This is a genomic window from Allobosea sp. BK604, from assembly GCF_004341515.1.
GTDB lineage: Bacteria > Pseudomonadota > Alphaproteobacteria > Rhizobiales > Beijerinckiaceae > Allobosea.
Genome location: NZ_SLZF01000004.1, coordinates 287,442 through 402,784 on the forward strand (window position 1 = coordinate 287,442; position 115,343 = coordinate 402,784).

Annotated in this window: 92 protein-coding genes and 1 pseudogene (2 of these 93 cut by a window edge); 46 read left to right on the forward strand and 47 right to left on the reverse strand. The window is 66.7% G+C overall.

Going from position 1 to position 115,343, the window contains the following annotated elements; translation table 11 throughout:
- From EV560_RS14445 to EV560_RS14465, 4 genes are all read left to right on the forward strand, one after another.
- A protein-coding gene (locus tag EV560_RS14445; RefSeq protein ID WP_131856478.1) for an isochorismatase family protein crosses the window boundary here: on the forward strand, nt 1-882 show its 3' portion. The gene continues 750 nt to the left of window position 1, outside the view; the window shows 882 of its 1,632 coding nt (coding positions 751-1,632); the start codon falls outside the window, past its left edge; its stop codon occupies nt 880-882.
- 405 nt (nt 883-1,287) lie between these two features.
- Nucleotides 1,288-2,820: an amidohydrolase family protein gene (locus EV560_RS14455; RefSeq protein ID WP_165923467.1), complete on the forward strand. Its 1,533-nt coding sequence runs from the start codon at nt 1,288-1,290 to the stop codon at nt 2,818-2,820.
- Nucleotides 2,821-3,257: 437 nt separating this feature from the next.
- Complete coding sequence (locus EV560_RS36865; RefSeq protein WP_165923468.1) at nt 3,258-3,407, forward strand: DeoR family transcriptional regulator; 150 nt, start codon at nt 3,258-3,260, stop codon at nt 3,405-3,407.
- Nucleotides 3,408-3,529: 122 nt separating this feature from the next.
- On the forward strand, nt 3,530-8,398 hold the full coding sequence (locus EV560_RS14465; protein WP_131856481.1) for a cadherin-like domain-containing protein: 4,869 nt from the start codon (nt 3,530-3,532) through the stop codon (nt 8,396-8,398).
- A 148-nt stretch (nt 8,399-8,546) separates the two neighbouring features.
- On the opposite strand, the gene kdgD is transcribed toward EV560_RS14465, so the two are convergent.
- On the reverse strand, nt 8,547-9,467 hold the full coding sequence (kdgD, locus tag EV560_RS14470; RefSeq protein ID WP_131856767.1) for a 5-dehydro-4-deoxyglucarate dehydratase: 921 nt from the start codon (nt 9,465-9,467) through the stop codon (nt 8,547-8,549).
- A 505-nt stretch (nt 9,468-9,972) separates the two neighbouring features.
- Here kdgD and EV560_RS14475 point away from each other — a divergent pair.
- Complete coding sequence (locus tag EV560_RS14475) at nt 9,973-10,725, forward strand: FadR/GntR family transcriptional regulator (protein ID WP_165923469.1); 753 nt, start codon at nt 9,973-9,975, stop codon at nt 10,723-10,725.
- An 81-nt stretch (nt 10,726-10,806) separates the two neighbouring features.
- Nucleotides 10,807-11,847 (forward strand): lactonase family protein, encoded by a 1,041-nt coding sequence (locus EV560_RS14480; RefSeq protein WP_131856483.1) that lies wholly within the window; start codon nt 10,807-10,809, stop codon nt 11,845-11,847.
- A gap of 149 nt (nt 11,848-11,996) precedes the next feature.
- On the opposite strand, the gene EV560_RS14485 is transcribed toward EV560_RS14480, so the two are convergent.
- The 4 genes from EV560_RS14485 to EV560_RS14500 all read right to left on the reverse strand — a co-directional run bounded on the left by EV560_RS14485 (nt 11,997) and on the right by EV560_RS14500 (nt 17,929).
- Nucleotides 11,997-13,760, reverse strand: coding sequence for an ABC transporter ATP-binding protein (locus tag EV560_RS14485; RefSeq protein WP_465247006.1), 1,764 nt, complete (start codon nt 13,758-13,760; stop codon nt 11,997-11,999).
- A gap of 11 nt (nt 13,761-13,771) precedes the next feature.
- A complete protein-coding gene (locus tag EV560_RS14490) occupies nt 13,772-14,911 on the reverse strand; it encodes an ABC transporter permease (protein WP_131856484.1) in 1,140 nt (379 codons plus the stop codon).
- Nucleotides 14,912-14,971: 60 nt separating this feature from the next.
- Nucleotides 14,972-15,958: an ABC transporter permease gene (locus EV560_RS14495; protein ID WP_131856485.1), complete on the reverse strand. Its 987-nt coding sequence runs from the start codon at nt 15,956-15,958 to the stop codon at nt 14,972-14,974.
- An 81-nt stretch (nt 15,959-16,039) separates the two neighbouring features.
- On the reverse strand, nt 16,040-17,929 hold the full coding sequence (locus EV560_RS14500) for an ABC transporter substrate-binding protein (protein WP_131856486.1): 1,890 nt from the start codon (nt 17,927-17,929) through the stop codon (nt 16,040-16,042).
- Between the two features lie 333 nt (nt 17,930-18,262).
- Between EV560_RS14500 and EV560_RS14505 the strand changes: the two genes are divergently transcribed.
- Together EV560_RS14505 and EV560_RS14510 are read left to right on the forward strand one after the other, a co-directional pair.
- Nucleotides 18,263-19,414: an enolase C-terminal domain-like protein gene (locus EV560_RS14505; protein ID WP_131856487.1), complete on the forward strand. Its 1,152-nt coding sequence runs from the start codon at nt 18,263-18,265 to the stop codon at nt 19,412-19,414.
- A 150-nt stretch (nt 19,415-19,564) separates the two neighbouring features.
- Nucleotides 19,565-20,359 (forward strand): NAD-dependent epimerase/dehydratase family protein, encoded by a 795-nt coding sequence (locus EV560_RS14510; RefSeq protein ID WP_131856488.1) that lies wholly within the window; start codon nt 19,565-19,567, stop codon nt 20,357-20,359.
- 209 nt (nt 20,360-20,568) lie between these two features.
- On the opposite strand, the gene EV560_RS14515 is transcribed toward EV560_RS14510, so the two are convergent.
- The 6 genes from EV560_RS14515 to EV560_RS14540 all read right to left on the reverse strand — a co-directional run bounded on the left by EV560_RS14515 (nt 20,569) and on the right by EV560_RS14540 (nt 26,611).
- Nucleotides 20,569-21,540 carry an ornithine cyclodeaminase family protein gene (locus EV560_RS14515; protein WP_165923470.1) on the reverse strand — a complete coding sequence of 324 codons (972 nt, stop codon included), beginning with the start codon at nt 21,538-21,540 and terminating at the stop codon, nt 20,569-20,571.
- 11 nt (nt 21,541-21,551) lie between these two features.
- Nucleotides 21,552-22,820 carry an NAD(P)/FAD-dependent oxidoreductase gene (locus EV560_RS14520; RefSeq protein ID WP_131856490.1) on the reverse strand — a complete coding sequence of 423 codons (1,269 nt, stop codon included), beginning with the start codon at nt 22,818-22,820 and terminating at the stop codon, nt 21,552-21,554.
- A complete protein-coding gene (locus tag EV560_RS14525) occupies nt 22,817-23,998 on the reverse strand; it encodes an NAD(P)/FAD-dependent oxidoreductase (RefSeq protein ID WP_131856491.1) in 1,182 nt (393 codons plus the stop codon). The genes EV560_RS14520 and EV560_RS14525 overlap by 4 nt, the downstream gene beginning before the upstream one ends.
- The gene (locus EV560_RS14530) at nt 23,995-25,362 is read right to left on the reverse strand and encodes an FAD-dependent oxidoreductase (RefSeq protein ID WP_131856492.1); all 1,368 of its coding nucleotides are present in this window, start codon (nt 25,360-25,362) and stop codon (nt 23,995-23,997) included. Before EV560_RS14530 ends, EV560_RS14525 begins: the two co-directional genes overlap by 4 nt.
- Nucleotides 25,359-25,709, reverse strand: coding sequence for a (2Fe-2S)-binding protein (locus EV560_RS14535; RefSeq protein ID WP_131856493.1), 351 nt, complete (start codon nt 25,707-25,709; stop codon nt 25,359-25,361). The genes EV560_RS14530 and EV560_RS14535 overlap by 4 nt, the downstream gene beginning before the upstream one ends.
- Nucleotides 25,710-25,792: 83 nt before the next feature.
- Complete coding sequence (locus EV560_RS14540) at nt 25,793-26,611, reverse strand: IclR family transcriptional regulator (RefSeq protein WP_248312047.1); 819 nt, start codon at nt 26,609-26,611, stop codon at nt 25,793-25,795.
- Nucleotides 26,612-26,732: 121 nt separating this feature from the next.
- On the opposite strand from EV560_RS14540, the gene EV560_RS14545 reads away from it, so the two are divergent.
- The 7 genes from EV560_RS14545 to EV560_RS14575 all read left to right on the forward strand — a co-directional run bounded on the left by EV560_RS14545 (nt 26,733) and on the right by EV560_RS14575 (nt 35,599).
- Entirely contained in the window at nt 26,733-27,503 is a 771-nt protein-coding gene (locus EV560_RS14545) for an enoyl-CoA hydratase/isomerase family protein (protein WP_131856494.1), read from the forward strand.
- A 65-nt stretch (nt 27,504-27,568) separates the two neighbouring features.
- A complete protein-coding gene (locus tag EV560_RS14550) occupies nt 27,569-28,633 on the forward strand; it encodes an ABC transporter substrate-binding protein (RefSeq protein ID WP_248312048.1) in 1,065 nt (354 codons plus the stop codon).
- Between the two features lie 22 nt (nt 28,634-28,655).
- Entirely contained in the window at nt 28,656-29,729 is a 1,074-nt protein-coding gene (locus EV560_RS14555) for an ABC transporter ATP-binding protein (protein ID WP_248312049.1), read from the forward strand.
- Entirely contained in the window at nt 29,726-31,489 is a 1,764-nt protein-coding gene (locus EV560_RS14560) for an ABC transporter permease subunit (RefSeq protein ID WP_131856495.1), read from the forward strand. Before EV560_RS14555 ends, EV560_RS14560 begins: the two co-directional genes overlap by 4 nt.
- 21 nt (nt 31,490-31,510) lie before the next feature.
- Nucleotides 31,511-33,040 (forward strand): class I adenylate-forming enzyme family protein, encoded by a 1,530-nt coding sequence (locus tag EV560_RS14565; RefSeq protein WP_131856496.1) that lies wholly within the window; start codon nt 31,511-31,513, stop codon nt 33,038-33,040.
- Between the two features lie 4 nt (nt 33,041-33,044).
- Nucleotides 33,045-34,121, forward strand: coding sequence for a hypothetical protein (locus EV560_RS14570; protein ID WP_131856497.1), 1,077 nt, complete (start codon nt 33,045-33,047; stop codon nt 34,119-34,121).
- 41 nt (nt 34,122-34,162) lie between these two features.
- Nucleotides 34,163-35,599: an NAD(P)/FAD-dependent oxidoreductase gene (locus tag EV560_RS14575; protein WP_131856498.1), complete on the forward strand. Its 1,437-nt coding sequence runs from the start codon at nt 34,163-34,165 to the stop codon at nt 35,597-35,599.
- Between the two features lie 86 nt (nt 35,600-35,685).
- Here EV560_RS14575 and EV560_RS14580 read toward each other — a convergent pair whose 3' ends face one another.
- The 3 genes from EV560_RS14580 to EV560_RS14590 form a co-directional block, all read right to left on the reverse strand.
- Nucleotides 35,686-36,309 carry a hypothetical protein gene (locus tag EV560_RS14580; protein WP_131856499.1) on the reverse strand — a complete coding sequence of 208 codons (624 nt, stop codon included), beginning with the start codon at nt 36,307-36,309 and terminating at the stop codon, nt 35,686-35,688.
- A gap of 130 nt (nt 36,310-36,439) precedes the next feature.
- On the reverse strand, nt 36,440-37,321 hold the full coding sequence (locus tag EV560_RS14585) for an alpha/beta hydrolase (RefSeq protein ID WP_131856500.1): 882 nt from the start codon (nt 37,319-37,321) through the stop codon (nt 36,440-36,442).
- Between the two features lie 29 nt (nt 37,322-37,350).
- A complete protein-coding gene (locus tag EV560_RS14590) occupies nt 37,351-39,048 on the reverse strand; it encodes a thiamine pyrophosphate-binding protein (RefSeq protein ID WP_131856501.1) in 1,698 nt (565 codons plus the stop codon).
- Between the two features lie 172 nt (nt 39,049-39,220).
- On the opposite strand from EV560_RS14590, the gene EV560_RS14595 reads away from it, so the two are divergent.
- Nucleotides 39,221-39,940, forward strand: a complete 720-nt coding sequence (locus tag EV560_RS14595) for a FadR/GntR family transcriptional regulator (protein WP_131856502.1) — start codon at nt 39,221-39,223, stop codon at nt 39,938-39,940.
- 7 nt (nt 39,941-39,947) lie between these two features.
- On the opposite strand, the gene EV560_RS14600 is transcribed toward EV560_RS14595, so the two are convergent.
- From EV560_RS14600 to EV560_RS14625, 6 genes are all read right to left on the reverse strand, one after another.
- Nucleotides 39,948-40,787 carry an ABC transporter permease gene (locus EV560_RS14600; protein WP_131856772.1) on the reverse strand — a complete coding sequence of 280 codons (840 nt, stop codon included), beginning with the start codon at nt 40,785-40,787 and terminating at the stop codon, nt 39,948-39,950.
- Nucleotides 40,788-40,814: 27 nt separating this feature from the next.
- Nucleotides 40,815-41,759, reverse strand: a complete 945-nt coding sequence (locus EV560_RS14605; protein ID WP_131856503.1) for an ABC transporter permease — start codon at nt 41,757-41,759, stop codon at nt 40,815-40,817.
- Between the two features lie 87 nt (nt 41,760-41,846).
- Nucleotides 41,847-43,439, reverse strand: a complete 1,593-nt coding sequence (locus EV560_RS14610; RefSeq protein WP_207908029.1) for an ABC transporter substrate-binding protein — start codon at nt 43,437-43,439, stop codon at nt 41,847-41,849.
- Nucleotides 43,440-43,527: 88 nt separating this feature from the next.
- Nucleotides 43,528-43,986, reverse strand: coding sequence for a RidA family protein (locus tag EV560_RS14615; RefSeq protein ID WP_131856504.1), 459 nt, complete (start codon nt 43,984-43,986; stop codon nt 43,528-43,530).
- The gene (locus tag EV560_RS14620; protein WP_165923471.1) at nt 43,983-44,948 is read right to left on the reverse strand and encodes an NAD-dependent epimerase/dehydratase family protein; all 966 of its coding nucleotides are present in this window, start codon (nt 44,946-44,948) and stop codon (nt 43,983-43,985) included. Before EV560_RS14620 ends, EV560_RS14615 begins: the two co-directional genes overlap by 4 nt.
- Entirely contained in the window at nt 44,935-46,068 is a 1,134-nt protein-coding gene (locus EV560_RS14625; protein ID WP_131856506.1) for a mandelate racemase/muconate lactonizing enzyme family protein, read from the reverse strand. Before EV560_RS14625 ends, EV560_RS14620 begins: the two co-directional genes overlap by 14 nt.
- Before the next feature lie 324 nt (nt 46,069-46,392).
- On the opposite strand from EV560_RS14625, the gene EV560_RS14630 reads away from it, so the two are divergent.
- Nucleotides 46,393-47,733, forward strand: coding sequence for an LLM class flavin-dependent oxidoreductase (locus EV560_RS14630; protein ID WP_248312050.1), 1,341 nt, complete (start codon nt 46,393-46,395; stop codon nt 47,731-47,733).
- Between the two features lie 67 nt (nt 47,734-47,800).
- Here EV560_RS14630 and EV560_RS14635 read toward each other — a convergent pair whose 3' ends face one another.
- The 6 genes from EV560_RS14635 to EV560_RS14660 form a co-directional block, all read right to left on the reverse strand.
- Entirely contained in the window at nt 47,801-48,283 is a 483-nt protein-coding gene (locus EV560_RS14635) for a YHS domain-containing (seleno)protein (protein ID WP_131856508.1), read from the reverse strand.
- A 24-nt stretch (nt 48,284-48,307) separates the two neighbouring features.
- Nucleotides 48,308-48,793 carry a hypothetical protein gene (locus EV560_RS14640; RefSeq protein ID WP_131856509.1) on the reverse strand — a complete coding sequence of 162 codons (486 nt, stop codon included), beginning with the start codon at nt 48,791-48,793 and terminating at the stop codon, nt 48,308-48,310.
- A 21-nt stretch (nt 48,794-48,814) separates the two neighbouring features.
- Nucleotides 48,815-50,200, reverse strand: a complete 1,386-nt coding sequence (locus EV560_RS14645) for a tetratricopeptide repeat protein (protein WP_131856510.1) — start codon at nt 50,198-50,200, stop codon at nt 48,815-48,817.
- Nucleotides 50,201-50,270: 70 nt separating this feature from the next.
- Nucleotides 50,271-51,473: an OpgC family protein gene (locus tag EV560_RS14650; protein ID WP_131856511.1), complete on the reverse strand. Its 1,203-nt coding sequence runs from the start codon at nt 51,471-51,473 to the stop codon at nt 50,271-50,273.
- Nucleotides 51,473-53,122, reverse strand: a complete 1,650-nt coding sequence (locus EV560_RS14655) for a thiamine pyrophosphate-binding protein (protein ID WP_131856512.1) — start codon at nt 53,120-53,122, stop codon at nt 51,473-51,475. The genes EV560_RS14650 and EV560_RS14655 overlap by 1 nt, the downstream gene beginning before the upstream one ends.
- A gap of 72 nt (nt 53,123-53,194) precedes the next feature.
- Entirely contained in the window at nt 53,195-54,094 is a 900-nt protein-coding gene (locus tag EV560_RS14660) for a CE1 family esterase (protein WP_165923472.1), read from the reverse strand.
- A 163-nt stretch (nt 54,095-54,257) separates the two neighbouring features.
- On the opposite strand from EV560_RS14660, the gene EV560_RS14665 reads away from it, so the two are divergent.
- The 3 genes from EV560_RS14665 (at nt 54,258) to EV560_RS14675 (ending at nt 61,015) form a co-directional block, all read left to right on the forward strand.
- A complete protein-coding gene (locus EV560_RS14665) occupies nt 54,258-54,833 on the forward strand; it encodes a sigma-70 family RNA polymerase sigma factor (protein WP_131856514.1) in 576 nt (191 codons plus the stop codon).
- Nucleotides 54,834-54,918: 85 nt separating this feature from the next.
- Nucleotides 54,919-55,560 carry an NrsF family protein gene (locus tag EV560_RS14670; protein ID WP_131856515.1) on the forward strand — a complete coding sequence of 214 codons (642 nt, stop codon included), beginning with the start codon at nt 54,919-54,921 and terminating at the stop codon, nt 55,558-55,560.
- Nucleotides 55,561-55,897: 337 nt separating this feature from the next.
- On the forward strand, nt 55,898-61,015 hold the full coding sequence (locus tag EV560_RS14675; protein ID WP_131856516.1) for a cadherin-like domain-containing protein: 5,118 nt from the start codon (nt 55,898-55,900) through the stop codon (nt 61,013-61,015).
- A gap of 61 nt (nt 61,016-61,076) precedes the next feature.
- Here the strand turns inward: EV560_RS14675 and arfA are convergent, their stop codons facing one another.
- The 5 genes from arfA to EV560_RS14700 all read right to left on the reverse strand — a co-directional run bounded on the left by arfA (nt 61,077) and on the right by EV560_RS14700 (nt 67,043).
- Nucleotides 61,077-62,621: an arabinosylfuranosidase ArfA gene (gene arfA, locus EV560_RS14680; protein ID WP_465247012.1), complete on the reverse strand. Its 1,545-nt coding sequence runs from the start codon at nt 62,619-62,621 to the stop codon at nt 61,077-61,079.
- 120 nt (nt 62,622-62,741) lie between these two features.
- A complete protein-coding gene (locus tag EV560_RS14685; RefSeq protein WP_131856518.1) occupies nt 62,742-64,091 on the reverse strand; it encodes an extracellular solute-binding protein in 1,350 nt (449 codons plus the stop codon).
- An 80-nt stretch (nt 64,092-64,171) separates the two neighbouring features.
- Nucleotides 64,172-65,014 carry a carbohydrate ABC transporter permease gene (locus tag EV560_RS14690; protein WP_131856519.1) on the reverse strand — a complete coding sequence of 281 codons (843 nt, stop codon included), beginning with the start codon at nt 65,012-65,014 and terminating at the stop codon, nt 64,172-64,174.
- Entirely contained in the window at nt 65,014-65,961 is a 948-nt protein-coding gene (locus EV560_RS14695) for a carbohydrate ABC transporter permease (protein WP_248312051.1), read from the reverse strand. Before EV560_RS14695 ends, EV560_RS14690 begins: the two co-directional genes overlap by 1 nt.
- A 5-nt stretch (nt 65,962-65,966) precedes the next feature.
- Nucleotides 65,967-67,043 carry an ABC transporter ATP-binding protein gene (locus EV560_RS14700; RefSeq protein WP_131856520.1) on the reverse strand — a complete coding sequence of 359 codons (1,077 nt, stop codon included), beginning with the start codon at nt 67,041-67,043 and terminating at the stop codon, nt 65,967-65,969.
- Between the two features lie 170 nt (nt 67,044-67,213).
- On the opposite strand from EV560_RS14700, the gene EV560_RS14705 reads away from it, so the two are divergent.
- The 10 genes from EV560_RS14705 to EV560_RS14750 all read left to right on the forward strand — a co-directional run bounded on the left by EV560_RS14705 (nt 67,214) and on the right by EV560_RS14750 (nt 78,108).
- Nucleotides 67,214-67,924 (forward strand): FadR/GntR family transcriptional regulator, encoded by a 711-nt coding sequence (locus EV560_RS14705; RefSeq protein WP_207908030.1) that lies wholly within the window; start codon nt 67,214-67,216, stop codon nt 67,922-67,924.
- Between the two features lie 37 nt (nt 67,925-67,961).
- A complete protein-coding gene (locus EV560_RS14710; protein WP_131856522.1) occupies nt 67,962-69,968 on the forward strand; it encodes a glutaminase domain-containing protein in 2,007 nt (668 codons plus the stop codon).
- Between the two features lie 65 nt (nt 69,969-70,033).
- The gene (locus EV560_RS14715) at nt 70,034-70,327 is read left to right on the forward strand and encodes a hypothetical protein (protein WP_131856523.1); all 294 of its coding nucleotides are present in this window, start codon (nt 70,034-70,036) and stop codon (nt 70,325-70,327) included.
- 206 nt (nt 70,328-70,533) lie between these two features.
- Complete coding sequence (locus EV560_RS14720; protein WP_131856524.1) at nt 70,534-72,204, forward strand: acyl-CoA dehydrogenase family protein; 1,671 nt, start codon at nt 70,534-70,536, stop codon at nt 72,202-72,204.
- Between the two features lie 15 nt (nt 72,205-72,219).
- The gene (locus EV560_RS14725) at nt 72,220-73,050 is read left to right on the forward strand and encodes an AraC family transcriptional regulator (RefSeq protein WP_131856525.1); all 831 of its coding nucleotides are present in this window, start codon (nt 72,220-72,222) and stop codon (nt 73,048-73,050) included.
- Between the two features lie 175 nt (nt 73,051-73,225).
- Nucleotides 73,226-73,951, forward strand: a complete 726-nt coding sequence (locus EV560_RS14730; RefSeq protein ID WP_131856526.1) for an alanyl-tRNA editing protein — start codon at nt 73,226-73,228, stop codon at nt 73,949-73,951.
- A 9-nt stretch (nt 73,952-73,960) separates the two neighbouring features.
- On the forward strand, nt 73,961-74,896 hold the full coding sequence (locus EV560_RS14735) for a DMT family transporter (protein ID WP_131856527.1): 936 nt from the start codon (nt 73,961-73,963) through the stop codon (nt 74,894-74,896).
- On the forward strand, nt 74,893-75,960 hold the full coding sequence (locus EV560_RS14740; protein WP_131856528.1) for a Glu/Leu/Phe/Val family dehydrogenase: 1,068 nt from the start codon (nt 74,893-74,895) through the stop codon (nt 75,958-75,960). The genes EV560_RS14735 and EV560_RS14740 overlap by 4 nt, the downstream gene beginning before the upstream one ends.
- Before the next feature lie 6 nt (nt 75,961-75,966).
- Complete coding sequence (argE, locus tag EV560_RS14745) at nt 75,967-77,082, forward strand: acetylornithine deacetylase (RefSeq protein WP_131856529.1); 1,116 nt, start codon at nt 75,967-75,969, stop codon at nt 77,080-77,082.
- Nucleotides 77,083-77,307: 225 nt separating this feature from the next.
- Nucleotides 77,308-78,108 carry an endonuclease/exonuclease/phosphatase family protein gene (locus tag EV560_RS14750; RefSeq protein WP_131856530.1) on the forward strand — a complete coding sequence of 267 codons (801 nt, stop codon included), beginning with the start codon at nt 77,308-77,310 and terminating at the stop codon, nt 78,106-78,108.
- A 414-nt stretch (nt 78,109-78,522) separates the two neighbouring features.
- On the opposite strand, the gene EV560_RS14755 is transcribed toward EV560_RS14750, so the two are convergent.
- From EV560_RS14755 to EV560_RS14765, 3 genes are all read right to left on the reverse strand, one after another.
- On the reverse strand, nt 78,523-81,711 hold the full coding sequence (locus EV560_RS14755; RefSeq protein ID WP_131856531.1) for an efflux RND transporter permease subunit: 3,189 nt from the start codon (nt 81,709-81,711) through the stop codon (nt 78,523-78,525).
- Between the two features lie 93 nt (nt 81,712-81,804).
- Nucleotides 81,805-82,905 (reverse strand): efflux RND transporter periplasmic adaptor subunit, encoded by a 1,101-nt coding sequence (locus EV560_RS14760; RefSeq protein ID WP_131856532.1) that lies wholly within the window; start codon nt 82,903-82,905, stop codon nt 81,805-81,807.
- The gene (locus tag EV560_RS14765; protein ID WP_131856533.1) at nt 82,902-83,741 is read right to left on the reverse strand and encodes a TetR/AcrR family transcriptional regulator; all 840 of its coding nucleotides are present in this window, start codon (nt 83,739-83,741) and stop codon (nt 82,902-82,904) included. The genes EV560_RS14760 and EV560_RS14765 overlap by 4 nt, the downstream gene beginning before the upstream one ends.
- Before the next feature lie 230 nt (nt 83,742-83,971).
- Between EV560_RS14765 and EV560_RS14775 the strand changes: the two genes are divergently transcribed.
- Nucleotides 83,972-84,412 (forward strand): Ros/MucR family transcriptional regulator, encoded by a 441-nt coding sequence (locus tag EV560_RS14775; RefSeq protein WP_131856534.1) that lies wholly within the window; start codon nt 83,972-83,974, stop codon nt 84,410-84,412.
- A gap of 295 nt (nt 84,413-84,707) precedes the next feature.
- Here EV560_RS14775 and purU read toward each other — a convergent pair whose 3' ends face one another.
- The 5 genes from purU to EV560_RS14800 all read right to left on the reverse strand — a co-directional run bounded on the left by purU (nt 84,708) and on the right by EV560_RS14800 (nt 90,796).
- Nucleotides 84,708-85,571, reverse strand: a complete 864-nt coding sequence (gene purU, locus EV560_RS14780) for a formyltetrahydrofolate deformylase (protein WP_207908031.1) — start codon at nt 85,569-85,571, stop codon at nt 84,708-84,710.
- Nucleotides 85,572-85,657: 86 nt separating this feature from the next.
- Complete coding sequence (locus EV560_RS14785; protein WP_131856535.1) at nt 85,658-86,278, reverse strand: sarcosine oxidase subunit gamma; 621 nt, start codon at nt 86,276-86,278, stop codon at nt 85,658-85,660.
- Complete coding sequence (locus tag EV560_RS14790; protein WP_131856536.1) at nt 86,271-89,252, reverse strand: sarcosine oxidase subunit alpha family protein; 2,982 nt, start codon at nt 89,250-89,252, stop codon at nt 86,271-86,273. Before EV560_RS14790 ends, EV560_RS14785 begins: the two co-directional genes overlap by 8 nt.
- A complete protein-coding gene (locus EV560_RS14795; protein ID WP_131856537.1) occupies nt 89,249-89,524 on the reverse strand; it encodes a sarcosine oxidase subunit delta in 276 nt (91 codons plus the stop codon). The genes EV560_RS14790 and EV560_RS14795 overlap by 4 nt, the downstream gene beginning before the upstream one ends.
- A 21-nt stretch (nt 89,525-89,545) precedes the next feature.
- On the reverse strand, nt 89,546-90,796 hold the full coding sequence (locus EV560_RS14800; protein WP_131856538.1) for a sarcosine oxidase subunit beta family protein: 1,251 nt from the start codon (nt 90,794-90,796) through the stop codon (nt 89,546-89,548).
- 54 nt (nt 90,797-90,850) lie between these two features.
- Here EV560_RS14800 and EV560_RS14805 point away from each other — a divergent pair, with 54 nt between their 5' ends.
- The 7 genes from EV560_RS14805 (at nt 90,851) to EV560_RS14835 (ending at nt 98,142) form a co-directional block, all read left to right on the forward strand.
- Nucleotides 90,851-91,852: a GlxA family transcriptional regulator gene (locus EV560_RS14805; RefSeq protein WP_131856539.1), complete on the forward strand. Its 1,002-nt coding sequence runs from the start codon at nt 90,851-90,853 to the stop codon at nt 91,850-91,852.
- 89 nt (nt 91,853-91,941) lie between these two features.
- Nucleotides 91,942-92,763 carry a transporter substrate-binding domain-containing protein gene (locus EV560_RS14810; protein WP_131856540.1) on the forward strand — a complete coding sequence of 274 codons (822 nt, stop codon included), beginning with the start codon at nt 91,942-91,944 and terminating at the stop codon, nt 92,761-92,763.
- Between the two features lie 115 nt (nt 92,764-92,878).
- Complete coding sequence (locus EV560_RS14815; RefSeq protein ID WP_131856541.1) at nt 92,879-93,619, forward strand: amino acid ABC transporter permease; 741 nt, start codon at nt 92,879-92,881, stop codon at nt 93,617-93,619.
- Complete coding sequence (locus EV560_RS14820) at nt 93,616-94,467, forward strand: amino acid ABC transporter permease (RefSeq protein WP_131856542.1); 852 nt, start codon at nt 93,616-93,618, stop codon at nt 94,465-94,467. Before EV560_RS14815 ends, EV560_RS14820 begins: the two co-directional genes overlap by 4 nt.
- Nucleotides 94,464-95,222, forward strand: a complete 759-nt coding sequence (locus tag EV560_RS14825; RefSeq protein ID WP_465247007.1) for an amino acid ABC transporter ATP-binding protein — start codon at nt 94,464-94,466, stop codon at nt 95,220-95,222. The genes EV560_RS14820 and EV560_RS14825 overlap by 4 nt, the downstream gene beginning before the upstream one ends.
- Nucleotides 95,223-95,354: 132 nt before the next feature.
- A complete protein-coding gene (locus EV560_RS14830) occupies nt 95,355-96,965 on the forward strand; it encodes an FAD-dependent oxidoreductase (RefSeq protein ID WP_131856544.1) in 1,611 nt (536 codons plus the stop codon).
- Between the two features lie 10 nt (nt 96,966-96,975).
- On the forward strand, nt 96,976-98,142 hold the full coding sequence (locus EV560_RS14835) for an NAD(P)/FAD-dependent oxidoreductase (protein ID WP_131856545.1): 1,167 nt from the start codon (nt 96,976-96,978) through the stop codon (nt 98,140-98,142).
- 61 nt (nt 98,143-98,203) lie between these two features.
- Here the strand turns inward: EV560_RS14835 and EV560_RS14840 are convergent, their stop codons facing one another.
- Entirely contained in the window at nt 98,204-99,259 is a 1,056-nt protein-coding gene (locus tag EV560_RS14840; RefSeq protein ID WP_131856546.1) for an FAD-binding oxidoreductase, read from the reverse strand.
- Nucleotides 99,256-100,494 (reverse strand): aromatic ring-hydroxylating oxygenase subunit alpha, encoded by a 1,239-nt coding sequence (locus EV560_RS14845; protein ID WP_207908032.1) that lies wholly within the window; start codon nt 100,492-100,494, stop codon nt 99,256-99,258. Before EV560_RS14845 ends, EV560_RS14840 begins: the two co-directional genes overlap by 4 nt.
- Nucleotides 100,495-100,678: 184 nt before the next feature.
- Here EV560_RS14845 and EV560_RS14850 point away from each other — a divergent pair, with 184 nt between their 5' ends.
- The 8 genes and pseudogenes from EV560_RS14850 (at nt 100,679) to EV560_RS36395 (ending at nt 107,446) form a co-directional block, all read left to right on the forward strand.
- Nucleotides 100,679-101,671: a GlxA family transcriptional regulator gene (locus tag EV560_RS14850; protein ID WP_131856547.1), complete on the forward strand. Its 993-nt coding sequence runs from the start codon at nt 100,679-100,681 to the stop codon at nt 101,669-101,671.
- A 111-nt stretch (nt 101,672-101,782) separates the two neighbouring features.
- On the forward strand, nt 101,783-102,436 hold the full coding sequence (locus EV560_RS14855; RefSeq protein WP_282568856.1) for an ABC transporter permease: 654 nt from the start codon (nt 101,783-101,785) through the stop codon (nt 102,434-102,436).
- On the forward strand, nt 102,433-103,539 hold the full coding sequence (locus EV560_RS14860) for an ABC transporter ATP-binding protein (protein WP_131856548.1): 1,107 nt from the start codon (nt 102,433-102,435) through the stop codon (nt 103,537-103,539). The genes EV560_RS14855 and EV560_RS14860 overlap by 4 nt, the downstream gene beginning before the upstream one ends.
- A gap of 1 nt (nt 103,540) precedes the next feature.
- A complete protein-coding gene (locus EV560_RS14865) occupies nt 103,541-104,269 on the forward strand; it encodes an ABC transporter permease (RefSeq protein ID WP_131856549.1) in 729 nt (242 codons plus the stop codon).
- Nucleotides 104,270-104,306: 37 nt separating this feature from the next.
- Complete coding sequence (locus tag EV560_RS14870) at nt 104,307-105,197, forward strand: glycine betaine ABC transporter substrate-binding protein (protein WP_131856550.1); 891 nt, start codon at nt 104,307-104,309, stop codon at nt 105,195-105,197.
- Between the two features lie 57 nt (nt 105,198-105,254).
- Nucleotides 105,255-106,112: a nitrilase-related carbon-nitrogen hydrolase gene (locus EV560_RS14875; protein ID WP_131856551.1), complete on the forward strand. Its 858-nt coding sequence runs from the start codon at nt 105,255-105,257 to the stop codon at nt 106,110-106,112.
- Nucleotides 106,109-106,798 (forward strand): annotated as a pseudogene (locus EV560_RS36050) (MmgE/PrpD family protein); the annotation flags it as partial. The gene EV560_RS14875 and the pseudogene EV560_RS36050, both read left to right, overlap by 4 nt.
- Nucleotides 106,799-106,864: 66 nt before the next feature.
- Nucleotides 106,865-107,446: an MmgE/PrpD family protein gene (locus EV560_RS36395; protein ID WP_282568858.1), complete on the forward strand. Its 582-nt coding sequence runs from the start codon at nt 106,865-106,867 to the stop codon at nt 107,444-107,446.
- 171 nt (nt 107,447-107,617) lie between these two features.
- Here EV560_RS36395 and EV560_RS14890 read toward each other — a convergent pair whose 3' ends face one another.
- From EV560_RS14890 to EV560_RS14915, 6 genes are all read right to left on the reverse strand, one after another.
- Nucleotides 107,618-108,472, reverse strand: a complete 855-nt coding sequence (locus EV560_RS14890) for an ABC transporter permease subunit (protein ID WP_131856552.1) — start codon at nt 108,470-108,472, stop codon at nt 107,618-107,620.
- On the reverse strand, nt 108,469-109,392 hold the full coding sequence (locus EV560_RS14895; RefSeq protein WP_131856553.1) for an ABC transporter permease subunit: 924 nt from the start codon (nt 109,390-109,392) through the stop codon (nt 108,469-108,471). Before EV560_RS14895 ends, EV560_RS14890 begins: the two co-directional genes overlap by 4 nt.
- A 51-nt stretch (nt 109,393-109,443) precedes the next feature.
- Entirely contained in the window at nt 109,444-111,270 is a 1,827-nt protein-coding gene (locus EV560_RS14900; protein ID WP_131856554.1) for an ABC transporter ATP-binding protein, read from the reverse strand.
- Between the two features lie 11 nt (nt 111,271-111,281).
- Nucleotides 111,282-112,766, reverse strand: coding sequence for a glutathione ABC transporter substrate-binding protein (locus tag EV560_RS14905; protein WP_131856555.1), 1,485 nt, complete (start codon nt 112,764-112,766; stop codon nt 111,282-111,284).
- Between the two features lie 545 nt (nt 112,767-113,311).
- Nucleotides 113,312-114,115, reverse strand: a complete 804-nt coding sequence (locus EV560_RS14910; RefSeq protein WP_465247008.1) for an LssY C-terminal domain-containing protein — start codon at nt 114,113-114,115, stop codon at nt 113,312-113,314.
- Nucleotides 114,116-114,558: 443 nt separating this feature from the next.
- On the reverse strand, nt 114,559-115,343 hold the end of the coding sequence (locus tag EV560_RS14915) for a vitamin B12-dependent ribonucleotide reductase (protein WP_131856556.1). The gene runs 2,929 nt beyond the window's last position; only the last 785 of its 3,714 coding nucleotides appear in the window; its start codon lies off the right edge, out of view; it ends in the stop codon at nt 114,559-114,561.

The window sequence follows — 115,343 nt, forward strand, 5'->3', positions numbered from 1 at the left end:
ATTGGGGGCGAGCTGATCGGCAAGCTGCGCGTACCCGAGCTCGTCGGCAACCTCACCTGGGGCGGGCCGGACTGGCGCACGCTTTTCCTGACAGCGACGCATTCGCTTTACGCTGTCGATACCAAGGTCGGTCCGCGGCTTGAGCCGTACATGAAGGCCGGCAACGGCGCTGCCGCTCGCTCGGGCGACGGGGGCGGGGGCTCGGACCGGCCGGTCAGCGGCGTCACGGCCGCGGTCTCCGTGCCGGCGAATGGCGTCAAGAAGGCGGCGCCGGGCTATCGGCTCGACCCGTCACGCTGCGCGCTGATCATCCAGGACATGCAGAACGACGTGGTGATGGAGGGCGGTGCCTTCGCCTCCTCGGGCTCGCCGGCGCATTGCAGGGAGCAGAACGCCATCGCCAACGCGGCGCGGCTGGCACAAGCGGCGCGCTCACGCGGCATCCCGGTGATCCATGTCTGGTTCGTCGTCGAGCCCGGCGCGCCCGGCGTCACCATGAACGCGCCGCTCTTCGAGGGGCTGGCCGATGCCAAGGCTCTGGTGCGCGGCACCTGGGGTTCGGCCGCCGTGCCGGGGCTCGAGGCGCAGACCGGCGACCATGTCGTCGAGAAGCAGCGCATGAGCGGTTGGGAGGGCACGCGGCTGGAGACGGTGCTGAGGGCACTCGGCCGCGACGTCGTCATCGTCACTGGCGCCTGGACCAACATGTCGATCGAGCACACTGCCCGCACCGGCGCCGACAAGGGCTATTTCATGCTCGTGCCGGAGGATGCCTGCTCGACCATGAACGCCGAATGGCACACCGCCTCGGTCAATTACGCGTTGCAGAATGTCTGCGTCGTGACCGATGTCGACGCGGTGATCGCCGCCGTCGATTCATGACCATCCCGGTGGAGGATCCAGCGCTAAATCATTGATAGAGAACGCGTGATCCGATTCGATCGCCTCGCGATCAGATCGGCGCGTGCTCCAGAGACGGTTAGCCCTCTGCTTCCTGACGATGCCGTCATAGCCAGTGCAGCGGCAGAGATTGCCCTCGAACTCCTCCTGGATCGTCGCTTTGGCGCAAGCGCGCTTGCAGGCCGATCGCGGCCGCCGTGGCCGAACGCGCGCCGAAGAGTCTGAGCGCCAGCCGGTGCGCGGTCCGGGGGAAATTTTGAGACAGCCTATGGAATGGTGCGGTAATCGCTCGCAGTCTCACGCGAGCGCGGACTTGCTGGATTCGGTCGTCGATTGTCCCGGACCGAAGAACGTCGCCATGGGCCTCGGCGAGGCAAGGGGGATAGTTTGACGACGACCACGCAGCTTATCTCAGGCGGCCGGGTGCTGGATCTGGCTGGCGATGTCGACCAGCCCCCTGTCGCGGATGTCCTGATCGAGAATGGCCGGATCGCCGCTGTCGGCGCGGCCGCAGCCGAGCGGTCGGTTCGCGAGGCGGGCATCAAGCGGATCGACGCGACGGGCAAGCTTGTCATTCCCGGGCTGGTCAACGCTCACTACCACTCGCACGACGTGCTGCTGCGAGGCTGCTACGAGCAGATCCCGATGGATATCTGGGGTTTCTACAGCTTCCCGGCGAATTACAGCCGCAGGAGCAAGGAGGATATTCGCCTTCGGACCGTGCTGGGCGCGGTCGAGTGCCTGAGCAATGGCATCACGACGCTGCAGGACATGGTGACGATCGTCGGTCCGGACCGCGAGCATGTTGACGCGGTCCGAGAGGCCTACGAGGCTTGCGGCGCGCGCGTGGTGCTCGGGCTGCAGATCTCGGATCGCGCCGCCGTCGATGCCGTTCCGTTCTGGCGCGACATGCCCGACGACGTCGTCAGCCAGCTGCCTGGCGCTGCCGACCCCTCGAAGCTGCAGGCCCTGATCGAAGACCTCGTCGAGGAAGGCGGCACGGAACGCCTGAACTGGGCGCTCGCGCCCTCAGCGCCGCAGCGCTGCTCGGACGAGTTGCTGGCCTGGGTCGCCGGCCTTTCGGAGCGGCGGCAGCTTCAGGTCTTCACCCATCTCTACGAGGCGCGCTCGCAGGCGGTACTGGCGCGTCTCGCCTATCCGGAGGGCTCGCTGCTCGCCCATCTCGACCGGTTCGACCTGATTGGCCCGCGCCTGACGATCGCGCATGGTGTCTGGATCGCGCCGGACGAGATCGATCGCTTCGGGGCCGCCGGGGCGAGTCTCGTCTGCAATCCGATGAGCAATATGAAGCTGCTCAATGGCTTCGCGCCGGTTGTTCACTATGGCCGGGCAGGCGCGACCATGGGGCTGGGCTGCGATAATTGCAGCTGCAGCGACGCCCAGAACCTGTTCCAGTCGATGAAGATGTTCGCGTTGATGTGGGGCTTCCAGACCGCGGCGGGCGAGGGGGATGCCGCTCGCGAAGCCTTCCGGGCGGCAACCCTTGGCGGCGCCAAGGCGATCGGCCTCGAAGGCGAAGTTGGAGCGATCCGGCCAGGCTATCGCGCCGATATCGTGCTGCTCGATTTGGATATGCCGAGCTACCGGCCGTTGAACAGCGCCATCCGCCAGATCGTCTATGGCGAGACCGGCACAGGCGTCCATACCGTGATTGTCGGCGGGGACATCGTCGTCGAGGACCGCCGCCATGTTGCCTTTGCGAATGAGCAGCTCAAGGCCGAGGCAGAGGCGGCTCTCGGCCGGCTCAAGGACGAGATCGCTGGGGTGAACGAACGCAACGAGCGCATGCTGCCGCAGCTCCTCGACGCCTATGAGAAGGCCAATCGATACCCGCTGCCGCTCGACCGATTCTCGGTTCGCGGTGGTGAGCCTTCTTCGGGGAAAGGCAGCCGGTCCTAGATGGCTGGTCGGGCTGGCCATCTGCCAGCGCGCAGGAGGACGCGGGCGGCCTCCGGATGTCTGGCGTGCACGCGATGAGCCCGCCGGCAACTGTCCGCCAGTGCCGCGACATTCATATGAAGGTCAAATGAATATTTTCGGCGGTTTTAAAGCTCAATCGCTCATGGTCTGACGAGTCGCTGAGCCTTGCCGTAACCGGGCGATTTCCCGCGGAGCCATTCCCGGCCGCCGAAGCATCAATAGATTTGAACCGGCTCAGTATTATACTGGTTTAGAGAATATTTTTGCCGGCATCACAATGCATTCAGCACGGCGACCTCGCTTGTCTGCACCGTATCCCGGGACGTTTGCGCTAAAAATTCTTGCACACCGTTAACTGTCGCACGGACGTCATGCGTCAACGGTATTAAGTTCATATGAACTACTGTATCGCTCATATGAACATCGCTGTCGAGTTTGACCCGCGGCAGGCGACCCTGGCCAGGATGGTGCGCGGTCGTGGCTTCATCAGCGCGAGGGAGCCGGCCGCGCCTTTCGACTTCGCTACTCGGACGGTCCGCCGCGACCTCCGCGTGCTCAGGTCGTAGCCCAACGAGAAGGGCTGCGCCCTCTCGGGCACGGCTCACAGTCAAGACCCTGTCCTTCACACATGCCCGCGGCACACCCGCCGCCGGGAACGATCGACTATTGCCAGTTTCGGAGATGAGCCATGGCTGACACGCCCGTTCTTTATGCCCATCGCGGCACCAATCCCTATACCGACAACGAGATGGACTCCTACAAGTGGGCGTTCAAATACGGGGCGGACTTCGTCGAGACCGACTTCCGCCTGACCAAGGACGGTGCGCTGGTCAGCTACCACGACGACCTGCCCGGCGGCATCGCGAACATGACCCTGGCGGAAGTGCGCGCGGCGGTGCCGGGCATCGTCACCCTCGAAGAGCTGATCGAGGTGACGAAGGACATGGAGATCGAGACCGGCCGCAAGCTCGGCATCCTGATCGAGACCAAGAGCTCCGGCCGCGCGACCTATGAGGCGATGCTCTCGCAACTCGTCGCGCACGACTTCGCCGATCCGGAGCGGATCGTCTTCCAGACCTTCGCCACGGACCATGAGGTTCTCCGCGACCTGATGGATAACAAGTACCATGTCGATTTCCCGCTGGTCTGGCTGACCGACGGGCTCTCTCCCGAAAGCATCGCCAACGCGACGAACCCGAACGGCTCGATGGGCGAGCTGGATGCGCTCGCGCCGCAAATGGGCCTGATCACCAAGGAGCAGGTCGCGGCGGCGCATGCTGCCGGCCTCGAGGTCAACGGCTGGACCGTCGCCGGAACGCTTGCCGATGTGCAGAACGCGCTCAACCTCGGCGTCGACGGCATCATCAACGACAATACCCAGCTCTCCCGCCCGGCTCTCGAGAAGCTCCTAAACAATGCCGATGTCGCCTATGGCAGCGACCAATGGGACGTGATGGATGGCGGCACCGGCAACGACGTCGTCTATGCCATGTCGGGCGACGACATCGTCCGCGCCGGCGCCGGCAACGACGTGCTCTATGGTGACGGCGGCAACGACCTGCTCTTCGGGGCGGTCGGCAACGACGAACTCATCGGCGGCGGCGGCAACGACTTCCTCTCCGGCGGTCAGGGCAGCGACGTGCTCCGGGGCGGTGCCGGCAACGACGTCATCGTCGCGACCAGCGACGAGGTGGTCTTCCGCGCCGGCGACGGCATCGATCTGGTCTCGCTCGACGCCACCAGCAAGATCCGCTTCGAAGGCATCGCGTCGACCGGCATCTCCGTCATCCGTGACGGCAACAACCTGATCATCCGCTCAGGCAGCGACGCGCTCGTCCTGTTCGGTGGCGCCGATGCGGCTCATCTGCCTGCCTCGATCACGACTGCGGACGGGATGACGATCACCGGCGCCGGGCTCGCGGCGCTTGCCGTGGACGGACACGATGCCGAGGTCGCGGCCGTGCTGCCGGGCCTCGAGGACGTGCTCGATACCGCGCCGACCTTCGACTCCCCCTCGACGATTCCGGTCGGCACCGATCTCGTCACCGAGGGCGATTTCGGCAATGGCGCCCTCGCGCACCAGATCTCCGACACCGAGACCGGCGCGATCTATCGCCTCAGCTTCTCGCTGGCCGACCTGCCGACCGGCGATGACGGCGTGCGCGTGCTCTGGAATGGCCAGGTGGTCTATGAGGGCATCCCCTCAAGCGCCGGCAGCAACCTGCATGTCATCGTCACCGGCGGTACCGGCGACGGCTCGAACATGCTCAAGTTCGAGAGCGCCGGTTCGACTTTCGGTGCCACGCTCGACGACGTGCATTTCGTGAAGGTTGCCGACCAGGCGCTGCCGGTACCGGACAACGAGGCGCCGACGGCCACGGCCAGCGAGCACCTCATCAGCCAGGACATCCCCTATTTCGGCAAGGTCGAGGCCAGCGACGTCAATGGCGACGTGCTGAGCTATATCCTCGGCGACGGCCCGGCCCATGGCACGCTCGTCTTCAATGCTGATGGCACCTACAAGTACACGCCGGCTGCAGGCTTCCTCGGCGCCGATGGCTTCACCTTCCTGGTGAATGACGGGCATGGCGGCATCGTCGAGTCCACCGTCAGCCTCACCGTCGGCGAAGGCATCGTTCTCGGCACCGACCTCATCATCAATGGCAGCTTCGAGGACATCAGCGAATCCTCCGGCAACAATGGTCCGAGCGACTGGGGCTACCGGAACCAGGACGGCCAGATCCTCGGCTGGACCAACACGGCCAACAAGCGCATCGAGCAGCATTGGGACCATTACGGCGGCGTCAACGCCAAGGATGGCCGGATGTGGATCGACATGGACCATTCGCAGACGGGAACCAAGCCCGACCTGATTGGCCAGTCGATCGCCCATGTCGAAGCCGGCGCGACCTATCGGATCTCGTTCTCGCTGTCGGACTCGGACAATATCAGGACCGATGACGGCGTGCGTGTGTTCTGGAATGGCGAGGTCATCTTCGACGGTATCCCGCCGCAGACCAGCGCGAGCTGGACGACCTACACCTTCGACGTGGTCGGCGGTTCCGGCGACGGCTCGAACCGGCTGGCCTTCATGGATACCGGCGTCTCGGATTCCTGGGGTGCCGGCGCGGCGCTCGACGACGTGCATTTCGTCAAGATCGCCAACCCGGTAACCAACACAGCACCTGTCGCTGCCGACGATCATGGCTTCATCACGGATGCCGGCGCCGTCCTGACCCTCACTGCGGCCGATCTTCTCGCCAACGACAGCGATGCGGATGGCGACACGCTCTTCGTCCAGTCGGTCGCGGCGGGTGTCGGCGGCTCGGTGACCCTGGACGGTCAAGGCAATGTGGTCTTCACGCCGGCCGCGGGCTTCTCGGGTAACGCGTCCTTCAGCTACACCGTGTCCGACGGCAAGGGTGGCACGGATACGGCGACGCTGAGCCTGACCGTCAAGGCGCCGCCGGTGGTGGACGTGCCTGTCGGCACCGACCTGATCGTCAACGGCAGCTTCGAGGATATCAGCCAATCCGCCGATTATAACGGCGGCAGCGACTGGGGTTACCGCAACAACGACAAGGCCATTGTCGGCTGGACGAACGTCAACCGCATCGAGCAGCACCTGGACCATTACGGCGGCGTCACCGCCAAGGACGGTACCTTCTGGATCGACCTGGACAGCTCCGGCCAGAAGGGCAGGAACCAGCTCGGGCAGAACATCGAGCATGTCGAAACCGGCGCGACCTACAAGGTGAGCTTCTCGCTCTCCGACTCCGACAACGTCCGGAACGATGACGGCGTGAAGGTGCTCTGGAACGGCGAGGTGATCTTCGAGGGCATGCCGCCGCAGACCAGCGCCAGCTGGACGACCTACAGCTTCGACGTGGTCGGTGGGTCCGGCAACGGCTCGAACCGGCTCGAGTTCGTCGATACCGGCGTCTCGGACTCCTGGGGAGCGGGCGTGGCGCTGGACGATGTCCATTTCGTCAAGACGGCCGATGCCGCGCCGGCCAACACCGCTCCGGTCGCCGCCGACGATACCGGCCTCGGCACGGACTATGGCACGGCGCTGACCATCACCGCGGCGGCGTTGCTGGCCAATGACAGCGATGCCGATGCGGATACGCTGACCATCCAGTCCGTCACGGCCGGCATCGGCGGTACGGTGGCGCTGGACGATGACGGCAACGTCGTCTTCACCCCGGCCGCGGGTTTCTCGGGCGATGCGTCGTTCAGCTACACCGTCACCGACGGCAAGGGCGGCACGGCGACGGCGCACGTCGCGCTGACGGTCGCCGAGCAGACCGGTATCGGCACGCCCGGCGATGACGTCCTGACTGGCACGGCCGGAAACGACACCATCCTCGCGGGTCTGGGCGATGACGAGGTCTCGGCAGGCGCCGGCAACGACACGATCGATGGCGGCGAGGGCGACGACACGCTCTCCGGCGATGACGGCAACGATGTGCTGAAGGGCGGCATCGGCGACGACGCGCTTATCGGTGGCGCCGGCAGCGACACCCTCTTCGGCGGCGAAGGCGACGATGCTCTCGACGGTGGTGACGGAATCGACACGGCCAATTACGCCGATGACAGTGCCGGCATCGTTGTCGACCTTTCGGCCGGTACGGCCGAGGGCGACGGCATCGGCTATGACGAACTCGCCGGCATCGAGGCCGTCATCGGCGGCGCCGGCAACGACCAGATCACCGGCGACGACCTCGCCAACACGCTCGATGGCGCGGCCGGTAACGACACGCTGAACGGCGGCGCGGGTGACGACCTCATCCTCGCCGGCGCCGGCAACGACACGATCGATGGTGGCGCCGGCTTCGACACGCTCGACCTCTCCGGTGCGACGGGGCCGATCTCGGTCGACTTCATCCGCGGCATGGTCTCGGGTGAGGGCATCGGCACCGACAGCTTCAGCAATATCGAGAAGCTGCTCTTCGGTGCAGGTGACGACGTCGTCAATGGCGGCAACGGCAACGAGACCTTCGATGGCGGCGCCGGCAACGACACGCTGAAGGGCGGCGCCGGCGACGACGCTCTCTCGGGCGGCGATGGCGACGACCTGCTCGATGGCGGCTCGGGCAACGACCATGTCGATGGCGGCGCCGGCATCGACACGATCAAGGCCGGTTCTGGCGACGATACGATCGAGGCAGGTGCGGGCGACGACAATGTCGACGCGGGCTCCGGCAACGACATCGTGTCAGCCGGCGCGGGCAACGATGTGGTCGATGCCGGTTCGGGCGACGACCGGATCGCGGGCGGCGCGGGTGACGACGCCCTGACCGGCGGCTCGGGCCATGACGTCTTCGTCTTCGCCTCGGGCTTCGGCAAGGACATGATCGCCGACTTCAAGACGACGGGCTCGAGCGCGGACGTGCTGGAATTCGCAAGCGATGTCTTCGCCGATTTCGACGCGGCGATCGCGACAGCCCATCAGCAGGACGCGGACACCGTCTTCACGATTGATGCCGACACCTCGCTGACGCTGAAGAACGTCCAGCTCGCAGCCCTCCACGCCGACGATTTCCACTTCGTCTGAGCGTCACGGCCACGACCAAGCGAAAGGGCGCCCGCGAGGGCGCTCTTTCCGATTCTGCTTGTGCCTGCTGACGCCGCCTCTTTGGCCGATCAGGCGCACAATGCCCCAGATCGTGAAATCTGTTGTAGCTGGCTAATTACCGGCTGGATCAGGCCGGCTTGCCGTCGAAGGCCTGATTGAGCAGGCGCTCGAGATCGTCATGCTCGGCCGGGGTCAGGTCGGTCAGCGGCGAGCGGACAGGGCCGGGGTCCTGGCCCATGATGCGCATGCCGGCCTTGACGATCGAGACGGCATAACCGCGGCCGCGATTGCGGATCTGAAGGTAGGGATAGAAGAAGCGGGTGAGCATGTCGTCGATGACGGGTTTGTCGCCCGCCGTGATCGCCTTGTAGAAGCGCAGGGCCGCCTGCGGGATGAAATTGTAGACCGCGGAGGAATAGGTCGTGACGCCCGCAGCGTAATAGGGCGCGGCATAGACTTCGGCCGTCGGCATGCCGCCGACATAGGTCAGCCGGTCGCCGACCAGCGTGGTGATCTTCTGCACCAGCTCGATATCGCCATGGCCATCCTTGAACCCGATCAGGTTGGGGCAGGCCTTGGTCAGCGCGATCAGCGTCTCCGGGCTGATGATGGCATTGTCGCGGTTGTAGACGATGACGCCGATGGCCACGGCATCGCAGACCGCCTTCACATGGGCGAAAAGCCCGGTTTGCTCGGCATAGATGAGATAATGCGGCAGCAGCAGGATGCCGTCCGCGCCGGCGGCCTCGGCGGCCTTGGCGAGTTGTACCGCCATGCGCGTGCCATAACCGCAGCCGGCTATGATCGGCACCTTGCGGTCAGCCGCCTCGACCGCAGCGCGGACGATCGACGGGTACTCGTCGAGGCCGAGCGAGAAGAACTCGCCGGTGCCGCCGGCGGCGAAAAGCGCGGCCGGGCCATGGCTCGCAGCGCGCTCTATCGAGGCACGGTAGGGCGCGGCGTCGAATTCGCCATGCTTGTCGAAATAGGTGACGGGGAAGGAGAGCAGGCCCTGGCCGACGCGCGCCTTGAGCGCTTCGCGATCCATCGCGGCCGGCGGGCGCGCGGCGGCCCGGACCGGGGCGGAGATCGTGTTGGTTTCGGACAATGGAGCCTCCGTCATCGCTGCGCCGGCCGACGCCTTATCCATGCGCAGCGACTGCCTGTTCGGGACAGGCCGGTCTTTGCGCAGGTCAACCGGGCGGCCAGATTTGTATGACAACTTATGCATGGGGCCGCTCATGCGTCAAGCAGGAGAGCTTGGGCATGTCCGCGTTTGGCGCCTCGCGCGGAGCAGTCAGGCCGGATATCCAGGATGTCAGACCAATTCGGGCCATTGCCGGGGCCGATCCGATGCCATGGCTGATATGGTTGCGATTTCAGCAGATAGCGCGTCCTGCCGCGCGGTTGCCATGCCGAAACGGCCGAATGGGCGCCTGCGCATTTCCGCCGATCGCGCCATTGAACCTTGCGGCATAGACGGGCGCGGCATGTCATCATACAAGAAGGCGTCAAAGCCGCGAGCGCGATTCAACCAAGGGCAGCGCGATCAGATGTCATCCACCACGCAGCCGGCTTCCGTGACCATCTCGCCGTCCAGCCGCAAGAGCCTGGTGACGACCATGGCCCAGGAACTCGAGAGCCAGATCGAGGATGGCCGGCTGAAGCCCGGCGACCGCTTGCCATCAGAGGCGGTACTGGCTGTTTCGGCTGGGGTGAGCCGCACCGTGGTGCGCGAAGCCGTCGCCTCGCTCAAGGCCGCCGGGCTGATCGAGACGCGGCAGGGCTCCGGCGCCTTCGTGCTGGAGGCGCCGAAGAAGCAGGTTTTCCTCGGAGGAATCGAGCGCGCCACCGTCGAGGACATCCTCTCGGTGCTCGAGCTGCGTCTCGCGGTCGAGGTCGAATGCGCCGCGCTCGCTGCTGCCAGGCGCACCGACGACGACATTGCCGCGCTCGACAGGGCGATCGCCGCGATGTCTGCGGCCGACAGCTTCAGCGATAGCGGCGTCAGCGCCGATCTCTCCTTCCACCACGCGCTGGCGCGCGCCACCGGAAATCCCTATTTCGTCGAGTTTCTCAAGTATCTCGGCGAATTTGCGGTGCCGCGCCGGCACATGGTCGGGCGGACCAGGAATCTTGGCGATGTCCAGGCCTATATGACGATGGTCGATGCCGAGCACCGCGCCATTCGCAATGCGGTCGCGGCGCAGGATTCCGCGCTGGCGGCGGCGGCGATGCGCGGCCATCTCGCCGGCAGCCGCGCGCGCTACTCCACGCTGATCAAGGCCGATGCGGCCGAGACCTGAGGCGCCGCGGGGACAATCTCACACGCAGCATGATCGGGCTGCCTGACAGGCTCGGGCACCGACACTATCAGGGAGTCCTGCATGTCGCCCCATCTCTCGAGCGGCCGGGCCGATTTCGCCGTCTATATCGGCAATGGTCGGGGCGGCGACATCAGCGTGCTCAGGCTCTCGGCCGGCAGCGGCAAGCTGGAGCCGGTTCAGCGCATGCCGTTTCCCGGCTTGAGCGAGCCGGGCCGCTCTCTGCCTCTCGCCTTGTCGCCGGATCGGGAGGTCCTCTACGTCGCCATGCGCGGGGCGCCGCGCGGGATCGCGAGCTTCGGCATCGACCGGGAGACCGGTGCGCTCTCCCTGCTCGGCTTTGCGGCGATCGGGGAGAGCCTCGCCTATATCCGGAGCGACCGCAGCGGGCGCTTCCTCTTCGGCGCCTCCTACGACGGGGACCTCGTGACGGTGAATCCGATCGGGGCAGATGGCGTCGCCGGCGAGGTCGCGCAGCGGTTGCCGACCGCGCCGCATGCGCATGGCATCATGAGCGATCCGGCCAACCGGCATGTGCTCGCGACCAGCCTCGGCGGTGACCTGCTCTACACGTTCGACTTTGCCGGGGGCGCGCTGGCAAGGCCGCGCAGCATCTCGCTGCCGCAAGGAAGTGGTCCGCGCCATTTCGTCTTCGCGCCGGATGGCAGGCAAGTTTATCTGCTCGGCGAACTCGATGCGTCGATCACCGTGCTCGACTATGAGCCGGCGCAAGGAGCACTCGCTCAGCGACAGAGGGTCAGCCTCCTGCCGGACGGTTTCGCCGGCACGCCCTGGGGCTCCGACCTGCACATCACCCCGGACGGGCGCTTCCTCTACGCCTCCGAGCGCGGCAGCTCGACCCTGGCAAGCTTTGCCATTGAAGCCGACGGACAATTGCGGCCGCTCGGTCATATTGCAACGGAGACGCAGCCGCGCGGCTTCGGCATCGATCCGACCGGGCGCCATCTGCTGGCGCTCGGGCAGCTCACCGATCACGTCACCTCTTATATGATCGATGCCGGGACGGGCGGCCTCACGGTGGTGGACCGGGTTCAGGCCGGATCAAGCCCGGATTGGGTCGAGATCATCGCGCTGGAGGGGTGATCTTCGCGGGGCGCCGTCCACCGTCGTCATTGCGAGGAGCGTAGCGACGAAGCAATCGACCCGCTCGCTCTACGTTTCCTGGATTGCTTCGCTGCGCTCGCAAGGACGGGGAGGGCGGCTAGCCCCTCCATAGCCAGGCTGCCCCTCCATCAGCCAGGCTGCGCCTCCTCCGCCACATAGCGGTGCCGCCGCATGATCCTGCGGTCGCCCGGATGCGAGCCCGGTGCGGCCGAGAGCAGTGCCTTCGTATAGGGGTGCTCCGGCTCCGAGCAGACCTTGATCGCCTCGCCGGTCTCGACGATCTTGCCGCGATACATCACGGCGACTCGATCGCAGAAATAGCGGATCACGCCGAGATCGTGGCTGATCATGATGTAGCTCAGCTTCAGCTTCTCCTGCAGGCCGAGCAGCAGGTCGAGGATTTGCGAGCGCACGGTGACGTCGAGCGCCGAGGTCGCCTCGTCGGCGATGACGAGACGCGGGTCGGGCGCGAGCGCGCGGGCGACGCAGATGCGCTGGCGCTGGCCGCCGGAGAAGGCGTGCGGATAGCGGTCGATCACGCCCGCCGGCAGATCGACCATCTCCAGCAGTTCGGCGACGCGCCGACGCAAGGGCTCGCCCTTCATCATGCCCTGGACCAGCAGCGGCTCGCCGATGAGCTGGCCGACGGTCATGCGCGGGTTGAGCGAGGCGAAGGGATCCTGGAAGATCATGCGCATCTCGCGGTGGATGCGGCGCATCTCCTGCGCCGGCACCTTCGTGAGATCGATCATCGCGCCATCGGATTGTCGGTAATTGACCTCACCGATCGTCGGCTCATGGACGCGGATCAGGCAATTGCCGAGCGTCGACTTGCCGGAGCCGCTTTCGCCGACGATGCCGAGATTCTCGCCTTCGTCGAGATGGAGCGAGACGTCCGAGACGGCGGTGAGTGCGGCGCTCACCTTGAGCAGGCTCGCCCGCGAAGGATAGGTCTTGGTCAGGTTGCGCACATCGAGCAGGCGTGGGCGCACGGTGGCTTCGGGGACCGGCTTGCGGGCGGAGCGCTCGAGCCGCCGCACGGAATCGATCAGGTCGGCCGTATAGCCGCTTTGCGGGCGGTAGAAGATCTGTTCGGCCGGGCCGAGCTCGAGCAGCTTGCCGCGCCGCATCACCGCCACCTCGTCGGCGATCTCGGCGACGACGCCCATATCATGGGTGATGAACAGCACCGACATGTCACGCGCCACCTGCATCTGCCTGATCAAGGCGATGATCTCGGCCTGGGTGGTGACGTCGAGCGCGGTGGTCGGCTCGTCGGCGATCAGGATCTCCGGGTTGCAGGCGAGCGCCATGGCGATCATGGCGCGCTGGCGCATGCCGCCGGAGAACTCGAAGGCATAGCGGTCGAAGGCCCGCTCGGGATCGCGGATCTCGACCTGGCGCAGCAGCTCGATCGTGCGGGCGCGGGCTTCGTCCATGTCGATCGGCTGGTGGATCAGCATCGCCTCGGCGATCTGCCAGCCGATCGTGTGGACCGGCGAGAGCGAGGTCATCGGCTCCTGGAAGATCATCGCGATGTCGCGGCCGCGGATCGCCCGCATCGCCCGCCCACGCGGGCCGAGCTTGACGAGATCGACCGGCCGGCCGTTCTCGCGCCGGCTCGAAAACAGGATCTCGCCGGAGGTGACCCGGCCGGGCGGATCGATGATCTGCAGGATCGAACGGGCGGTGACGCTCTTGCCGCTGCCACTCTCGCCGACGATGCAGAGCGTCTTGCCGCGTTTCATCGTCAGGCTGACATCGTCGACAGCCGGCGCATCGCCTTTCGAGCGGCCGAAGGTCGTGGTTAGCCGGCGGATGTCGAGGATGATCTCCGGCAGGGGCGGCTTGTCGGCGGGCTGGTTCGGGGCGGTCGGGGTCATGGCGTTCATCGTCCCGCTCCTCACTGGCTGTAGGGATCGGCCGCGTCGCGCAGGCCGTCGCCGACGAAGTTGAGCGAGAGCACCATCAGGATCACCGCGATGCCGGGGATGAAGACCCAGGGCGCGGCGGCGATGGAGCGGATGTTCTGGGCCTCCTTGAGCAACACGCCCCAGCTGATCGCCGGTGGCTGGAGACCCAGCCCCAGGAAGCTCAGCGCCGTCTCGGCCAGGATCATCGTCGGCACCGCCAGCGAGACGGCGGCGATGATGTGGCTCGCCAGCGAGGGCAGCATGTGGCGAAAGATGATGCGGCCTTCACGGCAGCCGTCGAGCCTGGCGGCGGTGACGAAGGGCTCGGCGCGCATCGCCAGGAAACGGCCGCGCACGACGCGGGCGAGCTCGGTCCAGCCGACCAGCGAGATGATCGCGGTGATGGTGAAATATTGGAGGATCGGCGACCAGCCCTTGGGCAGGGCGGCGGCGAGCGCGAGCCAGATCGGGATCGTCGGCAGCGACAGGATGTACTCGACCAGCCGCTGGATCACCCAGTCGATCTTGCCGCCATAATAGCCGGAGATGCCCCCGAGGAAGATGCCGAGCACGACGCTGATGACGACGCCGACGAGACCGATCGACATGGTCGTGCGCGCGCCATAGACGACGCGGCTCAGCATGTCCCGGCCGAGCCGGTCGGAGCCGAAGAGATAGAAGGGCTCGCCCGGTTTCTCCGCGGCCAGCAGATGGATGTTCATGGGGAAGAGGCCCCAGAGCTGGTAGCCGTCGCCCGGGCCGAAGAAGCGCAAATAGGTCTTGCGGCCATTGGCATCGGGCACGAAGACCTGCTTCAGCGTCGCCGGGTCGCGTTTCATGCTGTAGGCATAGACGAAGGGACGGAAGCTCCAGCCGCCGTCGGCGCTCGTGTCGATGAAATGCAGCGCCTGCGGCGGGTGATAGACGAAGCGTGCATTGGCCCGCTCCGGATCGGCCGGTGCGATGATCTCGGCGAAGAGCGCGATGAAATAGACCAGGAAGGTGAGGGCGAGGCCGATCACCGCCAGACGGTGGCGCTTGAAGCGCAGCCAGAGCAGACGCCACTGCGAGGCGTAGGCGAGGCGTGCAGTGCCGGCGCCCGGCGCGATGGCTTCGACGGCTAAGGTCATGGCGTATCCCCAGGTTCGCTGCGCCGCCCGAGGGCGGGCGCGCCTGTTGTCGTTGTCGCGTCAGTCGAAGCGGATGCGCGGATCGACCAGCACGAGGAGGATGTCGGAAAGCAGCGTGCCGATGACGGTCATCAGGCAGAGCAGCAGAAGGAAGGCGCCGGAAAGGTAGATGTCCTGCGAAAGCAGCGACTGGTAGAGCAGCGGCCCGGCCGTCGGCAGGTTGAGGATGATCGAGGTGATCACCGCGCCCGAGACGAGATGCGGCAGGATCCAGCCGAGCGTGCTGATGAACGGGTTGAGCGCGAGCCGGATCGGGTAGCGCAGCAGCAGCGTCGTCTCCCTCAGCCCCTTGGCGCGGGCGGTCACGACATAGGGCTGGTAGAGCTGGTCGATCAGGTTGGCGCGCATGATGCGGATCAGGCTTGCCGCGCTGCTGGTGCCGAGGATGATGATCGGGATCCAGAGGTGCTGCAGCAGGTCGAGCACGCGGTCCCAGGACCAGGGCGCGTTGGCAAATTCGGGCGAGAACAGTCCGGTGACGTCCTGGCCGAAATAGACCACGGCAAAATACATCAGGATCAGGCCGAACAGGAAGTTCGGCACGGCGAGCCCGATGAAGCCGATCAGGGTGAAGACGTAGTCGCCGAGCGAGTACTTCTTCACCGCCGAATAGATGCCGATCGGCAGGGCGATGCACCAGGTGAAGGCGAGCGTCAGCAGCGAGAGCACCAGCGTCAGCAGCATGCGCTCGCCGATCAGGCTGGAGACCGGCGCCTGCCATTCGAAGGAATAGCCGAAATCGCCGTGGAAGATGATGTTGCCGATCCAGGTGAAATACTGGCTCAGCAGCGGCTGATCGAGTCCGTAGCGGGCGCGCATGCTCTCGAGGGTCGCTGCGTCGATCGTCTCGCCATTGGCCGAGGCCTTGGCGGCGTAGCTGGTGACGAAGTCGCCCGGCGGCAGCTGGATCAGGATGAAGACGGTCAGCGAGACCAGGAACACGAAGGGGATCGTGGCCAGCAGGCGTTTCAGGATGTAACGCGCCATGACGGGACTCCGAACCTGCGCAGCGTTATCGAGCGAAATGCGGGCGCGGCAGCCTGAGCGCCGCGCCGGCAGGGCCGGCTGTCAACGGGCGTAGAAATACTGCTGCGGCAGCGAGCCACCGGGCGTCGCGTAGGTCCAGCTCGACGGCATGCTGTCGAAGACGTTGCGCAGGTTGGTCTTGCGGATGCCGAGCTGGGCCGGCGGCTCGACCGTGCCGATGACGTCGAAGGCCTCGGCGGCGAGCTGCAGGATCTGGCGGAAGATCTCGTCCGCCTTGGCTTCGTCCGGCTCGACCTTCCACTTGTCGAAGAGCGCATAGCGCTGCTTCATGTTCTCGCTCGGCTCCTCGCCGACCTTGCCGCCGCTCATGTACCACTTCACCCAGGGGATGCTCTGGCGCGAGTCGAGCGGGTGGATGGCCAGGATGGCGCGCATCTCCTGCGTCGGGTCGAGGCCGCCGGAGAGGGCGTCGACGCTGATGTCGTAGTCGTTATTCTGGGCGCGGTCGTAGAAGAGCGAGCGCTCGGAGGAGCGGATCAGCAGATCGATGCCGATTTCGGCCCATTGCTTGCGGATCAGCTCCAGCACCTCGATATAGGCCGGCGAGCCGATGCTGACGATCGCCGCGATGCTGATGCGCCCGCCCTCAGGGTAGAGGCGAAAGCCCTGGCTGTCCTTCTTGGTCAGGCCGAGCCCGTCGAGGATGGCGTTGGCCTGCTTCACGTCATGCGCGGTGAACTGGGTCGCGAGCTGCTCGTTATAGAGCCGGTGCGATGCCAGCGGGCCGATCTGGCGCGGCTTGCCGCCGCCGAGGAAGACGATCTCGTTGATCTCCTCGCGGTCCATGCCGAGCGAGAGCGCCTTGGTGAAGCCCGGCGTCCGGATCAGCTTGCGCAGCGGTGCGTTCTGCGTGGTCTGGTTGACCATCAGCCCGGCGGCGTTGGCGTTGAGGTCCTTCATCTCCAGGATCGAATAGCCGCCCTTGGCCATGTTCTCGGAGAGGACGGGCTTGTTCGCGATCGCGTTGATATAGCGGATCTGCAGGTCGAGCTGCCCGTTGATCGCCGCGAGCAGGATCGTCTCGACATCGCCGAAGACGGTGAATTGCAGCGAGTCGACATAAGGGAGCTGGTTGCCGGCCGTGTCGACCTGCGGGAAGTAAGGGTTGCGCTCCAGCACGATGCGGGTGGCGCCGCCGCGATAAGGCTCCTTCACCACCCAGGGATCGAGCGTCGGGCGCTCTAGATTGGCCCAGCGCGAGGGCACTTCGATATCGCCGCATTTCAGGCGCATCAGCGCTGCCCAGTCCTTGACGTTGTTCTGCTTCATCAGCTCGTCGAGGTTGGTCGCGTGTTTCGGGTGGAACTGCTTGCAGTAGTGCTTGGCATAGAGCACCGGGTGCTGGCCGACCGGGGTCGCCATCTCCTCCGGGAAGGTGCGATAGGGGCCGCCGAAGATCAGCTTGACCGTGTAGTCGTCGATCTTCTCGGCCGTCATCAGCTTGCCGTTGACGACATAGCGCGGCGGCGGCGACTGGAAGAAAGCCTTGTCGGGCAGCAGGTCCTGCACGAAGAACAGGATGTCGTCGGCGGTGAAGGGCTGGCCGTCCGACCATTTCATGCCCTGCCGGAGCTTGAAGGTGTATTCCGACTTGTCGGCATTGGTCGTCCAGCCCTCGGCGACGTTGGGCTCGACGCCGGTGAACTTGATGTCCCAGCGCGTCAGGCCCTGCGGGCCGACCGAGCGCAGGATGGCGTTGTAGTCACCGTCGCCGCGCATCGCCTGGCGGATCGTGCCGCCATACTGGCCGACGCGCTCGAAGGGCGTGATGACCTGCGGGTTCTTCGGCAGGCGCTGGTCGACCGGCGGCAGCTTGCCCGCGTCGACGAGCTGCTTGAGCTGCGGCGATTCACTGTAGGCTTGCGCGAGCCCAGGCAGCAGCAGCCCGGCTTGCAGGGCGAGCGCTGCCATGAGCGTGCGCCCGTGGCGAGCCGGTATCGATCCGAGCTTGGCGAACAACACCACCGCATCCTCCCAAATGAATCTGTTCTGATGACAGATTTGTCATACAGGTTGCCCGAAGCGCTCCAACTCTGTCAAGCGCACGAATCGCGCGGTCCCTCGGGACTTCTCGCGGGAGAGTGGCTGCTATCGGCAAGTGGATTGACAGGTTCGGAATCCTCGCGATACGAACCTGTCTGACAACATAAGTCGGTTCAAGACAGGTGCGGAGGCTGGGTTGTCCGGCGCGAACCGCCCGTTCTTCCGGCGACGCTTCGCCGGGCGATAGCGAGGAAACGAGCCATGAAGATCGTCGACGTGAAGGCCAGGGTCTTCACCTACAAGACCGATACGAGCCGGGATTCAGAGGGCCATGGCCATCCCGGCCCGACGCGCGACGCCAGGCAGGCCCTGCTGACGATCACTGCCGATGACGGCACGCAAGGCCACACCACCTGCCTGCCGGCCTATGTCACCGAAGACCTGTTGCAGAGCTATATCCGGCCGATCCTGATCGGCCGCGATCCGTTGATGCGCGAGCAGATCTGGCATGCGCTGTACAAGCGCCAGCGCGGCAGCAGCGGCCAGATGAGCGACCGCGTCGTCTGCGCCGTCGAACTCGCGCTCTGGGACCTCTATGGCAAGATCCTGAAGCAGCCGGTCTGGCGGCTCGCCGGCGGCTATCGCGACAAGATCCTGGCCTATGGCAGCACGATGTGCGGCGATGAACTCGAAGGCGGTCTCGCGACGCCCGAGGATTATGGCCGCTTCGCCGAGTGGATGGTGAAGGAGCGCGGCTACAAGGCGATCAAGCTCCACACCTGGATGCCGCCGATCAAGGGCGCGCCCGATGTGAAACTGGACATCGCTGCCTGCGCGGCGGTTCGCGAGGCGGTCGGACCCGAGATCCCGCTGATGGTCGACCCCAACCACTGGTACTCGCGCCAGGATTCGCTCTGGCTATGCCAGCAGCTCGAGGAGCTGAACTATCTCTGGATCGAGGAGATGATGGAGGAGGCCTCGCTCAGCGCCTATCAGTGGCTGAACAGCAAGTTGACGCGGCTCAACATCCTCGGCCCGGAGAACATGCAGGGCAAGTACTGGACCCGCGCGGAATGGGCCGCGAAGGGCGCCTGCGACATGATCCGCACCGGCGTCTACGATGTCGGCGGCATCAGCCCATCCCTGAAATGCGCCCATATCGCCGAGGGCTTCCACATGCTCTGCGAGGTGCATGGCGGCGGCGCCGGCAACATGGCGGTCTGCGCCTCGATCCAGAACACGACCTATTACGAGCGCGGGCTGCTGCACCCGTTCATCGACCATGACAAGCCGCCGGCCTATCTCAACCGCATCGACGACGAGATGGACCGTGACGGCTATGTCCATATGCGCGACGAGCCCGGCCTCGGCCAGGATATCAACCACGACTATATCGAGGCGCATCTCGTCTGAGGCTTCGCCTGCCTTGGGCCGGCCGAGCCTGGAGCATGTCCGCGTTTCCTAGAATCGCAGAAATGCTCTAGGCCTCTGTTTTATCGCATTTTCTTCACGCGAACCGGTGCCCACTTCGCTCGAAAATGCTCTGGCGGGACTTCTGCTGCGATGACCCTGAAACGCATCCTGATCACCGGCGCAGCCGGCGGGCTCGGCCAGATGCTGCGGCCGGAGCTCAAGGACATGGCGGAGATCATCCGGCTGTCGAGCCGGCGGCGGCTGGAGCCGACGGGCCCGCATGAGGAGTTCATGCCTTGCGACCTTGCCGACGCGCCGGCGGTGGACAGGCTGCTCGAAGGTGTCGATGCCGTTGTCCATATGGGCGGGCAGGCGAGCGAGGCGCCCTGGGACGTCATCCTCTCCGCTAATATCATCGGCGCGATCAATCTCTGGGAAGCAGCGCGCAAGGCCGGCACGCAGCGCATCATCTTCGCCAGCTCGAACCACGCGATCGGGCTCTACACGCGCGATGACAGGCTCGACCACAATTCGCCGGCCAAGCCCGACGGGCGCTACGGGCTGAGCAAGGCTTTCGGCGAGGATCTCGCCAGCCTCTACGCCCACAAACACGGCATCCGCGCCATGTGCATGCGCATCGGCTCGACCTTTCCGAAGCCGAAATCGCGGCGGATGCTGAGCACTTGGATGAGCTATCCGGACATGGTGCAGATGACGAAGATCGGCCTCACCGCCGATTATCTCTATGAGATCGTCTACGGCGTCTCCGACAATGACCGGAACTGGTGGGACAACAGCAACGCCTACCGGCTCGGCTTCCGCCCGCAGGACAATGCCGAGACCTTCGTTGGGGACGTCGAGGGAATCGGCGAGGCGACCGAGCTCGCCGAGCTGTTCCAGGGCGGGCGTCTTGCGGCCACGGAATACGAGGGCGGGGCACGCTAGAGCATTTTCGAGCGAAGTGGATACCGGTTCGCGTGAAGAAAATGCGTCAAAACAAAGGGATAGAGAATTTTCGCGATTCGGAGAAGCGCGGAAATGCTCTAGTCGCAGTCGACCAGAGTTGCGTTTCCCTTAAGTCCGTGCGGCCCGACGGGTGGGCCCTTGCGCGCTCGACAAGTCCGGTGTGCCCGCCTGCCTAAGCCCGCGCCTGATTACCGCGGCAGAGTATTTCCCGCTCGCGCTCCAAGAGCGGCATTGTAGACGCAGGCGGCGAGCGCAAGGTCCGCCAGCGCAAAGCCGCGGAAGACGAACATGGTCCGCTGTGCCGGCTCGGTGCGCCCGGGCCGGGCTCCGGCGCAGAGTTCGGAGAGATCGGCATCGAAGCTGCCCATCGGGCCGAAGTCCGGCCAGATCGGCAGGTTTTCCGATTGCTGCAGGTTGTCGTCGATCGCAACGATATCGAGCGCCCGCATCCCCTCCGAGTACCAGCTGCGCCCGACATCGACAGAGGTCACGAAGGCGCCGGGGCGGATCCAGGCCGGATCGAGGAAGGGCCTGAAGCCTGGCCGCGTCGGCACGCTGGTCACGACGATGTCGCTTCCCCTCACCAGCGCCTCGGCATCATCGCTGATCGCAACGTCGAAACCGCGCTCTGCCGCGTGGCCGGCAAAGCGGCGGGTGCTGTCGCGACCGGAATCGAAGGCGATGACCCTCTTGAGGCTTGGCAGCAGCGACGACATCGCCGCCAGATGAGCACGAGCCTGCACGCCGCTGCCGATGAAGCCTATCGTGGCGCTGTCGGGTCGTGCGAGTGCTGCCGCGGCGGCGGCCGACATTGCGGCGGTGCGGATGCCGGTGATGATATTGCCGTCGAGGATCGCGAGCAGGCGACCGCTGGCGAGATCGTTCAGCGCGATCAGCGCGTCGATATTGGCGCCGCCAGAGCCCTGGACGGGCGCCATGCCGAGCCATTTCACGGCGGCCATGCCGAGATCCGGCGAGGCTGCGATCATCGCCTGGAACAGATGGCCGGGCCCGAGATCGAGCGCAAGTTTTGGCTTGCTCAGCGTCCGGCCGGCGTGATGGGCGGCGAAGGCGCGCTGGATCGCGTCGCGCGCCAGCGCGGGATCGAGCGCCAGCGACGCGATCTCGGCCGTGCCGAGGTAGAGAACAGTGTTGGACATCGCTGCTTTCGTCACCATTGCCGGAAGCGCTGCGGTGCATAGGGAGCCGCAGCCAGCGCAGGCTGCTTGCCACCGATCAGATCGGCAAGGAAGCGGGCCGAGATCGGCGCCATCGCCATGCCGGCATGGCCGTGACCGAAACCGTGCAATATGTCGGGGCAGCCCGAGGCGGGCCCAAGGCTCGGCAGGCTGTCCGGCGTGGACGGACGATGGCCCATCCAGCGCCTGATCCGGGTCGCATCCGGCCGGGTCGCGATGGCCGGGAAGGCCATGTGCAGGAAGCTGACCAGGATCTCGGCGCGGCGCCAGTCGGGCTCGGCATCGAGGCTGGCAAGCTCGACCTGCCCGGCGACGCGCAGGCCGGCCCGGGTCGTGGTCAGCGCCATCTTGCCGTCGCTCGGCATGATCGGATGGAGCGGCGCATATTCGGGATCGCTCAGCACGATATGGTAGCCGCGCTCGCTTTCGAGCGGGATCGCATCGCCGGCAGCGCGGGCGAGCGGGCCGGACCAGGCGCCGGCACAGATCACCGCCTTGTCGCAGGCGATGGCGCCGGCATCGGTCGAGACGGAGCGCAGCCTGCCCTCGGCCATGTCGAAGCCGGTGGCTCTGGCCTTGACGAGCGTCGCGCCGCGCTGGGTCATGTAGCCTGCGAGCCCGGCGATGAAGGCGCCGGGATCGGTGAGGTTGCAACCCTCCCTGACATAGGCGCCGAAGCGATAGCTCGGGCCGAGACCCGGTTCGAAGGCGCGCAGTTCCTCGCCCTCGAGCTCATGCCAGCTCACGCCGTTCTCGCGGCGCAGGCGCCATTCCAGCGCGTCCTTCTCGAACTCGGCGCGCGACGGGAAGACGTAGAGCAGCCCATCATAAGCGAGATGGTCGGCGAGCCCGGCCTCGGCAGCGATGCCCCGGTAGAGCGCGACATTGTCGACGATCAGGGCGCGGCGGGCGCGCGCGGCCTGCTCGACCTTGGCGACGCTCGAGCCCGCCCTGACGAAGCGCAACAGCCAGGGCGCCAGCCGCGGCAGGTGGCGCCAGCGGATCGCGAAGGGGCCGAGCGGGTCGGCGAGGAAGCCGGGAACCTTGCGCCAGAGGCCGGGAGTCGAGACCGGCATGATCGTGCCCGAATTGATCCAGGCGCCGTTACCATAGCTTGCCGCCTGCTCGCCGCCCGGCTCGTCCGGCTCGACGATGGTGACGCGGTGGCCGTCACGCAGGCATTCGAGCGCGGTCAGCGCGCCGACGATCCCGGCACCGATGACGGCGACATGCTGGGTCATGGCTTGTTTCCAGCGGCCGGCGTCGCATCGAATTCGCGCCGGAATTTCTCGTCGGCCTCGACCGCACCGGTGAAGCGGCCGATCGAGAAGGGCGCGAGCGGCGTTTGCGTCTCACCGTCCACGATCAGCTCGCTCAGGCACAGCCCGACGCCAGGGCCGATCTGGAAGCCGTGGCCGCAGAAGCCGAAGGCGTGGAACAGACCAGGCGTCGTCAGGCTCGGGCCGATGACCGGGATCATGTCGGGCAAATAGCCCTCGATGCCGGACCAGACGCGAATCACATGGCAGCTCTCCAGGGCGGGCACTGCCGCTCCGAGATGGCGCATCGCGGCCAGCGTCTTGGCGAGCGGCACCGGGGCGCGGTTGGCGACAGGGTCGGCGGCCGTGCGCGGATAGCCGGCGAGTATGACGTTGCCGCGCGGGATCTGCCGGAAGATCACGGTGCCGTCGACGGCCTGGACGGAGGGCCTGATGAAATACGGGAAAGGTTCGGTGACGAATTGCGGCGGCCCGGCCGGAAAGAGCGGCGCCGTCTCGCTGAATTGCTCGGCAATGGCGAGCGCCCAGGCGCCGGCGCAATTGATGACCTGGCCGCAATCGATCGAAAGGCCGGTATCGGTGGCGAGGCTGAAGGCGCCGTCTCCGGTCCGCAATTCGGTGACCCGGCACGTCTCGACGATGGTGACGCCGAGCCCTTTCGCCGCCCGTGCCACGGCCGGCGTGACCAGGCGCGGATTGGCCGTGGCGTCGCGGGCCGAATAGGTCGCGGCATAGGCCTTGTCGCTGAGCCAGGGGTAGCGGCGCCGCAGATCGACGTGGTCCAGATGCTCGATCGTCAGGCCATGGGATTCGGAGACGGCGGCATAGGCCTCGACCTTCCGCCACTCGTCCTCGGAGGAGGCGAAATAGAGATGACCGGTCGCCTCGAACTCGCAGGCATCGCCGATCAAGGTCTCGATCTGCTCCCAGAGCGCCTGTGAGCGCAGCGAGAGCGGATATTGTCCGGGAAAGCGGCCCTGCAGGCGAAGGTTGCCGAAATTCGTGCCGCTTGATTGTGCGCCGACCACGTCCTTCTCGAGCAGGACGACGCGCTGGCCGCGCTTCGCCAGGAAATAGGCCGACCAGACGCCGATCAGCCCGCCGCCGATGATGGCGACATCTGCGCTCAGCCTGGTCATGACGCGCCGGCCTTGGCAGCGGCGAGCGCCACGGGCTTGATCGGCGCCTGCATGCGCAGACGTCCCGCCTCGGCGCCGGCGATATTGCCGACACCCGCGACGATTTCCTGGAGCGCCGGCCCGCAGATCCGGCCCTGGCAGCGGCCCATGCCGCAGCGGGTCATGGCCTTGACCCGGTTGACCTCGGTCGGGCCGAGTTCCTGCGCCATGGCCTGCCTGATCTCGCCGAGCGAGACCTTCTCGCAGCGGCAGAGCGTGACATCGTCGGGCAGGGCGCGGATCTGCGCGACCGGCCAGGCGAAGGCCTGCGACAGCCCGCGCTGGAAGGCGCGCAGGCGCGAGGCGCGCCGGCGCAGGGCCGCGACGGCCGCTGCGTCGGAGGGGATGCCGAGATCGGCGAGCAGGGCATGCGCCGCGAGGGCGCCGCTGGCCTCGGCGGCGTCGGCCCCGCCGATCGTCATGCCGTCGCCGGCGAGATAGAGCCCGTCGCCGGCGCGGCCATCGGCATCGGCCTGCGGCAGCCAGAGCCGGAAGGCCTCGTCATAGGCGAGCTGCGCGCCGGCCAGCTCCGCGAGCTGCGTCTCCGGCTTCAGCCCGTAGCCGAGCGCGACGGCGTCGCAGGCGAAGCGGCGTTCGCGGCCCTTCGCGTCGCGGATCAGCAGCGACTCGACATGTCCGTCGCCTGCGACGGCGAGCGGTGTGACGCCATGCAGCACCGGCACGCCGGCACGCATCGCCCCGCCGAGATAGGCGAGCCCGCGCAGCAAGGTGCGCGGCGAGTTCAGAAGGGCGGGCAGGGCGGCGAGCTTGCGGACGAAGGGGGTGGTGTCGGCGATCACGACCACCTCGGCGCCGAGTGCGCGATATTGTCGGGCGGCCAGCGCCAGCAGCGGCGAGGAGCCGAGGAAGGCGACCCGGCGACCGATGAAGCAGCCCTGGTCCTTCAGCGCGACCTGCGCTCCGCCCAGCCCGAAGACACCGGGCAGGGTCCAGCCCGGCATGGGCGCGATCCGGTCCATCGCGCCGGTTGCGATGACCAGCGCGTCGTAGTCCAGCGTCGTGGCGCGGCCATCCTGCTGGAGATGCAGCGTCTTGCCGTCGATGCCCCAGACCAGCGTGCCGGGGCGATAATCGATCTGCCCGCGCAAGCTCTCGAAGCGCTCATGCAGCGCCTGGTATTTCGATGCCTCGCTGCCCATCAGCGCGTTCATGTCGAGCCGGAGGCCGGGCGAGGGCTTGCGGTAGCCCTGGCCGCCGGCCTGGCGGCCTTCGTCAAGCAGGATCGGCTGCCGGCCATGGGCGAGCAAGGTCTCGGCCGCGTTGATGCCGGCGGGCCCGGCGCCGACGATGACGATCCGGGTCATGGTGTTGCGAAAGGTCCTGGCGCGGCGAAAGCGGGCGGCAAGGTCAGGAGCGCCATGCCGGCCCGTACCGGTGTGGTGCAGGCCCGCAGGCGTTCGCCCTGCGCGGTCCAGACCCAGCAATCCTGGCAGGCGCCCATCAGGCAGAAGCCGGCGCGCGGCTCGCCACCGAATTCGAGATGCCGCAGGCGCGGGCCATGCGTCAGGATGGTGGCTAGGACGCTGTCATCCTCGGTCGCTGCGACCTCGCGGCCGTCGATGGTGAGGGTGATGGCGCGTCCGTCGCGGGCGACGGCGCGGACCAGTTGCGCCCGATGCCTCGTCGCGTCCCTCTCAGCCAAATCCGCCATAGCGCCCGCTTATCGTTATGCGATAACTTATGTCGGATAATACTAAGGCGAGCGCAGGGCCTGTCAAGAAACCGTCGTGCTTTTCAAACCCGCGAGATTGCGTGCGCCGTGGCGACGATCAATGAGGAGAAGCGGGCGATCACCTCCTCGCGGCTGTAGCGCGAACAGGAGACCGCGATGTTGACGGCGCCCTCGGGCCGGCCGCGGTGATCGAGGATCGGCGCCGCGATCGAGGCGTCGCTCAGGTAGAATTCCTCGAAGGCGGTCGCATAGCCCTGGGCCCGCGTCTCGCGGATCTTTGCGAGGAGAGCGTCGCGCTGCCAGGTGGTCGAGGGCGTGTGCTGCTTGCGGTCGGACTTGTCGATGATCGCCATCGCCTGGTCCTCGGGCAGGCGCGACAGCATGGCGATGCCCGGTGCGGTGCAATAGGCCGGCATCCGCGTGCCGATGATGACGTCGGTATTGAGCACGTGGCGGCTCAGGAAGCGTGAGACGAAGATGATCTCGGTCTCCTCCAGCGTCGTCAGGTTGACCGTCTCCTCGGTCTCCTTGCTGAGATGCATCAGGTAGGGCATCGCCCGGTCGACCAGCCGGCTGCTGCGGAAGAAATGGTGGCCGAGATCGAGCGTCTTGGCGGTCAGCTCGAAGCGCTTGGTCTCGCTGTCCTTGTGCAGATAGCCGAGCTTGGTCAGCGTATGGGTGAAGCGCTGGGCCGAGCTGATGTCCATGCCGGTCACCGAAGCGACCTGCGACAGGTTCAGCGTCGGATGCTGCCGGCCAAAGGCCGACAGCACGCGAAACGCCTTCTCCACCGACATGACCATCAGCGGGTCGTCGGATTTCTCGCCGGCGTTGCCGCTGCGCTTGCCCTTGGGCGCCTTGCTCTCGTCGAGCGTCGTCATGCTTGGCCTCTCCTGTCCGGATCAATGGCGGCGACACTTCCGGTTGACAAGATGGCCGGCTTCGTTCGATCATTCAATATAACTTATCGTATATCGATAAAACATCATCGGGAGTCCAGGCATGAAGGAATTCGTTCTGAGCGAGGTTCGGGGGGCTGTCGGCATCCTCACCCTCAACCGTCCTCAGGTGCTCAATGCCTGGAATGCGCCGATGCGGACCCGGCTCGTCGAGGCCTTCGACGAGCTCGAGGCGAACGAGGCGGTGCGGGCGATCATCCTGACCGGCGCGGGCGAGCGTGCCTTCGGCGCCGGGCAGGATCTGAACGAGACCAAGACCTTCGATGCCGACCGCGCCGAGGAGTGGATGGGCGAATGGGAGCGCCTCTACGACCGTATCCGCTCGCTCTCGAAGCCGGTCATCGCCGCATTGAACGGCGTCGCCGCCGGCTCGGCCTTCCAGGTCGCACTGCTGTGCGACCTGCGCATCGGCCATGACGGCGTTACCATGGGCCAGCCCGAGATCAATTCCGGCATCGCCTCGGTGACCGGTCCCTGGATCATGCGCGAGATGATCGGCATCGCCCGGACCATCGACCTCACCCTGACCGGGCGGATGATGGACGCGGATGAATGCTTCCGCATCGGCCTGATGAATCGCATCGTCCCGAAGGGCCAGGTGATGGCGGCGTCGCTGGCGCTGGCGGAGGAGCTCGCGGCCAAGCCGCCCGTCGCCATGCGGCTCAACAAGGCCCGCTTCCGCGAGGTGACCGAGGAGGGCTTCCGTGAATGCCTGGTCGCCGGCATCCGCAACCAGCGCGAAGCCTATGCCACCGGCGAGCCGGCCCGGATGATGGAAGAGTTCCTGGCGAAACGGGCGGCGAGAAAGGCCTGAACGGCCGACCGCCCGGGGATTTGGACGAGGGGAATGCGGGAACAACCGCGGAACGGGAGAATGTCATGATGTTCGATTCCAAGCTGAACCGTCGCAGCCTGCTGAAGCTGACCGGCGGTGCCGCCATGACCGGCGTGTTCGCGCCGGCCATCATCGGCCGCGCCGCGGCGGCGACGCAGATCACGGTCGCCGATCCCGGCGGCCCGTTCGGCCCGGCCTGGCGCAAGGCCTTCTACGATCCGTTCGAGAAGGCGACCGGCAACAAGGTCGTCAACGTCGCCCGCGAAGCCGAGCCGACCGCGCAGTTCAAGGCGATGGTCGAGACCAAATCCTACACCTGGGATGTCTGCACGCTGACCCTCTCGGCGCGCGATATCCTGGCCGCTCAGGGCCTGCTCGACCCGATCGGCTTCACGCATGCCGACGTGCCGCAGCTCATGCCCGAGGCGGTCTCGGCGAATTACATGGGTACGGACGTCTACTCGACCGTCCTGGCCTACCGGACCGACCGCATGAAGAATGCGCCGACGAGCTGGACCGACTTCTTCAACGTCGAGAAGTTTCCCGGCCGCCGCGCCATGCGCAAGAATCCGATCGATACGATCGAACAGGCGCTGCTCGCCGACGGCGTGCCGCTCGACAAGCTCTATCCGCTTGATGTCGAGCGCGCCTTCAAGGTGCTCGACAAGATCAAGCAGCATGTCGCGGTGTGGTGGACCGGCGGCGCCCAGTCGACCCAGCTCCTGCAAAGCGGCGAGGTCGACATGATCCCGGGCTGGAATGCCCGCTTCCAGGCTGCGATCGACGGCGGCACCCCGGCCAAGATCGTCTGGAACCAGGGGCTCTACTCGATCGAAGGCTGGGGCATGCCGAAAGGCGGGCCGCGCGCCGAGGTCGCCAGGCAGTTCGTTCGCTTCTGCTCCGATCCGAAGCAGCAGGCGATCTATACCGAGATCCTCGCCTATGGCCCGACCAATCTCGACGCCTACAAGACGATCCCGACCGAGCGCGCCAGGTCGCTGCCGACCTCGCCGGAGAATCTGAAGCAGATGGCGATCGCCAACGAAGGCTGGTGGAGCGCCAATCGCTCGGCCGTGACCGAGAAGTTCAACAGCTGGCTGCTGAGCTGACGAGCGCGTTTCGGTGGCGATGATGACCGGTATGCGCGGCGAGTCGCCGCCGAAACTCGTGGTGGAAGGGCTGTGCAAGCGCTATGGCGCGACCACGGCCCTCGAGCCGACCCAGCTCTCCGTTGCGGAGGGCGAGTTCCTGACCCTGCTCGGGCCCTCGGGCTCGGGCAAGACCACCTTGCTGCAGCTGATCTGCGGTCTCGTCGAGATGAGCGAGGGCCGCGTCGTCATCGACGGGCGCGACCAGTCGGACACGCCGGTGCACCAGCGCGATATCGGGCTGGTCTTCCAGCATTATGCGCTGTTCCCGCATCTCACCGTCGAGGAGAACATCGCCTTCCCGCTGAAGATGCGCGGACGGCCGTCGGCCGAGGTCAAGCAGCGCGTCGCCGACGCGCTCGGCATGGTCCATCTCGGCCATCTCTCCGGACGCTTCCCGCGCGAGCTCTCCGGCGGGCAGCAGCAGCGTGTCGCGCTGGCCCGCTGCTTCGTCTACCAGCCCTCGGTCATACTGATGGACGAGCCTCTCGGCGCGCTCGACAAGAAGCTGCGCGAGCATATGCAGATCGAGATCAAGCGGCTGCATCGCGAGAGCGGCGCGACGATCATCTATGTCACGCATGATCAGGAAGAGGCGCTGGCGATGTCCGACCGCATCTGCCTGATGAACCATGCGCGGATCGAGCAGCTCGGCACGCCGCGCGACATCTACGAGCGGCCGCGCACCGCATTCGCGGCCGATTTCATCGGCATCTCCAACATCCTGCGCGGTGCATTCGTCGAGTCCCAGGGCCGGCGGATGCTGAAGACGGCGCATGGCGTGTTCCACCTGCCGGCGGATGCGCCCGCGCCGGGGGCGGAGGGCGCGGCGCTCGTCGTGCGCCCGGAATGCCTGCATCTCGGCAACGGCTCCGACAACAGCTTGAGCGGCCGCGTCAGCGAGGTCGTCTATGCCGGCTCGGAGACGCGCGTCATCGTCACGCTGGGCGAGGGGCAGGCGATCACGCTGCGCCTGCCGGCCGGGGTGCCGGCGCCGACGCTCGGCGAGACCGCGTCCTTCGGCTGGGACAGCGACAGGGCGGTGCTGGTGCCATGAGCGCCGTTCCCGCAGCTCCCGCGCGATCGGGCGGCATGCCGGCCTGGCTGAGGCGGCCGAACGCGCTCTGGCTCGCCGTGCCCGGCCTCATTTTCCTGGCGGTGTTCTTCGCCTATCCGGTCGGCGAGCTGCTCTCGCTCGGCCTGCGCAATCCGCAGGGCGGGGCCTTCAGCCTCGCCGCCTTCCAGCGCATCGCCAGTACGGACGTCTATCTCCGTGTGCTCGGCATCACCTTCAAGATCGCTGGCAACACGGCGCTGTGGTCGCTGCTGCTCGGCTATCCGCTGGCCTATTGGCTGGCGCGCATGCCGGACCTGTTCCGCGGCCGCATGCTGCTCTTCGTCATGGTGCCGTTCTGGACGAGCTATCTCGTCAAGACCTTTGCCTGGATGATCGTGCTCGGCCGCAGCGGCGTCATCAACAACCTGCTGATGGGCAGTGGCGTCAGCGACCAGCCGCTCGAGCTGCTGCATAACGAATTCGGCGTCATGGTCGGCATGGTCCACGCGATGGTCCCGCTGGCGGTGATGACCATGCTGCCGGTGATGATCAATATCGACGGCAGGCTGGTGCAGGCGGCGCAGACGCTGGGAGCCTCGCCCTCGCATGCGTTCTGGCTGGTCTATTTCAAGCTGTCGCTGCCGGGCGTCGCCGCGGCCGGGTTGCTCGTCTTCATCTCCTCGCTCGGATTCTTCATCGTGCCGGCCTTCCTGGGCGGGCGGCGCGAGACGATGCTCGCCCAGCTGATCATCACGCAGGTCCAGGAGCTGCTGAACTGGTCCTTCGCCGGGGCGCTCGCCGCGATGATGCTGGCGACGGCGCTGATCGCCTGCTGGATCTACGACCGGCTCTTCGGCATCTCGACCATCTCGGGCGGCGAGGCGCAGGAGGGCAAGGGCCGCATCCGCGATCTCGGGCTGGCGATCCTCGCGCTTCTCGCCAGGGCGAGCGGGCTGGTCGCCGATACCAGCCGCAAGCTGATCGGCAAGGCCGGCAACAGGGTGCTGCTGCCGGTCTTCGCCTGGCTGATGATCGCCTTCCTGGTGCTGCCGACGCTGCTTGTCATCCCGCTCGGATTCACCTCCTCGCAATTCCTCGAGTTCCCGCCGCCGGGCTACAGCCTGCAATGGTTCGAGACCTATTTCTCCTCGCCGCTCTGGATCCAGGCGACGATCCGCTCCTTCCTCGTTGCGACGGCGACGGCCTTCGCCGCGACCTGCATCGGTGGCTTCGCGGCGCTGGCGCTCGCCCATAGCCGCACGCGCTGGGGCGGGCTGATCTTTGCCTTCTTCCTGGCGCCGATGATCGTGCCGCGCATCGTCATCGCGGTCGGTCTGTTCTACCTGTTCGCGAAGCTCGGACTCGTCGCCACGGATCTCGGCCTCGTCATCGGCCATACCGTGCTCGCCATCCCCTTCGCGCTGGTCACGGTCTCGGCGATCCTGAAGACTTACGATGTCAGGCTCGACCAGGCCGCTGCGACGCTCGGCGCCAATCGAGTCAGGACCCTGACCTCGGTCACGATCCCGCTGGTCAAGGGCGGCCTGATCGCAGCCTTCCTCTTCGCCTTCATCACCTCGTTCGACGAGCTGACGATCGCGATCTTCGTCAGCGGCGGCATCAAGACGACGCTGCCCAAGCAGATGTGGGACGACATGATCCTGCAGCTCAACCCGACGCTCGCCGCCGTCTCCGTCGTCGTCTTCGTGATCGTCACGGTGCTGCTGCTGCTGGCGGAACGCTTCCGCCGCGTCTCCTGAACACCCCCTGAGAGAGTTTCAATGGCCTTCGACGATAACGGCTTTGTCGGTTTGCTCCGCGAGCGCGCGCTCAGCCATCCCGACATGGTCTATGCCCGCTTCAACGGCGTGCCGGTCAGTTATGCCGAGGTCGACGGGCAAGCCTGCGCCTTTGCCGCCCATTTGCGCAGCCTCGGCCTGGAGCCTGGCGACCGGGTCGCGGTGATGATGCGCAACAGCGTCGCGACGCTGGCTGTCGTCTTCGGCCTGGCCAAGGCGGGAGTGGCCTGGGTGCCGGTCAATGCGCAGCAGCGCGGCGAGGGCTTGCGCTACCTGCTCAGCCATCCCCGGCCGAAGCTGATCGTCGTCGATGCCGACCTCGCCGCGCTGGTCGAGGAGGCGAGGCCGGCCGAGCTCGCTCCCGCGGTGCTGGTCCATGCGGGAGGCGGCGCGCTCGATGCGATCCTGAGCTCGGGGAGCGGCTTCGACGAAGCTGCGCCCGCGGCGGATGCAGTCTTCGCCATCATGTACACCTCCGGCACGACCGGCAGGCCCAAGGGCGTCATTGTCTCGCACCGGATGCTGCGGCTGGCGGCGGAAGGCGTCGGGCGGGTCTCGGCCGCCAAGGCCGGCGAAGTGCTGTTCGTCTGGGAGCCGCTCTACCATATCGGCGGCGCCCAGCTCCTGCCGCTGCCGATGATCCGCGATGTCACGCTCGCCATGGTCGACCGCTTCAGCGCCAGCCGCTTCTGGCAGCAGGTGCGCGAGGAGGGCGCGACGCATATCCATTATCTCGGTGGCATCCTGCAGATCCTGCTCAAGCAGCCGCCGGGCGCGCTCGACCGGACGCATGGCGTGCGCATCGCCTGGGGAGGCGGCTGCCCGCCCGATATCTGGCCGCAATTCCAGAAGCGCTTCGGCGTCGAGATCCGCGAATGCTACGGCATGACCGAAGCCTCCAGCATCACGACTTGCAACGACAGCGGCACGCTCGGCGCCGTCGGCCGGGCGATGCCCTGGTTCACGGTCGAGCTGCTCGACGCCGAGGGGCGACATGTCGGGCAAGGCGAGCGCGGCGAGATCGTGGTGCGGAGCTCGAAGCCGGGCGCGATCTTCCCCGGCTATCTCGACAATCCCGAGGCGACTGCCAAGGCGCTGCGCAATGGGGCGCTCCATACCGGCGATCTCGGCTCGTTCGATCCGGAGGGCAACCTGTTCTTCCATGGCCGCATGACCGACAGCGTGCGCTGCCGCGGCGAGAACGTCTCGGCCTGGGAGGTCGAGCATGTCGCGGCCGAATACGAGGCAGTCGAGGATTGCGCCATGATCGGCGTCGCGGCCGAGATCGGCGAGCAGGAGATCAAGCTCTTCGTCAAGCCGAAGGAGGGCAGCGAGGTCGATCCGGAAGCGCTCTCGCGTTGGCTCGGCCAACGCCTCGCCCCCTATCAGAACCCGCGCTACATCGCGGTCGTCGCCGAATTCGAGCGTACCGCAAGCCAGCGCATCATGAAGCACAAGCTCTCGCCCAGCCGCGAGGACTGCTTCGACCGCATGGCCCTGCAGAAAGCCTGACGCGATGAGTTGCTGCGATATCCTGGTTTCCGGCACTGGCGGCTTCGCCGCGCGGATCCTGTTCGACATTGCCGCGACGGCGGCGAGCCCGGTCAAGGTCGTGATCGCCGGGCGCAACCGCGACCGGCTGCAATGGCTGAAGACGGCGGCCAGTGCCCGTGCCGCCATCTTCGGTCGCCCGGCCCTGTTCGAGACATACGAGATCGACCTGCTCGGCGAGGGAGCCGCGACGGCGCTGATCGAGACAACGCGACCGAAGGTGACCGTCCAGGCGGCCTCGATCCAGACCTCGCAGGTCATCGCCCATAGCGGAAATGCCTGGACGCGTCTCGTCGCCGAGGGCGGCCTGAGCGCGACGGCCGTGTTCCAGGCGCTGATCAGCAGCCGCGTGGCCGCCGCGATCACGAGCCTCGGGCACCGCACGGCCCTGATCAATTGCTGCTTCCCCGATGTCGTCAACGGCATGATCACGGCGCAGGGTCATCAGGTCGCCTGCGGCATGGGCAATGTCGCGATCCTGTCGAATGTCTTCGCCGGCTCGCGCCTGGTTCCGGGCGCGCTCAAGCTGCTCGCCCATTACCAGAACCTCTCGGCCTGGCGCCGGCCGGCGACCGAGCGGGCAGGGGCCGCTGCGCCGCGGGTCTGGGTCGACGGCAAGGAACTCGGCGACGTCTTCGCCACCTTCGCCGCGGTGAAGCTGACGCCCGAGCCCGTAATCGACATCTCCGGCGCGAGCGGCGTGCCGATGCTGCTGGCCCTGGCGGCGGGCGATACCTGGTCCGGCCATGTGCCCGGTCCGGCCGGGCTGCCCGGCGGCTACCCGGTCGAGCTGACGGCGGCCGGCCTTGAACTCGCACTTCCGGCCGGCCTGCCGCGCGAGGTGGCGATCGCGTGGAATGCCGCCTACGAGGCGCGCAGCGGCCTCGTCGTGGAGGCCGGGCGGGTGCGTTACACCGGTGTCCTGCAGCAGCGCCTCGGCGATTACGCGCCGGAACTGGCTGAAGGCTTCGCCATCTCCGACCTCGAGGCCGTCTGCAGCGAGATGCTCGAGCTGCGGACCAGGCTTTCCGGGCTGGACTAGCCTTCGACAGGAGCTCGCCGCTGCTTGCCGAGAGATTCGTGATGCCCGCATCGCCATCCGATCCGACCCTTGTCCCGGCCGAGCGCTCCTGGTGGTTCGACGACGCACTTGCGGCTGAAGGCAATCCAGCGCCGTTGCCGGCGCTGTCGGGCGGAACGCAGGTCGATGTCGCGATCGTCGGAGGCGGCTATACCGGCTTGTGGACGGCGCTCGCCCTCAAGGAGAGGGCGCCGTCGCTGACCATTGCGCTGATCGAGGCGTCGCTTTGCGGCTCCGGTGCGAGCGGCAAGAATGGCGGCAAGGTCCATGGCTACTGGGCCTCGCTCGCCGGCATGGAAGCCAATCTCGGCGCCGATGCCGCGCTCGCGGTCGCGCGTGCCGGCACGCGGGCGCAGGACGCGATCCGCCGCTTCGCGACCAGTCCCGGCCGCGATGTCTGGTGGCGCGAGGCCGGCAATCTCTGCGTCTCTGCCTCCCCGGCGCAGGATGCCAGGATCGCGACCATGGTCGCCACGGCGCGGCGACTCGGCGTTCCCGACAGCGCCCAGGCGCTCAGCGCGGACGAGGTCGCGCTGCGCTGCAAGTCGCCGGCCTTCCGCGCCGGGATCTTCCTGCCGGAAGGGGCGAACGTCCATCCCGCCCGCCTGGCGCGGGCGCTGCGCAGCGCGGCCCTGGCCGCCGGCGTCACGATCTACGAGAAGACGCCGATGCTCGGCCTCGATGCCGGCACGCCGAACCGGCTTCGCACCCCGGCTGGCCAGATCATCGCCCGCGACGTCGTTCTGGCCACGAATATCGCGCTCGCCCGGCTGCCCGAGATCCGGCCCCATGTCAGCGTCTTCTCGAGCTATGCGCTGATGACGGCTCCGGCGCCGGAGCAGGTCGCCGCCGCCTGCTGGACCGGCGACGAGGGCATCGCCGATCTCAGGATGTTCCTGCACTATTTCCGGAAGACCGTGGACGGGCGCGTCCTGATGGGCTCCGGCTCGGGCCCGATCGCCTACGGCGGCGATGCCGCGGCTGCGGCACTGATGCGGGACAACGCCTCGGCAGAGCGCGCCCTGCGCGGCCTCCGGCGCCTGCTGCCCGGCTTTGCTGATATCGGCATCACGAGAGCCTGGGGCGGCGGCATCGATGTCTCGTCCGACCGCCTGCCGTTTTTCCGCACGCTGCCGGGCCGCCGCATCCATTATGGCTGCGGCTATTCCGGCCATGGCGTCAATCCGACCTATATGGGCGGCCAGTGCCTGGCCTCGCTTGTGCTCGGGGTGAAGGATGACTGGTCGAGCCTGCCGCTCTGCACGCGCGGCTTGCCCGCGCTGCCACCGGAGCCGCTGCGAACCCTCGGCGGCCGGTTGATCCGCTGGGGCATCATCGGCTGCGAAGAAGCGGAAGAACGGGGCGAGCGCGGCAGCGCACCGATGCGCGCCGCGGCCGCGATCCCCCGGCTGTTCGGGCTGAGGATCGGAACACGATAGGATCGTCCACTGCCCGGCCGATCCTGGGCATCAGGAGCGGGCTAATTGGGTTCGCCGACGACCGGAGCAAAATGCGGTAAAGGTCCTCAAAGCGGGCGCTCCCCGAACAGCGTGAGGTTCGCTGCGCGAGGCTTCGCAGCCTCTTGGGGATTTGCGGGGATAAACGAGCTCTTCCCTCCGGCCAGTGCGACCGGCAGCAGCATCACGCGCACGAAGGCATTGGTGGCGCCGCTGATATTCGTTCCGACGACGGTCTCGTGGCCGCTCTCGAACCAGGCCTGGCCCGCTTCGATGCGGTCGAGGTGGTCGCCGACCTCGGCCAGGAGCAGGCCGCGCCGAAGCCGGCGTATGCCGGGACCCTGATGCCGATGCGCCGGGGTCTGGGCGCCGGCCGCGGACTCGACGCGATCGGCGCGCAGCAGGTGAGCGCCCTCCGGCAGCGAGACGGCGCGCGAGAGCACCGGTGAAAGTCCGTCCTGCCGCGGAGGCAAACTGGCACCCGGGACGAGCTCGTAGATCCAGGCGATGGCGGATGCCGAGACGGTATCTCCGGCAGTGGCGAAGCTCCCGGCATCCTGTGCCAGGCTCGTGCCCGTAACCGTGGTGTCACCATCCGCGGCATAGACGAAAGCGTGGCCGCCCGTCGGAACGATATAATGCCCCGTGGGGGCGAGGTCGTAGACGGTCAATCGCCATCTCTGCGCGCTCATGTCGTGCTTCCTGCTCGCCGGCTGCGGGCTCGTTCATTCTGGTGTTTTTACGAACTGCAAGAATGCTCTAGCCCGGTATTTTGATGTATTGTCTTCACGCGAACCGGCATCCGATTCGCGCGAGAATGCTCTAGGCTCGCGACGGCCGCGCCTTGCCGATGATCGCGCTCGGAAGCGGCGCGCCCGGCTCCATCAGCTCGTTCAGGATGTCGAAATGACCCCAGCGCGGGAGCGTATGGACTTCCGGCCGCATGCCGCTGCGGTGGAGGTGATGCGAATAGCGATAGGTCTGCTCGATCCAGTGCCAGGGCTCGAGACCGCCCGCGATCAAGGTCGTCGGGCATTTGACCTGGACCTGCCGGCGCTCGACGTCGCGGCGCCGCGCGATCTCCTCGGTCAGGCGCACCTCGGCATTGACGCTGGTGCCCATGACCGGGCGCGGATCGAAAATGCCGCTGATCATCACCGCGCCGCTCACGAAGGCAGGATCGATAGCTTCGCCCGCCCAGTCATGCGCCATGCATTCGGCCACCAGATGCGCCCCGGCCGAATGCCCGGACAGGCTGATACGGCCGGGATCGCCGCCGAAGCGCGCCGCCTCCTGTCTGACCCAGGCCAGCGCGGCGATCGCCGATTCCGCGACCCCGTCCAGCGTCGAGGCGGGACAGAGCTCGTAATTGGCGATGACGGTGGTGATGCCGGCGGCGACCAGCGGCGCGGCGACGAAGGCGAAATTCTGCTTGTCCTGCGCGCGCCAATAGCCGCCATGGTAGAAGATATGGACCGGCGCCGGGCCGTCGTTCCCCGCCGCGGGATAGATATCGACCTTGCGCAGCGGGTGCTCGCCATAGGAAAGGTCGGCATGGCGCACGAGTTGCTCCAGGGCCGCGGCATTGGTCGCCGCGCGGCTCGCCTGCGCGTCCTTGAAATCGGGGAAGGCGGCCTGGGGATTGTACTGGAATTCGTGCTCGGCAGCCGTAAGGGACGACCAGAAAGCCTGTTCAGAAGACATAGCGATACTCCCTATCGAATTCGTCCGCCTCAGTTCGCCGCCAGGCGCGCGAGAGCCGAGTTGCGCACGCCCGAAAGCGTGCTGCGCACCGACAATGCTTCCGGATCGGTTATCAGTTCGATCAAGGCACTGGCCGGCGCGTTGCGTGCGCGTTCGAACGCAGCCTCGAAATCGGTGGTCGCCTCGATGCGCTCGGCATGCAGGCCATAGGCCTTGGCCAGCGTCACGAAATCCGGGTTGGTCAATGCGGTACCGCTTTCCCGTGCCGGATAATGCCGCTCCTGATGCATGCGGATGGTGCCGTACATGCCATTATTGACGACGATGAACAGGATCTTCAGCCCGTATTGCGCGGCCGTCGCCAACTCCTGGCCATTCATCAGGAAGCAGCCATCGCCGGCCATGGAGACGACACCGCGCTGCGGGTAGGCCAGCTTGGCGGCGACCGCGGCCGGCACGCCATAGCCCATCGCGCCGGAGGTCGGCGCGAGCTGCGTGCGATAATCCGAGAAATGCCAGTGGCGATGCAGCCAGCCGGTATAGTTGCCGGCGCCCGAGCACATGATCGTGTCGGCGGGAAGGGCGGCGCGCAACTGGCTGACGATCTCGCCGAGATTGACGCCGCCGGGCTGCTGCGACGGGACCAGGCTCACCTCGTAGTCAGAGCGGCAGTCCCGCGCCCAGTCGCGCCATGGCTGCGCGGCGACCGGCTCACGCGCCGCGAGGGCCGCGACCACTGTCGATGCGGCGGCATTCACCGGCAGATCGGCCTGGTAGACGCGGCCAAGCTCGTTCGGATCGGGATGGACATGGACGACCGTCTTGCCGGCCGGCCGGGGCGGTGCGAGCAAGGTGTAGCCAGCGGTCGTCATCTCCCCGAGGCGCGGGCCGAGCACGAGCAGCAGATCGGCCTCGCCCAGCCGCTTGGTCAGGCTCGGCTCGGCGCCGATGCCGAAATGCCCGACGAAACAGGGCTCGCTGTTCGGCAGATAGTCCTGGCAGCGCAAGGACACCGCGACCGGCAGCGCATTTCGGCGGGCAAGGGCCACGAGGTCGCGGCCGGCCTGCTCGCTCCAGCCGCCACCGCCCGCGATGATCATGGGCCGCCGCGCCTTGCCGAGGTGCGTCATGATCTCGTCGACCTGATCGGCGCGCGGTGCGGCCGGGATCGGTTCGGCGCGGCGTCCGAGATCGATCTCGCCGGCGACGATGTCGCTCAGCATGTCCTCGGGCAAGGCCAGCACGACCGGGCCGGGCCGTCCGGCCATCGCGGTCTGGAAGGCACGATGCAGATATTCGGGGATGCGGCGCGCGTCGTCGATCTGCGCCGACCACTTCGCCAGCGGCGCGAACATGGCGCGGAAGTCGACTTCCTGAAAGCCCTCGCGATCGGCGAAGTCGCGCCCGACCTGGCCGATGAACAGGATCATCGGGGTCGAATCCTGGAAGGCAGTGTGGACGCCGATCGACGCGTTGGTCGCGCCGGGGCCGCGGGTCACGAAGCAGATACCGGGGCGCCCGGTCAGCTTGCCATGGGCCTCGGCCATGTTGGCGGCCCCGCCTTCCTGGCGGCAGACGATCAGATCGATCGCGTCGCGCCCGTCATGGAGCGCGTCGAGCACGGCGATATAGCTCTCGCCGGGGACGCAGAAGACGCGCTCGGTGCCGTGGAGTGCGAGGCAATCCACCAGAATCTGGGCGCCGGTCCGGCCCGCCTGCGTCTTCATGCGACTATCCTCGCGATTGGTCAGAGTGTCCTGCTATGACTAAACCAATATCACCCAATCTCAACCAATTTCCAACTCATTCTGACGCGCGAGAGCTTGCGTAGGGGCTTTTGAACAATTGGTACAAATGATGTATCGATAGGTGCAGCGGCAGGACCAAATCAGACCAAACATGATCGAGAATCTGGCCAGACAGACGGACGAGACCAGCGCACGGCTCAAATCCGATTCAGACAGCCAGGCGATCTACCAGAGCCTGAGAAGTTCGATCGTCGAGGGGCAGTTGCGGACCGGGACGCGGCTCCCGACCGAACGCGCGCTTGCCTCGCGGTTCGGCGCGGCTCGCAACACCGTCCGCAAGACGATGAACCAGCTCGCCGACGAGGGGCTGATCATCCGCCATGTCGGGCGCGGCACTTTCGTCGCCCGCAGCGTGTCGAAGGGCCTGCAGGAGCCGGCGGCCGAACCGAATTTCAGCCTCGGCGAGCTGCTCGAGGCGCGCCTGATGTTCGAGCCGACCCTGGCGGAGCTGGTCGCGGAGCGGGCGAGCGAGCAGGATCTCGCGGCGCTTTCGGCCTATCTCGAGGCCCTGCGCAATGCCGGCAGCTGGAGCGAGTTCAAGGAAGCGAAATACGCGCTTCATCTCGCAATCGTCCGTGCCTCCCATAACGGCTTCCTGGTCTCGGTCTTCGAGCAGATCATCGAATCGCGCCGCCGGGCGGGCTGGGGCCGGCCGGGCGGGCATCCGCTGCCGATCAGCGCGGTGCGCGAGGCCGCGGCGCGCGACAATGCCGCGATCATCGATGCCTTGAGGCAGCGCGACGCCGTCAAGGCGCGCGAGCTGATCAGCAACTACCTGCTGCGCACCTTGATGTCGGTCAGCGAGAGCTAGGTCCGCTTCAGCGTCGGTCCATTCGCCGCTGCAGTCCGCGCCCGACCAGAGTCAACGCCAGCGCCGTGATCAGGATGGCGAGGCCCGGAAAAGCCGACATCCACGGCGCCAGCAGGATGTAGTCCTTGCCCTGCTGCAGGATCGCGCCCCAGTCGGGCGTCGGCGGCTGCACGCCGAGGCCGAGAAAGCCGAGCGCTGCCTGGATCTGCAGCACGAGCGGGAAAAGCACCATGCATTGTACGAGGACGATCGGCAGGACGTTGCGGACCACGTGCCGCAGCAGGATGCGCGACTGCGACAGGCCGAGACTGCGGGCCGCCTCGACATAGGTCATCCCGGCTTCCGACATGGCGCCGGAGCGCGCGATGCGGAAGAACAGCGGCACATAGACCACGGTCAGGGCGAAGACGAGATTGAGCGTCTTCGGGCCGAGAATGCCGGTGACCATGACGCCGAAGATGATCGGCGGAAAGCTCAGGATCACGTCGACCAGCCGGCCGAGCAGCATGTCGATGCGCCCGCCGACGAAGCCCGAGAACAGGCCGAGCGCGCCGCCGATGACGGCTGCCAGGACCAGCGCCGAAGCACAGATCGAGAGCGTAATCCGGGCGCCATGGACCACCCGCGCGAGCACGTCGCGGCCGACATCGTCAGTGCCGAAAAGATGCGCGGAGGAGGGCGCTTCCAGCGCCTTGTCGACATTGACGGTGAGGGGCGAATGGCCGGTGAAGAGACCGGGGAACGCGACGACCACGAGCACGAACGCGAGCAGCACCAGGCCGAGCACAAGGTCCGGCTCCTGTCGTGCACGACGCAGGAGGCGGGCCAGGCGGTCGCTAACGGGCATGCTGTCTGAAGAGGAACTCATGGCAGCCTAGCTCAGCTGAACGCGCGGATCGATGATCCGGTAGGACAGGTCGACGACCAGGTTGACCAGCATGGCGATGACCACGACGACCAGCAGGCCGGCCTGCAGCACGGGATAGTCGCGCGTCTCGATCGAGGAGAGCAGCAGCCGGCCCAGGCCGGGCAGGGCGAAGAGGCTTTCGATGATCACGGCGCCGCCGAGGATCTGGATCAGGATCAGGCCCATGAAGGTGACGAGCGGGATGGCGATGTTGCGCAGAAGATGCGTGAAGAAGATCGAGCGCACCGGCAGGCCCTTGGCGATCGCGGTGCGCACATAGTCCTGCCCGAGCGCCGAGACGATGTTCTGCCGGACGAACTGGCTATAGGCCGCGGCCTGCAGCAGCGCGAGGCTGAGCACCGGCAGCGCCATGATCGAGAGATTCTCGCCGAGCGCCTCGCTCGGTGGCACATACATCAGCGGCGGCGACCAGTCGAAGCCGGTTGAGACGCCGAAGAGCAGCATCAGGCCGATCCAGAACACCGGCGCGGCGAGGCCGAGCAGGTTGAAGCACTGGATGAGGCGGTCGAGCATCCGGCCTTCATAGATCGCGGCGAGGATGCCGAGCGGCACGCCGATCAGCGTCGCCAGGAGGAGCGTCGCGAAGGCGAGCTGGACCGTCACCGCGAGCGCCGAGCCGACCATGCCGAGGACGGGCTGCCCGCGCGTCCAGCTCGTTCCGAAATCGCCCGTGATCACCCGGCCGAGCCAGCCGAGATATTGCTGCCAGACCGGCTGATCGAGGCCGAAGAATTCGCGCAGGGCCTTGGCGGCCACGGGGTCGCTGGTCTGGCCGAGCATCTGCCCGACGACGTCGCCCGGCACCGAGCGCACCAGCAGGAACACGACGACCGAGGTCAGCAGCGCGGTGACCACGAGCGCTGCCAGTCTTTTTACGATGTAAGCGCCCATTGACTCCGCGTCTTTCAGGCCTTGGCGACGAGAGCACCCGCGCCAGAATGGCATGCGGCGTCCCGGGACGCCGCATGCGAGCGAGCCTCAGGCGATCCAGGCCCGCGCCAGGCCGTAATACCAGCCGGTCGGGTGCTGATCGTAATTCTTCACCTTGTCGGCGCGGACGACGACATGGTCGGCCGAGAACAGCATGATCGTCGGCACGCTCTCCGCCATCGCCTGCTGGTAGCGGATATAGATCTCGCGGCGCTTGGCCGGATCGCTCTCGACCCGGCCCTCGTCGAGCAGGGCGCTGGCCGCGTCGTTCTTCCAGTTGCGGAAATCGGCGCCTTCCGGCGCCTTGTGGAAGTGGCGGTAGAACAGCAGGTTGGGATCGGGAACCGTCGCCCAGTCGTTGAAGGTGAAGCCCATTTGCTTCGACTGGAAGTTCTTGACCCAGACGCCGAGCTCGACCCGCTGGATGGCGAGCTTGATGCCGATCTTGGCGAGCTGTTCGCGCAAGGTGACGGCGGCGGCATCCATCCAGTCATAGCCGATGATCGAGGTCAGGGTCAGCTCGAACCCGTCGGGATGGCCGGCCTCGGCCAGCAGTTTCTTCGCCGCGGCGATGTCGACCTTCTGGTTCGGCAGCTTGTCGAGCGGGGCGCCCCAGCTCTCCTGCATGCCGGCGACCATGGTGCCGATGGTGTTGCCCAGCCCGCCGATCGAGGCGCGCATGATCTCGTCCTTGTCGACCGCGAGCGCGATGGCGCGCCGCACGCGCTCGTCGTCGAGCGGCTTCAGCTCGGCGCCGAGATCGATGGCCTTCTGGTTGAAGGAGGGCTTGCGCTCGATCACGAGCCCGGCGACGCCCTCGACCTGCTTGACGTCCTGGGGCCGCGACAGCGTGGCGATGTCGATGCGCTTGTTGCGCAGACCGACCAGCAGGCTCGCCGCATTCGGCACGAAGACGAAGTTGATGCGGTCGAGATAGGGAACGCCCGGTTCCCAGTAATCCGGGTTGCGCACCAGCGTTGCGTTGCTGTTCGGCTTGAACTCGGAGAGCTTGAACGGGCCGGTGCCGACGCTCGCCTGGTTGAGCTTGGTCTTCGCGTCCGCCGCGTCGAAATAGCCGGCCGGGACCACGCCGCCATATTTGTTGCCGAGCGTCATCGGCAGGGCGGCGTTGGGTGCGGAGATGGTGATCTTGACGGTGGCATCGTCGACCGCCTCGATCGCGGTGATCATGGCGAAGTCGCCGGCACCGGGCGAGCCGTTCTTGGCGTCGCGGATATAGTTGTAGCTATAGGCGACGTCCTTGGCCGTCATCGGCTGGCCGGTATGGAACTTCACGCCCTTGCGCAGGCGGATCGTATAGACGAGCCGGTCACTGGAGAGGTCGAAGCCTTCGGCGAGCAGCGGCATCGCCGTGCCGTCCGGGCTCTCGTAGAACAGGCCCTGGTAGATCAGGACGGTCAGGCGGATGCGGGCATCGGCCGCCTGGTGGAACGGATCGAGGCCGGGCGGCTCGACCAGCAGGCCCATGTTGAGCGTGCCGCCGGATTTCGCGCCGCTGCCCTTCGGGCCGTAGAGATCGGTCGCGCCGGCCGGGCCGATGATCGCCGCCGCAGCGGCGAAGCCGCCGAGCGCGAGCAGCGTCCGCCGGTCCATCACGCCAAAGATATCGGAACTGGACATTGTTTTTTCCCCTCGCCGGGCTCCGGTTCGGATCAGCTGATCCTGGGGATATCCGGATGCCCGTGGCCGGTACCCCATATCCACTGGATCAATCGCGATAGGCCACGACGAGCTCGATCTCGACGGCGGCATTGCGCGGCAGTTCGGCGACGCCGACGGCCGAGCGGGCATGCCGGCCGGCCTCGCCCAGGATCTCGCCGAGCAGGTCGGAGGCGGCGTCGAGGACTTTCGGCTGGTCGTTGAAGCCGGGCGCGGAGGCGACGAAGCCGGTGACCTTCAGCACGCGCTCGATCCGTTCGAGGCTGCCCAGGGCCTGCTTCAGGCAGGCGAGGCCCTGCAGGATGCAGATGCGGGCCTCGCCGCGCGCCGTCTCGAGCGTGACCGCGCCTCCGGCCTTGCCCTGCACCCGGACTTCGCCATCGACCTTGGGAAGCTGTCCTGCGACATAGGCGACGCCCTGATGCAGCGTGACCGGCACATAGTTGAAGGACGGCGATGCGGCTTCCGGCAGTTCGATGCCAAGTTCGGCGAGACGCTGGTCGATCATGGTGCGTTTTCCGGTGCGGGGGCGAGCATATCGGCGACTAGGCCGGCGAGATCGAAGCGGGGCGAGAAGCCGGTCTCGCCGACGAAGCGGCTACCATCCATCAGCGGCAGCAGCAGGGCCGGTTCGATGCGCTCGAACGCGATTCCGGTGCCCGGCTTCCGAGACCGGACAGCTTCGATGAGATTGGTAATGTTCGCTTCGAAGCCTTTGATATTATATGTTGAACGCACGGGACCGGGATGGCGCAGCACCGCCAGCATGGCCGCGGCCGCATCGACGACATGCATCAGGTCGACAGCGTGGTCGTGGAAGCTGATCCGCGCTGGGCGGTTCTCGCGCGCCGCGGCGAAGACCTCGGAGATCGCGCTCGCCGCGCCCTGATACCACAGCCCCGGGCCGAGGATGAGCGGCAGCCGCATGCTGACGATCTCCACTCCATAACGCCTGGTCATGAAAGCCGAAAGCTCTTCGGCCAGGTGCTTGGTCAGGCCGTAGACGGTGGTCGGGGCCGAGACATCGCCCTCATCGACATGCGACGTCGCATAGGTCGAAGCCGGGCCGTAAACCACGCTCGAGCCGGTCCAGACGATGCGCTTCACGCCTGCCCGGCAGGCGGCATCGATGAGCTTGCCATGGCCGGCGACATTGATCTCCATCGCGGTGTCGGATTCGGCTTCCCCGGCTCGCATCAGGCCTTCCTTGCCGACGCTATGGGCCACGCAGGAGATCACCTGCGCCGGCTTGAAGCGCGCGAAGGCAGCCGTCAGGGCATCGCGGTCGCCGATCGAGCCCTCGAAAACCTCATAGCGGCCGCCGATGTCGGCAAGCCGATCCTCCGCCATGGCCGGCCCGAACAGGACCGGCGCATAGCCGGCATGGACCAGGGCGCGCACGACATGCGAGCCGACGAAGCCGAGCCCGCCGGCGACCAGAACCGTACGGGCCGTGTCAGCGGACGACATGGCGTTCCACCGCATCCCAGTCGATCTCGATGCCGAGGCCGGGCGCATCGGGGACCGTGATCATGCCATCGGCCGGTTCGAGCGGGTTCTTCAGAATCGCATCCCGGATCGGGTTATGGCCGAGATCGTATTCGACCAGCGTCGGCCGCGGCACATTGCCGGCATGAGGATAGACCGGCAGCGACGCGACGAAATGGACGGCGGCCGCCAGCCCGACGCCGGTTCCCCAGACATGGGGCGACAGGCGCAGATGCTCCATCATCGCGAGCTGGGCGATCTGCCGACCCTGCCAGAAGCCGCCGCAGAGCGAGAGGTCGGGCTGGACGACGTCGACCGCGCGACGGTCGATCAGGCGCTTGAAATCGAAAGCGGTATAGAGCGCCTCGCCCGTCGCGATCGGCACGGGGCTGGAGCGCTGGAGCAGCTCGTATCCGGCGAAGTCCTGGGGCGCGAGCGGCTCCTCGACCCAGCCGATGCCGTAGGGCACCAGGCGAGCGAGGCTCTCGCGCGCCAGGTCCAGCGTGTAATTGGAGTTGATATCGACGAGGATCTCGACATCGGGGCCGAGGATGCTCCGTGCCGTGGCGACGCGCTCCTCGTCATTGGCCGGCGACACGCCGATCTTGATCTTGACCGAGCGATGGCCGGCCTTGGCCATGGCCTCGATCTGCGGCTCGAAATCGCGGGCGCTGTTCTCCGTCAGGTAGCCCCCGGAAGCGTAGATCTGCACCGCCGCGGCCTGCTTGCCGCCGATCAGCCGGTGGACCGGCTGGCCCAGAGCCTTGCCCGCCGCGTCCTTGGCCGCCATGTCGATGCCGGAAATGCACCAGGTCATCGGACCCTGGACGCCGAAATGGTAATGCCGGGCGAGCATCTGTGCGAAGGCGTGCTCGATATCGAGCACATGGGTTCCGAGCAGATAGCCCTTGACCAGAGGCAGCATGGCGAGATTGACCTGGGGCATGCCCCAGCATTCGCCGATGCCTTCCGTACCGTCGGCGAGCTTGAGACGCACCAGCGTCGTCGCCCGCGCGCTGGCCAGTGATTTCGACATTCCATAGGCGCTGCCGGCGGGCAGTTGCGCTTGCAGCGGGATGAATGAAATGTCGTCGATGAGCATGGTCACCTCATATCCCGCCGGCTCGGCCAATGTCGATCCAATTCGAGCCAATGTTGAACCAATTCGTGAGCGAGCGCAACAGCGGCGCCAAGGCGCGGAGACGCGAGCTTCCAGGTGAAATGCGAGGTTTTTAAGCGGTCCCTATCCGAAAACCGCGATCCACTTTTTGGGCCGCTGCGCTAGCGCAGCCACATAAGGATCTGCAAAAGCGCGCGTGTCAGGCTAGCGTCTCCCATCATCACTGCTAGCCTTCGGTCGCTGACCGGATGCACCATGGCATTCAATGGTCGGCGGCCGTCCAACAGCCTGTGGGAGCCTACGCCTGTGTCGACCCAGAAACGCACCGACAAGCTCAAGCTCGGTGCCTTCTTCCACCCCACCGGCAACCACGTCGCGTCCTGGCTCTACCCGGAGTCGCAGATCGACGCCGGCACCAATTTCGCCCATTACGTCGAGATGGCCCAGATCGCCGAGCGGGGTAAATTCGACCTGATGTTCCTCGCCGACGCCGTCGCCACGCGCGACGGCAACCTGGAGGCGCTCAGCCGCTGGCCGCAATACATGAACTTCCTCGACCCGCTGACACTGCTGGCGGGCCTCACCGCCGTGACGAAGCATCTCGGGCTCGTGGCGACGGCGACGACGAGCTATAACGAGCCCTACCAGATCGCGCGCCGGCTCGCCTCGTTCGACCACATGACGGGTGGGCGCGCCGGCTGGAACGTCGTCACCTCCGCGAACACGTCCGAGGCCTATAATTTCGGACGCGACGAGCACTACGCCCATGGCGAGCGCTACGACCGGGCCGAGGAATTCGTCGAGGTCGTCAAGGGTCTGTGGGACAGTTACGACGACGGCGCCTTCGTGCGCGACCGGTCGAGCGGGCGCTATTTCAAGCCGGATGCCCTGCATTTCCTCCATCACCAGGGCGAGAACTTCAAGGTGAGGGGGCCGCTCCATATCGAACGCTCGCCGCAGGGCTATCCCGTGCTCGCCCAGGCCAGTGCCTCGGCGGTGGGCACCGAGCTTGCCGGCAGGATCGCCGAGATCGTGTTCACGCCGCTGCATAGCCTCGCCCAGGGCCAGCAAATCTACCAGCAGCTCAAGGATCTCGCGGTGAAGAACGGGCGCCAGCCCGACGACATCAAGATCATGCCCGGGCTCAACGCGATCGTCGGGCGCACCGAGGAGGAGGCGAAGGAAAAGCATTTCAGGCTGCAATCGCTGATCCATTCCGCCGTCGGTCGCGAACTCCTGCAGAACGCGCTGCGCGGCATGGACCTCTCGCCCTATGGCGACGACGAGCCCTTCCCGGAGGACGTGGTCGCGAAGCTGCTTGCCGATGACAGACGCCGCTACGAGCCGATTGTCGCGGGGCGCCCGACCATTCGCCAGATGTACGAGAAATTCGCCGGCGCCCGCGGCCAACGCACGCTCGTCGGCTCGCCGACCCAGGTCGCGGATGATATCGAGCATTGGTTCGTCAACCACGCGGTCGACGGCTTCCTGATCCAGCCCGCCTATACGCCGGGCGGGCTCGATGATTTCGTCACGCTGGTCGTGCCGGAGCTACAGCACCGCGGCCTGTTCCGCACTGAATATGAGGGCAGGACGCTGCGCGAGAATCTCGGGTTGCGGCGGCCTCCGAGCCGCTACGCCCGGTGACGGGATCATAGTGGCCGCTGCGCCGCAGGCTCAGCACTGCGGGCAAATGGCGGCCACCAGCAATCTGCTACCGGATATCCGCCGAGCCCAGGCGCGGCCAATTGCCCTCGGCCCGGGCGATGTATTTCCGGGTATCGCCCAGCCAGGTCCTGCGCACGTCGAGATCGTAGTTCAGGTAGAGCCTGCCATCGACGATCGACCAGGCTTCCGGCTCGATCTTGACGAGATAGCCGCGCGAGGTGCCGTAGGCGCAGAAGCCGCCATAGGCCGGGAGATAACGCTCCGGATCGGCCTCGAACAGCGCCTTGTTCTCGGCGCTGGCGAAGCGCCAGGTCGCGCCGGCATGGCTGATCGAGAATTCCGGCTTGCCGGGCCTGGGGCCGCCCTCGCGAAAATAGGCGACCGGGTCGTAGCCGCGGATCGCAACCGTGTCGCGTGAACCGAGCGTATTGACCGGGCGAGGGGTGTCGGCCCGGGCTGCGGCCGTGGCAAGCACCGTGGTGACGGCGCCTGCGCCGGCCAGGAGCATGAAGCTGCGCCTGTCGAACATGGTGTTTCTCCCGTGTCGCGATGATCAGCCCGTACGCGCTTCCAGCGCCTCGAAGACATAGGCCGCGAGCCAGCCATAGATCGCGTGCCCGATGAGGCTCATGAAGGAGAGGCGCGGCACGTCGTTGAGCAGGAAATGCTGACCGGCGAGCGGGGCGAAGAAGGCGAGGGCGATGAAATAGGTGATCACGCCCCAGATCCAGCCATCGGCCGGCATGCCGAAGCTCTTCACCCAGCGGGTCAGGATCCAGTAGCCGAGCGGGTAGAACAGGAAGCCGGTGAGGAAATGCAGCCCCTTGGCGGTCGGCGTCGAGATGGTGAGGCCGAGCTGGTGGTAGAACAGTGATTTCACCAGCTCCGGCGGCTCCAGCGGATATTCGGCGAACCAGGCCGTCGGCACGGCCGAGAACAGCTCCCAGAAACCCAGGCCGGCGAAGCCGCCGAGGGCGAGATTGATCACGGTGCGGCTGGAGGGCAGGGCAAGGCTGCGGGTCATGGTGGCGGTGGTCATGGTCTTGCGTCCTTTTAGAGGTTAGTGGGCGATAGCGAGCGGAGTCGCGGCGACGGCGAGCGCGGCGAGGCGGCCCGAGGGGCGGCCACGCAGTTGCGCGAGGCGACGTGCAGCGAAGAGGTTCGAGCCGCCTCGCCTGGCGAGGCGTTCACGCAGGATCATGGCTGCCCGGTCATCGCAGCCGGCGCGGATCAGGCTTTCGATATAGGCCTGCTCGAACAGGTCGCGCTGGGCATGGCTGCCGCCGATTGCGACGAGGCCGTTGCGGGCGGCCCCCAGCAGGCGCGCGGCCTCGGCATAGTCGCCCTCGCGGAAGGCGATCAGCCCGAAGGCCGCGAGCGCGCCGTTACGGGCGGCCTCGCGCCGCTCGCCGCTCGAATGGCCGTGCGCATCCTCGACCAGGTCGCGCGCGATCGTCTCGGCGCCGTCATGGCGGCCGGCTCCGAGCAGCGAGAGGGCGTAGTGCAGGTCGGCGAAGACGAGGCGGCGATCATGGACGCGGCCTTCCGCCTTGGCCGCGAGCTCCTCCCAGCGGTTGCCGACATCGACTCCGGCATAGTCGAGCCGCGCCAGCAGCGAGGCGCCGTTGGCGATATCGCGGTAGTCGTCGGTCGGCTCGGCCCGGATCTCCTCGTCATAGAGACGCAGCACCTCGCTCGTCTCGCCGCGTTCCAGCCGGAACAGCGCGAGGTGCCAGACGATGTGGAAGCGCAGGTTATTGGCGTGGGCCCAGTTGCGGCCGTCGCCGAGCCAGGCGATGCCCTCCTCGGCCCGGCCGGTCATTTCCAGCACATGGGCGACGGCATGGCGGCCCCAGGCGTCGCGCGGGCTCAGGCTCACGGCGCGGCGCCCGGCGCGCTCGGCCTCGGCATAGAAACCCTGTTCCTCCAGGGCGAAGGCGTAGCAGCCATTGACATAGCCGGCGAGCGGGTGGCTCTCACCGAAGCCGGGCGCGACACGGTGCAGGCTCGCCAGCATCTCGGCCTGGTCGCCCAGCATGAAGCGAAGCCCGTGCGAGAGCTTGAGCGCCAGCACGTCGAAAGGATGGGCCGCAAGGATCGACTCCAGCCGCAGGGCGGCCTTGCTCGGCGCCTCGTCGAGCCAGAGCGCCAGGGCCTCAATCACCATCTGCTCGCGCCTGGTGACCGGGCGCAGCGTGGCCGCTTGCCTGGCCTTCGAGAGGCAGTCACGCGCCGGGCCGAGCAGCTCGGCGCGCGCCAGCGAGAGCAGCATCAGGCCTTTGGCGGCATGGGCCAGGGCGAAAGCGGGATCGGCTTCGAGCGTGCGGGCGAGATGCTCGGGCGTCGCGGCCGCATGCGCCAGCAGGGCTTCGAGCGTGTCGTTCCAGGCGAGCCTTGCGCTGTCGTTCGCGACGGAGATCCTGTCGCCGGAGAGATCGTGATACATGGGCTGCTCCATTGTGGCGCTCGTCGCGAGCGCTCATGGGGGAGTTCGCAGACGGCCGATCAGGCGGCGTTCAACTCGCTTCACGGACCCGTGTCGGCAGGGCGAGGCCGGTGGCGACCGGCTCGTTCTCCTGCGGCGGCGTTTCGGGCTTGGGCGCCGGCTTCGCCCAGGGCGCGCTCTTGAACCAGCCGACCGCGACCGCGACGGCGAGGATCAGCGCGAAGCCAGTCAGATTGAGCAGCGCGACGACGGACTCGCTGCGACCGAGCATGTCGGCCGCTGTGCCGGCGAGCCGGGCCAGCACGACGCTCGCCAGGAAGGTCGCGAGCGATTGCCGGCCGATCAGGATCAGGAGATGGCCCGCGCCCCGGTCGAGCTGCTGCCGCCAGGGCTCGATCAGGCTCAGCACCAGATAGGCCAGCGCGAGGAAATGCAGCACGCGCAGGATGTGCAGATTGCTCTTCTCGGCGGCGGGGACGATCAGATCACGCAGGGCCTGCGCCGCCGGCCAATGCTCGAGAATGCCCCAGAAGGAGAGCGGCACGCTGAGGATCAGGAAGCCGGCCGTCGCCAGCATCAGGCCGGGGTCACCGAGCCGTGGCACCGGCAGCCATTTCATGCCGATGAAGAAGCCGATGAAGAAGACGAGCTGCCAGGCGAAGGGGTTGAGGAACCAGCCCGCCCCATTCCAGGGATTGCCCGGCAGGTTCAGCCCTTCGGTCCAGACCAGCGCATAGAGCAGTCCGGCCAAAAGGAAGGGCAGGGCAGCGTGGATGCGTCGGAGCGCCATCATCACCGGCACCAGCGCCAGAATGACCAGGTACATAGGCAGGATGTCGAGATAGTCCGGCTGCCAGGTCAGCGTCACCAGGCCGAGCAGCGCGCGTTCTGGATCGCTCAGCAGCGGCGGAAATTGTTCGGTGAGTTCGGAGAGGCCGAAGCCGCGGTCGAGCAGCGCCGCGAGCCCGATCAGCGCCAGCACGAGCCCGAGCTGCGCCCAGTAGACCTGCCAGATCCGGTAGGCGATCCGCGCCGTGCCGAGCAGCAGGCCGCGCCGGACGAAGACGCTGCCGAAAGCCAGCGCACTGGCGATGCCGGAACAGAAGACGAAGAGCTCGGCGCCGGAGGAGAAACCGAAACGTGCAGGAATGAAGGCGTTCCAGCTGTTCTCGGGCAAATGCGCCACGAAAATGATCAGCATGGTCAGCCCGCGAAACACGTCGAGCCGCTCGTCGCGCGGCCGCTTCGTCGCCGTCTTGTGAAGCCCGTTCATCAGAAGGCCCCCTCATAGCTCCTGGCGTCGATATGGCAGGCGAGCAGCGTGAAGCCGTCGCGCCTGAAGGCGGCCGCGGCCGCGTGCTTCAGGCTGTCGCGATCTGAGATCGTCACGCCATGGCCGCCCATGGCCTGCGCCACCGCGGCGAAATCGGTGGCGCCGAAAGCGACGCCGGCGCGTTTCAGCCCGAGCTGGCGCTGCTTCAGCGCGATCAGCCCGAGGCTCTCGTCGACGAGCGTGACGATGACGACGGGAAGCTTGAGATCGCGCAGCGTCGCAAGCTCGCCGAGCACCATTTCGAGCCCGGCATCGCCGACGAAGCACAGCGTCGACCGGCCGGAACCGAGCGCGGCACCCGTAGCGAGCGGCAGGGCGCAGCCCATGGTGCAGAGCCCGGTCGATTGCAGCAGCCGGCGCGGCCCGTCACAGCTCCAGATCTGGCTGAGCAGGATGCGGTGCGCGCCGGAATCCGCCGTCGCGACCGTTCCCGCCGGCGCGACCTCGCGCAAGGTCTCGAAGACGGCGTGCGGGCCCCAGGCGGAAGGCGCGGCGAAGGCGGCGCGGAAGATCCGGCGGATCGCCGCCGGCTCGCGGCCGAACCAGGCGCTCCTTGCCGTATGGCCTGCGGCCAGCTTCGTCAGGATCGCGCCGACATCGCCTTCGAGCAGCAGGCTCCCCCCGTGCATGCCGTGCTGGATCGGCTCGGCGACGATATCGATCACCCGTTTGTCGGCGGGCCAGGGATTGCGCCAGCCCTGACGCATCTCGATCGGATCATAGCCGGCGAGCACGATGAGGTCGGCCGCCTCGATCAGCGGCCGGATGATCGCATCGGCCTTGGGCGACAGGCCGACGCCGCCGATGACGCGCGGGTCGTCCTCGGGCAGCAGCCCCTTGGCCTTGTAGGTGGTGAGCAGTGGCGCACCGGTGCCTGTCAGGAAGCGATCGAGCGCGGCCGCGCCGCCCTGGTTGACGAGGTCGAGCCCGGCGATGACCAGCGGCGTCCTCGCGCCGGCGAGCAGTTCGCGCGCGAGCGTAAGGTCGGCCGGGACGGAAGGCTGTGTCAGCGGCGTGGCTGGTGGCCCGCGCCGCGTCGTGCGCGCCTCGGCGACCGAGATCGGCAGGTCGATATGAACAGGACCGGGCCGGCCGCGCTTGGCAAGCGCGACCGCCTTCTCGGCGACGACGTCCTCGGTGCCGGGCGCGGCGCGGAAGCTCGCCTTGACCAGCGGACGCAACACTGCCTGATGGTCGAAGACTTGATGTGTGTAGCTCTCCGCCAGTGCCTGGTCGACGCAGCCGGTGATGAAGATCAGCGGCACGCGGTCCTGCTGGGCATTGGCGACGACATTGACCGCATTGGCGACGCCGGGGCCGAGCGTCGCGACCAGCACCGGCAGAGCGCCGGTCGCATGCCAGAGTCCCTCGGCCATGAAGCCCGCCGCGTTCTCATGCTTGGCGAGCAGGAAGCGGATGCCGGCGCGCTCGAGCGCATCGACGAGCGCCAGCACTTCGCCGCCGGGAATGCCGAAGGCGTGGGTCGCGCCTGCGGCCGCTAGCCGGGCGGCGAGGTGATCGGCGCCGGTGACGAGGCCGGCCGTGGTCGTCTCCGTGATGCGGGTGGCGGAAATCGTGTCGTGGCTCATGGCGTCTCCCCGGCAGGCCGCTTGGGCGGCTTCACCGGAGAGATCGCGCCGAGACGCGCTTTGGTTACATGTTCACGGAGACGTGAGCTTGGCCCCCGTGGCCGAGACGGGCGCCTCTGCCGGCATGGCAAGCCGCCAGGCCCGTTCGACCCAGGCCGGATCGGCCATATGGCCGCCGGCATGCAGGCAAAGCTCGAGCCGCGCCGAGCCGCCGCAACCCGTTGCCAAGCGGCAGCTCAGGGCCTCGGACTGCCCGGATTTCGATACATCCGCCGCCCAGGCCGCGGTGCAGCCACCGGGCGCCAGGATGGCAAGACTTTTGAAGACGTCACCCTGCTTGTAGCCGTAGCGTAACGCGCGGCCGGCCAGTGGCACCGTCCCGTCGCTCATGCCGTGGACATGGATCAGGCTGGGGCGCGGCCCCGCGCAGCTTTGCGGCAGCGGCTCCCAGAACGCCCCGGCGATCGGCGCGAAGGCCGCGAAGCGCGCCGGCATGCGGCAAGCGAGATACCAGACCATCGAACCGCCCTGCGAGAAGCCGCTCGCCATGATGCGGGCGGGATCGATCGCGAAGCGCTGCGTCGCATCGTCGAGCACATGCCCGACATAGGCGAACTCGTCGCGACCATGGGCGGGCGAGCCGGGAAAGGACCAGCTATGCCCCATCCCGTCCGGCGCGATCAGCGCGACGCCGAGGCGCCGCGCAACCGCCACCAGGCCCTGATCGGAGATCGTTTCCTCGGCCGAGCCCTGGTAGCCATGGAAATACATGATCGCGCCGAGCTTTTGCCCGGGCCCGGCCTGCGGCGGCACGATGATCCGGTAATCGCCGTCCTTGACCTTGCAGCCGCCATCGGCGGGGCAAGAGTCGATCGGTGAGCGCCCGCTCGCATCCTGTGCCCGAAGCGGCGTGATGGCCAGGATCGCCGCAAGCAGCGCAAGACCCGACGCGAGACGAATTCTGGCCGCCATATCGATGCTCCCTGCGAGCGCCATCCGTGACGTCCCGCATGGGCGCGAGCGTATCGGCGCACCGGGCGGGCTTCATCGTCCGGTCACGGGCTTGTGAGCCCGGCGCTATCGTGCCACGGGATAGCTCGGATTCCCCGCGGCCCTCGGGAGAGGCGCGCACGCCTTGTCGCTCGACGAACTCGAATCGCAACTCAGGCCGGTCTTCATTGCCGCGCTCGCAGGCGATGAAGCGGCCTACCGGCTCTTTCTCGATACGATCAGCGCGCGCCTGCGCGGCTATTTGCGCCGCATGCTGGCCCAGGCCGGCCGCGGCGAGGCGAGCGAGGCCGAGGACGTGCTGCAGGAGGCGCTCCTGGCGCTGCATCTCTCGCGCCATACCTATGATCCGGCGAGCCCGGTCACGGCATGGGCCCATGCGATCGCGCGCTACAAGCTCGTCGACCATTTGCGCCGGTCCGGCCGCCATGCCGGCAACCTGCCGATCGATGACGAGGCCTACCAACTCGCCGCTCCGCCCGACAGTACAGCCGCTGAGGCCAGGCTGGATCTGGCGCGTGCCATGGACGCCTTGCCGGAGCGGACACGCGGCCTGATCGACCGGGTCAAGCTGCAGGGCGCGAGTGTCGCCGAAGCGGCGAGCGCCGCCGGCATGACCGAGACCGCGGCCAAGGTCGCGATCCATCGCGGCCTGCAGGCCATGGCAAAATTCCTGTCCCGGCGCGGGGCGAAGCCGCCATGACCAGCATGCGACATGGTGACCGCGTAACGTTTCGCAGGCTTTCCCCGAATTTCCCGTTGAACCAGAACATTCGCGAAGATCGGACATGCAGACCGAGGACCTGATCTCCCTGATGAGCGCCGACAACCGGCCCGTCGATACCGGCTGGCTGCGTCGCGCCACCTGGCTTTGCGCGCTCGCTGCGCTTTCGATCACCGCCGGGCTGGTCCTGGTCACGCTCGGCGCTCGTCACGATCTCGCCAGCGCGTGGATGACGCCTCCGGTCCTTGCCAAGGCCCTGCTTGGCGCCAGCGTCGCGACCATCGCGCTCGCCCTGTTCCAGAGCAGCCTGCGGCCGGGCCTGAAGCCGGCCCGGCGCCTGCCGCTGGTGGCAATCCCGGTCTTGCTGGTCGCAGTCTGGGCCCTGCTGACGCTGGCGTTGGCACCGCCCGAGCAATGGAGCGCGCTGACCTTCGGCCGTTACTGGCGCGCCTGCCTCATCGCCGTTCCCTTCTACGCTCTCCTCCCGCTCGTCCTGCTGCTGCTGCTGGCGCGCCGCGGCGCCCCGGTCGACGGCACGCTGACGGGGGCTTGCGCCGGCCTCGCCTCGGCCGGACTGGCGACTGTCGCCTACAGCCTGCATTGCCCTGATGACACGGTGCCGTTCCTGGCGACCTGGTACACGATCGCCATCGCATTCGTTGCAGGCCTCGGCGCGCTCGTTCTTCCGCGCTTCCTGCGCTGGTGACCTGAAACCGCAGAGCCTGCTCGAACAAAGCCGGTCTGCGAGCGCGCGACATCTGGCGCCGAAATCGCCTCCGGTACAGGTTCGTAGCCGACATACTCTTCCACCAGCCGTCGCAGGCGCTGTGTCAGGCGACCCGGTTGTGGCTCGCGGCCAGCCGCAGCAGGCCGACAATCTCGCCGAACTCGGCTCATTGGCGGAATTGCGTATCGTCTGACTTACCTCTGCCGCGCCCGCGACTACTCCCAACGCGCCTCCGCTGGCCCGCGGATCCGTGTCACAGAGCATAAGGGTCCATCCGCGTCGGCACGGTCAGCCTTGAGTCCCTGGGGGAGGCGACATGGCTACGATCACCAGCTTCGATCTGAACGGCTCCGGCAGCGGGCTCGACGAGAGCAGGACGATCCAGGAGGGCGCGTCGGCGATCCTCCTCGCGCCGAGCGCCACGCTCAGCGCCAGCGGCAATTTCAACGGGCAGTCGCTTCGGCTTTCGGGTCTCCTGGCCGAGGCGCAGATCGGGTTCGGCAGCGGCGTCAGCCTGTCCGGCACGAGCGTTCGCGTCGGCGGGGTCACGGTCGGCTCGGTGACGGGCGGCCAGAACGGAACGGACCTCGTGATCGCGTTCAACAGCAACGCGACGGCGAGCCGGGTTCAGACCGTGCTGCGAAATCTCACCTATAACGACGTCAGCGATACGCCGACGGCGAGCCAGACGATCACACTCAATCTCGCCGGCACGGTTCGCACCGACGCGATCACGGTCGTTCCGGTCAATGATCGGCCTCTGCTCGACCTGAACGGTGCAGCCTCCGGCACGGGATCATCCGCGACCTTCATCGAGAACCGCTCCGTCGCGGTTGCGCCGAGCGGGAGTTTGACCGACCCTGATACGAGCAGCCTCGTCTCGCTCAAGGCCACGCTCCTGGCCCGGCCGGATGGCGATGGGTTGGAACGGCTCAGCCTGGATGCGGCCGCCGCGAGCGCCGCGGCCGCTGCGGGGCTCACCGTCACCTACACAGCGTCCGCCGGCTTGCTCAGCATCGATGGCAACGCCTCCGTCGCGACCTACCAAGCCATCCTGCGCGGCATCCTCTACGAGAATGGTAGCGACCAGCCCTCGACCGCGGCCAGGACCGTCCGCATTTCCGCGAATGACGGGATCGAGACCAGCCTGCCCCGCGATGCAAGCGTCGCGATCACGCGCGTCAACGACGCGCCGGTGCTGGATCTCAACGGCGCGGCGGCGGGATCTGGCGCGACGCTGGCACACCGGGCCGGCGACCCGCCGGCGGCGCTTGCCACCCTCGCGACCGTTGCCGATATTGACTCCGCGAATTTCGGTGGAGGGCCCCTGCGCGTCGCCTTGACGGCGAACGGCTCCACCGCCGACCAGCTGCGCATCATGACGGATGCGACGGTGACGATCAGCGGGAGCACCGTCCGGGTCGGCGGGACCAGCGTCGGCTCGGTGACGGGAGGAGCAAACGGCGCCGATCTGGTGATCAGCCTCAACACGGGCGCGACACCGGCCGCGATCCAGATTCTTCTCCAGCATATCGGCTTCTCGACCGGGGCAGGCAGCTCGACATCGCCGCGCCAGGTCACCTTCACGCTAAACGACGGAGACGGCACGGCCAATGGCGGTACGGCCGTCGCCAGCGCCGTGGCGACGGTCGAGCTCACGGCCGGTCCGGGCAACACCAATGTCGCTCCGACGCTGACCGGCGACCTGCAGGCGACGATCGCCAATAACAGCACCTATCAGCTCACCACGAGCGACATCTTCTACACCGACCCGGACGATGGCCCGGCCGGCGTCACCTTCACGGTGAGCAATCTCGACAACGGCTACGTTCGCCGCAACGGCACCGCGGTGACGAGCTTCACGGCCGAGCAACTCGCGGCCGGCCAGATCACCTACTGGCATGACGGGTCGGAACCGGTCGGCAGCTTCAGGATCTCGGTCGAGGACGGGAACGAGGACGGCTCGACGCCGGTCGCGCAGAACTTCGTCTTCACCATCACGACCGGGCAGGTGAACGCTCCCCCGACGCTGACGGGCGATCTCAGGGCGAATGTCGCGACCGGCGGCACCTATGTGCTCGGACAGGCGGATCTGTTCTATACCGATCCGGATGACAGCGCGACCGGGGTTACCTTCACGGTCTCGGGGATTACGGGCGGCACGCTCCTGGTCAACGGCGCTGCCGCGACGAGCTTCACGCCGTCGCAGCTCTCCGGCGGGCTGGTCAGCTTCCGGCATGACGGCAGCTCGACCGCGCCGGCCTTTTCCGTCTCTGTCGAGGACGGGAATGAGGACGGCTCGACGCCGGTCGCGCAGAACTTCCTGTTCAGCGTCACGACGCCGCCGGTGAACGCCCCGCCGACGCTGACGGGCGATCTCAGGGCGAATGTCGCGACCGGCGGCACCTATGTGCTCGGCCAGGCGGACCTGTTCTATACCGACCCGGATGACAGCGCGACCGGCGTTGCCTTCTCGGTCTCGGGCGTTACCGGCGGCACGTTGCTGGTCAATGGGGTTGCCGCGACGAGCTTCACGCCATCGCAGCTCTCCGGTGGGTTGGTCAGCTTCCGGCACGATGGCAGCTCGACCGCACCGGCCTTCTCGGTGTCGGTGGAGGACGGCAACGAGGACGGCTCCGCGCCAGTCGCGCAGAGCTTTCTATTCACTGTCATAACGGCGCCGGTGAACGCCCCGCCGACGCTGACTGGCGATCTGCGAGCGTCAGTCGCCAGCGGCGGCACTTACGTGCTCGCTCAGGCCGACCTCTTCTATACCGACCCGGATGACAGCACGACCGGCGTCGCCTTCACGGTCTCGGGGGTTACGGGCGGCACGCTGCTGGTCAACGGGGTAGCCGCGGCGAGCTTCACGCCGTCGCAGCTCTCCGGCGGGCTGGTCAGCTTCCGGCATGATGGAAGCTCGGCCGCGCCATCCTTCTCCGTCTCGGTGGAGGATGGGAACGAGGATGGCTCGACTCCTGTGGCGCAGAATTTCCTGGTCACCGTCACGACGGGCAACGTAGCCCCGGTACTCACGGGCGACCTGCAGGCGACGATCGCCAATAACAGCACCTATCAGCTCACCACGAGCGACATCTTCTACACCGACCCGGACGATGGCCCGGCCGGCGTCACCTTCACGGTGAGCAATCTCGACAACGGCTACGTTCGCCGCAACGGTACCGCGGTGACGAGCTTCACGGCCGAGCAACTCGCCGCCGGCCAGATCACCTACTGGCATGACGGGTCGGAACCGGTCGGCAGCTTCAGGATCTCGGTCGAGGACGGGAACGAGGACGGCTCGACGCCGGTCGCGCAGAACTTCGTCTTCACGATCACGACCGGGCAGGTGAACGCGCCACCGACGCTGACGGGCGATCTGAGGGCGACGGTCACGGCTGGCGGCACCTATGTGCTCGGCCAGGCGGACCTCTTCTATACCGACCCGGATGACAGCGCGACCGGCGTCGTCTTCTCGGTCTCGGGCGTTACCGGAGGCACGCTGCTGGTCAATGGCGCGGCCGCGACGAGCTTCACGCCATCGCAGCTCTCCGGCGGGTTGGTCAGCTTCCGGCACAACGGCAGCTCGGCCACCCCGTCCTTCTCCGTCTCGGTGGAGGACGGAAACGAGGACGGCTCAGCGCCGGTGGCTCAGAATTTCCTGTTCACCGTCACGACGGGGCAGGGCAACGTCGCCCCGATACTCACGGGCGACCTGCAGGCGACGATCGCCAATAACAGCACCTACCAGTTCACCACGAGCGACATCTTCTACACCGACCCGGACGATAATCCGGCCGGCATTACCTTCACCGTAAGCAATCTCGACAATGGCTATGTCCGTCGCAACGGCACCGCGGTGACGAGCTTCACGGCCGAGCAGCTTGCCGCCGGCCAGATCACCTATTGGCATGACGGCTCGGAGCCGGTCGGCAGCTTCAGGATTTCCGTCGAGGACGGAAACGAGGACGGCTCGACCCCGGTCGCGCAGAATTTCGTCTTCACCATCACGACCGGGCAAGTGAACACGCCGCCGACGCTGACGGGCGATTTGCGAGCAACGGTGATCAGTGGCGGCACCTATGTGCTGAACCAGGCTGACGTCTTCTATACCGACCCGGATGACAGCACGACCGGCGTCGCCTTCACGGTCTCGGGGGTTACGGGCGGCACGCTGCTGGTCAACGGGGTAGCCGCGGCGAGCTTCACGCCGTCGCAGCTCTCCGGCGGGTTGGTCAGCTTCCGGCATGACGGCACGTCGACCGCGCCCTCCTTCTCCGTCTCGGTGGAGGATGGCAACGAGGATGGCTCGGCGCCGGTGGCGCGGAGTTTCATCCTCGATGTCGGCGGCGGCGGCGGCTCCACGCTCGACCTGTCCAGCGCCACGCGCGGGGTGAGGGTCGATCTCGGTGCCGCGCAATGGGTGCTCGCCACCAAGGTCATGGCGCTCGGGGATTCCATCACCAATGGCGACGCGCCTACCGGGCAGGACGAGCATGGCTATCGCGGCTTCTTCTACCAGAACGTGGTCGGGTCCGGGCTTCTGGTCGACATGGTCGGGCCCAACAGCAACGGGCAGGTGCCGGATCCGCAGCATGCGGGTTACCCGGGAGAAACCGGGGACGACATCCAGGCGCTGCTTCCCAATCTCCTCGCCACCTATACGCCGAGCGCCATCCTGCTGATGGTCGGCACCAACGACATCTTCTACAAGAACAATCCGCAGGTTCCCGTCCGGGCCGAGATCACCGCCATGCTCGACCATGTCGCGCAGGCGAGCCCGACGACACATGTCTATGTGTCGACCCTGATACCGCTGGCGGGCTACGACACCGAGGTCGCCAATGTGAACGCGGCGATCCGAAGCCTCGTCGCGGATGCGATCGGGCGCGGCCAGAATGTCAGCCTCGTCGAGATGCCGAGCGTCACGCTGTCCGACCTGTTCGACGGCATTCACCCGTCCGATACCGGGTATCGCGAGATGGCCGGCTACTGGGCATCGGCGGTCCTGGGCAACCCGCCCGCAACCGGTGCCGGCACGACGATCGATGCCGCGGTCACCACGGTCATCGGGAGCCTCAACAACGATCTTCTGATCGGTGATGGCCGCGCCAACGAGCTTTCGGGCGGTGCAGGCGCAGACTGGATCAGGGGCGAGGGTGGGAATGACCTGCTTTCGGGCGGCGCCGGCCGGGATGTTTTCGTCTTTGGCGCCGGCTTCGGCCAGGACACGGTTCAGGACTTCGTGCGGGGCGAGGATCTCCTCGACTTTCGTGCCCTCGCCTTGAACGTCGGCGATTTCGCGACCTGGCGCCAGGATCACATCTCGGCTTTGGGCAGCAGCGCGATCGTGACGATCCAGCCCGGCCTCACGGTGACGCTCACGGGTGTGACCGCCACCGCGCTGCAGGCGAACGACTTCCTGTTCGCCTGATCCGGCAGGCGATGGCGCAAGGCTCGCGCTGCAGCGGCGACACTGGCCGGTCGCTGCGACCCTATTTGGGCCGCGCGAAGTGGCAAACCGTCCATGAGGCCGGCGGCAGCGTCATCTCGATGCGGGAACTCGACACGGTCACGTCGTCGAAGCGATCCGGCTTGATCCGATCCGGGTTCTCCTTGTCGTTGACCGCCGAGAGGTCGCGATGGTGCAGTGTTTCCGCTGCCGCCAGTCCGAGATCACCGAAGCCGCGCACTTCCAGATCAAGCGATAGCGGCTCGGTGAGGTGGCGGTTGAGCGCGAACACGGTCAGGCCACCGTCGTCATTGGCCACGACCGACGCCTTGAGATAGGGGACGGAGGGCACGGGATAGTAGAGATCCTGCGGTCCGCGCGGGTCAAAATAGGACGCGGAATAGCTCGGCGATTTGATCGATGTCCTGAGCGAGCGGCCACGGCCATATCGGCTCATCTGAGCGAACGGATAGAAGATCGTCTGCCGCCAGGCCGGGCCGCCTGTTTCAGTCATGATCGGCGCGATCACGTTGACGAGCTGCGCAAGGCACGCGCATTTCACGCGGTCGGCATGGTTCAGAAGCGAGATGCAGGCGCCGCCGAAGACCAGGGCGTCTTCCATCGTGTAGATTTCCTCGAGGATCGGCGGGGCTACCGGCCAGCCTTCCTTGACGCGCTCCTGCCGGTTGCGCCGCGTCCGATACCAGACGTTCCATTCATCGAAGCTGAGGGCGATGCGCTTCGGCGAGCGGCGCTTTGCCGCGACCGCGTCGGCGATGGCCACGACCTCGTCGATGAACGCGTCCATGAGATCGGGGCTGGCGAGGAATGCCGGCGTGTCCTTGGCGTAATTGTTGAGATAGGTGTGCAGCGAGATGAACCCGACCTGGTCGAACGTGTGCTCGAGCACCTCGTCCTCCCACTTGCCGAAGGTCGGCATGTTGCGGCCGGACGATCCGCAGGCAGCGAGCTCGATCTTCGGATCGATCCAGCGCATCATCTTCGCCGCTTCATAGGCGACGCGGCCATATTCCGTCGCGGTCTTCGATTCCATTTGCCACGGCCCGTCCATCTCGTTGCCGAGGCACCAGAATTTGACGCCGTGCGGCTTCTCCCAGCCATGCTCGCGGCGAAGATCGGACAAGGCCGTGCCGCCGGGATGATTGCAGTATTCCACGAGGCTGCGGGCGGCATCGGCGCCGCGCGTGCCAAGATTGACCGCCAGCATCGGCTCGACCTCTGCGGCGCGGCACCAATCGATGAACTCGTTCGTGCCGAACGTGTTCGGCTCGGTGGTGAACCATGCAAGGTCGAGCCGCGTCGGCCGCTCCTCCACCGGCCCAACCCCGTCCTCCCAATTGTAGCCGGAGACGAAATTGCCGCCGGGATAGCGCATGATCGTCGGGCCGAGCTCCTTGACCAGGTCAAGGACGTCCTTGCGGAAGCCGTTCTCGTCGGCGGTCGGATGGCCGGGCTCGAAGATGCCGCCATAAACGCAACGGCCGAGATGCTCGATGAAGGCGCCGAACAGGCGCGGGTCGATATCGCCGATGGCGAAATCGCGATCGGCGAGGATGCTGGCTTTGATCATCGAACGGCTCCGGACGGTGCAAGGGAGATGGCGCGAGAGATCGAGCGACGCCCAGCGGCGTCGCGGCATGAATGCAGGGCTGGGGCGCGGGCGGCCTGCGCCGCCCGCGGGAAAGGTTCAGCGGCGGCTCAGCAACTGATCGGCGCGCTCCTGCGAATCCCGGAGCGCCTGATCGAGCGGCTTTGCGCCGTTGATGACGTTGTTGATCTCTTCTCCGATCAACGCCTGGAAGCCGAACTGCCGGCGCACGTCATGCGGCAGCGAGCGGCCGATCTCCGGAACGCGCATCACGTTGGCGCGTTCGGGCAGCTTGGCGTATTCGGCGAGCAGCGATTTGCGAACCGGGAGATGACCGCCACCGCGGGCCCAGTCGAAATTGTGGTCCCACAGATACTTGAGGAAAATCTGCGCCGCCTTGCGGGTCTGCGGATTGGTGCCGCCGCGCAGCATCACCCAGCTGTGGTTGTCGGCCCAGACGGCGTCCTGCTTGAACATGTTCGGGAAGATGCGCGCGGTGTATTCCTTGAGGCCCGATTCCGGCTTCGCCGCGGCATTGAGCAGGTCGTCGATACGCCAGGTGCCGGTGAAGTAGACCGCGCCGTTCCCGGCGATGAAGCCGCCGAGGCCGCCGGCTCCGTCTAGGCCCTTGGTGATATAGCCCTCTTTCGCCATCTTCTCGTAGAACTCGTAGGCGGCCCTCACCTCTGGGGTGCTGAAATTCGCCTTGTCGAAGCCCTGCGGGAACAGGTTGCCGTTCTGGGTATAGAGCATGGTCCAGAAGCCGCGCGTGGCGTTGGCTGAGTCGCCCGGCGCGACCGAAGCCATGATGATGTAGGGCTTGCCGGTCTTCTCCTTGATCGCCTTGGCCTGGGCCAAGGCCTCGTCGACCGTTTTCGGCATGATCGGCTTGCCTTCGCCATCGACGAGGCCCGCCTGCTTGAACAGACCGACATTGACGTGCCACAGCCAGGAATGGGTGTCCCATGGCATGGCGTAGACCTTGCCGTCGTAGGTGACGCCGGCTTTCGCCTGCGGCGTGATGTCGGCGATATCGATCCCCGCCGCCTTCAGATCGTCCTCGATCGGCTCGACGATGCGCGAACGGATGAAATCACCGATCTGCGAGGTATGCATCACCGCGATCGTCGGGATGTCGCGCGCGGCAATGCGTGCCGTGAGCTGCTGATAATAGGGGCCCCACTCGATGATCTGGGGCTTGACGACGATGTTGTCCTTGTTCGTGGCGTTGAAGTGATTGACCAGCGTCGTCATGACGCCGCATTCGCCGCGCGCCTTGGCAAAGTCCTGGCTGGTGCCGTAATCGGCATCGCAGGCGCCGAAGAAGCGGGCGAAGGCGATCTCGGTTTTCTGCTGTGCGGAAGCGCTCGTGGCAAATGCAGCTGCGCCCAAGGCGATCGTGGCAAGCAACCGTTTGGTCAGCCGTGTCGGGGGCCATCTCATCGGCATCGCTGTCTCTCCCTGTTAGACCGCTTGTCCTGTTGCTGCGGCGCCGGTCCGGTCTTTCCAGGCGCCGTTGATTGTGGATCTCAGTGCCCAACGCGGCCGCTCACCGCGTTGACGATGTGACGTTGGAAGAAGAGATAGAGGATCAGTACGGGCAGGCCGGCGAACACGGCCTGCGCCATGAGAAAGCCGATGCCTTCGGTCTGCGCGAAATTGGTCTGCATCGCGGCCAGACCGATGGTCAACGTGTACATGTCCGGCCGGGTCGCCGAGACCAGCGGCCAGAAATAGTCGTTCCAGGCGTGCAGGAAAGTATAGATTCCCAGCGTTGCCTGGGCCGGTATGGTGAGCGGCAGCACCACCCTGAAGAAGATCTTGAGGCGCGATGCGTTGTCGAGCATCGCCGCCTCCTCGATCTCGCGCGGCACGCCCTTGAAATATTGCGTCATCAGAAAGACGCCGAAGGGAAAGGCGAGGCGAGGCGCGATCAGCGACGCATAGGTGTTGTGCAGGTCGGCGAAGGCGAACATCGTATGCAGCGGCACGATGATCGCCTGCTCCGGCACGGCGAGCCCCGCGAGCGTCAGGAGAAAGACGATCCTCTTGCCCGGGAAATCGGTGCGCGCGAAGCCGTAGCCGGCGAGCGTGGCGAGGATCAGCGTCAGGACCGTCTGGCCGACGGCGACGATGGCGCTGTTGAGCATCCAGCCGAACACCGCCGAGGTGGCGACGATGTCGATGTAGTTCTTGACCGTGAATGGCGGCGACAGGATGCCGCTCGTCGTGCGCATCAGGACGTCGTTGGGCTTGAAGGACAGGCCTATCACCCAGACGATCGGCGCCATCCATGCGGCTGCGAGCAGCAGCACCGCGGCGAAGATCAGCCGGTCGCCGACATTCCGGTGTCTCGCGCGTCGGCCTGCCATCAGTCGTCCTTCTGCCGTGCGACCCACATCTGGGCCGCGGCGGCGATCAGCATGACGAAGAACAGAACTTGCGAAGCGGCAGCGGCATAGCCCAGGGCCCAATCGCGGAAGCCGGCCTCATAGATGAACATGACCATCGGGCGCGAGGCATTGTTCGGCCCGCCATTGGTGATCAGGTTCGCCTGCCCGAACAGCTGGAATTGCAGCACGATCTCGAGCACGGCGACCAGGAGGATCGTGCGCCGGATCGCCGGCAGCGTGATCTTGGTCAATGTCCGCCAGCGCGAGGCGTTGTCGAGCGCCGCCGCCTCGTAAACCTCGTCGGGAATCTGTTGCAGGGCCGCGAGGAACAGCATCATCGGCAGGCCGATCGTCCACCACACGGTCACGATCGCGATGCCCGGCAGCGCCAATGTCGCGTCCGCGATGAAATTCGGTGCCGGCAGCCCGATCGCGCTGGTGATGTTGAACAGCAGGCCGCGGTCCGGCATGTAGACGAGGCGCCAGACCAGCGTCACGATCGTCACCGACAGCACCAGCGAGCCGAAGAAGACCGAGCGAAGGATGACGCTCGACCGCCAGGCGTTGTTCAAGGCCAGCGCCAGGAACAAGCCCACGACGATGAAGGACGGCACTGTGAGGACGACGAACAGGATCGTGTTCCAGATCGTCTGGACGAAGATCCGATCGCGAAACAGATCCTCGAAATTCTTCAGCCCGACAAAGCCGCCATAGCCGCCGAGCATGTCGTAGTCCTGCAGGCTCAGCCAGGCGCCGAGAAACAGCGGCACGACAATGAGCAGGATGAAGACGACGAAATAGGGGGCGACGAACAGCGCATGGCTGATGGTGCGGCGGCCGACGACATCAGGGTCGACCTTCCGAGCAATGCGTTTGGCGGGCGCCCCGTGGCCGATGGTCTCCGTCATGGCGTCGACCGTGGCCATGGCATTCAGCTGCCGCGGCGGGCGCGGCCATCCGCGCCGAAGAGATGCATTTGCTCGGGTTTGAACCCGATCGAGACGGAATCGCCGACCGCGACGCCGCTATCGCCGGAATCCTCGTAGACCAGGCTCGTTCCGTCCCGCAGGCGCGCATAGACCAGCGTCTGGTCGCCCAGCCGTTCGACCACCTCCGCCTTCGCCGCGATCTGACCGCCGGGATGGATGTGCTCTGCCCGCGCGCCCAGCACGACGTCCTCGCCGGAGGGCAGGGCGGAGATCGGAATCGCCGTCTCGACCACGCTGCCATCGGGCAAGGTCGCGGCGGCGCGGCCATTCACGCCCGGCGCCACCTTCACCGGCAGCACGTTCATCGCCGGCGTTCCGACGAAGGTCGCGACGAAGCGCGTCGCCGGTGTCCGATAGATTTCCATCGGCGTGCCGACCTGCTCGATCTTGCCCTTGTTCATGACCACGATACGCGTCGCCATGGTCATCGCCTCGACCTGGTCGTGCGTGACGAAGATCATCGTCGATTTGAGCCGCTGATGCAGCCGCGCCAGCTCGATGCGGGTGCGCGAGCGCAGCGCCGCATCGAGATTGGAGAGGGGTTCGTCGAACAGGAACGCCTTCGGTTCTTTCACGATGGCGCGGCCGATCGCAACGCGCTGCTTCTGACCGCCGGACAATTGCGAAGGCTTGCGCGCCAGCAGATGCTCGATCTCGAGAATGCGCGCCGCGCCGTCGATCTTTCGGTCGATCTCGGCATTGCCCATGCCGATATTGCGCAGCCCGAAGGCCATGTTCTCCTTCACCGACATATGCGGATAGAGCGCATAGTGCTGGAAGACGAGGGCGACGCCACGCTGACCGGGGGCGATCTGGTCGACGCGCGTCCCTTCGATGAGGATCTCGCCCGAGGATACCTCTTCGAGCCCGGCGATCATGCGGAGAATAGTGGTCTTGCCGCAACCGGACGGCCCAAGAAGCACCGCGAACTCCCCGGAGGCGATGTTCAAGGACAGATCAGCAATGACTTCGACGGCGCCGAAACTCTTCGAGATGCGCCGCAGCTCGATGCCCGCCAAGCGAGCCTCCTCCCTGCAAGTCTCGTGAGCTATTGGACTCGCATTTGTATTATGTTTAGAACCTAGCGATCCCGCTGACGGCGTGTCAACCGCTCTGCACGCGAGGACGATCCGGACCAATGAGCAGAAGCCGGGCAGAAGATGGGGCGGGAACGCTAAGCGCACGCGTGATGGACCAGATCGGCACGCGTATCGTTTCCGGCGCCTACAAGGTCGGCGCGACGCTGCCGCCGGAGCTCATGCTGTGCGAGGAGTATGGGCTTAGCCGCACGCCGCTCCGCGAGGCGATGAAGAAGCTGCACGCCAAGCGCCTCATCGCGATGGGGCCGAAAAGCGGCACGCGCGTTCTGCCCGAAAGCTGCTGGAATCAGCTCGATCCCGATCTCCTGCGCTGGAGGTTCGCCTCCAGTCCCGATGAATGGCTCCTTGGACAATTGCAGGAGCTGCGCATCGCCTTCGAGCCCGAGGCCTGTCGCCTCGCGGCGCAGAACGGCTCGGCGGCAGCCCATGTCACGATCAGGGAGGCATTCGAGCGTCTTGCATCGGCCTCGGCCGATCCCTCCCGCACGATCGATCCCGATGTCGAGTTTCACGCGTCGATCGCCAGGGCGACGCAGAACATCTTTCTCGTCAGCATCAGCGCCGCGATCAGCACGGCGCTGCATCTGCAGTTTCAGCTGGCCGCCGAGCGCGAGACATTTCCCGCGAGCGAGCTCGAGCAGCATCGCCTGATCTGCGATGCGATCCTGGCGCGCGACGGCGAAGCCGCGGCTCGCCATATGCGTGCCCTGATCGGACAGTCGCGCGCCTCGCTGGTCGAGGCGCTGCCCCGAATGCGCGGCAAGCGTCGCCGCCCTGCATCGACCGCGGCGGTGACATAGCCGCACAACGCGAAACCGAAGAAGGAGATTGAGCCCGATGCCTGAGAGGTTGCGCCGGCCGCCCGCGGTCCCACTCGTCGTGGTCGATCCCTATACCAGCATCTGGTCCTGCAGCGACCGCCTCACCGACGATTGGCCCCGACACTGGACGGGCACGAAGATGGCGCTTTACGCCGTCGTCCGCGTCGACGGCGTCGCCTATCGGATCATGGGCGGACCGGAATGGCTGTCCCGGGCGGGGGAGCAGATCAGCTGCCGCGTCAGGGCGACGAAGACCGAGTATCTCTTCCGTTGCGGCCAGGTCGAGATCGGTCTCGACTTCGTGACGCCGCTGCTCGTCGACGATCTCGATCTCATGTCGCGGCCGGTGACCTATGTCAGATTCTCCGCGCGCTCGCTCGACGGCAAGCGGCGCAAGGTCGCCTGCTATCTCGACATGACCGGCGAGATCGCGACCAACCTGCCGCACGAGCGGGTGTATTGGGACCGGCACGAGCGCGATGGTCTGACCGCCATGGCATTCCGCCACGAGCACCAGCCGATCCTCGAGAAGGCCGGCGATCACCTGCGGATCGATTGGGGAACGGCCTATCTTGCCGGTCGCAGCGAGGCGGTCACGGCCGTGGTCGGCGACATCAATCTCTGCCGCGATGCTTTCGTCGCCGGGCAATCGATCATTGGCCGCGAGCCGCGCATGCCCGCGCCGCGCAAGGTCGATTACAATCAGGATGCGATCATCGCACTCTCGTTCGATATCGTTGCTGGCCGCGACCGGCCGGGCAGCGAGACCGTTCTGATCGGCTATGACGACGAGTACTCGATCGAGTTCTTCGGCAAGAAGCTGCGCCCGTGGTGGCGACGCGACGGAAAACTCGACGGCCTGGGCGTTCTCGCCCTGGCCATGCGCGAGAGCGACGAGGTGCTGGCGCGGGCTGGGCGGTTCGACGAGGAACTCGAGAAATCCGCGACGAAGCTCGCCGGACAGCCTTACGCCGAACTTTGCGCGCTGGCATGGCGACATACGATCGCCGCACATAAATTATGCGTCGGGCCGGATGGCGAGCCGCTCTTCTTCTCCAAGGAGAATTTCTCCAACGGCTGCATCGCCACGGTCGACGTCACCTATCCCTCGGCGCCGCTGTTCCTCGTATTCAATCCCGCGCTGCTGCGGGCGATGATCGATCCCTATTTCGCCTATTGCGCGAGCCCGGCCTGGCCGTTCAGGTTCGCGGCGCATGACCTCGGCACCTATCCGAAGGCGAACGGACAGACCTATCGCGGCTTCGACAAGAACCCGCAGCAGGACATCACCGACACGCAAATGCCGATCGAGGAATGCGGCAACATGCTGATCCTCGTCGGCGCGCTCAACCGTGCCGACGGCGACGACGACTACGTCGCCAAGCATTGGGAGATGCTGACCCAATGGGCCGAGTATCTCGTCGAAGCGGGCGCCGATCCGGGCGATCAGCTCTGCACCGACGACTTCTCGGGCGTCCTCGGCCACAACGTCAATCTGTCGGGCAAGGCGACGATGGGGCTCGCCTGCTACGCCGCATTGGCCGAACGGATCGGCAAGCCCGATGTCGCCAAGGAATATCGAGGGATCGCCGAGGAGTTTGCGAGCCACCTTCTCGTCAAGGCCAGGGAGAACGGCGCGACGCGCCTCGCCTTCGACCAGCCGGGCACCTGGAGCCTGAAATACAACCTTGTCTGGGACCGTCTCCTCGGCTTCGACCTCTTTCCCGAGGCAGAGATGAGGCGCGAGCTCGCCTGGTATCGCAGGCAGGTCCAGCCGGCCGGCGTGCCGCTCGACAATCGCTCGACGCTGACCAAGCCGGAATGGATGCTATGGGCGGCCTCGCTCGCGCATGACCGGCGCACCTTCGGCGATTTCGCCGAACGCATCGTGCGCTATGCCAATACGACACCCAACCGCGTGCCGCTCTCGGATCTGTATTACACGGACAGTGCCCGAAAGATCGGATTCCAGGCGCGCTCCGTGCTCGGCGGCCTTTTCATCGCCTTCATGGACCGCTGGTGAAGTCGACTGACACGGCGTGAGAGGTTTGCCGGGGCGTATTCCGCCAAATGCCGGAGATCGTCGCCATGGCGACGGTCTCCAGGCCGCGAGAATTGGGTCGAGAGCAGCCGGTCGTCATCAGGCTCAGGCCCGATGGCGTCGGCTTCTCGCTCGTGACGCGGGCGTCGTTCCAGGGCGTGCCACTGGAGTACGGCAGCTTCAGCACGGCCTCGCGCATTCCCGACAGGCTCCTCGACCTCGGGCTCGGGCTCCAGGTTTCGTCCGGCTCCGGCCTCGAGTTCACCGCCGAATATCGGTCACAGGTCGGGAAGGATTACATCTCGCAGGGCGGCACGGCGCGCCTGTCCTGGCGGTTCTGAGAGGGAGAATCTGCGCCCGCATAGGCGAAGAAGACCGGCGCGCGCTGGGCCGCGGTGCAATGCCCGCCGGAATCGGCCGGTCAGATGAACCTCTGCCCGACCGGCGTCGCCGCGCCGAGGGCGGCGTCCGCAATTTTGGCCAATAGCCAGCGGTCGCCGATGCGCTAGGCTTCCGAGCAGACCAGATCCTGCCCAGGGAGGCTGTCATGCTCGCGACGGAAGCCCGAATCTATCCGACCACGACCCATGAGGTGACCAACCAGTCCGGCGCGCTCACCGGCGTGAACCTCTTCGGTCAGGACGCTATCCTGCGGGATACGGTGCTGCGCGAGGGCGCGGGGTGGGTGGCGGAGCCTGCGGCGCTGCTGGGGGAGGCGGCCGGCGATCCGGTCTGGCAGGACCATGCCCATCTCGCCAACCAGAACGGGCCGTGTTTCAAGAGCCATGACCGCTTCGGCCATCGGATCGATCTCGTCGAGTTCCATCCGAGCTATCACGCCCTGATGGGCCTCGCCTTCGGCTCCGGCGTGCACTCCCTCGGCTGGACCGCCAACCGGCCCGGCGCCCATACGGCTCGCGCGGCCTTGTCCTATCTCTGGAACCAGATCGAGAACGGCGTCGGCTGCCCGACCGGCATGGCCTATTCGGCGATACCCGCGCTGCGGCTGGTCCCTGAGATCCAGGCCGCCTGGGAAGCAAAGGTGCTGGCGGACGCCTATGATCCGCGCCCGCTGCCGATCGCGGAGAAGGCCGGGGCGACCATCGGCATGGCGCTGACCGAGAAGCAGGGCGGCTCTGACCTGCGCGCCAACGCGACCCGCGCCATACCGGTGAATGGCGGTAGTCCGGGCGGCGAATACCGCCTGACCGGGCATAAATGGTTCTGCTCCGCACCGATGAGCGACGCCTTCCTGACGCTCGCCCAGACCGAAAAGGGGCCGTCCTGCTTCTTCGTCCCGCGCTCGCTGCCGGACGGCACCCGCAACCGCTTCTTCATCCAGCGGCTGAAGGACAAATGCGGCAATCGCTCGAACGCCTCTTCCGAGATCGAATATGACGACACCTATGCGGTCCTGCTCGGCGAGGAGGGGCGCGGGGTCCGCATCGCGATCGAGATGGCGCATCTGACCCGGCTCGACTTCGCCATCGGCTCGGCCGGGCTGATGCGCTGGGCGCTCAGCCTGACGCTGCACCACACCCATAACCGGCGGGCCTTCCAGCGCGTGCTGGCCGAACAGCCGCTGATGCGCAACGTGCTCGCCGATCTCTGCCTCGAATCGGAGGCCGCGACCCTGCTCGCCTTTCGCCTGGCGCGCGCCGTCGACGAGGCTGCTTCCGGCTCGGAGGAGGCGCGCCTGCTGGAACGCATCCTCACTCCGGTGGCAAAGTTCTGGAACTGCAAGCGTGCGCCCGCCTTCGTCGCGGAATGCCTGGAATGCCATGGCGGCAACGGTTTCATCGAGGAGCAGCCGATGGCACGGCTCTATCGCGAGGCGCCGCTGAACGGCATCTGGGAGGGCACCGGCAACGTGATCTGCCTCGACGTGCTGCGCGCCCTGCAACGCGAGCCCGATACGCTCGCGGCGCTCCTGGCGGAGCTCTCGTTGGCGCGCGGGGCCGACCGCCGGCTCGATCTCGCCATCGACGCCCTCGAGACCGAGCTCTCGGACACGCGTGACCAGGAGCACCGCGCCCGCCAGATCGCGGCCCAGATCGCGACGGTGATGGAAGCGGCGCTGTTCGCGCGCTGCTCGACACCAGCCGCAGCGGATGCGTTCATCGCGTCGCGCCTCGAAGGATTGCCCAATCGCGCCTTCGGCAGCCTGCCGCGCGATTGCGATCTCGGTTCGATCGTCGCACGATCGCGGCTCACCTGACCTTCGGAAAGCAACTTGGCCCGCGTCGATCTCCGCAACTCCTCCCGCTACTGGCGCGACCCTCGGGTGCCGGGCCTCAGCTGCCTCGTCGCCGACTTCACCAGCCATGATTATGCGCCCCATAGCCACGAGGCCTTCGTCGTCGCCGTCACCGAGGCTGGAGGCGCCGAGTTCAAGAGCCGGGGCCGGACCGACGAGGCCAGGACCTCAACCTTACTGGTGTTCAACCCCGACGAGCCCCATTCGGGGTGGATGGGTTGGAGCTCACGCTGGCTCTACCGGGGGCTCTATCTGACGTCCCCGGCGATCGAGACGCTGAAGACCGCGCTCGGCCTCGACACCACCGCCTATTTCACCCGCAACATCTTCAACGATCCCGACCTGATCCACGCTTTCCTCTCCCTGCATCGCATCCTCGATGACGGGAACGATCCCCTCGAGGAGCGCGAGCTTCTCCTGCGCAGCTTCGGTGCGCTGATCCGGCGCCATGCCGCCGGCGAGCCCAGGCTGGCGCAGCCGGCGCGCGACCAGGCCAAGGCGACCCGCATCCGCGAGATCATGCGGGAGCGCCATGCCGAGGAACTCACGCTCGAACAGCTCGGGGCGGAGGTCGGGCTGACCCCGTTCCAGCTGATCGCCCTGTTCAAGCGCAGCACGGGGCTGACCCCGCATGCCTATCTCACGCAGCTGCGCCTCAAGGCGGCGATCGCGGCGCTCGGCCGGGGCGCGCCGATCGCAGCCGCGGCACTCGATGCCGGCTTCTACGACCAGAGCGCGCTGACGCGGCATTTCAAGCGCGCCTATGGGATCACGCCGCTGCAATGGGTGCACGCCGCGGCCGACTGACCCGCCTTCTCAATTTCCGCCAATAGCGGCGCCTCGCGCTGCGCCAATCTCGCCTGCACGCAAACGCCCCGCCGGGGCCTGGCGCATCGGCCCCGGAAGTGGATTGCTGCGTTCGGATAAACCGATGCGAAAACAAGGAGCTGGATCAGTCCGATGATCTGGCAAGGTGAGACGCATGTCCCGTTACTTCTGCCTCGACCATCCGGACGTCCTGACGCTGACGACAGAGGTCGTGCAGGCGCGGCCGGGCCGGGTCGCCCTTGCGGAAAGCCCGTTCTACCCCGGCGGCGGCGGGCAATTGCCCGATCGCGGCACGCTGGCCTGGGATGGCGGCGAAGTCGTGATCTCCGGCTTTGAGAGCGAGGGCGGCCATCTCTGGCATGTGCTCGCCCAGCCGCTCGAGCTGCCGCCGGCCTCGGTCGAGGCGCGGGTCGACGCGTCCTTCCGGCGGTTGATGCGCGCGCTGCACACCGATCTGCACATCGTCAACGCGGTGGTCTTCCAGGATTTCGACGGCGCGCTCGTCACCGGCGTCCAGATGAACGAGGACGGCACCGCGCGCATCGATTTCGACCTGCCCGATGCTGATAACGAGCGCCTGCGCGCGATCGAGGAGAAGGTCAACGCGCTGATCCGGCGGGATCTGGCCGTGCACCAGAGCCATGTCCCGGAGGCGGCGGCCTTCGCTGAGCCGGGTCTGATCCGCTCGCGCTCCGTTGCTCCGCCGCCGACCTCGGATGGCAAGGTCCGCATCGTCGAGATCGTCGGCCTCGACCGGCAGGCCTGCGGCGGCACGCATCTCGCCTCGACGGGAGACTCGCCGCCGATCCGCATCCTGAAGATCGACAACAAGGGCCGGCACAATCGCCGCCTGCGTATCGGCCTCGCCGGCACCCTGTGAGGCAGCGCGATGGCGACCCTCAGGCGTCTCTGGGCGCAGCCATTACTGCTCCTGCCGCTGCCGCCGCTGTTCTGGGCCGGCAATCTCGTGCTCGGCCGCGCGCTCGCCGGCTCCTTTCCTCCGGTCTCGCTCGCGGTTGGCCGCTGGGTCGTCGCGCTCGCCTGCCTGCTGCCCTTCGTCCTCGGGACCATCGGCCCACAGCGACAGGCGCTGATCCGCGCCCGCGGCCTCATCTTCGCCTGCGGCGCCTTCGGTATCGCCGGCTACAATGCGCTGGGCTATCTCGCCCTGCAGAGCGCGCCGGCGGCAAGCGTCGCCTTTCTCAACTCGACCCTGCCGCTGATGGTGCCGCTCGCCGCTTTCCTGCTCGGCGTCGAGCGCGTCTCGGCCCGCACCCTTGCCGGCATCGCGATCTCCTTCGTCGGCGTGACCTGGATCGTCGCGCGCGGCGAGGCCTCGACGCTGTCGGGATTGAGCCTCGCCGGCGGCGAGCCTCTGGTGCTGATCGCGGTCGCCAATTACGCGGTTTATTCGGTGCTGCTGCGCCGCCGGCCGGCCGATCTCGATCCGCTCGTCTTCCTGGCCGCGACGATGGCGGCGGGGCTGCTGGTGCTGCTGCCGTTCTGGATCTGGGAGCTCGCGCGCGGCGCGACGATCCCGACGACCCCCGGCCCGATCGCGGCAGCGCTCTATATCGGTGTCTTCGCCTCGCTGCTGGCCTTCATCATCTGGAACCGCTGCGTCGCGCTGCTCGGAGCGAGCGTGACCGGCGCCTCCTTCCATCTCGTCGCCCTGTTCACCGCCGCGCTCGCCTTCCTGCTCCTCGGCGAGCCCGTGCGGCCGTTCCACCTCATTGGCGCTGCGCTGATCCTCGGCGGTTTCGTCCTCGCGGCGACCGGTGGCCGTCCCACCACATCCCGACTATCCGGAGGATCCAATTCATGACCGTCTTTTCAGATGAGGCCTTCTGCGATCACGAGCAGGTCGTGTTCGTCTCGGACGAGGCTTCCGGGTTGAAGGCTCTTATCGCCATCCACGACACCACGCTCGGTCCCGCCCTTGGCGGCTGCCGCATGTATCCCTATGCCGATGAGGAGGCGGCGCTGCGCGACGTGCTGCGCCTCTCGCGCGGCATGACCTACAAGGCCGCGGCCGCGGGCCTCGAGCTCGGCGGCGGCAAGGCGGTGATCATCGGCGATCCCCGCAGCCAGAAGACACCGGCGCTGCTCCAGGCGATGGGCCGGGCGGTCGAGCGGCTCGCGGGGCGCTACATCACGGCCGAGGATGTCGGCACGACGGTGGCCGATTTCGCCGAAATGCGGAAGGCGACGCATCATGTCGTCGGCCTGCCGGTCGAGCTCGGCGGCACCGGCGACCCGTCCCCGACCACGGCGCTCGGCGTCTTCCATGGCCTGTCCGCCGCCGCGCGTCACTGCTGGGGCGCTGCGAGCCTGGCGGGCCAGCATGTCGCGGTGCAGGGCCTTGGCAATGTCGGCTGGCACCTCTGCCAGTTGCTGCATGAGGCCGGCGCGTCGCTGACGGTCGCCGATGTCCACGCCAGCCGTGCGGCGAAGGCCGTCGCGACCTTCGCCGCGCGGGCCGTTGCTCCCGAGGCGATCTATGCTGCCGACGCCGACATCTTCGCGCCCTGCGCCATGGGCGCGGTGCTGAACGACGTGACGGTCAAGCAGCTGCGCTGCGGCATCGTCGGAGGCGCGGCCAACAACCAGCTCGCCCGCGAGGATCATGGCGAGCTCCTGCGCTCGCGCGGCATCCTCTATGCGCCGGACTTCGTCATCAATGCCGGGGGCATGATCCGCGTCGCGTCGGAACGTGACGGCTACGACCAGGACCTCGTCGGCCGCGGCGTCGAGGGAATTGGCCGCACGCTGCTCACCATCTTCCAAAGTGCCGAGGAGGCTGGCGTCGCGACACATGTGGCGGCGCTCCAACTGGCGCAGGCTCGTCTTGGCCAGGCTCGGGCCGCGCAGGCTGCGCTGGCGGCGTGAGCGGCGATGACCGGGACAGTCGCGCTGCTGGAGGAACTGGTCGGCTTCGACACGGTGTCGAGCCGGTCGAACCTGGCGCTCGTCGAACGCGTCGCCGACCGGCTCGGCAGCGCCGGCGCGCGCATTCGGCTGAGCCATGACGACAGCCGGAGCAAGGCCAATATCCTCGCCAGCTTCGGGCCGCGGGCGCCAGGCGGCGTCGTGCTCTCGGGCCATACCGATGTCGTTCCGGTCGACGACCAGACCTGGTCGTCCGACCCGTTCGCCCTGACCGAGCGCGATGGCAAGCTTTATGGCCGCGGCGCCGCCGATATGAAGGGCTTCGTCGCGGCGTGCCTCGCCGCTGCGGACGGCTTCGCGGCCGCAGACCTCGCGCGGCCCATCCATATCGCCCTGTCCTATGACGAGGAGGTCGGCTGCCTCGGCGTGCCCAGCCTGATCGAGGATCTGCTGGCGCATGAGGGCAAGCCGGAGCTTGCCATCATCGGCGAGCCGACCGGGATGCGCCTCGGCGATCGCCATCGCGGCTTTCTCGGCTTCCGCACGCGATTCGAGGGCAGGGCGGCGCATTCGAGCGATCCGAGCGCCGGCGCCAGCGCGATCTATCCCGCCGCGGATTTCATTGGCTTCCTGAAATCCGTGGGACATCGGACCGGAACGGGGAGCGACAGGACGACCATCAATATCGGCCGGATCGTGGGCGGCTCGGCGATCAATATCGTGCCATCAGCCTGCGAGGTGCTGTGGGAGTTCAGGCCGGTGACGCCACAGGATGCCGGCGAGACCGAGCAACTGGTCTCAGCCTATCTGGCGCGCGCAATGCCGCCGGAGGTCCGCCAGTCGACGCGCCGGCATATCCATGTTCCGCCCCTCTGGGCCTCCGGCGGCGAGCCGGCGCTGGTCGTGGCCGCCGCGCTCGGGGGCATCGGTCCGCCCTTCGCGCTGCCCTTCGGCACCGAGGCCGGCTTCTTCCAGGCCGCCGGCATATCCGCGGTGGTGTGCGGGCCGGGATCGATCGCACAGGCGCACCAGCCCGACGAATGGATCGAGCGCTCCGAGCTCGACGCCGCCGACGCCTTCCTCACCCGCCTCGTGGACTGGGCCCGCTGCCGGCAATCCTGAATGGCCGTAGCCTCGAAGCCAGGGCTCGTTCCACCTGGTCGATGGAAGCGTGAGGTAGCTCTCAATCAACGGCCGACACGGGTCGGAAGCGCACCGGCACGGAGCTCCGAGCGGACCTCGACATTGCGGCCGCCCAGGCAATTGGTCAGGAGGCTATCGACCCCAAGACGTTGTCGCCGCTACAACGCCAGCGGGCGTGGCCCCGTCGAGGCTCAAGGCTGATAGATGAAGATCATGTGTCTGAACGGCTGGGGCGGGAAGCTCCACGCGCCGCTCATTGCCTACCTGGGATCGTCATCTCCAGACATCCTCTGCTTGCAGGAGGTGGTGCATAGCCCTGAGACCACGAAGGATTGGCTGACATACCGGGACGGAGGCTACGTCCTCCCGCAACGGGCGAACCTGTTTCGCGATGTCGCGAGTGTCCTTCCGGACCACACGCCAATCTTCTGTCCGGCCGCGCAAGGCGTACTCTGGGATGGAGCATCATCCATCCCTTCCCAGTGGGGGCTTGCAACATTCGTGCACCGCACCCTGCCGATCACAGGTCAGGTGCAAGGCTTCGTACACAAAGCCTTCTCGCCCGATGGCTATGGCGAGCACCCGAGGTCTCGAAGCGCTCACGTCGTCCGGGTCTTCGATTTCGCAAAGGCGCGGTTCGTCTGCGTCGCCCACATGCACGGCTTGCGCGATCCAGGGGGAAAGGCCGATATCCCCGAACGGATCGCACAAGCCAACCGGCTGGCGGAGCTCGTCCAGCAGATCGCAGAACCGGACGATCCTGTAATCGTCTGTGGAGACTTCAACGTCGAGCCCGGGAGCCGAACGTTTGAAATCCTCGGCCGTATCGGTCTGGTCGACCTCGTCACCGCACGGGGGTTCGGCAGCACCCGCACGTCTCACTATTCGAAGGCAGGAAAATTTGCCGACTACATGTTTGTAAACGATCGCGTGGACGTGGCGGATTTCACTGTGGTTACCGAGCCCGAGGTCTCGGACCATTGCGCCCTGATTCTGACATTGTAGGACGTTTGAGTGGCTCGATGTGTTGCGGTGCGCGCTATAACGAGAGAATATGCTAGATGAACGCGTTCCCAACCAATACTCAGAAGATTTTTCTTAAGTCATTACTCGCAGCTTTCAGGCTATTTAGGTTATCTGATATTTTATTTTTGCGGACTGTATTTTTACTAACACAGAATGTGAGCTTCTGCATACGAGTCGCAGAAGAGGTATGCGGACATAAATATCCACAGTCAAAGATCATGGTTTTTGAGAATTACCAAAAATCACCCTAGATCGCAACGATTACATTCGGGACAGGTAGGCGGGGCGGCGTTATTGAAATGCGCCCCCTTTCCCTTGAAGGCCGTGGAAGGCTTATCTCGGAAGAGGAGGGGAAATCAGCTCGGCATGCACGGCGGCTGCCTTCCTGCGAACCTACTCCGCTGCCATTCGCCTGCCTGCGAAGGCCGGTAGCGCCTCCTCTTGCACCGCAGCGGCCGGCGCTTCGGCCGGCGTCGCCCGCTGGTCGAGGCTCTTGCGGAACCACAAGGCGTAGAGCGCCGGCAGGAAGAGCAGGGTGAGGAAGGTGGCGACGAACAGCCCGCCCATGATCGTGGTCGCCATCGGGCCCCAGAAGGCGCTTCCCGATAGCGGAATCATGGCGAGGATCGCGGCGAGGGCCGTCAGGATCACCGGCCGGGCACGTCGCACCGTGGCTTCGACGATCGCCTCGCGGCGCGTATGCCCGCCGGCGGCGACGTCCGCCTCGATCTGATCGACCAGGATCACGGTGTTGCGCATGATCATGCCGGCAAGGGCGATGAGACCGAGCAGGGCGACGAAGCCAAAGGGCCGTCCGGCGAGGTTGAGGCCGAGCGAGGCGCCGATGATGCCGAGCGGGGCCGTGAGGAAGACGAGGAAGAGCCGGGAGAAGCTCTGCAACTGCACCATCAGCACGGTGAGCATCAGCGCCAGCATCAGCGGGAACAGCTTGAAGATGGAGTCGTTGGCCTTGCCCGATTCCTCGATCGCTCCGCCGATATCGATGCGATAATCCTGCGGCAGCGCGTCGATGATCGGCTTGAGCTGGGGATAGATCCCGCCGGTCACGTCGGGCGCCTGCACGCCGTCGATCACGCGACCGCGCACCGACAGCATCATGTCGCGGTTCTGACGCCAGATCAGAGGTTCCTCCGCGGTCCGTTCGATACGAGCGATCTGTGCCACCGGCACGGCTCGTCCGTCGCGCGACAGCAGGTTGAGGTCTCCGATCCGGGAGGGATCGAGGCGCTCGCCGGCGGAGGCGCGCGCCACCACCGCGATGTCCTCGATGCCGTCGCGAACGGTGGTGATGGTGGCGCCGTTGACCAGCAATTGCAGCGTCTGCGCCACATCCTGCGGCGTCAGGCCGAGCGCCCGGGCGCGGTCCTGGTCGACCACGAGCCTCATCGAGGGCTGGCGCTCGTTCCATTGCAGGTTGGGATCGATGACGCGCTTGTCGGCGAGCATGGTCTTGCGCACCTGCTCGGCGATGTCCCGGATCTTGAGCGGATCGGTGCCCACCACCCGGAACTCCACGGGGTAGTCGACCGGCGGACCGAAGTCGAAGCGCGTGACGCGGACGCGCGCCTCGGACAGGGCGCCGTCACTGAGCGCCTTCTCGATCTTCGCCTTCACGCGTTCGCGCGCCTCGACGTTCTCCGGCAGGATGACGATCTGCGCATAGGCCGTATCGGGCAGTTGCGGGTTGAGACCGAGCCAGAAGCGCGGCGAGCCCTGACCGACATAGGTGGTGTAGCTCTTGATGTCGGGATCACCGTCGATCAGCCGCTCGCCCTTGATCGCGACGGCCTTGGTGGCATTGATCGAGGTACCGGCCGGCATGCGGATCTCGAAGAAGAGCTCGGGCCGGTCGGAGATCGGGAAGAACTGCTGCTGCACATGGCCGAAGGCGACGACCGCCCCGGCGAAGACGGCAAGCGTCGCCATCGTCACGGTCAGCCGCCGGCGCACGCAGAAGCGCACCACGGCGCGCAGCATGTTGTAGAGGCGGGTGTTGTAGATCGCCTCCGGGTCGGGATGGGCGTGGCTCTTGAAATTGGGCAGCAGCAGCACGCCGAAGAGCGGGGTGAACACCACCGCCACCACCCAGGAGGCGATCAGGGCGATCGCCACCACCCAGAAGATGCCGCCGGCATATTCGCCCACCGCCGAGACGGCAAAGCCGATCGGCACGAAGCCGATCGCGGTGACCAGCGTGCCGGTGAGCATGGGGAAGGCGGTCGAGGTCCAGGCGAAGGCGGCGGCACGCTCGCGCGCCCAGCCCTGTTCCATCTTCACCACCATCATCTCCACCGCGATGATGGCATCGTCGACCAAAAGGCCGAGCGCGATGATGAGGGCGCCGAGCGTGATGCGGTTGAGGTCCATGCCGAGCATGTTCATCACCAGCACGACCACGGCCAGGACCAGCGGCACCGATGTCGCGACGACGATGCCGGTGCGCCAGCCCAGCGAGAGGAAGCTGACGCCGAGCACGATGACGAGCGCTTCGAGGAAGGAGCGCAGGAACTCGAAGACGGCATGGTCGACCACGGCCGGCTGGTCGGCGATCTGGGTGACGTCGATGCCGACGGGCATGCCGGAGGTGAACCTGTCGACGGCCGCCTGCACATTCTTGCCGAAGGTGAGGATGTTGGCGCCCTTGGCCATCACGACGCCGATCCCGAGCGCCGGCTCGCTGCCCTGGCGGACCAGGAAGCTCGGCGGGTCGGCATAGCCGGCGGTGACGCTTGCGATGTCGGACAGGCGGAACAGGGCGCCATTGGCCGAGACCGGCGTCGCCTTCACCGCCTCGACCCCGTTGAACGCGCCGGTGACGCGCAGCGGAATGCGCTGGGCGCCGGTTTCGAAAGTGCCGGCCGGCGTCACCGAATTCTGCTTGGCGAGACTGTCGAAGATGGTCTGCGGGGAGACGCCGAGGCTGGCGAGCTTGGCCGTGTCGAAATCGACGAAGATGGTCTGCTGCTGGTCGCCGTAGAGATTGACCTTGGTGACGTCGGGCACGCGCAGCAGCGCCTTCTTCATGGCGTCGGCCTGGTCCTTGAGCTGGCGGTAGCTCGCGCCCTTGCCGGTGATCATGAAGAGCAGGCTGTCGACATCGCCGAATTCATCATTGACGTTGGGGCCGATCAGCCCGGCTGGCATGTCGGGCTGGATGTCGGTCAGCTTCTTGCGGAGCTGGTAGAACAGTTCCGGCACCATCTTTGGCGGCGTCTCGTCGCGCAGCGACAATTGCAGGGCCATGAAGCCCGGCGTCACATAGGTGCGCGCACGGTAGAAATAGGGCAGCTCCTCGAGCTTCTTCTCGATCTGGTCGGCGACCTGGTCCTGCATCTCCTGCGAGGTCGCGCCCGGCCACACCGCCGTGACATTGGCGACCTTGATGGTGAAGTTCGGGTCTTCCGCACGGCCGAGATTGAGATAGGCGAGGGCCCCTCCGATCGCGAGCGCGATGACGAAGAACAGCGCCAGCGGCTTGTGCGCGACCGCCCAGGCCGAGAGGTTGAAGCGACCATGCGTGCCGTGATCGGCCTCGACCGGCTTGATGTCATTGCTCGCCATCACGTGGCTCCCGGACGGGCGGCGAGCCTGCCCGGCCAGCCGCGGAATAAAGCTGCTGAAGCGTTCTCGGGACGAGGAGTGCCGTCGCCGGGCTCACCCGCCGGCGGCGCTGCTCGCGAGCCGCACCGTCTCGCCGGCACGGAGCTTGTGCACGCCGAGCGCGACGACGGTCTCGCCGTCGGAAAGACCCTTGGACACGAGGGCGTCCTGGGCATCGTAGGCGGCGACCGTCACCGGGCGCGACGTGAGCGTCCTGGTGACCGGATCGATCACGAACACCGCCGGGCCGTGGCCCTCGTCGAGGATCGCGCCCAGAGGCAGGCGTGCCACGACGGACGAGGCATCGGCGAGCGTCACCGTCGCGGTCATGCCGAGATCGACCTCCGGCCCGGCCCCCTCGATCGAGAAGCGGGCCGGATAGGTGCGTGTCGCTGCGTCGGCCGAAGGGGTGAGCTCGCGCAATTTCGCCTGGTAGACCTTGTCGGGGCGCGACCACAGGGTCACCGTCGCGGTACCGGTGCGGGCCTTGTCGATCAGGGTCTCGGGGATCGAGACATCGGCCTCGCGAGCGTCGGCATGCGCCAGGCTGATCACGGCCTGTCCGGCGGCAACGACCTGGCCCGGCTCGCCGAGGGTCGCGGTCACCACGCCGTCGGCATCTGCGACCAGCGTGGCATAGGAGAGGGTGTTCTGGGCCAGCGTCACCGCCTTGGCGGCCTGGTCATAGGCCGAGATCGCCTGGTCGGCGGTGGCGTTCGCCCTGTCGAAATCCGAATTGGTCGACCAGCCGCGACCGCGCAAGGAGGTGATCCGGCCACGTTCGGCCACCGCCTGGTCGCGGGCGGCCTGCGCGGAGGCGAGGGCGGACTGGGCCTGCTGCAATTGCAGCGTCCAGTCTGTCCTGTCGAGGGTGGCGAGCGGTTGGCCCGCCTTCACGACGGCGCCGCGATCGACGAGGCGTTCGGCGATCTTGCCGGTGACGCGGAAGCCCAGATTGCTCTCGATGCGGGCCCGGACGACGCCGACCAGCGTGCGCGGCGCCGCGGCGGGCGCAAAGCGCACTTGCGTGGTGCTCACCGGTCGGCTGGGCTCGGCCTTCGCGGCATCGGCGGGCCTGTCGCAAGCGGCAAGGGCGCCGGCGGCGGCGAGGACGGCGGCAAGGGCAAGGCGGCGGGGTGTCGGGTAGAGGTTCATGGGTTGCGTCCGGGATTGGCGAAAGGCGCGGCCGGTGCCGTGGCGAGCCCGCGGATGAGCAGGCGGGCGAGACGGCGGACATCGTCCTCGGTGGTGTCCGGCCTGACTTCGGCGATCATGGTCGGATGGAAGGCGCCGCAGCAGGCAAAGCAGAGCGTCTTGGCATAGGCCTCGACTTCGCACGCTTCGAACTCGCCGCTGGCGATGCCCTGCGCGATCATTCGGCCGAAGAGCTCGGCCATGTAGGCGATATGCTCCTCGACCGCCTGCCAGTTCTCCTGCATGGCGACGGCGACCATCTCATGCACGGTCGCCTCGTCGGTGAAGCGCGCCTTGTTGCGCAGATGCACGCCCACGATCATCGCCTCGACCCGCGACGAGACCGGACCGGGCGCGGTGACGAAGCTCTCGGCATAGTCATGCAGCTCGGCGAGCATGCGACGGCACAAGCCGTCGTTGATGGCGCTCTTGCCCGGGAAAAAGCGATAGATATTGGCGCTCGACATATCCAGCGCATTGGCGATGTCGGCGATCGTGGTCTTGGCGTAGCCAACACGACGAAACAGTCCTTCGGCAGCATCGAGGATGTGCTCGCGGGCTTCATCGGGTTCGTATCGCGGCTTGATGGCCAAGGCCCTGATTCCTGAAGAGTGAAGATAATCATCTTTTATCACTCTTCGGTCGTCAGTCAAGAATGCGATGCAGCTCCGCAACCTGTGGCCGATCACTCGTCCGTGAGCGGTTGGCGCTTCGCGAGTGGACAAGTCGCGCGCCGTCGCCTCGACACCTGGGCGGCGCGGCAGGCCGCGAACGGTGTCACCAAACGGCAGGACCAAGGCGAGCTAGAGCAGGTACACAGGCCGGCGACGGCGAGAGCCTCTCCCGTTTCCGACGGGCGACCTGGTTAGCCATTGCTTAATCGAAAGAGGTTAAGTCTCGCAGACAATTAGTGCCGCCTTGTGCGGCCAGCTGTTGCTTTTATTCACGCATTGATTTGGCGACTGGTCTCGCCCCCAGACGATCTTGAAAACATCCGCTTCGAGCGGGATTGAATTGGGAGACCATGATGTCGGATCAAAAGATCGATGTTGTCGGCCTATCGGCCGACATCGTCGCCGCGTACCTATCGAACAATCACCTGCCCAGATCGGAACTTCCAAGCCTCATAGCGACCACGCACGCCGCCCTTACTGCGTTGGGCCAGGCAGCCCCGGTCGTCGAGAAAAAACTGGTTCCGGCCGTTCCAATCAAGAAGTCGATCACGCCGGACGCGATCATCTGCCTCGAGGACGGCAAAGCCTTCAAGACGCTGAGGCGTCACCTCAAGACCAAATATGGCATGACGCCGGAGCAGTACCGCATGAAATGGGGGCTGCCGGACGACTATCCGATGGTTGCACCCGACTATGCGGAGGCCCGCTCGAAACTGGCGAAGACCACCGGACTAGGCCGAAGCCTTGGTCGAGGTGCCAGGAAAGATCTGAAGGGCCGTCGCCGGGCTGCCTGACACACAAGTCCGATGCCGCGTCGGGGCGGTATCGGCGAAGTCTCAAGCCGAAGTCAGCGGGCGTCGCATGCGGCTCAGAGCCGTCATCGCTGCCCGCTGAAGCCGAGGCAAAGCACCCTAGAGCATTTCCGCGTTTCTTCGAATCGCGAAAATGCTCTATCTATTTGTTTTGACGCATTTTCTTCACGCGAACCGGCATCCACTTCGCTCGAAAATGCTCTAGGCCGCGCACCGCGCCGAGGGTCATCGGCACGCACTTTGAGCTGTGCGGCTCGGTTTCCACCGAAGCTTCACATCAATCCGTGAAGACGACGGCCTTCTTGCCGTTGAGCAGCACGCGATCCTCGAGATGGTAACGTACGGCGCGGGCCAGTACGCGCCGCTCGATGTCGCGCCCCTTTCGGACAAGGTCGTCGGGCGTGTCGCGATGGCTGATGCGCTCGACGTCCTGCTCGATGATCGGCCCCTCGTCGAGATCGGAGGTAACGTAGTGCGCGGTCGCGCCGATCAGCTTCACGCCGCGCTCATGCGCCTGGTGATAGGGCTTGGCGCCCTTGAAGCCGGGGAGAAACGAGTGGTGGATGTTGATGCAGCGCCCGACGAGCTTGGCCGAGAGCCCGTCCGAGAGGATCTGCATGTAGCGGGCGAGCACGACGAGATCGCTCTGGGTCTCCTGGATCAGGCGCCAGAGCTCGGTTTCCTGCTCCATCTTGGTCTGCCGGTTGATCGGCATGTGGTGGAAGGGCAGGTCGCCGAGATCGGTCGAGGCGATGTGCTCGCGGGCATGGTTGGAGACGATCCCGGTGATCTCCATCGGCAGTTCGCCGATACGCCAGCGATAGATCAGGTCGGCCAGGCAATGGTCGAATTTCGAGACCAGCAGCAGGATGCGCTTGCGGGCTGTCGCCTCGCGTAGCGAGACCGTCATCGCGAAGCGCGTCGCCAGCTCGTCCACGAGGCCACGGATTTCGCTGGCGCTGCGCGCGCCCTCGAGCCGGTCGAACACGACCCGCATGAAGAAGCGGCCGGTCTCGGTGTCGTCGAATTGCTGGGCGTCGCGGATGTTGCAGCCCGCATCTGCCAGCAAGGTCGAGACGGCGGCGACGATGCCCGGCCGGTCGGGGCAGGACAAGGCGAGGATCATCGGAGAATCGGGCATGTGACGGATCGGCCCGCTCGCGCGGGTCCCTGAAAAACGGAAGATCTGGGAAGTCGGCGGAAGGGAGGGCGCGCGGCGCGCTGCCGTCAACCTCGGCCGGTGCTGACCCGGCAGCCGAATTCGGCCGCGGAGGCGGCGAACCAGGACCAGAAGCTTCCCACCATGCTGCGCGCGACCATGATCTCGAACACGGAGCCGTCGGGCCCATCAGCGAGCCGCCAGAGATGCACACCGATATGGGCGATGCTTGTCAAGCCGGTGTCGCCGACCGCGAAGGCGGCGGGGTGGAGATCGAGCATCACGCCCTTGGCCAGCACGTCGCGGACTCGTGGGCCGGATAGCCGCAAGGCTGCACGCGCATCGCTCTGGTCGCTGACCGCGGCTTGAGCCGATAGCGCCTCCAGGAGGCTGCCAAAGCCTTCGCGCGTGGTGGCCCGCAAAAGCCACTGATCGGGGCCGGACCAGATCACGTCGTGGGACGCGCTCGAGGCAATCTTCGGCATCGCCGGCAGGGCAATGCCCAGCCGGGCTACTATGGCTTGCGACAAGGCCGCGGCTCCGCCGGGGGCGGCGATCAGCGTCGCCAGTCCGAAGCCGTCGAGCAGGGTCGCGGTGACGCCGGCCGGTCCGGTCGCGCCAAGCTGCCCGGCTTGCGCGATGCCGGCCCAGGCGCCGCGCGCTGCCCATGAGCGTGCTGTCTCAGCCATGGAGGCGGGCTCCTTCGGGATCGACGAAGACGGGCGAGCAGATCTCGACGACGACGTCGCCGTTGCGCACCGGGTCATAGGCGCGCACGCGCTCGCCGATGCGGGCGGCGCCGCCCTTGATCAGGCCAAGCCCCATCCAGTGGCTCAGATGCGGGGAATAGGCGACCGAGGTCATGTAGCCCTCGTCATTCTCCATCACCGCCGCCTTGCCGATGCCGATGAAATGCGCGCCGGCACGCAGGCGTTGGCCAGGGTCGACCGGTTTGAAGCCGACGAAGGAGGGCCGGTCCTGTTCGACCAGGGCCTGCCGGCCGGCCATCAAGCGGCCGACGAAATCCTTCTTCGCCGACATCATCCTGCCGAGGCCGAGATCGCGCGCCGTGGTCTGGCCGTTCAGCTCGTTGCCGGCGACATGGCCCTTCTCGATACGCATCACGCCGAGCGCCTCGGTGCCGTAGGGCGTGATGCCGAAGGGGGCGCCCGCCTGCATCAGCGCCCGCATCATCGCATCGCCATAATCGGCGGGCACCGCCAGCTCATAGGCGAGCTCGCCCGAGAAGGAGATGCGGAAGAGCCGCGCCGGGATGCCGCCGCCGACCGTGACGGGACGCGCCGCGAGATAGGGGAAGCCCTCGTTGGAGAGGTCGTGCTCGGGATCGACGACACCGCGCAGGGTCTCGCGCGCCTTCGGCCCGGCGATGGCGACCTGGGCCCATTGCTCGGAAACCGAGACCATGCGGATGTCGAGCTCCGGCCACAGCACCTGATGGCAGAATTCGAGATGCTGCATCACCTTCCCGGCATTGGCCGTGGTGGTCGTCATGAGAAAGTGGCTGTCGCCGAGGCGCGAGGTCGTGCCGTCATCCATGACGAAGCCGTCCTCGCGCAGCATCAGCCCGTAGCGGGCCTTGCCGACCGGCAGCGCCTTCCAGCCGTTGATGTAGACCCGCTCCAGAAACTCGGCGGCGTCCGCGCCCTGGATGTCGATCTTGCCGAGCGTCGAGACGTCGCAGATCCCGACGCCGGCGCGCACCGCCTTGACCTCGCGGTTTACCGTCGTCAGCCAGTCGCTTTCGCCGGGGCGCGGATAGTACTGCGCCCGCAGCCATTGCCCGGCCTCGACGAAGACGGCCCCCTGCTCCTTCGACCAGTCATGCGTCGGCGCGAGCCGCACCGGCCTGAAGTCCTTGCCGCGATGGTGGCCGGCGAGCGCGCCGATCGCGACCGGCGTATAGGGCGGGCGGAAGGTGGTGGTGCCGGTCTGCGGGATCGTCCGGCCGGTCTGCTCGGCCATGATCGCGAGGCCGGCGAGGTTCGAGGTCTTGCCCTGGTCGGTCGCCATGCCAAGCGTGGTGTAGCGCTTGAGATGCTCCACCGGCCGGAAGCCCTCGCGGGCGGCGAGCTCGACATCCTTGTCGGTGACGTCGTTCTGGTAGTCGACGAAGGCCTTTCCCTTGCCGCCGGTCACCCGCCAGACTGGTGAAAGCCCGTTCGTTTCGGGATCGGTCACCGGGACCGCCTCGGCCGGCTTGGCGGCAACGCCCACCTCGGCGGCTGCCTCGCTCCCCAGCCTCGCGCCATCCTCAAGCGCCTGCGCCAGCGTGAAGCGTCCGGCGGCGCTGCCGGCGACCGCAAGTCCGGCAGGCACGGTGCCGGGCACAAAGCATTGCAGGTCTTCGTCCCAGGCCGGCTTGCCGTTCTGGTGCGAGGTCAGGTGCAGCGTCGGGTTCCAGCCATTGGAGACGGCGAGCAGATCGCAGGAAAGCTCGCTCACAGCGCCCGAGGCATCGCGGATCGTGACGCCGCCGAGCTGCCGCCCACCGCGCGCGCCCAGCACAGCGCCGCCGGCGAAGAGCCGCGCGCCGAGCTTGTCGGCGAGCGCCTTGCGCGCCGGATCGGCGGAGCGAGAATCGATGATCGCGGCGACCTTGCCACCGACGGCCGCGATGTCGCGGGCTGTCGTCCAGCCATCGTCGCCGGCTGTGAAGAGCACGGTTTCGCGGCCGGGCAGCACGCCATGGCGATTGACATAGGCGCGCACAGCGCCGGCCAGCATGACGCCCGGCCGGTCATTGCCCGCAAAGACGATCGGGCGCTCGAGTGCGCCGGCGGCGAGGATCGCGCGCCTGGCATGGATGCGCCAGCTGCGCTGGCGCGGTAGATGCGCCGGCGGCTGCGGCAGATGGTCGGCGACCCGCTCGACGGCGCCGTAAATGCCGTGATCGTAGAGGCCGAACACGGTGGTGCGCGGCATGATCCGCACCTCCGGCAGGCTTTCGAGCTCGGCCAGCGTCGCAGCAAGCCATTCGGTGGCCGGCTTGCCGCCGATCTCGCGCTTATCGGCCAAGAGCCGTCCGCCGAGCCGGAAATCCTCGTCGCAGAGGATGACGCGGGCGCCGCTGCGCCCGGCCGCCAACGCGGCCGCAAGGCCGGCCGGCCCGCCGCCGATCACCAGCAGGTCACAGAAGGCGAAGGCCTTCTCGTAATGGTCGGGATCCTCAGTGCCGGCGGCGCGGCCGAGGCCGGCGGCGCGCCGGATCAGCGGCTCGTAGAGCTTCTCCCAGAAGGAGGCCGGCCACATGAAGGTCTTGTAGTAGAAGCCGGCGACGAGGGCCGGCGAGACCAGTCCGTTGATCGAGAGCAGGTCGAAGGCGAGCGAGGGCCAGCGGTTCTGGCTCGCGGCGTCCAGGCCGGCGAACAATTCGACCACCGTCGCGCGGGTGTTGGGCTCCCGGCGCGCGCCGGAGCGCAGTTCGACCAGCGCGTTCGGCTCCTCCGGCCCGGCCGAGAGAATGCCGCGCGGGCGATGATATTTGAAGGAGCGACCGACCAGGCGCACGCCATTGGCGAGCAGAGCCGATGCCAGCGTATCGCCGGCATAGCCGCGATAGGAGGTGCCGTCGAAGCTGAAATCCAGGGCCCGGCCGCGATCGATCAGGCCGCCGGCGGCGAGACGGAAAGGCTGGGTACTCATGCCGTCGCTCCCGCCTTGCGCACCTTCGCAACCTCGACCGCTGTGATCTCATGGCTGCGGGTATCCCGGGTCACCACCAGCCAGGCATGGCAGCCGGCAGCGTGATACCAGAGCTCGCGATGGACGCCGGCCGGGTTGTCGCGCTGGTAGACATAAGTCGCCATCGCGGCCTCGCTCGCCGCCATGCCTTCGGGGCGCTGCAGATCGGCTGCGCCGAGATAGCTGAATTCCTGGGCGTCGCGCGCGCCGCAATGGGGACAGGTGATGCGCATGGGATCCTCGGCAGCGCGCGGTCAGTGCAGGTTCGGCTGGGCGCCTGCGCCCTTTTCGTCGATAACCCGCCCTGTGGCGAAGCGATCGAGCCGATAGGCGGTGGCGACCGGATGCGGCTGGCCCGTCGCGATCAGATGGGCGAAGCAGAAGCCCGAGGCAGGGGTGGCCTTGAATCCGCCATAGCACCAGCCGGCGTTGAGATAGAGCCCGTCGACCGGCGTCGTGTCGATGATCGGCGAGCCGTCCATCGACATGTCCATCACGCCGCCCCAATGGCGCAGCATGCGCACCCGGCCGAGGCCGGGCCAGAGCGCCATCGCCGATTCCATCACGTCCTCGATCACCGGCAGGTTGCCGCGCTGGGCGTAGGAATTGTAGCCGTCAATGTCGCCGCCGAAGACGAGCCCGCCCTTGTCGGACTGGCTGATGTAGAAATGGCCGGCGCCGAAGGTGACGACGCAGTCGATCAGCGGCTTCAGCCCCTCCGAGACGAAGGCCTGCAGGACATGGGTCTCGATCGGCAGGCGCATCCCGGCCATCTCCGCGACGCGCGAGGAGTTGCCGGCGACCGCCATGGCGATCTTCTTCGCCCGGATCGGCCCGCGCGACGTCTCGACGCCGATCGCCCGACCGCCTGACATGGTGATGCCGGTGACCTCGCAATTCTGGATCATGTCGACGCCGCGGCTGTCGGCGGCGCGCGCGAAGCCCCAGGCGACGGCGTCGTGCCGGGCCGAGCCACCGCGACGCTGCAGCAACCCGCCCTGGATCGGAAAGCGGGCATTGTCGAAATCGAGATAGGGCAGCATCGTCCTGACCTGCTCGGTGTCGAGCAATTCCGAATCGACCCCGGCGAGCCGCATCGCATTGCCGCGCCTCGCAAAGGCGTCGCGCTGCGCGTCGGAATGGTAGAGGTTCAGCACGCCGCGCTGGCTGACCATGGCGTTGTAGTTCAGGTCCTGCTCCAGTCCCTCCCAGAGCTTCATCGAGAGCTCGTAGAACGGGGTATTGCCCGGCAGCAGGTAGTTCGAGCGGATGATCGTGGTGTTGCGCCCGACATTGCCGGAGCCGAGATAGCCCTTCTCGAGCACCGCGACATTGGTGATGCCGTGCCGGCTGGCGAGGTAATGCGCCGTCGCCAGGCCATGGCCGCCGCCACCGATGATGATGACGTCGTATTCGGGCTTCGGCGCGGGATCGCGCCAGGCTGGGGTCCAGCCCTTATGGCCCTGAAGGGTCTGCGACAGCAGCGAGAAGATGGAATAGCGCATCGATGGGTCCGGCGGTCTTGTCATCACGAGATTGACCGACATAGGCTCGCCGACATGCTCGATAGCGACACGCGATTGCCTGATAGCGACGACAGCGCGCCGACCCATGTCGGCTTCCTGCTGATCCCCGACTTCGCGCTGCTGCCTTATGCCTCGGCGATCGAGCCGCTGCGCGCCGCCAACCGGCTCTCGGGCCGGGCGCTCTATCGCTGGAGCCATGTCTCGATCGACGGCGCCGCCGCGCCGGCCTCGAACGGCGTCGCCATTGCAGCCGATGCCAGCGTCGGCGCCGAGCTGCGGCTCGATTATCTCTTCGTCTGCGCCGGCGGCAATCCGGCGCTGTTCCATCACCAGCCGACCTTCGCCTGGTTGCGCCAGCTGGCGCGGCGCGGCGTCAGGATCGGCGGCGTCTCCGGCGGGCCCTATCTGCTGGCGCGCGCCAACCTGCTGTCCGGCTACCGGTTCACCCTCCATTGGGAGCACGCACCGGCTTTCCTGGAGGAATATCCCGACCTCGATCTGCGCCGTTCGCTCTACGAGATCGATCGCGACCGGCTGACCTGCAGCGGCGGCACCGCGCCGCTCGACATGCTGCACGGGGTTATCGCCCGCGAGCACGGCAGCGAACTCGCGCTCGCGGTCAGCGAATGGTTCCTGCAGACCCATGTCCGCGAAGGGGCGGGGCCGCAGCGCATGCCGCTGCGCGAGCGGCTCGGCATCGCCCATGCGCCCTTGCTGCGCGTGATCGCCCGCATGGAGCAAACCATCGAGACGCCCGAGCCGCGCGAGGAGCTCGCCCGCCTCGCCAATGTCTCGCTGCGCCAACTCGAACGCCTGTTCCGCCAGCATCTCGGCCGTTCGCTCGGCGAGCACTATCTCGCCTTGCGCCTCGACCGCGCCCGCGACCTGCTGCGCCAGACCAGCCTCTCGATCCTGGAGACAGCACTCGCCTGCGGCTTCGCCAGCGCCAGCCATTTCTCGCGCAGCTATCGCGAGCGCTTCGGCCATCCACCGCGGGCCGAGCGGCTACAGGAAGCCCGCCCGGCTCGCCGCTGAGAGTCAAGAAAGCGTCGCATCCAGTCAAATCTGTGCGCCGATCCACCCGAAGCTAGGGCTTCAAATAAAACTAAAGGGGATCGTGACCGATGAAACGACTGACCGCCCTGGCGTTCGCACTCGCCGCAACGCTCGCCGCCGTGCCGGCCTTCGCGCAGGACACGCTCGCAAAGATCAAGGAAAAGGGCGTCCTCACCGTCGGCGTCAAGAACGACTACAAGCCCTGGGGCTTCCTCGATCCGTCGGGCAAGATCGTCGGCCTCGAGATCGATCTCGCCCAGGAGGTCGCGGACAAGATCGGCGTCAAGCTCGAAATGGTGCCGGTGATCGCCGCCAACCGCATCGAGTTCCTGCGCCAGGGCCGCATCGACATGATCCTGGCGACGCTCGGCGACACGCAGGACCGGCGCAAGCAGATCGGCATGATCGAGCCCAATTATTATGCGGGCGCCACCAATGTGCTCGCGCCCAAGAGCGCCGGCTTGAAGAAGTGGGAAGACCTGAAGGGCCGCAAGGTCTGCGCGGTGCAGGGCGCCTATTACAACCGCCGCGTCTCGCAGATCTATGCGCCTGAGATGGTGGTCTTCCCCTCGGTGCCGGACGGGTTGAACGCGCTGCTGGGCAATAACTGCGTCGCCTTCCTGTTCGACGATACGCTGATCGTCTCGACCCTGTCGGGCGGCGACCCGAAATGGGCGAATTACGAGATGCCGCTGACCTCCGAGGACCCGCAGCTCTGGGCGATCGGCGTGCGGCTCGACGATCTCGACGGCCCCTTCGGCAAGTTGGTCAAGGAGATGTCGGTCGACTGGCACAAGAGCGGCAAGCTGCTCGCGCTCGAGACCAAATGGGGCATCAAGCAGAGTCCCTATCTGATCGAGACCAACAAGAAGTTGAAGGCCGGCTCGTAGCTGCGGCGCGTCATTCTCGCTTGGCCCGGGAATCTCATGACCAGAGGGTTCTGGTTTCAGAGATGCTCGGGTCAAGCGCGGCCATGACGCACCGCGTCATCCCGAGATTTCGGACATGATCGCCGCCTTTTTCGAGCGCCTGAACGATGTTTACGGCCTCAATTTCTCGATCTTCTACGACGCCTTCGACCGCTCGCGCTTCCTGACCGGGCTGTGGACGACGACCTATATCTGTATCGTCTCGATCCTGGCCTCGCTCGCGATCGGGCTGCTCGGCGTCTGGGTCGCCGGCAGCAATTCGCGGCTCGGCCGGCTCGCGGTGCGGGCTTACGTCCAGTTCTTCCGCAACACGCCGCCTTTGGTGCAGCTCTCCTTCTTCTACTTTGCCGTCGGCGGCCTGCTGCCGACCGTCTCGGACGGTTTCGGCGGGCAGTCGCCGCTGGTCAGCGGCACGGGTTGGGCGATCATCGCCTTCTCGCTCTTCGCCGGCGCCTTCAATGTCGAGATCTTCCGCGCCGGCATCGAGGCGGTGCCGGAAACGATGGTCGAGGCGGCGGAATCGCTCGGCTACACCCGCTTCCAGCTCTGGAGGCAGATCGTGCTGCCGCTCGCCTTCCGCATCTGCCTGCCGGCGCTCAACAACAACCTCGTCAACCTGGTGAAGACCACGACGCTCGCCTACGCCATCGGCGTCCCCGAACTGCTCTACGCGGCGTCGCAAATCTGGTCCGAGATGTTCAACGTGCGCGAGATGATGAACGTGCTGCTCGTCGTCTATGTGCTGCTCGTCGCGGTGCTGGTCTGGGTAATGCATCGCTGGGAGCGGGCCATGCGCATTCCCGGTTACATGCCATGAAGACCGCTGCAACCGATCTTCCCGTGCTGAAGCCGTTCCGTGCGTCGCCGATCTCGCCGAGCGGGCTCGCCGCGCCTTTCATCCTCAGCGCCGGCCTCGTCACCGGCGTCGCCATCGTCTTCGCCGCCTCGCTCGCGGTGGCCCAAGTGACGGGACCGGCAGCGCGCGATAGCGCAGTCACCATCCTCCTGCGCTGGGCGCCGCTGATCTTCCAGGGCTTCCTGTTCAACCTGCTGATCAGCGTCCTCTCGATGGCGCTCGGCACCGCCGCCGGCGTGCTCTTCGGCATCGGCCAGGTCTCGCCCTCGGCGGCGCTGCGCAAGCCGTCCTGGGCGGCGACGCAGTTCTTCCGCAACGCGCCCTGGCTTGTGCTGCTGTTCTACGCGATGTTCCTTTTGCCCTTCGAGATCAGGCTCGGGCCTGTCACCATCGCCTTCCCGGCCTGGGTCAAGGCGATCATCGGCCTGGCGCTGCCGGTCGCGGCCAATGTCTCGGAGATCGTGCGCGGCGGCATCCGCTCGATCCCCTCGGGCCAGTGGGAATCGGCCGAAGCGCTCGCCTTCACCCGCCGCCAGACGATGTGGATGATCATCCTGCCGCAGGCGTTCAAGCGGATGCTGCCGCCGTGGATGAACCTCTACGCCATCCTGACCATGGCGACGACGCTGATCTCGGTCGTCGGCATCCAGGACGGGCTCACCATCACGCGCGCCGCCCTCGTCGCCGAGAGCCGGCCGGAGCTGATGCTGCCGATGTACCTCATGCTGCTGATGATGTTCTTCGCCTATTGCTACCCGATCGCGCGCCTGACCATGGCGCTCGAACGCCGCTTCAACGTGAAGGGATGACCATGGCCGCCAAGCATGAACTCGGCGAGCCGGTCGTCGTCGTCGAGGGGGTCGAGAAGGCGTTCGGCGCCTTCACCGTCCTCAAGGATGTGAGCCTCACCATCCGCCGCGGCGAGACCGTCTGCATCATCGGCCCGTCCGGCTCCGGCAAGTCGACGCTGCTGCGCTGCATCAACGCGCTGGTGCCGATCAGCAAGGGCTCGATCACCGTCGCCGGCCGGCAGGTTAACGATGCCGCACTGGACAAGCTGGCGCTGCGCCGCGACGTCGGCATCGTCTTCCAGCAATACAATCTCTTCCCGCACAAGACGGCCCTTCAGAACGTGATGATGGCGCCGATCCATGTGCTGAAGCAGGACCCTGCCGAGGTCGGGGAGCGGGCCAGGCGCCTGCTTGCCAAGGTCGGCCTCTCGCACAAGCACGACGCCTATCCGGGCGAGCTCTCCGGCGGCCAGCAGCAGCGCGTCGCCATCGCGCGCTCGCTGGCGATGAATCCGAAGGTCATGCTGTTCGACGAGGTCACCGCTGCGCTCGATCCCGAGACCAAGAAGGAGGTGCTCGTCACCATCCGCGATCTCGCGGCCGAGGGCATGACCTGCATCCTCGTCACCCATGAGATGGGCTTCGCCCGCGAGGTCGCCGATCACGTCTACTTCACCGATGGCGGCGTGATCGTCGAGCACGCGGCGCCGGCCGAGTTCTTCGGTGCGCCGCGCGAGGCGCGCACCCGCGCCTTCCTCGAGCAGGTGCTCTGAGCCGGCGGGTACTCAGAGTCGGCGTGTGCTCGGGGCCGGGATGTCGCGTCCCGGCCGGTCGATGTCGCAAACCGGCCGGCTCCGTCAGGCGCCGGCGCCAAGAATGAACGCAGTCATTCGAAAGCGCAGACCATGACCCTTCCGGCCTCCGATCCCAAATCCGTCACCGGCAAGCCGCTCGCCATTGCCGAGAGCGTCGATGTCCTCGTCGTCGGCGCCGGCCCGGCCGGGCTCGAAGCTGCCATCGGCGCAGCGGCGCGCGGGCTCGGCGTGTTGCTGGTCGACGAGAACCCGGTCCCGTTCAAGACGATGGGCGACGACGTCCCGCTGCATTTCGGCCAGGGCATGGCCGCCAGCGCCCGCAACCGCAACGCCATGATGGAAGCCTTCGTCGCCTCCGAGCCTCGGATCGCGGAGGCGTTCGAGGCCGGCGTCGATCTCCGCCTCGGCGCGGCCTGCTGGGGGCTCTACGCCAACGGCCCGGCGCTCGGCTGGATGCCGGGCCTCATTGCCGGTCTCGCCGATGAGGAAAGCAGCATCCTCGTCCAGGCCCAGCACGTCGTCCTCGCCTGCGGCCGCCGCGATATGGGCCTCGGCTTCCCCGGCTGGGAGAAGCCTGGCGTGATGGGCGCAACCGCCGCGCTCAACCTCGCGACCCGCTACGACGCCTTCGGCCCGCGCAACGTCGTCATCCTCGGGTCGACCACGGAAGCGCTGACCACGGCGTTCGCCTTGCGCGAGGCGGGTGTCATGATAGCCGCCATCGTCGAGCAGGCGGGCGAGCCAATCGGCGATGCAGACCTCCTGGCGAAGCTCTGCGCCGGCGGCACCGAATTCCTGGCCGGCCATGTCGTGCGCGAGGCGGCCGGCCGCGACGGCGTCGAAGCAGCGCTGGTCGCGAGGCTGGACGGGGAGGGCCGCCCAGTTGGCGAAGAGCGCGCGATCGCCTGCGACGGCATCGTGCTGGCGGTCGGCGCGACGCCGGTCATCGACCTGATCGATGCAGCCGGCTGCAAGGTCGCGTTCCAGGCCGAGCGTGGCGGCTATGCCCCCGTGCTCGACGCAAGCCAGCGCACCAGCCTCGCCAATGTCTACGCCGTCGGGGACTGCGCCGGCATCTGGGCGGAGAAGACGCGCGACCGCGCTATCGCCGAGGCGGAGGCCGCCCGCGCCGTCGCGGCGCTCGGGGAGGAGGGCGCCGCTACGGAAACGCTGGCACCGTCCGCGCCGGGCTACGACATCTCCGCCTATCGTCTCGCCTGGGTCCGGGCGAGCGTGATCGAGGCGCGCGCCGAATTCCACGTCTGCCAATGCGAGGAGGTGACGGCGCGCGAGATCCTCGAGATCCGTCCGCCGCGCTATCTCGACTGGCAGAACGAGCGCCGCAACGATCGCTCGCTCTCGGCTCTGCTCGGCGAGGGCCCGCCCAATCCCGATCAGGTGAAGCGCCTGACCCGCGCCGGCATGGGCCCCTGCCAGGGCCGCCGCTGCCGCGAGCAGGTCGCAGCCCTGCTGGCGCTCGGCGCGGCGCAGCCGCTCTCGGCGATCCCGCTCGCCGGCTATCGCGCGCCGGTCAGGCCGATGCCGCTGGCGATGACCGCCCTTGTCCCTGAGGCGCCCGAGCAGGCCGAGCATTGGGACACCTGGTTCGGCATGCACGCGCAGTGGGTGCCGTTCTGGGAGGTGCCGTCCCGCTACACCGTCGCGGGCAATGATGCGACCGGTCCTGTCGCGAGTGAGTGAGGCTTAAGCCATGAGCGAGATCAAGGGAGCTTCCGTCGTCATCGTTGGCGGCGGTGTCACCGGCCTCTCGGCCGGCTGGTGGCTGGCGCGGGACGGTGTCGACGTGCTGGTGCTGGAGAAGGGGCTGATCGGCTGGGAGGCGTCCGGCCGCAATGGCGGCGGCTGCTCACACCATCATTCCCCGCTCTTCGCCGAGGAGCAGCGGCTCTGGCCGATCATGGACGAATTGCTCGGCTATCCCACCGAGTTCCGGCCGCAGCGTGTGCGCCTTGCCGCGAGCGAGCACCAGATGGCGCTCTATGGCCGCGCCTTGCGCAACGCAGAGCGGCAGGGCTTTCAGTCCGAGGTGCTCGACGTCAAGCAGGCGAAGGACATGGTGCCGCTGGCGGGCGACACCGTCGTCGGCGGCTATCACTACAAGTTCGGCGGCCATGCCAATCCCCATCGCACGCTGCAGGGCTATGGCTGGGCGATTCAGGATCATGGCGGGCGCATCCTGCAGCACACCAGCGTGACCGGCTTCCGGACAGAGGGTGGCCGCGTCACCGCAGTCGAGACCAATCGCGGCCCGATCGGCTGCGACAGCCTCGTGCTAGCCGCCGGCCCGCAGACCGGGCGTCTCTCCGCCATGCTCGGGCAGGAGGTGCCGGTGCAGTCCGCCCGCTGCGAGATGATCGTGACCGAGCCGTTGCCGCTGATGCCGCTCGGCGGCGTCGATGGCTGCGGGCTCTATGGGCGCCAGACGCTGCGTGGCAACCTCGCCTATGGCGGCGGGCCGCATGAATGGCTGGCCATGGCGGAGGAGGGCACGCCGGCGAAGCCGACGACGCCGCTGATGCTGCATATGGGCAAGCGCCTCGCCGAACTGCTGCCGAAGGCGGCGCATGCCCGGATCATCCGCTCCTGGGCTGGCGTGATCGAGAACACGCCGGACGGGCGGCCGGTGATCGACCGTCTCGCCTCCCAGGCCAATGTCGTGGTAGCGACGCTGTCGAGCGTCGGCTTCGGCCTTTCGCCGGCGAGCGGGCGGGCGATCCGCGATCTCGTCGTCGATGGGGCCTGCAGCTTCGCCGACATTTCCACTTTCAGCCTGGCACGCTTCGCCGAGCTGGAACCGAACTGGCGTGAATTGCAGGGCTGGCAGGTGAGCGCGGCGACCGAGGCGCTGGCAGCGTAGAGAACAAGGGAACCTCATGCTCGGGCTTGGGCTTCGCTTCGCCGGAGAATGAAGCCTTCACCTACAACGCGATCGTCACATCCGAGCGCGGCCGCGAGGAGCAGGCGAGGATGTAGCCCTGCGCCTCTTCCTCCGGCGAGATCCCGCCCTCATGCCGCATCTCGACCGAGCCTTCGACAAGGCTGACCCGGCAGGTGCCGCACATCCCCGAGGCGCAGCCGCAGGGGATGACGATGGTCTGGCGCGTCGCGGCCTGCAGCAGCGTCTCGTCCGGCTGGGCGGTGAATTGCTTGTCGCCGAGCCTGACCGCATAGCCCCCAGCCGGCGCGTTGACCGGCGGCGGCGGCGGAGCCACAGGCGCGACTGCGCCGAAATGCTCGACATGGAAGAGCCCGCGCGCGCCGCCCTCGGCCGCGTGGATCAGCCGCGCTTCCTCCATGAAGCCGGCGGGGCCGCAGCAGAACACTTCGCGGCGCCCGTAATCCGGCAGCGCGACCGAGACCAGTCGCCGCCCGAGCCGGCCGGCGAAGCCGAACCAGCCGGGTTCCGGCCGGCTGGCGAGCATCGCGACCTTGAGATTGGGCATCCGCGCCTGCAAATCGGCGAGTTCGCGGGCAAAGAGAATGTCGCGCGGCGTGCGCGCGGCATGGAGCCAGTGCACGTCGCTCTCCGGCGCGGTCGCCGCGAGATGGCGCAGCATCGCCATCAGCGGGCTCGCCCCCGAACCGGCCGAGACCAGGGCGAGCCTGTCGGTCACGCGCGCATCGATGGTGAAGCGGCCCTTCGGCGGCCCGCCTTCGAGCCGCGCTCCGAGCACGAGCTCGTCGTGCAGCCAGCGGGTGACACGCCCCCTGGCATGCGCCTTGATCGTCATCGCGATCGTGCCGGAGCCATCCGGCGCCGAGGCGAGCGAAAAGGTACGGAACAGCGTCTCGCCGCCGATCGAAAGCTTCAGCGTCATCGACTGGCCGGCCTTGTGAGGCGGAGCGCCTCCCTCAGGGCGGAAGACGAAGGTCTTCACGTCATGCGTCTCGTCGCGGATCTCGGCGACGGTGAGCTGCAGCAGATCGGTGGTGGGCGCTGAGGCGGCTGGCGCTTCGAGACTGTCCAGGCTCATTCGGCCGCGATCCTCAGGGGAGCGGGCTCGCCGGCATAGGCCGCCATCTTGCCCGCATACCAGTTGGTGAAATTGGTCAGCATGAACTCGGACGGCGCGTAGGGCCCGGGCTGATAGCCCATCGAGCGGATGCCGGCATGGTTCACGGCTGCGAGCTCGGCGTCTTGAGCATTGGTCGCGATCCAGACCTCGGTCAGCCGCTTGATGTCGTAATCGACTCCCGCGACCGCATCCTCGTGCACGAGCCAGGTCGTGCGCACCGCGGTCTTGTCCTGCGAGAGCGGCAGCACCCGGAAATGCAGGATGTGGTCGGCGAGGAAATGGTTCCAGTTGTTCGGCACGCGGAACATCCGGACCGAACCGAGATCAGGCTCGGTGAAGTCGGCGAGCAGCTTGTTGCAGGCCGGCCCGCCATCCATGGTGAAGGATAGGGCGCCCTCATGGAAGGGCAGGCGGATGCAGCGGAATTGCTCGCCGCCATCGGCCGGCGCATGCGGCAGGCCGAGCGCATCCCATTTCGCGGTCTTGCGCTCCATCAGCCCCTTGAACTCGGCTGGCCCGCGCGGATCGTTCGGCAGCGCGAATTCGACCAGGGTCACCAGCAGTTCCGGATGATTGCCGGCGCAGTGGTAGCACTCGCGGTTGTTCTCGATGACGAGCTTCCAGTTGGCGTCCTCGATCAGGGTCATCTCGAAGGCGACCTTGGTGCGCTCCGGCATATGCGGCGCGATATAGGGCGTCACCGCCTCGCGATAGCGCGAAAGGTCGGGCGGGCTCTCGGCGAGGCAGATATAGACCATGCCGCAGATCACCTCGACATGGACGGGCTTCAGCCCATGACTCGAGCGGTCGAAATCTTCAGGCATCTGGCGGGCGTTGAGCAGCGAGCCGTCGAGCTCGTAGACCCATTGGTGATAGGGGCAGACAAGCCGGTTGGCGCGGCCCTTCTCATGGCCGCAGATGCGCGAGCCGCGATGCCGGCAGCTGTTATGGAAGGCGCGCACTTGCCCGTCGCGATCGCGCAATACGACGACCGGATTCTCGCCGACGGTCAGGGTCAGGTAGTCGCCCGGCCTCCGGATCTCGCAGGCATTGCAGGCGAACAGCCAGTCGGTCTCGAACACGGCCTTGATGTCGGTTTCGTGCATCGCCGGGTCGACATAGAAGGCCTGCGGCAGGCTATAGCCCTCGCGGCGCTCGGCGAGGAGCTGGCGGATGCGGTCGCGATCGATCATCGGCGGAGACCCCGGCGGAGGATAGACGCGATCTTGCGCTGTCGCAGGGGAGCAAGGCCGGAGCATTCCGACCTCACCTGCAAGCTTTGCGACGAACCTATGTCGCTTTCATTGCAACAATGTCGGAAATCCGCTTTCCTTGGATCGGTTCCAGACCGGATCATCGCAGGCAGGAGGTCGAGGCATGAGCGAGGCGCCGGCCGGCACCCAGATCGTCACGCTGCTGCTCGTCGAGGGCTTCTCGATGATGAGCGTCGCCTCGGCCATCGAGCCGCTGCGATCGCTCAACCGGCTGATCGACCGGGAGGCCTGGCGCTGGCGGCTGGCGAGCCTCGACGGTGGCGTCCTCGCCGCCTCGAACGGCATCCCGATCCCGACCGAGGCAGCCGAGACCGCCTTGCCCGGCTCGCATTATTTCTTCGTCTGCGGCGGCCTGCGCATCCAGTCGGTCGACGAGCGGCGCTATCTCGCCATCCTGCGCAAGGCGGTGCGCAGCGGCGTGCGCGTCGGCTCGCTCTCGACCGGCACCTATCTGCTGGCGCGCGCCGGCCTGCTCGACGGCTATCGCTCGACGATTCATTGGGAGAACCGTCCCGCCTTCCAGGAAGAGTTCCCCGAACTCGTCTGCACCGACAAGCTCTACGAGATCGACCGCGACCGGATGACCTGCTCGGGCGGCACGGCGGCGATGGACCTCATGCTGCACCTGATCACCGAGCGCCATGGCGCCGATCTCGCCCGCCGCGTCGCCAACCAGTTCCACCATGACCGCATCCGCGACGAGCGCGACAACCAGAGCGGCGGCCGGCTGGAGCGGATGACGAGCCTGCCGCCGGCGGTGCGCAGCGCGGTCAGGCTGATGCAGCGCCATGTCGAGGACACGATCTCGATCGCCGAGATCGCCGAGAAAGTCGGCATGAGCCCGCGCCAGCTCGAGCGGCTGTTCCTGCGTTATCTGCAGACCTCGCCGGCGCGCTACTATCTCTCCCTGCGCATCGACCGGGCGCGGGAGCTGCTGCTCTATTCCGATCGCCCCGTCCTGGAGGTCGCGATCGCGGCCGGCTTCACCTCGACCTCGCATTTCGCCCACTGGTTCAAGAAGCTGCAGGGCGTGCGGCCGAGCCAGCTGCGCGGGCGGCCTGCGAGCGAAGAGGCGGCGCCGGCTTCGGCCAACTGAGCACGGCAGGTCGCAAGCGCGACATGCGATGTCGCTTTCCCGGCCCGAGGCTGGAACGGTTCTGATCGACACTTTCGCTGCAAGACGGATAACCGTCGGCGGGGAACGACAGTGGACACGATCGCCTTCATCATGGCGAATCTTCCGGTGATCGGGCAGCGCATGCTCGAGCATGTCTCGCTGGTCGCCGTCTCGGTCGGCGTCGCGATCCTGACTGGCGTGCCGACCGGCATCGCTATCACCCAGAATCGGCGCGCCGCAGACTTTGTCCTCTACGTCGCCTCGATCATCATCACGATCCCCTCGATCGCGCTGTTCGGCATCCTCATCCCGCTGCTCTCGACCATCGGTCACGGCATCGGCTATCTGCCAGCGGTGATCGCGCTCATCCTCTACGCGCAGCTGCCGATCATCCGGAACACCTATACGGCGATCATGAATGTCGATCCGGCGCTGCGCGAAGCGGCGCGCGGCATGGGCATGACCACGCTGGAGCGGCTGCGCCGCGTCGAGCTGCCGCTCGCGCTGCCGGTCATCCTGAACGGCGTCCGCAGCGCCGTGGTGCTGAATATCGCGATCGCCGCGATCGCGACCTATATCGGCGCCGGCGGGCTCGGCACCTTCATCTCGCGCGGCATCTCGCAGACCGACATCCGCCAGCTCCTGACGGGAGCCATCGCGGTCAGCCTGCTCGCGATCCTCGCCGATTACGGCCTGCTCTTCGCACAGCGCCTGCTCACCTCGCCGGGATTGAAGCTGAAATGATCCGTCTCGAGCAGGTCTCCAAGCATTTCGGGACGATGATCGCCGTCGATCGCATCGACATGGAGGTGCCGGCCGGCGCCGTCTGCGTCATGCTCGGCCCCTCGGGCTGCGGCAAGACCACGACGATGAAGATGATCAACCGGCTGATCCCGCCGACTTCGGGCAGGATCTATGTCGATGGCAAGGACACGGCCGCAGTCGACGAGGTCGCGCTGCGACGTTCGATCGGCTACGTCATCCAGCAGATCGGACTGTTTCCGAACATGACGATCGAGGAAAACATCTGCGTCGTGCCGGACCTGCTCGGCTGGCCGGCGGCGAAGTCGCGCAAGCGCGCAGCCGAGCTGCTCGACATGGTCAATCTCGACCCGTCGGTCTTCCTCAAGCGCTATCCCAAGCAGCTCTCCGGCGGACAGCAGCAGCGCGTCGGCGTGGTGCGCGCGCTCGCCGCCGACCCGCCGGTGCTGCTGATGGACGAGCCCTTCGGCGCGATCGACCCGATCAACCGCGAGGTGATCCAGGACGAGTTCATGAAGCTCCAGGCGGAGCTGAAGAAGACCATCGTCTTCGTCAGCCACGACATCGACGAAGCCGTGAAGATGGCGAGCCGCATCGCGATCTTCCGCGACGGCAAGCTGATCCAGTACGACACGCCCGACAATATCCTCGCCCATCCCATCGACGCCTTCGTCTCCGAATTCGTCGGCTCGGACCGGACCCTGAAGCGGCTGCGGCTGATCAAGGTCACCGACGCGATGATGGCCGAGCCGCCGCGCGTGCGCGCCGAGGATACGCTCGACACCGCGGTGAAGCTGATGGACGAGCATGGCCATGTCTCGATCGTGATGGTCGGCCCTCGCGGCCGGGCCCGCGGCGTGGTGCGGCTGGAGGAGGCGCGCGAGCGCAAGGGCACGGTCGGCGAGCACCAGGAACCGCTGCCCGGCGTCGTCAACATCCGCGACGACCTGCGTACCGCCGTCTCGCAGATGTTCACCCATGGCGTGACCTGGCTCGCCTGCGTCGACGATGACGGCTTCTACAAGGGCTATGTCACCCAGAAGAGCATCACCCAGGTGCTCGGCGCGACCTATCGGGAAAGCTGAGATGGCGCGCGCGGGCCTGGCAGGGACGCTTCGCTGGCTCGTCGTCTTCGGCGCCTTCGCACTTGGGGCCTGGCTGCAGGCGCGCGGCACCATCCCCGCTATCCTCGGCCATTCGCAGGACGTCACCTATCTCATCCGCCAGCATCTCACGCTCGCCGCGATCTCCGGCGCGATCGCGCTCGTCGTCGGCATTCCGCTCGGCATTGTGTTGACGCGTCCGCGCTTCGAGATCTTCGCCGACGCGGTGACGCAGATCGTCAATCTCGGCACCACCATCCCGACGCTCGCTCTGCTCGCGATCGCAATGTCCTTCCTCGGCATCGGCTCGCCGCCGGCAATCTTCGCACTGTTCGTGCTGACATTGCTGCCAATCGTGCTCAACACCATCGCCGGCCTGCGCTCGGTGCCGCAGCACCTGATCGAGGCGGCGCGCGGCATGGGCATGACGCCGGGCCAGATCCTGCGGCGGGTCGAACTGCCCAACGCCGTCTTCGTCATCCTCGCCGGCGTGCGCACCGCCTTCGCCATCAATATTGGCACGGTTCCGCTGGCCTTCCTGATTGGTGGCGGCGGCCTCGGCGAACTCATCTTCACCGGCATCGACCTGATGGAGCCGAGCATGCTGCTGGCGGGTGCGATCCCGACGGCGCTGCTCGCCGTGCTCATCGATTTCCTGATTGGCCAGATCCAGTTCTGGCTGGTCCCGAAAGGCGTCAACCCGCTGCGTTGAGCAGCGGTCAACACAACTAGAAAAGGGGATTACGACCATGCTAAAGCGCAGTTTCCTCGGACTCGCTTCCGCCGCCCTGGCCTTCGCCGCCCTGCCGCTCGCCGCGCAGGCGCAGACCATCGTCGTCGGCGGCAAGAACTTCACCGAGCAGCAGATCATGGCGGAGATGACGACGCAGCTGCTCAAGGCCAAGGGCTTCACCGTCGACAAGCGCGCCGGGCTCGGCACCGCGCCGCTGCGCCAGGCCCAGGAGGCCGGGCAGATCGACCTCTACTGGGAGTATACCGGCACCTCGCTGATCACCTTCAACAAGGTCGCGGACAAGATGGATGCGGCTGCGACCTACGCCAAGGTCAAGGAACTCGATGCCGCCAAGGGGCTCGTCTGGCTGGATCCGTCCAAGGCAAACAACACCTATGCGCTCGCCATGCGCAAGAAGGACGCCGAGGCCAAGGGCGTCAGGACACTCGATGACCTCGCAACCAAGGTGAAGGGCGGCCAGGCGCTGAAATTCGGCTGCAATGCCGAATTCTACGCCCGCCCCGACGGGCTCGCCCCGCTGCAGAAGGTCTACGGCTTCGATTTCGGCCGCGAGAACGTGGTGCGCATGGATACCGGCCTCGTCTACCAGGCGCTGCGCGACGCCCAGGTCGATGTCGGCCTGGTCTTCGCCACGGACGGGCGCGTCCCGGCCTTCGATTTCGTCATCCTGACCGACACCAAGGGCTATTTCCCGACCTATGCGATGACGCCCGTCATCCGCAAGGAGACGCTCGACAAGAATCCGAAGCTCGGCGAGCTCCTGAACGGGCTCTCCGCCAAGCTCGACGATGCGACGATGGCCAGGCTCAACGCCTCGGTCGATGTCGACAAGAAGAGCATCGAGGAGGTTGCGGCCGGCTTCCTCAAGGCGCAGTCGCTGGTCTGATCGCGCTGCAACCAAGCCGGAGGCGCGCCGCGCCTCCGGCTGTCCCGCGAGGCCCCCATGTCGTCTCTGAAGGTCGCCGTTGCCCAGATCCTGTGCGAGCCGGCCGATCTCTCCGCAAACCTTGCCGCGCATCTCGACGCCATCGCCAAGGCGCGCAGGCAGGGCGCCGAGCTGCTGCTGTTCCCGGAGCTGTCCCTGACGGATTATCTCGCGGCGCCCGATTGCGAGAAGCTGGCTCTGAGACCGGATGCCGAAGCGCTCATGCGCCTCGCCGGGGCCGCACGCGGCATCGCGGTGTCGGCCGGCTTCATCGAGCGCGGCGAACAGGGCCGCTTCTTCAACAGTCAGGGCCTGTTCGGCGACGGCAAGCTGCTCACGATTCACCGCAAGCTCAACCTGCCGGGCTACGGCGCCCTGTGCGAGGATCGCGTCTACACCCGCGGCAACGATCTCTCTCCGACCGAGCTCGCGCCAGGCTGGCACGCCGCCACGCTCATCTGTGCCGATGCCTGGAACCCGGCGCTGCCCTGGCTCGCCGCTCTCGGCGGCGCCAGCCTGCTGCTGCTGCCGGCCGCCTCGGCGCTCGGTGCGGTCGGCGACGGCTTCGACAATCCGCGCGGCTGGGAGATCAATCTCGCCCATACCGCGACGACCTATGGCCTGCCGACGCTCTTCGCCAACCACTGCGGCACGCGCGGCGACGCGGCGTTCTGGGGCGGGTCGCGCATCCTCGATGCCTCCGGCCACGAGCTCGCGCGGGCGGGGGCCGCGCCGGAGCTCATCATCGCGGAGCTCTCGCAAGCCGATGGCGAAGCGGCCCGGCGCCGCCTGCCGACCGCCCGCGACAGCGACCCCGCCCTGGTCGGCGCCTTGCTCCGCAATCTGATCTCGAACAGCGAGCGCGTATCAGCATGACCGGCCCGATCGACTTCATCCATGAGCTGACCTTCTCGCGCCTGCCGGCCGAGGTCGTCCATCAGGCCGGCCGCTGCCTACTCGATCTCGTCGGCGTCGCCGTCAGTGGCCGGCAGACCCGGCTCTCCCGCATCGCGCATGATTTCGCGGTCGACCATCTCGGCGCCGGGCGGAAGGGCGCGCGTCTGCTCTTCGACGGGCGCCGTGCGAGCCCGGCGGGCGCAGCCTTCGCCGGAGCCACGACCATCGATTCCTTCGACGCCCATGACGGCCACGCCCTGACCAAGGGCCATGCCGGCGTCGCGGTCCTGCCGGCTCTCCTGGCCGTCGCGGACGCCGAGGGACTGCTCGATGGCGGCGGCCTCGACGGCGAGGCCCTGCTGACCTGCCTCGTCCTCGGCTACGAGATCGCGACGCGGGCCGGCATCGCCTTGCATGGCAGCGCCTGCGACTAGCACACCTCCGGCGCCTGGAACGCGCTCGGCTGCGCCGCAATCGTCGCTCGTCTGCTCGGCCTCGACCGCGAGCGCACCCGTCATGCCCTGGGCATCGCCGAATATCACGGCCCGCGCAGCCAGATGATGCGCTGCATCGACCATCCCACGATGGTCAAGGACGGCTCGGGTTGGGGTGCGCTGGCCGGCGTCAGCGCCGCCTATCTGGCGAAGGACGGTTTCACGGGCGCGCCGGCGATCACGCTGGAAGCGCCGGAACAGGCGGCGATCTGGGCCGATCTCGGCGAGCGCTGGCTGATCCTCGACCAGTATTTCAAGCCCTGGCCGGTCTGCCGCTGGGCCCAGCCGGCGATCGAGGCGGCAAGTCGTCTCCTCTCCGAGCAGGTCTTTGAGGCATCCGAGATCGACTATGTTGAGGTCGAGACGTTCCACGAGGCCGTGCGGCTGGGTGTACAGCTCCCGATGACGACGGAGGCGGCGCAGTATGCCATCGGCTTCCCACTGGCCGCCTACATCGTTCGCGGGCGGCTCGGTGCCGACGAGATCGACGCCGACGGCTTGGGCGATCCCGCGATCCGCGACATGCTCAGCCGTATTCGGCTCGTCGAGTCGCCCGAATTCTCTCGACGCTTTCCAGCGGAGAGATTGGCGCGCCTGCGCATCGTCCTGAAATCGGGTCAGATCGCCTCATGCGAGGCCATCACCACTCGTGGCGATCGGGGGCGCCCATTGTCCGACGCAGACATGCTCGCGAAATTCAGGTCCTCTGCCGCCGTACTCGGCAGCGAGCGCAGCACGACCCTTGGCGAAAACTGCATGGCGGTCGCCAAGCCCTGCAAACTGGAACTCGTCAGCAACTGCCTGTTTGCGCCGATCTGAAGCGGGCCCGACGACTGGGCACACTGGATCTACCTTGCGAAGCCGGAAGCGGAATTGCTGAGGCCACTACCGGGCGGTTCGCTGTTGGCTGAAACGACACGACCGGGCAGCGATTTATGTCTGTGGCCGAAGAGCGCCTCCGGAAACGCCGACAGTCCCGACAGCCGACGCTCATTGCAGCTTCTGGTTCAGCGCATCGCGAAGTCCGTCGCCCAGCACGTTGAAGCTGAGGACCACGACGAAGATTGCGAGGCCAGGGAAAAGCGTCAGGTGATCGGCCACACCGAGATAGCTGCGCCCATCCGCCAACATGGCGCCCCATTCGGAGCTCGGCGGCTGCGCCCCCAGGCCAATGAACGAGAGCGCCGCGCCAACAAGAATAGCCGAGCCGATGCGCAGGCTCATATAGACGATCACTGCGGGCAGGGCCCCCGGCAGGATGTGATAAAGGATCAGCTTGAACCTGGAGACGCCGATGCTGCGAGCCGCCTGGACGTACTGGGCCTGCTTGAGCACCAGCGTACTGCCGCGGACGAGCCGGGCAAAAACCGGCACGCTGAACACTGCCACAGCCCAGATGACGTTTCCCACCCCCGGGCCGAGCAGGGCGACGACTGCAATGGCAAGCAGAAGACCGGGAAATGCAAATAGCACGTCGCATAGCCGCATCAGAACGGCGTCGACCCAGCCACCACTCCAGCCACTGACGAGCCCCATCATCGTGCCGACGAAACCGCCGGCCAACGCCGAGATCAGACCGACGGCGAGGGAGACGCGGCCGCCCCAGAGGATCCGGCTGAATATGTCGCGGCCATAGGAGTCGGTTCCCGCGAGATGGGCCAGCGTCGGTCCTTGCAGGAGCGCATCATAGTCGGCGGCGGCCGGATCATATGGCGCGATATACGGCGCAAACACCGCTGCAAGGACGATGAGGACAATCACGGCAGCCGCCAGGAGCGCCGTATGCCTGCGGCGAAAGCGCCGCCAGAATTCCCGGGCGGGCGAGCGGATGGCGGGTGCTGTCATGGTCGCAACCGGATCGCCGGGTTCAAGACGCCGTAGAGGATGTCGACCACGAGGTTTATGAGCACGAACTCTGCGCAAAGAAGCAGGATCAGCGCCTGAATGACGGGGTAATCGCGGAAGGCGATGCTGTCGACGAGCAGACGTCCCAAACCCGGCCATGCGAACACCGTCTCGACCACGATTGCACCACCCAGCAGCGTTCCGAATTCCAGTCCCGTCAGGGTGACGACCGGAATCAAGGCATTGCGCGCAGCGTGGCGCCAGATCACGCGTCGTTCGGTCAGGCCCTTGCTGCGCGCCGTGCGAACAAAATCCTCGCCGGCGACATCGACGAAGGCCGAGCGCGTGAAGCGGGCGAGCACGGCGGCCACACCGACGCCGAGCGTGAATGACGGCATGATGAGGGAACGCCATCCATCGTAACCTCCGGTCGGCAGCCAGCCGAGATGGACCGAAAACAGATCGATGAGCAGAAGGCCGAGCCAGAAGCCGGGAAAGGACAGGCCTCCGATCGCCGCCAGCATGGCAGCCTGATCCTGCCATCGCCCGCGTTTGACGCCGGCCCAGACGCCGAGCAGGCCTCCGGTCAAGGTCGCCCATCCCATCGCGGCCAGCGTAAGCCACAGGGTTGGCAGGAAGCGCGCCCCGATGACCTCGATCACCGGCTCATGCGTGCGGCTCGAGGTACCGAAGTCGCCGCGAAGGCTCGCTCCCGCATAGCGCAGGTACTGGTCCCAGATCGGCCGGTCGAGCCCGAGCGCCTCGCGCGCAGAGGCGACCTCTTGCTCCGTGGCATCCGCCCCCGCAACCAGCCGCGCCGGATCGCCAGGCAACAGCCGGACGAAGCCGAACACGAACAGCGAAACGGCGAACAGCACCGGCAGCGCGCCGAGGAGCCGCTTCAGGAAGAATGCGAGCATCGGCTCTCGTTCCTCTGACCGGCGTTCAGCACGGTGTGCATCGCTTCGTCCTCAATAGAGACCTCCCACACGGTGCCGGGCGACATAATGGTCCGGTCCGACCTGGACCAGCGGGGCGACCTCCGGCAGATCGTCTGGAGCTCGCAGCGGACTTGGCACCTCCGTGTCGTCGATCGCGACCTCGTCCCGTCGCCGCGAGGGATCGGGCACGGGGACGGCGCTCAGCAGGCGACGCGTATAGGCGTGCTGCGGCGAGGCGAGCACCGCCTGCCGTGGCCCGATCTCGACGAGCTGCCCGAGATACATCACCGCGACACGGTGGCTGATCCGCTCGACCACTGCCATGTCGTGGGAGATGAACAGGCAGGCTAGACCGAGCTTGCGCTGCAAGCTCATCAGCAGATTGACGATCTGCGCGCGGATCGACACGTCGAGCGCCGCGACGGCCTCGTCGGCGATGATCAATGCCGGCTCCGACGCGAGGGCGCGCGCGATCCCGACACGCTGGCATTGGCCACCCGAGAGCTCATGGGGGTAGCGCGAGACGAACTCGCGCGGGAGGCCGACCAGCTCGAACAGCTCTTCGACCCGGCGCGTGATCGCGGGCCCCTTGAGGAGGCCGTGGGTCCGTATCGGTTCCGCGACGGAGAAGCCGGCCGTCAGACGCGGATCGAGCGCGCTGAACGGATCCTGGAAGACATATTGGATGCCGCGGCGCAAAGCGCCGTCCGCGACGGTATTCGGAACCGCCGCGAGGACATCCTCGCCCCGGAACAGGATTCTGCCCGAGGAGGGCTCTTCGAGACGCACGATGCTGCGTCCGAGCGTGCTCTTGCCGCAACCACTTTCGCCGACCAGCGCGAGGGTCTCGCCGGGGCGAATAGCGAGGCTCACCCGCTCGACAGCATGGACCCGGGCCCGAACACGACCGAGCGCGTTCCTGATGTCGAACCGTGTGACCAGATCCTGAACCTCCAGCACCGGCGATGCGGACGTGACGGTGTCCTGCGGTCCGGTTGGTGCGGGAGGTTCCGGGAACGGCATGGGCAGGGCCTCGCCATCGAGGCTGCCGAGGACGGGCACGGCGGCGAGCAGCTCGCGCGTATAGGGGTGGGAGGGCGCGGAGAAGACGGCACCAACCGCGCCATCCTCGAGGCGTTCGCCGCCGCGCATCACCACCACGCGGTCGGCGAGTTCGGCAACCACGCCCATGTCGTGGGTGATGAACAAGAGTCCGGTGCCGAGGTCGCGCTGGAGCTCGCGCAGCAGACGCAGCACCTGCGCCTGGACGGTGACATCGAGCGCGGTCGTGGGCTCGTCGGCGATGAGAAGCCTCGGCCGGCTGGCCAGCGCGATCGCGATCATCGCCCGCTGCCGCATGCCGCCCGAAATTTCGAACGGAAAGGCTCGCAATTGACGGGCGGCGTCGGGAATCCGCACCCGCTCGAGCAGGCGCCGCGCTTCGGCGAGCGCAGCGGTCCGGTCGAGGTGCCGGTGCTCCACGATGGCTTCGGCGATCTGGTCTCCGATCCGCATGACCGGATTCAGCGAACTCATCGGCTGCTGGAAGACCATCGCGATCTCGGGCCCGCGCAGCCTGCGCATGGTCTCGGCATCCTCCTGCGCGAGATCGCGGACCTTGCCGTCACGATCGCGATAGAGGATGCGCCCCGCATCGATGCGGCCTGGCCCGTAGTCGAGCAGGCGGGTGATCGCCAGCGAGGCGACCGATTTGCCCGATCCGGATTCCCCGACGAGCGCCACGGTCTCGCCTGGCCTGACCGTCAGCCGCAGTCCGTGAACCACGGTCGTGCGGCCTCGCTCGGCGGGGAAGCTGAGCGAGAGATCCTGGACGTCGAGCAGGTCAGGCCCGTTCATCGCAGCAGGGCCTATTTCAGGTCCGCTTCCTCATAGGTCAGGGCGGTATCGGGCTGCTGCGTGAGGCCTGTCAGGCGCTTGTCGCGACCAGCCACCAGCGTGTTGACCGAGAGGAAGATCCAGGGCGCCTGCTCCCAGACCAGCTTCTGGACCTCGTCATAGGCGAGCTTGCGCTCCTTCGGATCGGCCGTGGACAATCCCTTCTGCAGCGCCGCGTCGACCGTGTCATTCTTGAAATAGGACAGGTTGTAGAGCGCGGGCGGATAGCTGCGGCTCGACAGCAGCGGCCGAAGGGCCCAGTCGGCATCGCCCGTCGAAGGCGCCCAGCTGCCGAAGAACATGCGCACCTCGGCCTCCTCCGGGGTCTTGGCGCCCCAGAGCCGTGTGGTCGCCACGCCCGCCTCGAGCGGGTTGACCGCGACCTTGACCCCGACTTGCGCCAGCTGCTGCTGCAGGAACTGCGAGGCCCGGTTGTTCAGCGTGTTGCTGAAGTTCCAGATCTCGGTCTCGAACCCGTTCGGATAGCCTGCCTCCGCCAGCAGTTGCTTGGCCTTGGCCGGATCATAGGGCCAGACACCCTGCTTGCTGTAGAAAGCGATGCCCGGTGCGACCGGTGCGTCCATGGGAATGCCGAAGCCGTTATAGACGACCTTGACGAAGGCGGTCTTGTCGATCGCGTAGTTCAAGGCCTGCCTGACGCGGACATCGTCGAACGGCTTCTTGCGGGTGTTCAGGGTCGTATACTGGATGACGATCGAAGGCGTCTTGTCGATTGCGAAGCGTTCGTCGCGCTCGATCAGCTGAACCGTCTCAGGGGGGAGGGGAAACACGAACTGGGCTTCGCCGGAGCGCAACAGGGCGAGCCGCGCGCCGCTTTCGGGCACGCTGCGGATCGTGACGCCGTCGAGGCGCGGCAGACCCTGACGCCAGTACTGCGGGTTGCGCGCGGCCTTGAGCGTGTCAGGCGTCCAGCTCGTGAAGACAAACGGGCCTGTGCCGACCGGATGGCGCGAGATTTCCGCACCATATTGCGCGATCGCCTTGGGACTGAGGATCGAGGCGCCGGTATGGGCGAGATAGTTGAGCAACACGCCCGACGGCGCCTTGAGAATGAGGCGGACGGTGAACTCGTCGACGACCTCGACCTTGTCGACAGCCTCCAGCAGACTCTGGCGCTTCAGGCGGTTGGCCGGGTCGCGCAGCCGATCATAGTTCAGTTTGACCGCAGCGGCATCGAACGGCGTGCCGTCATGGAATTTGACACCGCGCCGCAGGTGAACGGTGTACTGGGTCGAGTCGCTATTGACCTCCGTACTCTCGGCCAGCACCGGAACCAGTTTCAGGTCGCGATCGAAGCCATAGAGGCCTTGGAAGAAAAGCCGGCTTGCCGAGAGCGAGACCGAGTCGTTGAGATCCGTCGGGTCTAGACCAAGGATATTGTCGCCGACGCCGACGGTAATCGTCCCTGTTGCCAGCGACGGGCTGGCGACCCCCAAGCGCGGCGGCGACCGCCAGCGACCGAAATGCGTTGCTGATGCGACCGAACGAGATCGGCATGAGGCGACTCCAGATCGTTCTGAAAAAAGAACAGCCCGGAAGTTCTACGATTTCGATGAAATGGAAGTCCATGGCGGCACACGCAATGAAGCTTCCAAATTTCAGCATGGCAAAGAAAATCGTTCTTTTTGCCGACCTGGCGGAGGGAGGCGGCACCAGGTGCCGCCTCCCTCGATCTTGCGGAAGTTCATGTCCGATTGGGCAGAACTTCGCTCCTCATTTCAGCCGCGAGATCGACAGCCGAAATAATCAGCTGCACCCGGTCGTGCTCAAGCAAATTAAATCACGGGGCAGCGATATTATTGAGCTGGTTCAGCGCGTTAGCGCACGGCATACCCTTCGTGGCATATTCCGACTGTCTGAATACGGAATAATGCCGCCCTTTGCGGTCGTGCTCGGTCTCGGCACATACCCGCCAAGCAGGCAACTCGGATCTGTAAACCGGCGAGGGGTAAGCGGGCAGATTTCAACACGAAGGCGCAGTTCAATCCGAGATCGCATTGCTGACGCCGTGCCAGATTTGATCCTTGAGCGCTATGAGCGGAGGCGCAGGGATCGTCACAGGCGGCTCGGCTCGCCTGATGCCGCCGATTGTCAAAGTGGCGATACGGATCTCACCATCAGTGTAGTAGGGATCGCCTTCGCCGTTCCGACCGAACAAGGTTGGGCCCACGCCGGAAATCTGGAAATAATTCTGGACCATCCCGGCCGTGCCGAGGTCCCGCATCAGCAAGTCACGCTCTGCGTCGATGTCGGGTGCAATGTGGTGCGTCACCTGACCGGTATCATGGCTGAAGCCGACACTCCGGTCGAACGTGACCGAGCCGAGCCAGACGGGCCGCCCGTCGCTTCCCTTCTCCAGGACCATCCAGAAGCGCACATGGTGTCTACGATCCGCGCTCGTGCCCTCGGGCTTCTCGAACGCGAGCTGTTCCTTCTTTCCGTCGTAGTACAGCGGGCTGACCGGCGCCTGATGATAGGGACGGTCAAGTACCACGCTGCCGATAATCTCGATGCTGGTCCGCAACGTGATCGGGTCGGCCGGGTACCAACCTGCCGCTTGCATGGCGCGGAGGCCGTCGTCCCTGCTGCCGACGAACCCGACATTGAGCGCATCGCCCGGGATACCGCTTGCGGTCCGGGTCACCATCGGCAGGGATGCGAGGCCCGGCTCATGTTCATGATGACGCCACAGGAAGGGCAGCATCAGATAGGCAAGCAGCAGATAGCCGACGAGCGCCCCGGCGAGGACGATCCACCACCGTCGCCTGCTTGCCATCCGTTCCATTCCTGACAACCCCGGTCGCAGTATCCCCATTTTGCAGAACGGCCGGAATGGTTTCGTCGCGGCCCACGTCCGACCACGATCCACCAGCCCGTTAGCCGAGAGCGACCAGTCGCGTACTCGCAGAGCCAGATCGGTCTCGCCCGGCCGTGCATCTTGACGCCGGCTATGTGCCGACTGTCCAGCCGCAGGTCTCGCAATTAAAAGCTGCGCCGCGGCGGGAAAGTGTGAAATTGCCGCGGGCGCTTCGGACTCCTGATGCGGGCCCTCGCGGGGCGATCGGCTTCTTGAATGCGCTGATCAATCCATAGGTTTCGGGAATTCGGCCCCACCGCTGGTCAGCGGCAGGGGTTTCCTGGGTGAGGCAAATTCCGGGTGGGCGCCCTTTGGGTAGAATCCGAACCAAACTTCGGGAGCGCCTACATCAAGATCATCAACTCGGCATATCAGGAACAGCCGGTGGTCGATCCACACGTGTTGCACTTCAGGCAGGTCCCGTTCCGCACCAGCGTGAAGTTACCGCATTCCGAGCAGCTGTCGCCGACATAGCCCTTCATGATCGCCTCGGCCCGGCGCTCCGATGTGCTGGGCTGCGCGGCGGGAGCCGCGAAGCCGAGCTTGGCCATCTCGGCGTCGCCATAGGCCTCTTCCTGCACCTCCTGCTTCAGCGCCGTGGCGCCGGCTGCGGCATAGCCATGGGCCGCCACAGTCGCCGGGCGCGGCGCGTCGGCTCCGCCGGGGATCAGCATCAGCTTGTCGGCCCGGGAGCGGACGAGGCCCTTCGAGATCGAGGACTGCGCCGCAGTCGCTGCGGCCGCCGCCGTACCCTGGCCGTCACCGCCGCCGAGCCCGATATTGCCGATCTCGGACGGGTCGACATGGGCGAGGTCGTAGCGACCGAGATAGGAGATCGCCAGCTCGCGGAAGACGTAGTCGAGGATCGAGGTCGCGTTCTTGATCGAGTCGTTGCCCTGGACGAAGCCCGCCGGCTCGAAGCGGGTGAAGGTGAAGGCGTCGACATACTCCTCCAGCGGCACGCCGTATTGCAGGCCGAGCGAGACCGAGATGGCGAAGTTGTTGATCAAGGCGCGCAGCGCCGAGCCTTCCTTGTTCATGTCGAGGAAGATCTCGCCGAGGCGGCCGTCATCATATTCGCCGGTGCGCAGGAAGAGCGTGTGGCCGCCGATCTTGGCCTTCTGGGTATAGCCCTTGCGGCGGGTCGGCAGCTTTT

Excerpts from the sequence above, each read along its gene's own strand:
- EV560_RS36865 (WP_165923468.1), top strand. The coding sequence starts at position 3,258 with ATGAACATCGCTGTCGAGTTTGACCCGCGGCAGGCGACCCTGGCCAGG.
- EV560_RS14465 (WP_131856481.1), top strand. The coding sequence starts at position 3,530 with ATGGCTGACACGCCCGTTCTTTATGCCCATCGCGGCACCAATCCCTAT.
- kdgD (WP_131856767.1), bottom strand. The coding sequence starts at position 9,467 with ATGGATCGCGAAGCGCTCAAGGCGCGCGTCGGCCAGGGCCTGCTCTCC.
- EV560_RS14475 (WP_165923469.1), top strand. The coding sequence starts at position 9,973 with ATGTCATCCACCACGCAGCCGGCTTCCGTGACCATCTCGCCGTCCAGC.
- EV560_RS14480 (WP_131856483.1), top strand. The coding sequence starts at position 10,807 with ATGTCGCCCCATCTCTCGAGCGGCCGGGCCGATTTCGCCGTCTATATC.
- EV560_RS14485 (WP_465247006.1), bottom strand. The coding sequence starts at position 13,760 with ATGAACGCCATGACCCCGACCGCCCCGAACCAGCCCGCCGACAAGCCG.
- EV560_RS14490 (WP_131856484.1), bottom strand. The coding sequence starts at position 14,911 with ATGACCTTAGCCGTCGAAGCCATCGCGCCGGGCGCCGGCACTGCACGC.
- EV560_RS14495 (WP_131856485.1), bottom strand. The coding sequence starts at position 15,958 with ATGGCGCGTTACATCCTGAAACGCCTGCTGGCCACGATCCCCTTCGTG.
- EV560_RS14500 (WP_131856486.1), bottom strand. The coding sequence starts at position 17,929 with ATGGCAGCGCTCGCCCTGCAAGCCGGGCTGCTGCTGCCTGGGCTCGCG.
- EV560_RS14505 (WP_131856487.1), top strand. The coding sequence starts at position 18,263 with ATGAAGATCGTCGACGTGAAGGCCAGGGTCTTCACCTACAAGACCGAT.
- EV560_RS14510 (WP_131856488.1), top strand. The coding sequence starts at position 19,565 with ATGACCCTGAAACGCATCCTGATCACCGGCGCAGCCGGCGGGCTCGGC.
- EV560_RS14515 (WP_165923470.1), bottom strand. The coding sequence starts at position 21,540 with ATGTCCAACACTGTTCTCTACCTCGGCACGGCCGAGATCGCGTCGCTG.
- EV560_RS14520 (WP_131856490.1), bottom strand. The coding sequence starts at position 22,820 with ATGACCCAGCATGTCGCCGTCATCGGTGCCGGGATCGTCGGCGCGCTG.
- EV560_RS14525 (WP_131856491.1), bottom strand. The coding sequence starts at position 23,998 with ATGACCAGGCTGAGCGCAGATGTCGCCATCATCGGCGGCGGGCTGATC.
- EV560_RS14530 (WP_131856492.1), bottom strand. The coding sequence starts at position 25,362 with ATGACCCGGATCGTCATCGTCGGCGCCGGGCCCGCCGGCATCAACGCG.
- EV560_RS14535 (WP_131856493.1), bottom strand. The coding sequence starts at position 25,709 with ATGGCGGATTTGGCTGAGAGGGACGCGACGAGGCATCGGGCGCAACTG.
- EV560_RS14540 (WP_248312047.1), bottom strand. The coding sequence starts at position 26,611 with ATGACGACGCTCGACGAGAGCAAGGCGCCCAAGGGCAAGCGCAGCGGC.
- EV560_RS14545 (WP_131856494.1), top strand. The coding sequence starts at position 26,733 with ATGAAGGAATTCGTTCTGAGCGAGGTTCGGGGGGCTGTCGGCATCCTC.
- EV560_RS14550 (WP_248312048.1), top strand. The coding sequence starts at position 27,569 with ATGATGTTCGATTCCAAGCTGAACCGTCGCAGCCTGCTGAAGCTGACC.
- EV560_RS14555 (WP_248312049.1), top strand. The coding sequence starts at position 28,656 with ATGACCGGTATGCGCGGCGAGTCGCCGCCGAAACTCGTGGTGGAAGGG.
- EV560_RS14560 (WP_131856495.1), top strand. The coding sequence starts at position 29,726 with ATGAGCGCCGTTCCCGCAGCTCCCGCGCGATCGGGCGGCATGCCGGCC.
- EV560_RS14565 (WP_131856496.1), top strand. The coding sequence starts at position 31,511 with ATGGCCTTCGACGATAACGGCTTTGTCGGTTTGCTCCGCGAGCGCGCG.
- EV560_RS14570 (WP_131856497.1), top strand. The coding sequence starts at position 33,045 with ATGAGTTGCTGCGATATCCTGGTTTCCGGCACTGGCGGCTTCGCCGCG.
- EV560_RS14575 (WP_131856498.1), top strand. The coding sequence starts at position 34,163 with ATGCCCGCATCGCCATCCGATCCGACCCTTGTCCCGGCCGAGCGCTCC.
- EV560_RS14580 (WP_131856499.1), bottom strand. The coding sequence starts at position 36,309 with ATGAGCGCGCAGAGATGGCGATTGACCGTCTACGACCTCGCCCCCACG.
- EV560_RS14585 (WP_131856500.1), bottom strand. The coding sequence starts at position 37,321 with ATGTCTTCTGAACAGGCTTTCTGGTCGTCCCTTACGGCTGCCGAGCAC.
- EV560_RS14590 (WP_131856501.1), bottom strand. The coding sequence starts at position 39,048 with ATGAAGACGCAGGCGGGCCGGACCGGCGCCCAGATTCTGGTGGATTGC.
- EV560_RS14595 (WP_131856502.1), top strand. The coding sequence starts at position 39,221 with ATGATCGAGAATCTGGCCAGACAGACGGACGAGACCAGCGCACGGCTC.
- EV560_RS14600 (WP_131856772.1), bottom strand. The coding sequence starts at position 40,787 with ATGCCCGTTAGCGACCGCCTGGCCCGCCTCCTGCGTCGTGCACGACAG.
- EV560_RS14605 (WP_131856503.1), bottom strand. The coding sequence starts at position 41,759 with ATGGGCGCTTACATCGTAAAAAGACTGGCAGCGCTCGTGGTCACCGCG.
- EV560_RS14610 (WP_207908029.1), bottom strand. The coding sequence starts at position 43,439 with ATGTCCAGTTCCGATATCTTTGGCGTGATGGACCGGCGGACGCTGCTC.
- EV560_RS14615 (WP_131856504.1), bottom strand. The coding sequence starts at position 43,986 with ATGATCGACCAGCGTCTCGCCGAACTTGGCATCGAACTGCCGGAAGCC.
- EV560_RS14620 (WP_165923471.1), bottom strand. The coding sequence starts at position 44,948 with ATGTCGTCCGCTGACACGGCCCGTACGGTTCTGGTCGCCGGCGGGCTC.
- EV560_RS14625 (WP_131856506.1), bottom strand. The coding sequence starts at position 46,068 with ATGCTCATCGACGACATTTCATTCATCCCGCTGCAAGCGCAACTGCCC.
- EV560_RS14635 (WP_131856508.1), bottom strand. The coding sequence starts at position 48,283 with ATGTTCGACAGGCGCAGCTTCATGCTCCTGGCCGGCGCAGGCGCCGTC.
- EV560_RS14640 (WP_131856509.1), bottom strand. The coding sequence starts at position 48,793 with ATGACCACCGCCACCATGACCCGCAGCCTTGCCCTGCCCTCCAGCCGC.
- EV560_RS14645 (WP_131856510.1), bottom strand. The coding sequence starts at position 50,200 with ATGTATCACGATCTCTCCGGCGACAGGATCTCCGTCGCGAACGACAGC.
- EV560_RS14650 (WP_131856511.1), bottom strand. The coding sequence starts at position 51,473 with ATGAACGGGCTTCACAAGACGGCGACGAAGCGGCCGCGCGACGAGCGG.
- EV560_RS14655 (WP_131856512.1), bottom strand. The coding sequence starts at position 53,122 with ATGAGCCACGACACGATTTCCGCCACCCGCATCACGGAGACGACCACG.
- EV560_RS14660 (WP_165923472.1), bottom strand. The coding sequence starts at position 54,094 with ATGGCGGCCAGAATTCGTCTCGCGTCGGGTCTTGCGCTGCTTGCGGCG.
- EV560_RS14670 (WP_131856515.1), top strand. The coding sequence starts at position 54,919 with ATGCAGACCGAGGACCTGATCTCCCTGATGAGCGCCGACAACCGGCCC.
- EV560_RS14675 (WP_131856516.1), top strand. The coding sequence starts at position 55,898 with ATGGCTACGATCACCAGCTTCGATCTGAACGGCTCCGGCAGCGGGCTC.
- EV560_RS14685 (WP_131856518.1), bottom strand. The coding sequence starts at position 64,091 with ATGCCGATGAGATGGCCCCCGACACGGCTGACCAAACGGTTGCTTGCC.
- EV560_RS14690 (WP_131856519.1), bottom strand. The coding sequence starts at position 65,014 with ATGGCAGGCCGACGCGCGAGACACCGGAATGTCGGCGACCGGCTGATC.
- EV560_RS14695 (WP_248312051.1), bottom strand. The coding sequence starts at position 65,961 with ATGGCCACGGTCGACGCCATGACGGAGACCATCGGCCACGGGGCGCCC.
- EV560_RS14705 (WP_207908030.1), top strand. The coding sequence starts at position 67,214 with ATGGACCAGATCGGCACGCGTATCGTTTCCGGCGCCTACAAGGTCGGC.
- EV560_RS14710 (WP_131856522.1), top strand. The coding sequence starts at position 67,962 with ATGCCTGAGAGGTTGCGCCGGCCGCCCGCGGTCCCACTCGTCGTGGTC.
- EV560_RS14715 (WP_131856523.1), top strand. The coding sequence starts at position 70,034 with ATGGCGACGGTCTCCAGGCCGCGAGAATTGGGTCGAGAGCAGCCGGTC.
- EV560_RS14720 (WP_131856524.1), top strand. The coding sequence starts at position 70,534 with ATGCTCGCGACGGAAGCCCGAATCTATCCGACCACGACCCATGAGGTG.
- EV560_RS14730 (WP_131856526.1), top strand. The coding sequence starts at position 73,226 with ATGTCCCGTTACTTCTGCCTCGACCATCCGGACGTCCTGACGCTGACG.
- EV560_RS14735 (WP_131856527.1), top strand. The coding sequence starts at position 73,961 with ATGGCGACCCTCAGGCGTCTCTGGGCGCAGCCATTACTGCTCCTGCCG.
- EV560_RS14740 (WP_131856528.1), top strand. The coding sequence starts at position 74,893 with ATGACCGTCTTTTCAGATGAGGCCTTCTGCGATCACGAGCAGGTCGTG.
- argE (WP_131856529.1), top strand. The coding sequence starts at position 75,967 with ATGACCGGGACAGTCGCGCTGCTGGAGGAACTGGTCGGCTTCGACACG.
- EV560_RS14750 (WP_131856530.1), top strand. The coding sequence starts at position 77,308 with ATGAAGATCATGTGTCTGAACGGCTGGGGCGGGAAGCTCCACGCGCCG.
- EV560_RS14755 (WP_131856531.1), bottom strand. The coding sequence starts at position 81,711 with ATGGCGAGCAATGACATCAAGCCGGTCGAGGCCGATCACGGCACGCAT.
- EV560_RS14760 (WP_131856532.1), bottom strand. The coding sequence starts at position 82,905 with ATGAACCTCTACCCGACACCCCGCCGCCTTGCCCTTGCCGCCGTCCTC.
- EV560_RS14775 (WP_131856534.1), top strand. The coding sequence starts at position 83,972 with ATGTCGGATCAAAAGATCGATGTTGTCGGCCTATCGGCCGACATCGTC.
- purU (WP_207908031.1), bottom strand. The coding sequence starts at position 85,571 with ATGCCCGATTCTCCGATGATCCTCGCCTTGTCCTGCCCCGACCGGCCG.
- EV560_RS14785 (WP_131856535.1), bottom strand. The coding sequence starts at position 86,278 with ATGGCTGAGACAGCACGCTCATGGGCAGCGCGCGGCGCCTGGGCCGGC.
- EV560_RS14790 (WP_131856536.1), bottom strand. The coding sequence starts at position 89,252 with ATGAGTACCCAGCCTTTCCGTCTCGCCGCCGGCGGCCTGATCGATCGC.
- EV560_RS14795 (WP_131856537.1), bottom strand. The coding sequence starts at position 89,524 with ATGCGCATCACCTGTCCCCATTGCGGCGCGCGCGACGCCCAGGAATTC.
- EV560_RS14800 (WP_131856538.1), bottom strand. The coding sequence starts at position 90,796 with ATGCGCTATTCCATCTTCTCGCTGCTGTCGCAGACCCTTCAGGGCCAT.
- EV560_RS14805 (WP_131856539.1), top strand. The coding sequence starts at position 90,851 with ATGCTCGATAGCGACACGCGATTGCCTGATAGCGACGACAGCGCGCCG.
- EV560_RS14810 (WP_131856540.1), top strand. The coding sequence starts at position 91,942 with ATGAAACGACTGACCGCCCTGGCGTTCGCACTCGCCGCAACGCTCGCC.
- EV560_RS14815 (WP_131856541.1), top strand. The coding sequence starts at position 92,879 with ATGATCGCCGCCTTTTTCGAGCGCCTGAACGATGTTTACGGCCTCAAT.
- EV560_RS14820 (WP_131856542.1), top strand. The coding sequence starts at position 93,616 with ATGAAGACCGCTGCAACCGATCTTCCCGTGCTGAAGCCGTTCCGTGCG.
- EV560_RS14825 (WP_465247007.1), top strand. The coding sequence starts at position 94,464 with ATGACCATGGCCGCCAAGCATGAACTCGGCGAGCCGGTCGTCGTCGTC.
- EV560_RS14830 (WP_131856544.1), top strand. The coding sequence starts at position 95,355 with ATGACCCTTCCGGCCTCCGATCCCAAATCCGTCACCGGCAAGCCGCTC.
- EV560_RS14835 (WP_131856545.1), top strand. The coding sequence starts at position 96,976 with ATGAGCGAGATCAAGGGAGCTTCCGTCGTCATCGTTGGCGGCGGTGTC.
- EV560_RS14840 (WP_131856546.1), bottom strand. The coding sequence starts at position 99,259 with ATGAGCCTGGACAGTCTCGAAGCGCCAGCCGCCTCAGCGCCCACCACC.
- EV560_RS14845 (WP_207908032.1), bottom strand. The coding sequence starts at position 100,494 with ATGATCGATCGCGACCGCATCCGCCAGCTCCTCGCCGAGCGCCGCGAG.
- EV560_RS14850 (WP_131856547.1), top strand. The coding sequence starts at position 100,679 with ATGAGCGAGGCGCCGGCCGGCACCCAGATCGTCACGCTGCTGCTCGTC.
- EV560_RS14860 (WP_131856548.1), top strand. The coding sequence starts at position 102,433 with ATGATCCGTCTCGAGCAGGTCTCCAAGCATTTCGGGACGATGATCGCC.
- EV560_RS14865 (WP_131856549.1), top strand. The coding sequence starts at position 103,541 with ATGGCGCGCGCGGGCCTGGCAGGGACGCTTCGCTGGCTCGTCGTCTTC.
- EV560_RS14870 (WP_131856550.1), top strand. The coding sequence starts at position 104,307 with ATGCTAAAGCGCAGTTTCCTCGGACTCGCTTCCGCCGCCCTGGCCTTC.
- EV560_RS14875 (WP_131856551.1), top strand. The coding sequence starts at position 105,255 with ATGTCGTCTCTGAAGGTCGCCGTTGCCCAGATCCTGTGCGAGCCGGCC.
- EV560_RS14890 (WP_131856552.1), bottom strand. The coding sequence starts at position 108,472 with ATGACAGCACCCGCCATCCGCTCGCCCGCCCGGGAATTCTGGCGGCGC.
- EV560_RS14895 (WP_131856553.1), bottom strand. The coding sequence starts at position 109,392 with ATGCTCGCATTCTTCCTGAAGCGGCTCCTCGGCGCGCTGCCGGTGCTG.
- EV560_RS14900 (WP_131856554.1), bottom strand. The coding sequence starts at position 111,270 with ATGAACGGGCCTGACCTGCTCGACGTCCAGGATCTCTCGCTCAGCTTC.
- EV560_RS14910 (WP_465247008.1), bottom strand. The coding sequence starts at position 114,115 with ATGGAACGGATGGCAAGCAGGCGACGGTGGTGGATCGTCCTCGCCGGG.